Source organism: Corallococcus sp. AS-1-6 (assembly GCF_020037015.1).
Classification (GTDB): Bacteria; Myxococcota; Myxococcia; order Myxococcales; family Myxococcaceae; genus Corallococcus.
On record NZ_JAIQDE010000011.1, the window covers coordinates 113,421 to 226,965 of the forward strand.

Here is a 113,545-nt window from a genome sequence, read left to right on the forward strand (position 1 = left end):
CTGGACCTGCTCGAAGGCGTGCTGCGTCAGGCACCGGACCATCCCCAGGCCCTGTGGAACCGGGCGCTGGTGCTCCGGGCCATGGGGCTCCGGCTCCAGGCGGCGGAGGCCTTCGAGGCCGTGGCCCGCCGGGGGGAGCCGGGGTGGAGCGAGGAGGCCGGAATCCGGGCCCTGGCGCTCCGGCAGGGGGGCTCCTTCGTGAAATGAGTAGGGGGCGACCCAAGGATTCTGGCGGTCGGCGTCTAATTATCGAGGCGCGGCGTGGCGACGGCGGCGTGGGTGGACGGCAAGACACCGCACCCGGGGGGATTCGATGTACCGCATCGATGCGTGGAGCCAGGGGGAAGGCGTGCTGTGGGCGCCCGGTTCCAACGGGGGCGCGGGCGTGCGGGAGGACACACACGAGGGGAACGGGGCGGAGGGCTCCCGGCACGAAGGCGAGCAACCGCCCCTCGACTTTGAGGAAAGCGACCTGGATTGGGTCGCCAGCTACTGAGGTAACGGCGCGCGCGGTTGGATGTTCGCGCTCCACGCGGCCTTCGGGGGAGGGCCGCCGCTTCCAGTGGATTCGCGGGCCGTGAGGCCGGCGGGTTCCAGGTGTCCCGGACCGGGGGGGAAGGGATCCGGAAGCGTGAGGGAGCCAGGACATCCGAGCGGGTGAGCAGGTGGGAATGCGCCCCAGGCCCTCCGTTCCCGGACCCCATGGGTTCCGGGAGCGGGGGGCTTCGGTTTTTCAGGCGCGCTAGGCTGCCGCTCCTCCTTCCCGACCTGGAGTTCCCGACATGAAGCGTTGGCGCGCAGTCCTCCCCGCCTTGAGCCTGGGCTGTCTGGTGGCGTGTGCCACCGCCCCCGTGAGCGCCCCCAGCGCCCTCACGACTCCCCCCGTGCCGCCGCCGTCCCAGGAGCGGGCCCTGCGCGAGTCCTGGCTGAAGGAGCGGCACGGGCTGCTGCTGGACATGATGCGCCGGCACGGCGTGGCCATGTGGGTCGTGGTCAACGAGGAGTTCCACGATGATCCGCTGACGTCCTGGGTCGCGCCGCCGCTGCCGTACGCGGGCAACCGCGACGTGTTCGTCTTCGTGGACGCGGGCGACGCGGGGCTCCAGAAGGTCGCGTTGACGGGCTACGCCACGGAGGCGGTGTCGCGCTTCTTCGAGTCCCCCGCGGTGGAGCGCAAGCAGGCGGAGGCGCTCGCGGAGCTGGACGCGCGCTACCACCCGCGCACCATCGCGCTGGCCATGGACGGGCGGCGGGGCGTGACGCGCAGCCTGACGCACGACACGTACAGGTGGCTGGTGGAGGCGCTGGGCCCGTCCGCGCCAGCGCGCTTCGTGAGCGCGGCGCCGCTCATCGAGGAGTACCTGGACACGCGGCTGCCCGGCGAGTTCACGCCCTACCGCGACCTGGTGGTGCTGACGGAGTCGCTGGTGAAGCGGGCGCTCTCCAACGAGGTGGTGGTGCCCGGCAAGACGACGGTGGGGGACGTGCGCCGCTGGCTCTACGACGCGCTCTTCGAGGCGCGCGTGGGCACGTGGTTCCAGCCGGACCTGCGCGTGCAGCGGCAGGGCATGAAGGACGGCTTCTCCCGGGGCTTCCTGGCGGTGGCGGACGAGGCGGTGGTCATCCAGCGCGGAGACCTGCTGCACGTGGACTTCGGCGTCACGGCGCTGGGGCTGAGCACGGACTGGCAGAAGATGGCCTACGTGCTGAAGGACGGGGAGACGGACGCGCCGGAGGGGCTGAAGCGCGCGCTGGAGAACACGCGGACGCTGCAGGACGCGCTGATGCTGCGGGCGTCGCGGCCGGGGCGCTCGTCGGCGGACGTCTACGACGCGACGATGGCGGAGATGAAGGAGCGGGGCATCGAGGCCAAGGTCTACAGCCATCCGCTGGGCGCGCAGGGCCATGCGCTGGGGGCCTCCATCGACTTCCGCGCGGCGTCGCGCTCGGAGGCGCCCCGGCTGTTGCGCAAGGGCTCGTACCTCGCCGTCGAGCTCAACACCGTCACGCCCGTCCCGGAGTGGGGCGGGCAGAAGGTGGCGGTGATGCAGGAAGATCCGGCGTACCTGACGGACGAAGGCTGGCGGTTCTTCGTACCGCGCCAGGACGCCTTCTATCTCATCCACTGACGACACGAAGGGAGCGGACGTGATGCGCGTGGGCAGGCCATGGACGACGTTCGGAAGAGGGGCGTGCGCACTGCTCCTCCTGGGAGTGACGGGGTGCAGCGCCGCCAGTGGGGACGAAGCCTCCGCGCGGCAGGAGGCCCCCCTGGCCGCGGAAGCGCCGCTCCGGCCGCCGCGCGCGGTGGACAGCCTGCTCGGCCTGTTCGACCAGACGGCCTCCGTGGTGGAGGGGGAGGTCACGGACGTGCGCGGTGAGTACTCGCCGCGCACGGGCCCGTGGACGGTGGTGACGCTCGGCAATGTGCGGGCGCACCTGGGCGCGGCGCCGCGGGAGCTGCGCCTCAAGCAGGCCGGAGGGCTGCTGCCGGATGGACGGCAGCTCGTGGTGAGCCATGTGCCCCGCTTCGTCCGGGGCGCGCGCTACGTGGTCTTCCTGCGCAACACCGGATGGAGCCTGTCGCCGGTGCTGGACGAGCACGCCTTCCGCGTGGAGCCGGTGGCGGGCCGCGAGGTGCTGGTGGGGGCCGAGGGCGGGCTCGTGGCGGGGCTGGGCCCGGCGGGGGTGCGGCAGACGGCGCCGGTGTTCGAGACGGTGGACCTGGCGGGGGCCCGTCCGGCGCCGCGCGCGGAGGCGCTGTCGCGGGGGGCGCCGGAGGGGATGGAGCGGGAGGCGTTCCTCTCGCTGCTCCAGAGCCACCTGCGCGCGCGGGGACTCACGGTGACGGGGGCGTTCCGCGAGGAGCCCGTCACGACCGCGTCGTCGTTGTCCGTCCCCGTGACGCCCGCCGCGGGCGCGTCCGGGGTGCCGGGTGCCGTTCCCCTCCAGCCCGAGCGGGACGTCCCGCCCGGCCAGCCGTGATGAGGTCCGCCATGAAGACAACGACATACGTGGGCGCCGTCGCGGCGCTGGTGCTGGGCGGCATGGAGGCGGGCGCCGCCGCGTGGGATACGTGCAACGGGGCGCCGGTGAAGTGGTACAGCGGGCCGGTGGTGTACCGGAACCGGTGCAGCATCCCGGACTCCGGCAACACCAACACGGCTTACTGGAACGGCTTGAGGCAGTGGGACGACCTGTCCCACATCGTCGCGGGCTACAACGTGAACGCGGCGACGGACTGCTCGCTGGACCACACGGACGGGCAGAACGAGATCGGCCTGTGTGACCGGTCGGCCATCGACGGGAACAACGGCGTGACGTACTCCGTCGTGGGGCTGTGCTTCATCGGGAGCAACGGCATCGACGAGGCGGACATCTGCATCGCCAGCGACCTGGACTTCACGCCGCGCACCGGCAGCGCGTTCGGCACGTCGGGCCGGAGCACGTTCGTGCACGAGGCGGGGCACTTCTTCGGCTTCAAGCACGAGGGCGGGCACAGCATCCTGCGCACCTCGCCGCCGCACCTGGTGACGGGCGGCTACGAGTCCTCCACGCTGTGGCCCACGAACGCGCAGGGCATGAACACGCTGTACGGCTATTCGGTGACGAAGCCGAACCTGCTGCCGTCCGCCATGGGCGTGGTGGGGGACGTGGCGCAGACGCTGGACCCGGCTGGCACGAAGACGGTGTGCCGGGGCACGGCGCAGAGCGTGAAGTTCTACGTGGGCAACATGGGCAACGCGGCCGCGTCGTCCTACGCCATGCGCGTGCGCCTGAGCCCGACGGCGCCGCCGAATGGCTACTACGAGTCCACCAACGTGGTGGCCACGTTCAACCACTCGCTGGGGGCGTTCTCGGAGGGCATCTACTCGCTGGGCTTCACGGTGCCGGCGTCGCTGCCGTTCAACACGTACTACGTCTACCTGGACATGGATCCGGCGGGCGCGGTGGACGAGCTGAAGGAGAACGACAACACCACCGTCAGCGCCATGCTCCTGCGGGTGGGGTGCTGAGCATGCGGCATGGGGCCCTGATGGCGGCGCTGCTCCTGAGCGCCTGCGCGAAGCCGAAGGAGGAGCGGGCGGCGTCGCGTGACGCGCTCACGGCGGAGCGGCCCCAGCCCCGGGGCGCGGCCACCGTGCGCACGGACCAGGGCTCCTACTCGGCTCCATCCGTGCGGTTCAGCGCCGACTTCCTGGGGGAGCCGCCCGTGCCCCTGATGCAGGTCGCGCTGAGCGCGCAAGCGGACGACGGGGGCACCTGGGGCTTCCGCATGGCGGTGGATGAGAAGTTCGTGACGTCAAGGCACGCCACCGCCCGGATCATCCCTCGGACGGCACTGGGCCCGGGCCTCGCGGTGGTGGACCACCAGGTGGCCGGGGGGCCCTCGATGATGATGGACGAGGGCACCCTGGAGCTGACCGTCACCGGGATGCAGGCGAAGGGTGAGGTCCGGATGAAGGACGGGAGCGTGCGCGCGACCTTCGAGGGTCCACTGACCGTCGAATGCACGGTGCCGCCCGCGTGGCTGGGTGGCGCGAACGCGCCCGTGCCGTCGTCTCCCGATGCAGGGACGGTCCGCGTGCCCGATGAGGCCCTGGCCACGAAGCAGTGCCGGTCCGTGGCGGACGCCTTCCGCTGACACCCGGCCGGAAGGCCCGTGGAATGGAAATGCGGCCCGGGGAATGCGCCGTCCTGGGCCGCCGGACTACGCTGCGGGGCGCGGTCCTCCTCTGCCCACGGAGCATCCCATGCAGGCTCGTTCCCTCCGTTCGTGTGTCCTGGCCACGTTGTCCGCGCTGTCCCTCCTCGCCTGTGGCGGTGGTTCGCCCGAAGCAGAGCCGGTGGGCCCGGAGGCGACGGAGCGCGAGTCCGTCACCCAGGCCTCGGTTTCGTGCGTGGATGAGTGCTACCAGTCCTACTCCTGGTGCCCGGCTCAGTGTCAGGCGACGTATGAGCAGTGCGCCGCGGCCATTTCCATCTGCTACGACTCGTGCGACCGCGGCGTCGGCCCCTGGCTGCCCTGCTGAGTCGCGAGCGCGGCCCGGTCGCCAGGATGGGGCCGGGCCAGCGTCACTCCGCGTCGCGACCGCTCACGTCCGCCCAGGCCAGCCCGAAGCGCGCCAGGTACTTCCGGAGGCGGTCCGCGTCGTTGACGCTCTTCTTCTGCGCTCGGGACTGCGCGAACAACGTCCGGCCCGCATCCGACAGCGAGCGCGCGGAGCGGCACACCGTCACCACGTCCCCGAGCTGCACGCGGTCGAACCGATCCAACTCCGCCGCGCGCGTGGCCCCCATCACCTCCACCAGCACGTCTTCTCCCGCTGACGTCGCCGCGCTCGCGGGCCGCCACTGCGCTCGCAGGCGGTCCAGCTCCTCGTCCACCACGTCGCGTGTCATCCGCCCACCGGCCGCCAGCGTGGACATGCGGAGCACCGCCGCGTTGAGGTCCCGGAAGTTGCCGCTCCACCGGCCTTCAGGGGACGTGGCGAAGCGCAGGAAGTGCTCCTGCGCCTCCTTGCTCATCGTCACCCGCGTCCCCAGCGCCTGGGACGCCTGATCCAGTTCGTATTGCAGGTTGGGCGCGATGTCCTCCGGCCGCTCTCTCAACGCGGGCAACCGGAAGGTCCACAGGTTGATGCGGGCGAGCAGGTCCTCGCGGAACCGTCCCCGCTCCACGTCCAACTGAAGGTCGCGGTTCGTCCCCGCGATGAGCTGGAAGTCGCTCTCCGCCTCCTTGTCCGCGCCCACCGGGAGGAAGCGCTTGTCCTCCAGCGCTCGCAGCAGCATGGCCTGCTCGTCCGCGCCCAGCTCGCCAATCTCGTCCAGGAACAGCACGCCGCCATTCGCCTGCCGCATCAGCCCGGGCCGGTCTCCCACCGCGCCCGTGAACGCGCCCTTCACGTGGCCGAAGAGCGTGGACATCGCCCCATCGCCGCGCAGCGTGGCGCAGTTCAGGTCCACGAACGGCCCCGTCACCTGGTTGCGCGCCTTCTTCAGCGCGTAGATGCGCTTCGCGAGCTGCGACTTGCCCGCGCCCGTGGGGCCTGTCAGCAGCAACGGCGCTCGGGACTGCACCGCCACCTGTTCAATCCGCTCGATGATCCGGTTGAAGGCGGCGTTGCGCGTGTCGATGCCGGACTTGAGGAACGACAGGCCCTCGCGCTGCTGTTGCCGGAAGCGCGCCGCCAGCGTGTCGTAGTTGGACAGGTCCAGGTCGATGATGGCGTGCGTGCCCACCGCCCCGTGTTCCTTCCCCTTGCCCGGGGACGTCTGCACCAGCCGGCCTGGAATCAACCGGCTCTCCACCAGGAGGAACATGCAGATCTGCGCAATGTGCGTGCCCGTGGTGATGTGCACCAGGTAGTCCTCTTCCTCCGGATGGAAGGGCTGCGCGCGCACGTGGTCCAGCAGCGCGCCGTACACCTCCTCCAGGTTCCATGGATCCCGGATGGGCAGTGACGTGAGCCGCACCTGCGTCTCCGGGGACACCTGCGCGATGTCGTCCCGGATGACCGCCGCCAGTGACGTCGCGGCGGGCGGGTGCAGCAACTCCAGCCGGTGCACCAGCAGGTCCTCCTGCTGACACAGCGACACCGTGGGCCGCCACCGCGTCCAGCGGTGCGCCCCCATCCCCGTGTCCAGCGTCGTCCCCAGCATCCCGATGACGACCGTCCGCCGCGCCTTCGTCTTTTGAGCCATCAGGATAGGTATTTATCCCATGGGATACGGATTTACAGCCTGCCCTGGGGGCTCCCCTCGGGGACGGCGTTGGCACGCCGGCTGCTCTAGCTCCCCCACGTGACCGGGACACAGCGCCCGGGTCGAACGACCGAAAGGTGCAGAGCCATGGACCGCATGAACGCGAACTACGAGGTGCTGTCGGACGAAGCGGGCCGCCCCATCAAGGCGTGGACGGTGGGGGTGCCGTTCGAGGACGAGGCGAAGAAGCAGCTTCGCAACCTCCGCGGCCTGCCCTTCATCCACAAGTGGGTCGCCGTGATGCCGGACGTGCACCGCGGTTACGGCGCGACGGTCGGGAGCGTGGTGCCCACGGTGGGCGCGGTGGTGCCGGCGGCGGTGGGCGTGGACATCGGATGCGGGATGATCGCCGTGCGCACGACGCTGCGCGCGGATCAGCTCCCGGACTCGCTGCGCGGGGTGCGCTCGGCCATCGAGGCGGCGGTGCCGCACGGCCGTACGGACAACGGCGGCCGGAATGACCGCGGCGCGTGGAAGGACTCGCCCGCGACGCATACCGCCGCGTGGGCCCGCCTGGCGGAGGGGTACGCGCGCATCGTCGCGAAGCACCCGCGCATCGGCCGTGGGCCGGAGCTGGCGCACCTGGGAACGCTGGGAACGGGGAACCACTTCATCGAGCTGTGCGTCGATGAGTCGGACGGCGTGTGGCTGATGCTGCACTCGGGGTCGCGCGGCGTGGGAAACCGCATCGGAAGCCACTTCATCGAGCTGGCGAAGCAGGACATGGAGCGCTTCTTCATCCACCTGCCGGACGCGGACCTGGCGTACCTGCCGGAGGGGACGGAGCACTTCGAGGACTACGTCTTCGCGGTGAGCTGGGCGCAGGACTTCGCGGCGATGAACCGCGAGCTCATGCTGCACTCGGCGGTGGAGGCCCTGAAGGCGAGCGGTGAGCTGCCCGCGTTCGAGCTGTCCGAGTCCGCGGTGAACTGCCACCACAACTACATCTCGCGCGAGCACCACTTCGGAAAGAACTGCTTCGTGACCCGCAAGGGCGCGGTGCGGGCGCGCGAGGGCGACATGGGGATCATCCCCGGCAGCATGGGGGCCCATTCCTACATCGTCCGCGGGAAGGGAAACGCGGATGCCTTCCACTCGTGCAGCCACGGCGCGGGCCGGGTGATGTCGCGCGAAGCGGCGAAGAAGCGCTTCACGCTGGAGGACCACGCGAAGGCGACCGCGGGCGTGGAGTGCCGCAAGGACGTGGACGTGATTGACGAGACGCCGGCCGCGTACAAGCCCATCGACGCCGTGATGGCCGCGCAGGCGGACCTGGTGGAGGTCGTCCACACGCTCAAGCAGGTGGTGTGCGTGAAGGGATAGCCGAAGCGTCGTTCCACCCGCCGCCCGCGGAGGTGCACATGCCGGGATGAAGACACCGAGGCGCCCGTTCCCCCGAAGAGGTCCGCGCAAGCGGCCGTTACGTGGGGGGAGCGGGCGCCGCTATTTTTTGAAATCAGGGATGGGATGCTGCACACGTCCGCGAGCGCGCAAAGGAGCACCACGCACATGGTTCGCATCGATGGTTCACAGGGGGAGGGGGGCGGCCAGGTGCTGCGCACCGCGCTGGCGCTGTCGCTGGTGACGGGCACGCCGTTCGAGATGGTCAATGTTCGCGCCGGCCGCGCCAAGCCGGGCCTGCTGCGCCAGCACCTCACCGCGCTCAAGGCCGCGGAGGCCGTGGGCGCCGCGGAGGTGACGGGCGCGGAGCTGGGCTCCAAGCAGGTGGTCTTCCACCCGCGCGCGCTGTCGGCGGGCAACTACCACTTCGCGGTGGGCACGGCGGGCAGCGCGACGCTGGTGCTCCAGACGGTGCTGCCCGCGCTCCTGCACGCGGAAGGGGCCTCCACGCTGATGCTGGAGGGCGGGACGCACAACCCGGCGGCGCCGCCGTTCGAGTTCCTGGAGAAGGCGTACCTGCCGCTCCTGCGCCGCATGGGCCCGCGCGTGGACGTGGCGCTGGAGCGGCCCGGCTACTACCCGGCGGGCGGCGGACGGTTCCGCGTGGACATCCACCCCGCGAAGCTCCAGCCGCTCCAGTTGCTGGAGCGCGGCCAGGTGCTGCGCACGGAGGCCGTGGCCCAGGTGGCCTCCATCCCCTTCGACGTGGCGAAGCGCGAGCTGGAGACCGTGGCCGCCTTGCTCAAGCTGCGGCCGGATCAGCAGCGGCCGGAGGAGCTCAAGCGCGCCTACGGTCCGGGCAACGTGCTGCGCGTGGAAGTGGAGAGCGAGCACGTGACGGAGGTCTTCACCGGCTTCGGTGAGCGCGGCAAGCGCGCGGAGGCCGTGGCCGAGGAGGTCGCCTCGAAGGTGAAGCGCTACCTGGACGCGGGCGTGCCCGTGGGCGAGCACCTGTGTGATCAGCTCCTCCTGCTGTGCGCCCTGGCGAAGGGCGGCCACTTCCGCACGGTGGCGCTGGACAGCCATTCGCTCACGCAGCGCGAGACGATGGCGCACTTCCTCGACGTGAAGGTGGACGTGCGGGAGCTGGAGCGCGACGTCCACGAGGTGACGGTGCGCGCCTGACGAGGAGATGGGGCAGGGCGGTGCCCCCTCGTCCGGCCGGACGCCCGGCGGTCGGACGAGGCGCCCGGCCGGCAGGGCTCAACCCATGGCGTTACCTCGCGGCCTTCCTACGTTGTGACCCGTGGGGGAGGCCTGCGCGTGGCGGAAGTCCCTGAAGTCGAAATCATCGTTCGAGACCTGAAGCAGGCCGTCGTGGGCCGGCGCTTCGTGGACGCGGAGGTGCGGGTGCCCGCGGCGGTGCGCTTCGCCTCGCCCCCGGACTTCATCCAGAACCTCCGGGGCCGCAAGGTGCTCGCGGCCGAGCGGCGCGCGAAGTTCATGCTGCTCACGCTGGATGACGGGCAGACGCTCGCGCTGCACTTCATGCTCTGGGGCGAGCTGCAGCTACGGCCCGTGGGAAGCGAACGGCCCCCCGCGACGCTCGTGGTCCTCACGCTGGAGGGCAATGAAGAACTCCAGCTCACGGACACGCTGGGCTACGCGCGCGTGGCGCTGGGGCCCACGGCGCTGCTGGCGTCCCAGCTCAAGCTGGAGGAGCTGGGGCCGGAGGCGCTCGATGAGGCCTTCACTCCGGAGGTCCTGGCGAAGCAGCTTCGCCGCAGGCGCAGCCCGCTCAAGACGGTGCTCCTGAACCAGCGCGTGCTCGCGGGGCTGGGCAACCGCGACGCGGACGAGAGCCTGTGGGTCGCGGGCATCGACCCCCGGCGGTTGGCGTCGTCCTTGTCCCCCGCGGAAATCGTCCGGCTGCACCAGGGCATCCGCGACGTGCTGGAAGAGGGCCTGCGGCTGCGCGGCACGCAGCGCGACCTGTTCGGCGTGCAGGGACAGGCGAAGCACCGGCGCAACATCTTCGGCAGGACGGGAGCGCCCTGTCCCCGCTGCGCCACGCCCGTGTCCCACCTGCGCGTCGGTGGCCGCAACACGCACTGGTGCGCGCACTGCCAGCCCGCGGACGGCGCCGCGACGGAGGCCCCGGCGCAGACGTCCCTGCTCTGAGCTGGTATGTACCGGAGCGTGTCCGACGTCCCCGCCCCCGCGCCCCTGTGCCTCGATGACGCGCTCGCGCGAGCGAGCGAGGAGCTCCAGTTCCCCAGCTACTACCAGTCCAGCGTGCGCCCGCTCCTGCGCGACCCGGAGGGACGCTGGCCCCACTGCTGCGGCGGAGGCTGCGAGCCGTGCGCCCAGACGCTCATCCGCGTCGCGATGCGCGCGCTGGAGATGATGGGCACGCCGCGCCAGAGCCCTCCGCCGGACTTCTAGTCAGAACAGCCGCGTCCCCAGGCCCACGCGCCCGGTGAGCCCCAGCCGCGTCTGGCCCGCGCCCGCGCGCTCCTGGAACGTCTCCACGCCCACCTGTCCCGCCGCGAGCAGCGACAGGTTGCCGCCCAGGTACACCTCCACGCCCAGGCCGCCCAGCGCCTGGAAGCGCCGCTGCTTGTCGCCCGTGAGCCCCAGGTCGATGGGCAGGTCCACCAGGCCCAGCACCGCCACGGTGTCCGCCACGCGGTAGCCCGCCACCATCCCCGGCAGGATGCGCACCAGCACGCCGGAGAAGTTGTCGTCGTCCATGTACGTGGAGCCGGAGTTGAGCACCAGGCCCACGCCCAACGTCGGCGCCAGCCCGAACGCCCCGCTGCGCACCACCTCCTTGCGGCCCACGAGCTCCAGCGACGCGGCCAGCTTGAACCAGTCGAAGCGCGCCCGCGCCTCCACCTCCAGCGCGCCCAGCCCCTGCCGGAACCCCACGCCCACCTCCGGCGCGCCCGTGTAGCCATAGAGCGCCGTCGCCCCCGCGGGCAGCATCACCGGCGCCACCACGGAGCCCAGCGGGTCCTCCTGGGAGAAGGAGACCTCCGCGTCCTGGGCGGAGGCGAGGGCGGGCACGGCGAGGAGGGCGAGCAGCGGTCCGAGGCGCGTCATGGCCGCGCACCCTAGCTTGGGATGCAGGCTGGCAAAAACCCAACGAACCCAGGGACTTGGGGGCGGATTGTACATCCGGCCGGGATCACTGGAAGAATGGGGAATCCATGGTTGCCTACCTCCACGTCGCACCGCCTCCTGAAACCTCCATGCCCGCGGCAGGTCGTGAAGCACTCGACCTTCCGGGTGGGGCCGGGGGCTGGGTGCTGCTCGTGGGGGAGACGGCGCGGCCGGTGGTGGCGGCGGCGCTCGCCCGCGAAGGCTTCAGGCCCGTGCACGTGGACGGGGCCCGCGCGGCGCTGGAGCTGCTGGGCGTGGATCCGGGAGGGACGCGGCCGGACGCGGCGCCCCCGGAGTCGAAGGCCGAGCGGCCCCGGCTGGTCATCATCGACGCGGACCTGCCGGACGGCGACGGCTTCAGCCTCTGCGGCGTGCTCCGCGCGGACCCGAAGTCCGCGCACCTGCCGGTGCTGCTGGTGGCGAAGTGCGCGGAGGAGTTCCACCGCGACCTCGCCGCGGGCGTGGGCGCGGACGAGTACCTGGTGGAGCCGGTGGACGCGCGCGACGTGGCGGTGCTCGCGCGGCTCAAGGCGGGGCGGCGCGGCGAGGAGGACGTCTACGACGCGCACACCGCGACGCTGCCCCTCGTGGCGCTGATGCGCGCGCTCCTGTCCGGCGTGCGCTCGGGGCGGGTGGTGCTGTCGGAGGAGGCCGGCGCGCTCGTCTTCCGCCATGGCCAGGTGGTGGACGCGACCTTCCATGGCGAGCGCGGCTGCCTCGCGTTCCGGCGCCTCCTGTGCTTCGGCTCGGGCGCGTACACGGTGACGTTCGGCCCGGAGCTGCAGCGGGGCAGCTTCTCCATGGACCGCCCGTTCCTGTGCGACCAGGTGGTGCCCGGCCTGGAGCGCTTCGAACAGTTGCGCGTCAAGGGCCTGCCCCTGGCGGCGCGGCTCACGGTGGACTTCAACCGGCTCGCGCGGGAGCTGCCCTCGCTGCCGGAGGACGTGGAGCAGGTGGTGCGCCTGTTCGACGGACGGCGCACCGTGCGCGCGATGCTGCTGGAGTGCCGCTTCCCGGAGGCCCTGGCCTACGAGGCGGCGACCCGCCTGTTCATGCTGGGCGTGCTGGTGCCCGCCATCCTGGTGGAGGAGCGCGAGCGCGCCCGGGAGTCCGCGGGGCCGCCCCGCCTCTTCGAGCCCGTCCTGGCGCCCGAATCGGGGCCGGAGTCCGGGCCGGACGCGTCGTGAGGGTTTGACTCGGGCGGCCTGCTCGGGGCACAAGGCCGGGAGCGCCCCGGGCTGAACGCCCGTCCACCCCACGCCGAAGCCGCCCCCCATGTCCGGTCACAACCGCTGGTCGAAACTCAAACGCCGGAATGCCGTCCTGGGCGTGGCCAAGGGCAAGCTCTACTCCAAGGCCATCAAGGAGATGACCGTCGCCGCGCGCCTGGGCGGCGGTGACCCGTCCAGCAACGCCCGCCTGCGCGTGGCCGTGGCCCAGGCGCGCGAGTCGAACATCCCGCGCGACACCATCGAGCGCGCCATCAAGAAGGGCACGGGCGAGCTGGCCGGCGAGTCCTACGAAGAGGTGACGTACGAGGGCTACGGCCCCGGCGGCGTCGCGCTCATCATCGAGTGCCTCACCGACAACCGGAACCGCTCCGCCAGCGACGTGCGCAACCTCCTGGGCAACTACGGCGGCAACATGGGCGCCGAGGGCGCCGTGGGCTGGATGTTCCACAAGAAGGGCGTCATCACCGTGAAGCCCGGCCCCACCGAGGACCAGGTGATGGAGCAGGCCCTGGACGCGGGCGCGGAGGACGTCGTGGACCAGGGGCCGGACGGCTTCGAGGTGCGCACCGCCCCGGCGGACCTGCACGCGGTGGGCGCGAAGCTGGAGGCCGCGGGCCTGCCCCTGGGCGAGCAGAAGTGGACCTTCGTGCCGCAGAACACCGTGAAGGTGGAAGGCGACAACGCGAAGCGCCTGTTGAAGCTGATGGACGCGCTCGACGACAACGACGACGTGCAGCACGTGCACGCCAACTTCGAAATCGACGAGTCCCTGATGGAGTCGCTGTCCACGTAATGCCCCGGAAGGGCGCGTGGGAAAGGAACGGGCCTGTGCGGGTACTCGGCGTGGACCCTGGCAGCCGCTTCATGGGCTTCGGGGTGGTGGAGGAGAAGAAGGGCAAGCTCGTGCACCTGGGCCACGGCGTCATCAAGGTGGTGGAGTCCGCGCCCCTCGCTGAGCGCCTGAAGGACCTGCACGCCGCCTTGAGCGCCGCGCTCCAGCGCTACCAGCCGGAGGCCGTGGCCGTGGAGGGGCTCTTCACCTTCCGCAACGCCCGGAGCGCCCTGGTGCTGGGGCACGCGCGCGGCGTGGCGCTGCTCGCCGCGGCGCAGGCGGGCCTGCCCGTGCACGAGTACGCCCCCGCCAGCGTGAAGAAGTCCGTGGGCGCCAGCGGCGCGGGCGGCAAGGACGCCGTGGCGCGCATGGTGCGCACGCTGCTCGGCGTGGAGGAGGCGACGCTGGAGCGCGCGGATGCCAGCGACGCGCTCGCCGTGGCGCTGTGCCACCTGAACCAGTTCCGCGTGGGCATGCCCCGCGCCAGCGCTCCCGGCAACGGCAAGCGCAAGGGGGCCGCGTCGGTGCTCGCGGACCGCCTGTCGTCCGCCTACCAGCGCCCGGAGGCCCGCCGATGATCGCCCGGCTGCGTGGCAACGTGTTGGAGAAGGGTGCCGAGGACGCCGTCATCGACGTGCACGGCGTGGGGTACCGCGTGAACCTGTCCACCGTCTCGCTGGGCAAGCTGCCCGAGGACGGCCAGCCGGTGGACCTGCGCATCCGCACCGTGGTGCGCGAGGACGCCTTCGAGCTCTTCGGCTTCCTCTCCCCGGCGGAGGAGGAGCTCTTCCAACTGCTCAACAGCGTGTCCCGCATCGGCCCGCGCATGGCCCTGGGCGTGATGTCCGGCATGGAGGTGGGCGAGCTCATCGCGGCGCTGTCGCGCGGTGAGACGGGCCGGCTCGCGAAGATCCACGGCGTGGGCAAGAAGACCGCCGAGCGGCTCGTCCTGGAGCTCAAGGAGAAGGTGCGCAACCTCCACTCGGAGGGCATCGCGAAGGGCACCACCCCGCGCGCGCCCGTCACCTCCGGCAACAAGGCGGACCTCGTCTCCGCGCTGCTCAACCTGGGCTACAAGCAGCCCCAGGCGGAGAAGGCCGCGGACGTCGTCATCGAGCGGCTGGGCCCGGACGCCACCTTCCAGGCGCTCTTCCGCGAAGCCCTCAAGGCCCTGCGCTCCAGCCCCTGACTTCCGCACACCGCCCTCGCCCTCCAGGGCGAGACGCGGTGCTGCACAGGGCAGGAAATCCTCGGAAGATACGCGCAAGGCTTTTTCCAGTAGGAATCCGCCGTCGTCGCGAGGCGAACGCTCCTGGCGTTCGTCCGCCATCATCTGGCGATCCACGCCGCTCACGGTCCGACACCCCTGAGCAATCCTGGCCGGCCATGAGCTGGCCCATTCCGCTGCAAATATCAAATTCCAGCTCAGGCGCGGTGGTCCCCCCGGACCGCGTCGCGCCGAGGAGGCGTGTGTCATGGCGGCGTGGCGTGGTGTTCCGATCGTCGTGGTGCTGCTCTCGGGCGTCATTGGGGTGGGGTGCGGCGCGCCGGAAGGCGAGGACGTGCCGGCGTTGGGCGAGGTGTCGGCGGCGCTGGAGCCGAAGGCCGCCGGAGGTCCGCAGCCGTGTGGCCCCTCGGCGCGGCCGGTGGGGGACGTCCGGCGCGGCGCGGAGGGCTCGGCGCCGGAGGCGCTGGTGGAGGTGGGCGGTCAGGCCTTCTTCGCCGCGGATGACGGCGTGTCCGGCCGCGAGCTGTGGGTGACGGACGGGAGCGCCACGGAGGCGCGCCGGGTGAAGGACGTGCGGCCCGGGGCGTACGGCAGCACGCCGCGCTTCCTCACGCGGATGGGTGCGCGGCTGTTCTTCGTCGCGGATGACGGCGTGCACGGGCCGGAGCTGTGGCGGTCTGACGGCACCGGGCAGGGCACGGCGCTGGTGGCGGACATCCGGCCCGGGCCGCGGGGCAGCGCGCCGGACGCGCTGACGGTGGTGGGCGGCCGGCTGTACTTCACCGCGGATGACGGCGGGCGCGGCCGTGAGCTGTGGAGCACGGACGGCACGGCGCGAGGCACGCGGCTCACGCAGGAGTTCGCCCCGGGGCCGAACTCGCTGTTCCTGGACGAGCTGACGGAGTGGAACGGGCGGCTGGCGCTGGTGGCGTACGGCGACGCGGTGACGCTGTGGGTGATGGACGGGAGCACCGGCACCTCCCGGGCGTTCTTCCGCGGCCCGGAGCAGTCCGTCGTCTTCTCGCTGACGCCGGCGGGGAAGGACCGCCTCTTCTTCCTCGTGGACCTGGGCTTCGGCGAGGCGGACCTCTGGGTAACGCGGGGCCAGCCCCTCTTCACCTTCCCGCTCAGGCACTTCGCGGGGGACTACCCGTCGGAGCTCACGCCGCTGGGCAACGCCGTGTACTTCATGGCCGGCGCGGAGGGCTTCTTCGGCGAGCCCGGGGACCTGTCCCACGGCGGCGAGCTGTGGAGGAGCGACGGCACGCTCCCGGGCACCCGCCTGGTGAAGGACGTGCGGCCGGGGCCCCAGGGCTCGCAGCCCTCCGGGCTGACGGTGCTGGACGGGCGGCTGTACTTCGCGGCGGATGACGGCGTGCACGGCCGCGAGCTGTGGCGCTCCAACGGCACGGCGCAGGGCACGGTGCTGGTGCAGGACGTGGCGCCGGGCCCCGAGGGCAGCGCCCCCATGGCCTTCGCGGTGGTGGACGGCTGGCTCTTCTTCTCCGCGACGACGGCCGGCCGGGGCCGCGAGGGCTGGTACTCCAACGGCGAACCGGGCCGCGTGGACCCGATGCGCGACATCGCCCCCGCCGGGCTGGACGCGAACCCCCACGGCTTCGTGCGCGCGGGCAGCTCCGTCTTCTTCCTCGCCACGGAGCCGGGCCAGGGGGAGGAGCCCTGGGCGCTGCCCTTCCTCCCCGCGGCCCGCTGCGCCCTCGTGGAGCCCTGAGGGCGGCGCCTACGCCGCGCGCCGCGCCGCGGGCGTGGGGTGCAGCCCGCCCGTGTTCGGCGCGGGCAGCACCACGGTGGGCCCCAGGCCCGGGGCCAAGAGGTGCGCGGTGAGCAGCGAGGACGGGTGGAAGTTCACGAACGACGCGTCATGCGCGGACGGGCCCGCGAAGAGCTTCTCCACCACCATGGACGCGTACTGCTCCAGCGAGTCCTCGCGCGTGTTGCCGTTGAGCACCACCTCCCAGCCCATCTGCTCCGCGAAGCGGCGCACGCCGGGGATGCGCGACAGGAGCGGCGTGTAGCTCTCCGTGCTCACGCCGTTCTCGCTCACCACGAAGACCTCGTTCGCGGTGGCCACCGCCAGGGACATGTTCCCCTGCGTGTGGCCGGGCGTGCTGAGCAGCGCCGCGCCCTGGCCCAGCCACGTGTCGCCGTCCAGCAGCACCACGCGCTCCTCGGGGATGTCCGCGCCGCCGGGCACGAACCACACGTGCTGCATGGGGTGCAGGTGCTTCACCATGGTCCACTCCGCGCGCTGCACCAGCAGCTTCGCCCGGGGGAACACCGGCGGGGCGCCGTCACCGCCCAGCCAGCCGCGCAGGTCCTGGATGTGCAAGTGGTCGAAGGCCAGGTAGTCCACGTCCGACGGCGTCAGCCCCAACTGCTCCAGGTAGCCCTGCACCGTGCCGTGGCGGGTGGACATCACCTTGTCGGAGAGGAACGCGCCGTAGCGCTCGCGCAGCGCGCGGTAGAAGGGCGCCGCGTGGCCCCGCTCGTAGTCGGTGGGGTTGAAGAGCAGCGTGCGCCGCTGGCCGGTGCCGGCTTCCGCGAACTGCACCACCTGCATGCGGTTGGTCATCATCACGTACGGCGCGGGTGACAGCGCCGCCCCGCTGAAGGCGAACAGCGTGGGGTAGGGGAACGTGATGAGGTCGCAGGTGGCTACCGCTGCTACCGGGCCCTCCCGGACGAAGGCCTCGCGGGCCTCCAGCGCGGCGCGGCGCAGTTGCTGCAACCGGGGGCCGGGCGAACGCTCGGCGCGGGCCTCGGGCAGCAGGGGCAGGGGACGGAACGGGGCGGAAGCGGAAATCATGACGCGACTCCCTTCGGGCAGGGGGACGTGCCCCCTGGCTGGCCGGTCGGCGTGCCACTCCGAGTCTAGCGCCGCCAGAAGGGCAGCGACACGCGCCCCCTTCGCTGTATAGGGTCACAATGGCGATGGCGAGGAAGTCCGACGACACCCTCTCGGGAGATGTTCAGCCGGAAGACATCCGGTTGGAGGCCTCCCTGCGCCCACGCACCTTCGACGAGTACGTGGGGCAGGGGGCGGTCGTCGAGAAGCTCAAGGTGTACGTGGCCGCGGCGAAGAGCCGGGGTGACGCGCTGGACCACTGTCTGTTCTCCGGCCCTCCCGGCCTGGGCAAGACGTCGCTCGCGCACCTCATCGCGAACGAGCTGGGCGTGGGCATCCACGTCACCAGCGGCCCCGCGCTGGAGCGCAAGGGCGACCTGGCGGGCCTGCTCACCAACCTCAACGAGCGGGACATCCTCTTCATCGACGAAATCCACCGCCTCAACGCCGCCGTGGAGGAGTACCTCTACCCGGCGATGGAGGACTTCCGGCTGGATATCACCATCGACACCGGGCCCGCCGCCCGCGCGATGAAGATTGATTTGCCGCCCTTCACCCTGGTGGGCGCCACCACGCGCACGGGCCTGTTGACCTCCCCCCTGCGCGACCGCTTCCAGATTCAAGAGCGCCTGGAGTACTACGAGCCGAAGTTCCTGGAGCAGATATTGGACCGCTCCGCGCGCATCCTCGGCGTGCCCATGGACCGCGCCGCCAGCCGCGAAATCTCCACCCGCTCGCGCGGCACGCCCCGCATCGCCAACCGGCTCTTGCGCCGCCTGCGCGACTTCGCCCAGGTGGAGGGCAACGGCCGCATCACCTACGACCTGGCGCATGATTCGCTCAGCCGCCTGGGCGTGGACGCCAGCGGCCTGGACGCGATGGACCGGAAGATCCTCCTGACCATCCTGGAGAAGTTCGGCGGCGGCCCGGTGGGCGTGGAGACCATCGCCGCGAGCGTGGGCGAGCAGCGCGACACCCTCGAGGACGTCTACGAGCCCTTCCTCATGCAGGAGGGCTTCCTCATGCGCACGCCCCGGGGCCGCACCGCCACGCTGCGCACCTACCAGTACTTCAAGAAGACGCCGCCTCCCAGCTCCCCGCAAGGGGCGCTCTTCTAGCCTGTACCCCGTTCCGCCATGAGCCAAGCCTCCGCGCCCGCCGTGCCCACGGTCCTCCCCGGTTCCCGCGACTACTACGGCGACCTGATGCGCGCCTCCCAGGCCACGCGCGCGGGCTTCCTCGCGGAGCGCGAGCGCTGGCTGCGCGGTGTCCCGGTGGAGGGCCGCGAGGAGCTGCTCTTCGAGTTCGAGATGTGGCTGCGCGCCGTGGAGCGCTACCTCAACCTCCACAACTCCGTGGTGGACGCCCGCGCCCGGCCGCTCGTCACGCGCGACTTCCACGAGGAGCTGGTGGACGTGCGCGACGCCATGGAGCGCGCCGTGCGCGTCGCCCGGCACCTGCAGGACCCGGACAGCGACCCGAAGATGGTCTTCCGCAAGTACGTGGAGACCCAGCTCGCGGACGACCGCGTGCGCCGGCTGCTGATTGAAGAGGAGCTGGATCAGGAGACCCCGCCGGAGAGCCTCTTCGTCGTGCGCGAGGCGTTCGACGCGCTGAAGAACCTGCTCGACAACCTGCTCCAGTTGCCGCTCATCGGCCTGTCGCTGTTCCAGGACGTGGGCAAGCTGACGCTGCGGGAGATCGTCCTCAACCGCTACTTCCGCCCCTTCCGCCCGCTGGAGTTCCGCGTCGAGTACGACCGGCTGCGCTCCGTGCGCCTGCTGGACGTGCTGGGCACGCTGCCCGCGGACACGCGGCCCCTCTTCACCACCGCGTTCCTGGGCCTGTTCCGCGTGCTGCACTACCTGACGCACGTGGACCCGGAGGCGCAGCCGCCCGTGCCGCGCCGCGTGCGCGTGCTCCTGTCCCTGGTGCGCGGCGAGGTCTCCGCCGTGGCCAGCTACCTGCACACGGAGCTGTCCCCCAAGGCCGGGCCCAAGCACCTGCAGGCCGCCACGCTGCGCGCCGCGCGCGACCTGGCCCGAGAGACGGACCGCATCTCCCGCGAGGTGCTGGTGGACCTGGACCGCGACCCCGCCGCCCCCCTGCGCGCCGCGGAGGCCTTCACCACGCTCCTGCGCCAGCAGATCGTCGCGCTGGTGGACGCGCTGGCCCCCAACGGCGCGCTGGGGGAGGAGGCCTTCGCCCACCTCACCAGCGCCCAGGACGCCGCGCTGCGCCTGCGCAAGGACCTGTGGGTCTACGCCCAGTTGTGCCGCGCCGCTGAAAGCCACCTGCGCGCGGAGGACGTCGCCGCCGCCGAGCGCGTGCTGGAGGCCCTCAAGTCGTTCCTCGACTACTTCCACGACGGCGGCTACCAGCTCCTGCGCTACGCGGACTACGACGCCTTCGACCGCTTCACCTCGCTCCTGGTGGAGCTGCCCTGGCCCCCGGAGGGCCCCGGCATCCGCAGCCGCCTGGCGGAGGACCTCCGGCGCTTCTCCCAGACGCTGGAGACCACCTTCCACGCCGTCAGCCGCCGCTCGCTCCTCCAGGGCCGCGGCTTCGACCGGCCGGACGCGGAAGCCCTGCGCGACCGCTTCCTGCCGCCTGCCCGCTGACCCACCCTCCCGGTCACGATTCCCGTCAAGCCCCGGACTCCCGGTGAGACCGGGATGTGCGTTTGCTTCCGGGCACTCGCCTGCGATAGAGACGCGCCGCTGTCACGTGGGTGACACGCACTCCCGGTTGGCGCGAAACCATCCGGGGGCCCTGGGGTTCGAAGGATGAATTCCGGACATCGCTGTCAGGGTGGGAGGAGCAGTGGTGGGTTTCCCAAGAGGGGTGTCCGGGCCCCGGTCCTCGCCGCCCCCCGTTCCGGTCCCCGGCGAGCCAGCAGTTCCAGGGGGTTGGGAAGGGCAGGGCCACCCCCTCCGGGAATCCTTGTGTCACGGCCGCGTGGCATGTTGATTGCTCCTATGTGCAGCGCGTCAGAGCGCCGTGGAACGGCCTGACGGGGCCATACCCCGCGTATGTCAGTACGAAGCAGTCCCTAGAGGCGACACCGACATGCTCCAGCTCAACGACTTCCAGCGCACCCTCTCCCAGCCGGCCGTCTGCCGCGGCGTGGGGCTCCACTCCGGGTTGCCCGTGACGCTGACCCTGAAGCCCGCGCCCGCGGGGCATGGCATCGTCTTCGTGCGCACGGACCTGGCGCGCCCGGTGAGCATCCCCGCGCTGGCGGAGTACGTGGTGGACACGTCGCTGGCCACCACCCTGGGCCGGGACGGCGTGAAGGTGGGCACGGTGGAGCACCTGATGTCCGCGCTGGCGGCGCTGGGCATCGACAACGTGCGCGCGGAGCTGGACGGGCCGGAGGTGCCCATCATGGACGGCAGCGCGGCGCCCTTCACGCACGCCATCATGGAGGCGGGCTCCCACGAGCTGGACGCGCCGCGCGAGTACCTGGTCATCAAGAAGAGCGTGGTGGTGCAGGACGGCGACAAGCAGGCCTCGCTCACCCCCGCCCGGCGCTTCCGCATCAGTTGCACCATCGACTTCGAGCACCCCGTCATCCAGGGCCAGTCCTTCGACGTGGACGTGAACGACCGGGGCTTCTCGCGTGAGATCTCCCGCGCCCGCACCTTCGGCTTCCTGCGCGACGTGGAGAAGCTCAAGACGCTGGGCCTGGCGCGCGGCGGCTCGCTGGAGAACGCCGTCGTGGTGGACGAGGCCGCCATCCTCAACCCGGACGGCCTGCGCTTCCCGGACGAGTTCGTGCGCCACAAGATTTTGGACGCCATCGGCGACGTGTCGCTGTTCGGCCGGCCCGTTATCGGCCACATGACGGCGTTCAAGACGGGCCACGCGCTCAATCACAAACTGGTGCGCAAGGTGCTGGCGGACCCCTCCAGCTTCGACATCGTCACCGCGCGCCGCCGCGACGTGGAAGGGCGTGAGCCGGGCCGCGGAAGCCTCGCGGGCGCGTTGGAGTTGGAGCCCCTGGTCGCCTGAACACGGGACTGGCAATTCCTTGCCAGTCCCGGGGACCTCTATTAAGTCGGCGGGCTATGTCCATGCGCTCTACTCGCATCGCCCTGGCCGCCCTCCTCGCGGCATCCCTCACCGCCGGCTGCAACAAGGAGAAGGCGCCGGCCAATGCCCAGGCGCCCGCCGCGCAGGCCCAGGCTGGCAATGCCGCCGAGCCGTCGCCGGACACCGTGGTGGCCACCTTCGGCAACAACCAGAAGGTCACCTTCGGTGAGCTCAACGAGCGCATCAAGGAGCCGCTGGCGAACCTGGACAAGCAGAAGTACCAGTTGCGCAAGCGCGGCCTGGAGGGGCTCGTCACGGAGCGCCTGGTGAAGGAAGAGGCGACCAAGCGCGGCCTCACCGAGGACCAGCTCCTCAAGGCGGAGATCGACGACAAGATCCCCGCGCCGCCGGAAGAGAAGATCAAGGAGGTCTTCGAGGGCGCCAAGGGTCAGTTGCCCCCGGGCGCGACCTACGAGCAGATGAAGCCGCAGATCGTGGACTTCCTGTCCGGCCAGCAGAAGCAGGAGCAGGCCCAGAAGTTCTTCGACTCGCTGCGCGCGGGCGCCAACGTGAAGTACGAGCTGCCCGAGCCCCCGCGCCCGCCCGCGGAGCGCAAGCAGGTGGCCGCCACCGGCCCGTCCAAGGGCCCGGAGGGCGCGCCGGTCACCATCGTGGAGTTCAGCGACTTCCAGTGCCCGTTCTGCAGCCGCGCCATCGGCACGGTGGACGAGGTGACGAAGCAGTACGGCGACAAGGTGCGCCTGGTGTTCCGCCAGTTCCCGCTGGACTTCCACCAGCAGGCGCAGAAGGCCGCCGAGGCCTCGCTGTGCGCGAACGAGCAGGGCAAGTTCTGGGAGATGCACGACAAGCTCTTCGCCAACCAGAAGGCGCTGGGCGTGGATGACCTGAAGAAGTACGCGGGCGAGCTGAAGCTGGACACGGCCAAGTTCAACACCTGCCTCGACTCCGGCGAGAAGGCCGCGCAGGTGAAGGCGGACATGGCGGACGGCGCCAAGGTGGGCGTCAGCGGCACGCCGGCGTTCTTCATCAACGGCATCATGCTGTCCGGCGCGCAGCCCCTGGACGAGTTCAAGAGCATCATCGACGCGGAGCTGAAGGGCGCGAAGTAGCCCTCGGCGCCTGCAGGGAGGGATGCGGTGGCGTCCAAACCCAGGGCCACGCCCCGCGTGAGCGGTGAGGCGGCCTCGCTCGAACTGGAGCGGCCGCTCGCCGCTGTCGTCTCTCCCACCCGGCCCCTCTCGGCGCACTTCCTGGCGCCGGAGGGGTTGGTGCTCCTCCCGGAGTCCCACGGCGCGGCCGGCTTCTTCGCCGGCAGCCTGGGGACGCTCTCGGTCGAGGAGGTCTTCGCCCAGATCCTCTCGGGTATCCGCACCGGCCAGCTCGTCGTGCAGCACGGCACCGTGCGCCGCACGGTGGCCTTCCGCGACGGGCAGGTGGTGTTCGCCACCTCCAGCGAGCGCTGGGAGCGCCTGGGCGCGGTGATGGTGCGGCTGGGGCTCCTGACGGAAGCGCGGCTCACCCAGGCCTTGGCGCAGGTGACGCCCGCGCGGCGCATCGGCCAGGTGCTCACGTCGCAAGGCATCGTCTCCGAGGCCAGCCTCTACAGCGCCATGACGTTCGTGGTGCGCGAGGTGGTGCTCAACCTCTTCGAGATGGTGGAGGGCAGCTTCCTCTTCCTGGAGGCGAAGGCCCCGGCGGTGGACGCGGTGAAGCTGCCGGAGCGCACGCGCGACCTGGTGCTCACCGGCATCAAGCGCGCGGAGGAGACGGGCCGCCTGCGCCGCCGCTTCCCGGACGATATGCGCGTGGCGCCCGGCCCCCAGGGCGCGCTGCCCGGCGAGGAGGCCCTGTTCGCGAAGCTGGGCGAGGGCGCGACGCTGGGCGCGCTCCGGGCCGCCTACGCGGGCAGCCAGTACGCCTTCTACAGCGGCGTGGAGGAGGCGGTGCGCGGCGGCCACCTGGCCGTCCGGGCCGCGGAGGCGCAGGCCGCCCCGGGCCCCGCGGTGGAGGGCATGGCCTGGGAGCTGTTGTCCGCGGAGGAGCGCTACAACCTCCTGCTGTCGCTGGTGCACCGCGCGCTGCGCGAGGCGGGCCGCGACGTGGACCTCTTGCGCGGCTTCGTGGAGTCGCCGCCGCCGGGCCTGGAGGAGGCCTACCACGGCGTCACGCTGGGGCCGGACGGACGGGTGGACGTGGCCCGGCTGCGCGCCAACGTGTCCACCAGCGGCGGCGAGGCGGTGGGCCGGGCCATGGCGCTGGAGGCGCTGGACGCGTTCGTGTCCTACGCCCTGTTCTCCGCGCGCAACGTGCTGCCGGCGGACGTGGCGGAGCGGCTGGCCAACACCTACCGCACCCTCCAGGGCGGCCTGACGTAGCGCCGGGCCGCCGGGAAGTTTCCACCGTCTGACAGCGTACACCGCCCCCATGTGCCCCTGGCGGGCCCGGAGGTGGGTGGTCACGTTCCTCCCCACGGCTGGTGGCTGGCGGGGGACGAGCGACATGGGCGCGATGCGGATGTTGGGCTGGGGTGTGCTTCTGCTGAGCACGGCATGCGGCGCGTCCCGGACGGCGGTGACGAAGGCGGAGCCCGGCACGGGCGGCTCCGGCGCGGCCTCGGACGAGTCCGCCGTCGCGTCCACCACGCGGCGCTACGTGGACGAGGACCTCGGCTTCGAAATCATCCGGCCCACGGCGGAGTGGCAGTTGGATGAGACGAACGAGCGCACCCCGGAGGGGCTGGCCATCCCCGTCATCCTGCGCCACCGCGTGACGGGCGCGCAGGTGGTGCTCCAGGTGGCGCCCGGCGTGGCCACGCCCGTGCAGTTCGCGGAGCGGCTGACGCAGGGGCTGCGCCAGCAGCCGGGCTTCACCACCACCGACCCCCGGCCCATCGCGCTGTCGGACAACGCGGTGGGGTTCGACTTCCAGGTGGGGGAGGGCGTGCGCGGCAAGGTGGCCGTGCGCGAGGGCAACTCCGGCCGCGTGCTGATGATGCTGGCCACCTGGCCCACGGAGGCCACCGCGGGCATCACGGAGAGCGTGGACGCCCTGATGGCGGGCGTCCGTCCGCTCCCGGAGCCGAGCGTGGCGGTGCGGTCCACGCCCCGGACGCCCTGATGCGCGAAGGCCCCGGCCCCCACGCGATGGATGCGTGAGGCCAAGGCCTTCAAGGCGCTGCATTGACGGCGCGCGGAGCACGGAGGCTCCGTGGGGACCGTCAGCGGGCCGGCTTGCCCCTGGCGGCCTTCGGGGCCTTCGGCGCCTTGGCGGCCTTCGCGGAGGACTCGGCCTTCACGGGCTCCGGCTGCGAGGCGACTTCCGCAGCCTTGCGGCGCACCAGCTCCACCAGCGTGCGCGCGCCCACGCCCGTGCCGCCCTTGTTGAGGTAGCCGCGCTCCTTGGGGCTGTTGGACGGACCGGCGATGTCCAGGTGCACCCAGGGCGTGTCGCCCACGAACTCCTTGAGGAAGAGGGCCGCGTTGATGGCGCCGCCCCAGCGCTCGCCGGAGTTCTTCATGTCCGCCACTTCCGAGCGCAGCGCGTCCTTCTGCAGGTCGCTGACGGGCAGGCGCCACATCTCCTCGCCCGCGGCGCGCGCGGCGGAGAGCACGCTGTTCACCGCGTCGTCGTCGTCGCCGAAGGCGCCCACGATGTAGCTGCCCAGCGCCACCATGCACGCGCCCGTGAGCGTCGCCAGGTCGATGATGGCGGACGGCTCGTGCTCGCCGGCCCAGGTGAGCATGTCACCCAGGACGAGGCGGCCCTCCGCGTCCGTGTTGGTGATCTCCACCGTCTTGCCGGATCGCGCGGTGAGGATGTCGCCGGGCTTGTACGCCGTGCCGGACGGCATGTTCTCGCACGCGCCGATGAAGGCGTGCACGGGGAAGGGCGGCTTCACCACGGAGCCGATGACCTTCATCGCGGCCAGCACCGCGGCGGACCCGGCCATGTCCGTCTTCATCTCCACCATGCCCTCGGTGGGCTTGAGCGACAGGCCGCCCGAGTCGAACGTGATGGCCTTGCCCACCAGCGCCAGCGGGGCGCGCCTGGCGTCCTTCGCGTTCTTCGGCGTGTAGACCAGGTGGATGAGCCGCGGCTCCTGCACGCTGCCGGCGGTGACGCCCAGGAACATGCCCATGTTCAGGCGCTCGATCTCCTTGCGCCCGCCGATCTCCGCCTTGAGCCCGCCCTCCTTGGCGGCCTGCTGCGCGGCCTGCGCCAGCTTCGTGGGGGTCACCACGTTGGGGGGCTCGTTGACCAGGTCGCGCGCCCAGTTGACGGCCTCCGCCAGCTTCAGGCCCAGGTGGAGCGCGTCCTCCAGCGCGCGCGACTTCTCCGTGCCCTGCGGCAGGGACAGCGTGGCGCGGCCCAGCTTGGGGCTGGCCTTGTCCTCGCGCGCGGAGGACTTGTACTTGTCGAAGCGGTAGACGCCCAGCTCCAGGCCCTCCACCACCGCGCGCACGGCCATCGCCGCGTCGTCCGTGGCGGGCACGCGGAACCCGATGGCGGTGGCCTTCAGCCGCTGCGCCGTCTTCGCCGCGCGGCCCGCAGCCAGCCGCAGCACCTCCGGCTGGAAGCGCGCGCGGTTGCCCAGGCCCAGGAGCAGGACGCGGTCCGCGCCCAGCTTCCCCAGCGTGTGCACGACGAAGGACTGGTCCACCTTGCCCTTGAAGCCCTCCTGGGTGGCGGCGGCGCGCAGCTTGCCGTCCAGCGCCGCGTCCGCGGCCGTCAGCGGCGCGGGGGCGGAATCACCCAGCTCGCCCTCGAAGAGGGGGATGACGAGCAGCTCACCGCTCACCGGCGCGGCTTCACCGGAGACGAGACTGAATTGCATGGCGACTTGGACTCCTGGGCTGAGGGAGGGGGTGATCCGAGGGGCGCGACTGTAGACGCGCCGCGTGTTGCTCGCAAAGCGCTGGTTGCCACTGAGGCATTGCAATGCCCCGGCGCGCTGGATAGCTGTGCACTCCCAATGCCCACCCTGTTGCTTCATCTGACGGCCATCGAACGGTTGGCCGCCCACCCGGACGGCCTCCCCGCCGACTGGGTGCGCGCCTTGTCCGAGGACCTGCCGTACGCGCGCTTCGGCGCGGCGCTGCCGGACCTGCCGCTGTGCGCCGGCGTGCGCGGGGGCCTGGGGGTGATGATGCAGCCGGAGGCCGGCTGGCCCCTCTTCGCGCGGCTGTACCACGAGAGCGCCCCGGTGGGCCTGGGCCTGAAGATGGCGGAGCTCGTCGCCTCCGGCGCCCTCGTGGGCACCGAGGCGGGCCTGGCCATCCTCGCGGGGTACTTCATGCACCTGAGCCTGGACCGGCGCCTCCACCCGCTGGTGGACCAACTGGTGCTGCGCCACCGCCGCAAGGGCGAGCGGGCCTGGGACGCACGGCGTCAGGTGGAGTGGGCCCAGACGCTCTTCTTCCTGCGCCAGCAGGACGGCACGGACGGGGTGGGCACCGCCCGCATCCGCGAGAAGTTCCAGGTGGTGAAGACCTCCGGCATCCCGCTGCGGGGCATTGGCCGGGGCATCTATGAGCTGGTGCGCCTGGCGTCGCAGGACCGCGTGGGGCAGGCCCCCACCAAGGCGGAGCTGGACGGCTGGGTGCGCGGGCTCTACGTCTCCGGGCTCTTCCTCTCCAGCCCGTTGGGCCGCATGCGGGCGCTCCCGGCGTACTCGCAGCTCTCCTACCAGGAGCTGTACCGCAATGATCACTTCGACTTCGCGGCGGAGCTGGACGCCGCGCTGGAGGTGACGCGCGGCTTGATTCGCAGACTGCACGGCTACATGGCGCGCGGCACCTACACGCCGCGCACGCGCGCGCGGTTCCTGGAGGAGTTCCCGGAGGGGACGCTGGGCGCCACCGCCGCGTAGTGAACGGATCCACACGGCCCGCGTCGCGGGGTCGTGTCCGCGTGCAGGGCATCCAACCGATCGAGCAGGTTGCCCCCCGGGGCGTGGCGCTATCCGAAGCGGGGAGTGCCTCCTATCCTCGATAGGGAATGACGGTCTTGCTCCTCATGGCGGCGGGTGTGTTGGCGGGTGGGCTGGGGGCGCTCCTGGGCATCGGGGGCGGCATCGTCCTGGTGCCCGTGCTGGTGTTGGGTTTCGGAATCCCGCTGGAGCAGGCCGTCCCCGCGAGCCTGATGTGCGTGGTGGCCAACTCCTGCGCCGCCGCCGCCAGCTACGTGGAGAACAAGCTGAGTGATTTGCGGTTGGGGCTCACCCTGGAGCTGGCCACGGTGATGGGGGCCATCGTCGGCGGGCTCGTCGCGGCCTTCGTCGCGGAGGCGATGGTGGCCGTGGTGTTCGGCCTCTTCACGCTCTTCGTGGCGCTGCAGATGCTGCTCCTGCGCCGCCCCGTCCAGGAGCCGGCGACGGCGGCCAACTACGAGCCCGGCAACTACCCGCTGGGCATCTCCGGCTCCTTCGTGGCGGGCGGCCTGTCCGCGCTGCTGGGCGTGGGCGGTGGCCCGCTGAAGGTGCCGCTGATGACCTACGGCATGCGCGTGCCCTTCAAGGTCGCCAGCGCCACCAGCAACCTGATGGTGGGCGTCACCGGCGCCGCCAGCGTCGCGGCGTACGCGTGGCGCGGCCAATTGAATCTCGGGCTCGTGGCGCCGTTGGTCGTAGGGGTGCTGGGCGGCGCGTCCGTGGGCAGCAAGCTGATGCTGAGGACCCCGACCGCGGTGCTCAAGAAGCTCTTCGCGGCGGTCCTGTTGATCGTGGCCGGACAGATGTTGTGGAAGGGAGGGGAGGGGCTGTGGCCGAGCGTATGGAAATGAGTGAAGCGGAGCCTGAACTACCCGGTGTCCATCCGTCGATGCGGGTGCCGGAGGCAGGACCCCCACGTCGCAACACGCAGGCGACGTCGGTGGCGTTGGACGCGGAGTTCCACGAGGAGCTCCCGAGGGAACCCATCACCCAGCCGGAGGTGCTCCCACGCGAGCGCCGGGGGGCCCGGAGGCTCGCCGCCGGGGAACGGTGGATTGCCCGCATGCTGCGCACCGGGGCCATCACCAGTGGCTGCATGTTCGTCACGTCGCTCGCGCTGGAGCTGCTGCCGCGCGACGAGTCCGTGCACGTGGCCATCGACCTGTTGCGCAAGGGCGCGGCGTCCATGCTGCTGGTGACGCCGGTGGCGCGGCTGGCGATGGCGGGCACGCTCCTGGGCCTGCGCGGCGAGTGGCGTTACGCCGCCATCGCCGCGGGCGTCATCGGGTTGCTCGCGCTGGCGGTGGGCGCGGGCTTCCAGGCCTGAACCGGAGTTGGACCGCGCGCGGGGCTACACGCCGCGCGCGGCGAAGTGCGCGAGGACGTTCTTCACCTTCGCCACCTCGTCGTGCTGCTGGAGGTCCTCGTACATGGGCAGCACCGCCTCGAACTGCTCGCGGGCCGCGGCGAAGTCCTGGAGGTAGTAGCAGGACAGCCCCAGGTCCCAGCGCGCGCGGGCCTCGTAGACGTGGTCGTGCAGCTCGCCGTACACGTCCACCGCGCGCAACAGGTGCGGGCGCGCGTTGTCGTGGTGACCCATCAGGCCCTCGGACTCGCCCAGCAGCAGGTGCCCCAGCGCGAGCGCCTCCGGGTCCTCGCCCTGCTCCAGGAGCGGCACGGCCTCCAGGAAGCGCTTGCGGGCGGGCTCGTACTCACCCCGGGCCATGCGCAGGTCGCCAATGTCCAGGAGCAGCCGCGCGATGCGCTCGGTGTTGCGCGTCTGGCGGTAGAGGATGAGCGCCTCCTGGTACTTCTCCTCGGCGCCGTCGACCTCGCCCATGGCGCGCAGGGACTCGCCGATGCAGGCGCGGGTGAGCGCCTCGCCCTCGCGGTCGCGCGCCTCGTTGAAGAGCAGGGCGGCGGTGGCCATGTGCTCGATGGCGCCCTTGTGATCCTCGAAGTGGGCCTTCACCACGCCCAGGCCGAAGAGCGCCTGCGCCTGGCCGGGCTTGTTGCCCGCGGTCTTGAAGAGGCCGAAGGCCTCCTCGTAGTGCTCGCGGCTGGCCGCGTGGTCCTCCAGCATGCCGTACAGCTCCGCCAGCGCGACCAGCCCCTGGCCCACCTCCGAGGGCGAGCCGGTGATGCGCAGCGGGGCGAGCGCGTTCTTCTGCTTCTGGATGGCGTCGGCGATGTGGGCGCGTTCGTTGTCGGACGGGTGCATGTCAGTTCTCGTGAACCTTGCGGCGGCGGGCGCCCCTGTCCAGCGAATCGTGCTTCTCGGCGCCTTCAGGGCCGTTGCCATCGGGCTCGGCGTTTCCGTTGCGCTCGGCCTTCTCCTTCTCGTGGACCAGCAGCGGGGAGAAGAAGCAGTCCTTCTTCGTGTACTCGTCGAAGGCGAACGCGAAGCGGTAGCTGGCCGCCGCGCGCTGGTTGCAGTCCGTGCGCTCGCAGAAGCGGCAGGAGATGCCGCTGGGGATGGCGTCCTTGCGCAGGTCGTTGGTGGGCAGGCCGTACGCCAGGTACTTCGCGTTCTCCGCGTGCGTGCCCAGGCCGATGGAGTACGCCGTCCCCTTCACGATGGAGCCTTCAATCGGCTGCAACTGCACCTTCGCGAAGCAGAAGTACGTCGTGCCGTCCGGCATGATGGAGTACTGGCGCGTGATCTGGGACGGGTTGAGGAATGCCAGGTGCACCGCCCACTTCGCGCAGGAGCCGCCGCCGGACGCGAAGCGGATGCCGGTGCCGCTGTAGCGCTTGGAGATGTTCCCCGCGATGTCCGCGCGCAGGAAGTGGAAGGGCAGGCCCTGGCGCTTGGGGTCGGACAGGTTGCAGATGCGGTGGGCCACCGTCTCGTAGGTGGTGCCGAAGACGTTGGAGAGCAGCTCCACGTCGTAGCGCGTGCGCTGCACCTCCTTGAAGAACTCGCCGTAGGGCAGCATCAGCGCGCCGGCGAAGTAGTTCGCCAGGTTGACCTTGATGAGGCGCTCCGTCTCCCCGTGGCGCATGCGGCCCGCGCCCAGGATGCGCTCCACCAGCTTCTCGCGGTCCATCACCATCAGGCCAATGGACGCGGCCACCTGGAACTTCAGCGGCTGCTCCGTGAGGTCCGGCGACAGCGTGAGCGTGCGCGCGTCCAGGTCCAGCCGGCGCACCACGGACGAACCGCTGGCCGCGCGCTCAATCTGCACCTTGAAGTCGAACCGCTCCTCCAGCATGCGGATGAGCTGGCTGCTGGTGAGCTGCTGCTCCAGGCGGAAGTCGCGGCGCAGGCCCTCCGCCTGCTCCTCCAGCTCCGGGAAGTAGTTGCGGTGCTTCTCCAGGAAGTCGCTGACCTCGTCGAAGGGCGAGTAGTCGAAGCGGACGCCCGGCGTCGTGCCGCCCAGCCCCGAGGTGGAGCCCTGCGTGCGCGTGCGCTCCTCCACGTTGAGCTGCGCGAGCACGTTCTCCAACTGCGTGCGCGTGTTCTTGTAGAGGTTGAACAGCGCGGCCACGGTGCCGGCCAGCTTCGGCTCCGCGGACAGCGACTGGAGCGACTCCGAGTCGATGTCCAGGCTCTTGAGCAGCGGCTCATCCAGGAGCTTCGCCAGGGCCTCGTCCACGCGGCCCTCGCCCAGCGTGGACATGAACTGCTCGGGGTCCTGCTCGAAGTAGCGCAGCGCCTTCCACAGGAGCGGGAAGGGCATCACGCGCTTGCCCTTCTCGATGAGGTTCAAGTACGCGGGCGAGACCCCCAGGTCCTTCGCTGCATCCGCCTGCTTGATGTTTCGTTGCAAGCGCAGGCCGCGAAGCTTCAGCCCCACGTTCGCATTCAGAGCGTTGTCGTTGTTCATGGCTCCAACCCCCGGTGGGCCGCGTCAGGAGCCACGCTCCGACACCGGGTCTCTGGATCCACTCTGCAAACCGATTTACCGATTTGCAATGAACGTTTTCGGATCGCCGCAGCGCTGTCCCGCAGGCGACGCGCGAAGGGTTGACTGCCCCCACCCTGGCCTTACAGGGACGTAATCCCATGTAATCACACGGCTTTCAGGCGGTTCCGGTGTGCGGCGGCGGCGCCCGTCCACCGCGCTGTGAACGCTTGACTGACGCGGCGCGACAGGACTGGGGAAAAGTCAGTAAACGGGCGCCAGATTTTTTACAGCGCCTCAGCGCGTCTCCGGGAGCCGCTGGAACACGAGGGCGACGTTGGTGCCGCCGAAGCCGAAGGAGTTGCTCATCACGGCGTTCACGCGCGTCTCCCGGGCGGTGTTGGGCACGCAGTCCAGCGGGATGCGCGGGTCCTGGTTCTCCAGGTTGATGGTGGGGGGCAGCACGCCGCGGGTGAGGGCGAGGATGCTGATGACGGCCTCGGCGGCGCCGGCCGCGCCGTTCATGTGGCCCGTCATCGACTTGGTGGAGGAGATGGCGAGCGACCTCGCCGCGTCGCCGAACACCTTCGCGATGCCCTCCATCTCCAGCAGGTCGCCGATGTCCGTCGAGGTGCCGTGGGCGTTGAGGTAGCCGATGTCCGCGGGGTCGAGGCGCGCGTCCTTCAGCGAGGCCTTCATCGCGCGCTGGGCGCCCGCGTGGCCGGGCGCGGGCGAGGTGACGTGGTAGGCGTCGGAGCTGGAGCCATAGCCCGTCAGCTCCGCGAGGATGCGGGCGCCCCGGGCGCGGGCGTGCTCGTACTCCTCCAGGACGAGGATGCCCGCGCCCTCCGCGAGCACGAAGCCGTCGCGGTCCCTGTCGAACGGGCGGCTGGCCGCCTGGGGCGCGTCGTTGCGGTTGGACAGGGCCTTCATCGCGGCGAAGCCGCCCACGCCCAGCATGGAGATGGGGGCCTCCGCGCCGCCGGCCAGCGCCACGTCGAACTCGCCGCGCTGGATGCCGCGCATCGCTTCACCGATGGCGTGCGCGCTGGTGGAGCACGCGGAGTTGGTGGACCAGGACGGGCCCTTGATGCCGTGGCGCATGGAGATGTAGCCGGGCGCCATGTTGATGATCATCTGGAGGATGAAGAAGGAGCTGATGCGGTCCGGCCCCTTCTCCAGCGCCTTGCGGTGGGTCTCCTCCAGGCTGCTGATGCCGCCGATGCCGGAGCCGATGACGGCCGCCACGCGCTCCGCGTTCTCCTCGGTGATGACCAGGCCGGAGTCCGCGAGGGCCATGTCCGACGCGGCCACCGCGAACTGCGCGAAGCGGTCCATGCGGCGCACCTCGCGCCGTTCGAGGTAGTCCTCCGGGTTGAAGCCCTTCACCTCACCGGCGAAGCGGCAGTCCAGCGCGCTCGCGTCGAACAGGGTGATGGGCCCCACGCCGCTCTTGCCGTTCACCAGCGCGTCCCAGCTCTTCTCCACGCCGATGCCACAAGGGCTGATGAGCCCCATTCCCGTCACCACGACGCGTCGCTGTTCCATCGCGCACTCCCTGACCCTGTTCGTTGGACCGGGATGGTATTATGACCATCCTTCCATCAGTTCAAGTCCAAGGGAGCCCCGATGAGCGAGCAGGCAGGGAGTGGGGGCGATGCGCTACACCGCTGAACACAAGCAGGCCACGCACGCGCGCATCCTCGCGGCGGCGGAGAAGTTGTTCCGCGCGGAGGGCTTCAGCGGTGCGAGCGTGGAGCGGGTGATGCGGGCCGCGGGCCTGACGGTGGGCGGCTTCTACGCCCACTTCACCTCCAAGGAGTCGCTGCTCGCGGAGTCGCTGCGCGCCTTCATGACGGCGCGCCGGACGCCCTGGCTCGCGGGGCTGGAGGGGATGCGGGGCCCGGCGTTCCTGGAGCGCTTCGCGCGGCGCTACCTGGACCAGTACGACCGGGACACGGGCGACACGGCCTGCATGATGCCGTCGCTCCTGTCGGACCTGACGCGCGCGGCGCCGGAGGTGCAGGCCGCGTTCGCCCAGGGGCTGGAGGACCTGGTGGGCCAGGCGCAAACGCACCTCCCCGCGCGCGAGGGCGCCACGCCCCGGCAGCAGATGCTGGCGACGGTGACGCTGTGCTTCGGCGCCATGACGCTCGCCCGGGCCACCGCGTCGCAGCCGCTGGCGGGGGAGATATTGGACGCGGCGCGCGCGCTGCTCGTCGCGGGGGCTCCCGTGGAGGGGGACTCCGGGAGTGAGGCGCCTCGCGCGCACGCGACGCCGAGGAGGAGTCCCGCCTCGCGCAAGAAGGCGCCCTCCCGGAAGCGCCGGGTGGGCTCCCTCGCGGGGAGCGCTCCCGCGCGCCGTGCTCGCAAGAAGCCCCTCTGAGCGGGCGCGCGTCCTCCCTCGTCGACATTCCGGGCTGGACGGCATGGGGGCGGTCGTGGAGTCCTTTCTCGCGGACCGCGGACCGTGGGGGCAGGGTGGACGCAAGGAAGACGACGGTGTCCCGCGCGTGGCTGGTGGGGCTCGCGCTCATGCTGGGGGCGTGCGCCTCCGTGCCGCTCGCGCCTCCCCGGAAGGATGAGCCCCTTCGCTACGGCATCACGTACACGCGCGACCCCTCGCCACGGCTGGATGTGGAAATCGCCCTGCCACCGTCGCCTCCTGGCGCGTTCCTCTTCCGGCAGCCGGGGCGCGAGAGCTCCGTGGTGGCGACGTTCGGGGACGGGAGCAGGGCCGAGCTTTTCCCCCGGGACGGCGTGGTGCGGGTGCCTGAAGGGGCGCGCATCCTCCGCTATCACTACCTGTTGGCCTCCTCTTCGCGAGGGGGCGGCGGGCACCTGTTCGGGGGCATGGGGGAAGGGGACACGTGGCACGTGGCCGGCAAGACCTACCTGCTGACCCCCAGCCGCGTGACGCCCGGCCTGCGCGTGGAGCTCACCGTGTCCGGCGCGGACGCGCTCCTGCCATGGACTCCCGACGCGCGCGGCGTCTACCACCTGCGCGGCGAGGACCTCATCGACGCGGGCTTCCATGCCTTCGGAGGCTGGCGGCTCGAGGCGCGCGTCGGCGCCTCCGTGATGGACGTCGCGCTGCTGGGCCGCTTCACGCACCTGACGGACGAGGATCTCCGCGCGTGGCTCGAGCAGGCCGGACGGGAGGTGCTCACCGTGCGCAAGGCCTTCCCGTACCCGCGCATCACCGTGCGCGTCGTGCCCGTTCCCGGCGACGACACGCCCGCGGTCTTCGGCATGACCCTGTGGAGCTCACCGCCCAGCATCTCCATCCTCGTGGGGCAGGACGCCACCGCCGCGTCCTTCGCGCGTGACTGGGTCGCCGTCCACGAGATGCTGCACCTGACGCATCCAACCCTGGTGCCCCGGGTGGCCTGGCTCACCGAAGGCCTGGCCACCTACTACACGGAGCTCGCCCGCGCGCGCTCCGGACGCCAGACGGCCCAGCAGGCCTGGCAGGAGCTGACGAAGGGCTTCGCGCGGGGCCAGGCCGCCTCGCGCTCACGCACCATGCAAGAGGCCGTCGCCGAGGAGCGGAACTTCATGGGCATCTACTGGACCGGCGCGCTCTTCGCGCTCCACCTGGACGTGGAGCTGCGCCGCGTGACGCACGGCCGCGCCCGCCTGGAGGACGTGCTGGAGCTGCTCGCCACGCGCGGCCCCACCGCGACACTCGAAAGTTTCGGTGACGCCGTGGACACCGTCGCGGGCCAGCCGCTGTTCGACGCGCTGCTCGCCCGTCACCTCCCAAGGCCCGCCTTCGCTGAATTGAACCCATTGCTGGAAGACCTTGGCGTCCGAATTGACCCAGGCGGCGTCAAGCTCCATGCTGCGCCGGGCAGTGGGTTGCGTGAGGCGCTGGACGGCGGGCGGGCCCCGGACGACGCGGGGTGAACACCCGGAAATGAAAAGGGGCCGTAACTGATTCCCGGGTGTCGCGTATCGCATGCATCCGCGAGGTTCGCGGCATCCGTAGATGAGGTCCGCCATGTTCCGCAGCGTCCTGATGCTCGCCGCCACCCTGTCGTTGTCCGCGTCCGCCGCGGAGCCCGCTCCGGCCGACAAGCAGTTCGTCTTCCATGATCCGAACAGCCGCGACACGGTGATGTTCGTGCTGGACGCGCCGCTGGAGGTCATCAATGGCCTGTCCAACCAGGTGACGGGCCGCGTGGACGTGAAGGGGCAGAAGGCCAGCGGCCGCTTCCAGGTGCCGGTGAAGTCCATCAAGACGGGCAACGAGACGCGCGATGGCCACCTGCAGAACGACCGCTGGCTGGACGCGGCGAAGCACCCGGACATCGTCTTCGAGTTCAAGGATGTGGCCCTGCCCGCGCCGCTCGCCAACGCGAAGCCCGTGGTGCTGAAGACGAAGGGCACCTTCACCATCCACGGCGTCACGCGCGAGGAGCCCGTGGAGGTGACGGCCACGTACCTCCAGGAGACCGCCGAGACGAAGAACCGCGCCGCGGGCGAGCTGCTGCGCGTGCGCGCGAAGTTCCAGATTCCCCTGGAGGCCTACGGCATCAAGCGCACCGAGGCGCTGCTGCTGAAGGTGGGCGAGCGGGCCGACGTCACGGTCGACGCCTGGGGCTCCACGCAGTTCAAGCCGTAGCGGTTGTCGTCATCCATTCCCCCGTAGTCACACCCCACGCGGTACGAAAGGAAGCAACACATGAACGTCAAGGCTCTTGCGGCGGTTGTCGGCACCCTGTCCCTCGGCGCGCTGGCCACCGGCTGCGCGTCCAACAAGGCGGCGGAGGGCAGCAAGGTGCACGCCGCCTCGCCGGGCGCGGCCGAGGGCGCCGAGGCGAGCTGCAGCAACAAGCCCGCCGACGCCGCCGCCCCCGCCGCCGCTCCCGCCGCGACCCCGGAGAAGGGCGCCGAGGGTAGCTGTGGCGCCGGCTCCTGCGGCGCTGGCTCCTGCAGCGGCAAGAAGTAGTCACCCCTCGGGAGGGCCTGCGTGACAGGTCTCCTCCCAGGCGCGCGGGCGGCGGGAAGGGTCCTTCCTGCCGCCCGTGTTGTTTCACCCCCAGGAGGAGCGCCGCATGCCGTCCGCCCGCTACGCAGACCGCCATGGATTGAAGCCGCTGGGCGCGGGCATCGGGTTGCGCCGCGACTTCTACGAAGCGCTGCCGCGCACGCCGCGCGCGCTGGACTGGGTGGAGCTCATCCCGGAGAACTTCCTCACGCTGGGCGGCCGCTCCCAGCGCGCCCTGGACGCGTGCCGCGAGCGCTGGACGCTCCTGCCGCACGGCGTGGGCCTCAACATCGGCGGGCCGGACGCGCTGGATGACGACTACGTCACCCGCCTGGCCGCGCTGGTGAAGCGCCTGGACGCGCCGTTCTTCTCGGATCACCTGTGCTACTCGCGGCTGGGCGGCGTGCACCTGCACGACCTGTTGCCGCTGCCCTTCACGGAGGCCGCGGTGGAGCACGTGGTGCCGCGCGTGCGCGAGGTCATGTCGCGCGTGGAGCGCCCCTTCCTGCTGGAGAACCCCAGCTACTACGCGGCCATGCCGGGTGGCACGCTGAAGGAGGCGGACTTCCTGCGCCAGGTGGTGGAGGCCTCGGACTGCGGGCTGCTCCTGGACGTGAACAACGTCTGGGTCAACGCGCGCAACCACGGCTACGACCCGCGCGCCTTCGTGGACGCGCTGCCCCTGGAGCGCGTGGTGCAGGTGCACCTGGCCGGCCACGACGTGCGCGAGACGGTCCTCATCGACACGCACGGCGACCGCGTCTGCGACGACGTCTGGGCGCTGTACCGCTACACGCTGGAGCGCACCGGCCCGGTGTCCACGTTGATTGAATGGGACCAGGCCATCCCGTCCCTGGACGCCGTGCTGGACGAGGCGGACCGGGCGCGCGCCGTGCTCGCGGAGGGGGCGCGATGAAGCCGTCGCTGAAGCACTTCTTCGACAGCATGGACGCCTACCTCGCCGGGCCGCCCGGCGCGGAGGGGCTGCTGAAGCTGTCCGCGTCGCACCCGGGCTGGGACGTGGATCCGGAGCGCATGGCGCTCTATGGCCAGTTCGTGCGCGGCCACGTGCGCTCCACGCTGGAGAAGCTCTTCCCGCTGACGCGCAAGGCGGTGGCGCCGGAGGCGTGGGACGCGCTGGTGGACGGCTACACCCGCACGCGCCCCGCGCGGCACTACGAGCTCAACCGCCTGGGCGAGGGCTTCGCGCCCTTCGTCGCGGACGCCGCCGCCGCGAAGGGGCTGCCGCCGTTCCTGCCCGCGCTCGCGCGCTTCGAGTGGACGGACTTCGCCGTGTTCGCCTCCGAGGAGGCCATCCCTGACGCCGTGGAGCGCCTGACGCCCAACCCCACGCTCACGGTGCTGGAGCAGCCCTACCGGCTCTGCGCCTTCATGCGGGCCCGGGGCGCGGAGGCCGCGCCGGCGGAAGGGGAGGAGCTGGCGCTGCTCTGGCGTCACCCGGAGCGGCTGGTGACCTTCTACATGGAGGCCACGCCGCCCGCGCTGCTGGTGCTGAAGATGGCCGTGGAGGGCCTGTCGGAAGAGGCCGTCGTCCAGGCCACGGGCATGTCCGCCGCGGACCTCCACGCGGAGGTGGCGCGCTTCGCGAAGGACGGCCTGGTGCTGGCGCCGGCATCCCGCATTCATTGAAGAACCTGTTGTCTTCCGGGCGCTTCGCCGCGGTACGTCAAGACGCGGAGGGCCTTCGTGGCTCCTTTCGTGAAGACGCATGGGTAGGTTTGCGTCCAACATCGCGCAGGAACCCACCCGGAGGTTTTCCCATGAAGAAGACGCTGACCGCCGTGCTGCTGTCGCTGACCCTCGCCGCGCCCGTCATGGCCAAGGACATCGCGGGTGTGAAGTACCCGGACACCGCCACCGTGGCCGGCAAGGAGCTGAAGCTCAACGGCGTGGGCCTGCGCAAGAAGGCCATCTTCAAGGTCTACACGCTGGGCCTCTACGTGGAGAACCCCACGCAGGACGCCACCGCGCTGCTCAACGCGGACGAGGTCAAGCGCGTGCGCATGTTCATGAAGCGCGACCTCAAGAAGGAGCAGATCACCGAGGCCATCGAGAACGGCTTCAAGAAGAGCGCGGGCGCGAATATGCCCAAGCTCCAGGCGCGCCTGGACGCCTTCAAGGCCGCCATCCCCGCGGAGGTGAAGGAGGGCCAGGAGCTCAACCTCACCTACGTGCCGGGCAAGGGCACCACCGTGCAGGTGACGGGCGGCCAGTCCATCGACGTGGAGGGCAAGGACTTCGCGGACGCGCTCTTCTCCGTGTGGCTGGGCAAGGACCCCGTGGACAGCGGCCTCAAGGAGGCCATCCTCGGCAAGGAGGACTGACGCTCCCCCCCACGCTTCACCCGGAGTCCTTCGCGCCCCCGGAGCGCCCCTTCTTCACGCAAGGGGCGTTTCGCGGGGCGCGGCCGTTTCCGGAGGCGGCGCCATTGCTTCAATGGTGGACAGCGGGCGGCGCGCCTGCCACACGCGCATGAGTTGAAGCTGGAATGCCCCCGCGCATCAGGGGTTGATGCGCGCCGGATTCTCACCCTTGTCCGTGCTGGAGAACGCTTTGAAGCGACTGGCCCTCTTCGCCGCCTCCTGTGTCCTCGGCGCCGCCTGCAAGACGGCGGAGCCCACCCCCGAGCCTCCCCAGGCCACCCCCCCGGCCCCCGTGGCCGCCGCCGCGCCGGCCACGCCCGCGCAGCCGGCCCCCGCCGTGCCCATGTCCGAGCGCCCCATGCCGCCGGGCCTGGACGCCGCGGTGATGGACCCGTCCGTGAACCCCTGTGACGACTTCTACCAGTACGCGTGTGGCGGCTGGCTGAAGACCACGGAGATCCCCGCCGAGCGCGCGCGCTGGAGCCGCGGCTTCGAGACCGTGGCCGAGCGCAACCAGACCGTGCTGCGCGACATCCTCACGAAGGCCGCGGAAGGGCAGGGCGAGGGCACCCCGGAGGAGAAGAAGCTGGGGGACTTCTACGGCTCCTGCATGGACGAGGCGAAGCTGGAGCAGTCGCTGCCCACGCTGCGCACGTACCTGGCGAAGCTCAACGGCCTGAAGAGCCCGCAGGCGGTGGCCGGCGCGGTGGCGTGGCTGCACGCGCGCGACGTGAACGCGCTGTTCCGCGTGGGCTCGGATCAGGACCAGAAGGACGCCACGCAGGTCATCGCCGTGGTGGACGCCGGGGGCCTGGGCCTGCCGGACCGCGACTACTACCTCAAGCCCGACGTGAAGATGCGCGAGGCGCGCAACGCCTACCAGGCGCACGTGCAGAAGGTGTTCGAGCTGTTGGGCGACGCGCCCTTCGTGGCCAGCCGCAAGGCCATTGGCATCCTCGCCATCGAGACGCGCCTGGCCAACGCGCGGCTGCCCAAGGAGGACCGCCGCGAGCCGGAGAAGGTCTACCACCGCCTGGAGCGCCAGGGCCTGAAGCAACTGGCGCCCGCGTTCCAGTGGGACACGTACTTCGCGCAGGTGGGGCTGCCCGCCGGTGAAGCGCTCAACGTGACGGAGCCGAAGTTCTTCTCGGAGGTGTCCGCGCTGGTGCGTCAGCAGCGGCCGACGGACATGGGGCCGTACCTCTCCTACCACCTGGTGAAGAGCGTGCAGACGGCGCTGCCCAAGGCGCTGCGCGACGAGTTCTTCCGCTTCGAGTCCTCGGTGCTCACCGGCGCGAAGGCGGACCTGGCGCGCTGGAAGAAGTGCGTGGACGCCACGGACGACGCGCTGCCGCACGCGCTGGCCAAGCCCTTCATCGCGCGCACCTTCGGCGCGGACGGCAAGGCCACCACGCTGGACATGGTCCAGCAGATTGAGCAGTCCTTCGAGCGCAACCTGGACACGCTGTCCTGGATGGACGCGGAGACCAAGGCGCAGGCGCTGGTGAAGGTGAAGAAGATCACCAACAAGATCGGCTACCCGGACCAGTGGCGCACCTACGACGGGCTGACGGTGACGCGCGACTCGTTCCTGGACAACCTGCTGGCGGCGGACGCCTTCGAGCAGGCGCGCCAGCTTCGCAAGGTGGGCCAGCCGGTGGACCGGCAGGAGTGGTTCATGTCGCCGCCCACGGTGAACGCCTACTACAACGCGGCCACCAACGAGATTGTCTTCCCGGCGGGCATCCTCCAGCCGCCGTTCTTCGGGCGGGACGCGTCCGCGGCGGTGAACTTCGGCGCCATGGGCATGGTGGTGGGCCACGAAATCACCCACGGCTTCGACGACGAGGGCCGCCAGTTCGACGCGGACGGCAACCTGCGCACGTGGTGGACCCCGGCGTCGGACAAGGCCTTCCGCGAGCGCGTGTCGTGCGTGAGGAACCAGTACGACCAGTACACCGCCGTGGACGACGTGAAGGTGAACGGCAAGCTCACCCTGGGCGAGAACGTCGCGGACCTGGGCGGCCTCAAGCTGGCGTACGCGGCCATGGAGGCGTACCTGGCCAAGCACCCGGACCAGGCGGCGAAGGCGAACTCCTACCGCTTCACGCCGGGGCAGCAGTTCTTCCTCGCGCACGCGCAATCGTGGTGCTCGAAGATTCGTAACGAGGCTGCGCGGCAGCGGGCGCTGACGGATTCGCACTCGCCGGCGTTCCTGCGCGTGAAGGGGCCGGACGTGAACCTGCCGCAGTTCCAGCAGGCCTTCTCCTGCCCCGCGGGCTCGCCGATGGTGGCGCCCGCTGCGAACCGCTGTGAGGTCTGGTAAGGCTTCGGCCCTACCTGTGGGAGGACGGCATGGGAATCTGCTCGTGGTTGGTGTTGGGCGGTATCGCGGGCTGGCTGGCCAGCATCATCAAGGGCACCAACGCCCGGATGGGGATGTTCGCCAACATCTTCGCCGGCATCGTGGGTGCCATGCTGGGCGGCTGGGTGTTCAGCTTCTTCGGAGGCAGCGGCGTGACGGGCTTCAACCTGTACTCGCTGCTGGTGGCCACGGTGGGCGCCGTCATCCTGCTGTCCATCCTGCAAGCCATCCGGAAATAGCGCCCCCGGCTGTCGCGCCCTTCGCTGCCTAGAAGAGCGACAGTTGGGGTGAGGTGGAGGGCCGCGCGGGGCGCCGGAAGGTGTCCGGCGCGGCCTCCGTGATGGACGACGCGCGCATGCCCACCTTGCGCGCCGCCGTCGCGAAGAGCTGGTGGATGGTCTGGGCGTAGAGCCCTTCGCCGCGCATGCGGTGCTTGAAGCGGCTGTCGGTGAGCTCCCCGCCGCGCGTCTCGCGGATGCGGTGCAGCACCCGGTCCGCGCGCAGGGGCAGCTTCGCGCGCAGGCGCTCCTCGAAGACGGCCTGCACGGGGCCGGGGAGCCGCAGGAGCGTGTAGTGCGCTCTCGTGGCGCCGGCCTCCCGGGCTGAAGCGAGCACCCGCGCGATGTCCTCGTCGTTGAGGCCGGGGATGATGGGGGCCACGGACACGGCCACGTCGATGCCGGCCTCGGTGAGCTTGCGGATGGCGGCCAGGCGCCGCTTGGGCGTGGCGACGAGCGGCTCCATGGCGCGCGCCAGCTCCTCGTTGTGGAAGGGGAGGCTGATGCTCACGAACAGCCGTGTCTCCGCCGCCAGCCGCTGGAGCACGTCCAGGTCGCGCTCAATCAGCACGCCCTTGGTGACGATGCCCACGGGGTTTCGGTACTCGGCGCAGACCTCCAGGCACTGGCGGGTGAGCCGGAGCGAGGCCTCCAGGGGCTGGTAGCAGTCCGTGACGCCGCTGAAGACGACCGTCTCTCCCTTCCACGACGGTCGGTCGAAGGCTTCGCGCAGCAGCTCCGGGGCGTTGGGTTTGACGACGAGGCGCGTCTCGAAGTCGGTGCCCGCGCCGAAGTCCAGGTACTGGTGCGTGGGGCGCGCGTAGCAGTAGGCGCAGGCGTGGAGGCAGCCCCGGTACGGGTTGACGCTCCAGGAGAAGCACACGTCGGGGCTGTCGTTGGTCGCGATGATGGAGCGGCTGTGGTCCTCCCAGACCTCCAGGCGCGCGGGGGGAATCTCGTCCAGGTACTCCACCGCGGTGCTCGCCCAGGGGTTGGGCGGATTGTCGACAGGGCGGGCCTTCACCCGGCAAGGGTGCGGCTGAAAGCCCGTTCAGTCGAGGCGATGAGACCCGTAGAACGACGAAGGATGGGGCGCTGGATGACGTGCCATGACCTTCAGTGGATAGGGTTCACTCACGGTGGGTAATGACCCAGTCGGTTCTGCCCCGCCAAATCAAGCACTACCCAGGGCATCCGCTGTTGAATTGGATATGTCTTGACAGTGATCAGTCCAACAGTGTGAATATCTTTTCTTTCAGGCTTAGTCGGCTTAGCTTGAAAAAATGTAGTGGCGGTGGCGGGACTCGGCGCATCCAGGAAGTGTCAGGGGAGCCGAGAAGGGACGACACGCAGCAGGCGGATCCGGGCGTCGCGAGGACGTGACCCCCACCTCTGCACGGAGTTGGTTTTCCGAGAGTCGTTGAACGGCATCCCCTGACAGTCCAGGCAGTTCCCAACCCCATTCATGGAGTCCCGATGCGTTTATTGAAATGGTGTCACGCCGGGGTGTTGGTACCCACCCTGCTGCTGGCGGCTTGCGAAAAGCCCGCTGAAGGGCCCGCGTCCGCCCCGGAGCTGAAATCCACCAGGAGCCGGCTGGGGACGGGCGAGATTTCGTTGGCGACGATAGCTCCGCTCGATCGGTTTAGTGGAAAGGCTGGCGGCCGTACCGGTATGTCGTTGGCCAGCGGAGACCTCAACGGCGATGGTCTCAGCGACCTCGTCGTTGGTGCCCCAGGTCCTGCCTCCGGCACCTTCGTAAGTGAAATCTATGTTCTCCGAGGGAACACATCCCCGGACATCAGAACTGCCTCCAACCTGCTCAATGGTGTCAACGCCTACCGGGCGGGTGCCAGTATTGGGGTTGGCAATTACACGGGAACGAGCCGGAGCGACCTCCTGGTTGGAGCGCCCGGGTATAGCCTGAACCGTGGCACCACCTACCTGCTGGACGGCACTTCGTTGTCCTCGGGGACGGTCCAACTCTCCACGGCCAGGAACATCGCAGGCCTTTCGCCCAATGACACCGCTGGCTTCGCCGTGGCCCTGGGCGACGTCACGGGCAGCCCGGATGTGGACCTCATCATCGGAGCCCCCAATCGCACCACGGGGAGCGGGGCCGTCTACGTCGTCAAGGGGCCCATCAATCTGGCGACCGTGGCGACGACACTCACCGGCGCCGCCACCACCATCACGGGACCCGCGGGCAATGCGATCCAGGCAGGGACGTCGCTCGCGACCGCGGACCTCAATGGCGATGGCGCGACGGACCTCATCATCGGCTCTCCCAAGCACAACGGAACGGGCGCCGTCTTCGTTTTCTTCGGGCCCTTGCCCCAGAGCTCGACGGCACTGTCCATCACGAGCGCGAACCTGACGCTCCTCGGGGCCACGGCGAACGAGCTTGCGGGCACCTCGGTGGCTCGCGTGCCGGACGTCGATGGCGATGGGGATGACGAGCTGCTGGTGGGCGCTCCCGGAACGGGCTCACTCCCGGGCAAGGCCTACCTGGTGTACGGCGGCTCCTCGGGCACACATGCGCTGACCACATTCCCGCAGTTCGTCGGTACGGCGGGTGACCTCGCGGGCACCTCCGTCGCGGCGGTGGGGGATGTGGATCACGATGGCTTCACGGATTATCTGGTGGGAGCCCCGGGCACCGCATCCGGTGCGGGAGCCGCCTACTTGATTCACGAAGGCCCCACGCCGTTCGCGGACACCCAGCCACTCTCCGACTTCTATCGTTTCTCGGGTGAGTCTGCGGGTGATGGCGCCGGAACGACCGTGGCGGGTGTCGGAGATGTCAACGGTGACGGGAATCCCGACATCGCGATTGGCGCCCCCACCACGGGCGGCACCACGGGCACTGTCTACCTGCTGTATTGGCGCACCTGGTACGGCGACGCAGATGGTGACGGCTTCGGAGACCGTCAGCAGCTGCATGAAGGCTTCTTCAAGCCGACGGAGGGCGCTTGGGTCGAGAATGCCGACGACTGTGACGACTCCAATGAGTCCATCAATCCCAATGCGCTGGAAATCTGCAACAATATTGACGACAACTGCCGCAACGGTGTCGACCTGGATGACCCCGAGATTGTCGGAGCGGACATCTATTACACCGACCAGGATGGTGATGGACATATCCAACCCGAGGATTTTGGAGAGCCCGCGTGCAGCCGTCCCGACGGCAAAATCCCTGTCGAAGAGGCCTTGGGCCTGGAGTGCAGCGACAGGAACAGCGACGACGACGCGACCACGTACGATGGCGCCAACGAGGTCTGCGATACCAAGGATAACAACTGCGACAACACCATCGACGAAGGTGTGACGGCCGACTACTTCCGTGACTCGGATGGTGACACCTATGGTGATCCCAATGACGCGGTCGCGGCCTGCTCGCCGCCGTCCGGCTACGTCACCAACAACACGGACTGCGATGACACCCGGGACACCGTAAGCCCGGCCGCCGTCGAGGTCTGCAACGGCCAGGACGACAACTGCGATGGGTCCTCCGACACCAACGCGACCTGGTACGTCGACCTGGATGGCGATGGCTTCGGCTCGGATACCCCGTATCCTCCCATCACCGTGGCGGCGTGCGGTGCCGTGCCGTTCGGCTATGCCAACAACAAGGACGACTGCAACGACCGGAACGCCTCGGTGGGCGGTCCCAAGGTCTGGCACCCGGATACGGATGGTGACGGCTTTGGTGATCCCAGCCAGGAGGTCAAGGCCTGTACGCAGCCGGCGGGTTACGTCGCAAATGACACGGATTGCGACGACACCACCAACACCGTGACGGAGATCCACTGGTATCCGGATGGTGACGGCGACGGCTTCGGCAGCCCGAACGGACACGTCAGCGCCTGCGTCGGGCCGCCCGCTGGGTACGTCGCGCTCAACACGGACTGCAATGATACGAACGCATCGGTTGCTCCGAACCAGGCCGAGGTCTGCAACGGCGTGGACGACAACTGCAGTGGCGCCGCCGACGAGGGCGTGACGTCGACCTTCTACCGCGACGCGGACGGTGACGGCTTTGGCGACCTCAACACCACCACCCAGGCCTGCGCCGCGCCCCCGGGCTACACCTCCGATACCACGGACTGCAACGACAGCGACGCGACGATCAACCCGCAGACGCTCTGGTACGCGGACACGGACTCGGACGGCTTCGGCAGCACGACGTCCACCATGTCATGCGTGAAGCCCGATGGGTTCGTCCGAGTCAACACCGACTGCAACGACAACAGCAACACCACCCATCCCGGCGCCCTGGAGTTCTGCAACGGCGCGGACGATGACTGCAACTCGGTCATCGACGACAGCACCGCGGTCGACACCGTCACCTGGTACCGGGACGGCGATGGCGACGGTCACGGCCAGTCCTTCGATTCGAAGAAGGCCTGCACCGCGCCCAGCGGGTACGTCAGCAGCAGCGACGACTGCAACGACACGAACGCGGCCATGTTCCCGGGCAACCCGGAGGTCTGCGACGGGCTCGACAACAACTGTGACTACGAGAAGGACGAGAACGTGAAGAACACCGTCTACCGCGACGTGGACGGCGACGGCTTCGGAACCCCGCTCTCCTTCCAGCTCGTCTGCGACACGCCCGCCGGCTACGTGTCCAACAACCAGGACTGCAACGACAACAACAGCAGCGTCGCCCCGGGCCTCGCCGAGGTCTGTAACGGCGTGGATGACAACTGCGACGGCGTTGTCGACGAAGGCGTCAAGACCACCTACTACGCCGACCAGGACGGCGATGGCTTCGGGACGACCAACGCGGCCTACGCCACGGAGGCCTGCTCCGCTCCTCCCGGCTACACGCAGACCCCGGGCGATTGTGACGACCGCCGGAGCGAAGCAAACCCCTCGGGCACGGAGGTCTGCGACGGGCTCGACAACAACTGCGACGGTGCCGTGGACGAAGGCGTCCAGCTGACCTGGTACCAGGACTCGGACGGCGATGGCTTCGGCGTCCCCGGCGTGACGACCCTGGCCTGCACCAAGCCGGCCGGCTACTCGGCCAACACCACGGACTGCGATGACAGCCGGGGTGACGTCAGCCCGGGCAGCGTGGAGCTGTGCGAAGCCGTCAGCAGCGCGCAGGTGGACAACGACTGTGACGGGCAGGTGGACGACGCCATCAACGCGCGCACCTGGTACCAGGACGCGGACAACGATGGGTTCGGGCGCGAAAGCCAGACGGCGCAGGCGTGCGCGGCTCCGGCCGGCTACGTCGACAAGCCGGGCGACTGCGACGACACGCTCGCCAATGTCTATCCGCAGGCTCCGGAGACCTGTGAGACGACCGGCCCGCAGGTTGACAACAACTGCAACGGCGACCTGAACGACGATCCCAACGCCCCCATCTGGTACGGCGACGGAGACGGGGACAACTACGCGGGGACCACGTTCCAGCTGCGTTGGTGCACGGACCCCAGCAACCTGACGGACCCGAGCGGCAAGGTCATCGTCCGGGGCCATTACGTGCCCAGCCTCATCCCCACGGACTGCAATGACAGCAACGCGAGCATCAGCCCCGGACAGACCGAGGTCTGCAACAACATCGACGACAACTGTGACGGCCAGGTCGATGAAGGGACCCAGACGGCGTTCTATCCGGACGCGGACAACGACGGCTGCGGTTCGAGTGCCTCCGCGCCGCACATGGGCTGTGGGGCGCCAGGCGCGTGTGGGTTCAACTTCGTCACCAACAACAGTGACAGGGACGATCAGAACGCGTCCATCTGCCTCTAGCAGGACCCCGCGGCCCGCCTGACCGGGCGGGCCGCACCCCGTGGAGCCCCGAACGCGGCGTTCGGGGCTCCACGCCCTGCGCGGCGCCAGGCGCTCAGTCGCGGAAGTACCAGAGGTGCGCGCCTCCACCCAGGTCCCGGGCCTGTGGCTGGCGTTCAAGCAGCAGGGGCGACTGCGCGTGGAGCAGCTCTTCTCCGTTCGGCGCCACCACGCGCGTCAGATGCCACTCCCCCAGGTCCCGCAGCCGCTCGAACCAGGCCTGATCGTAGGGCATGACCGCGGCCAGGAGTTCCTGCTGCTCCAGCCGCTCGCCCAGCCGATCCAGGTCGGGCACCTGGGCCACGGAGACACGGTCCAGACGGGGAGTGCCCCGGAAGTACGCGCGGAAGGCGCGAAGCTCCACGGCGTCCGGGCCCAGCCGCTCCACCACGAAGGGCCCACTGCCCACGGGCTTGGAACCGAAACCCTGCGGATCCGCCTCGTAGGCCGTCCGCGGCACGATGCCCGCGGACAGCAGCGGCGTCAGCGCGTCCGGTGCGTCCAGCAGGAACGTCACCTGGCGGCCCTGCAGGGTGACGTCGAGCACGCGCGCGGCCCACGCACGCCAGGGCGACTCCTGCTCGCGCATCCGCTGGAAGCTGAAGCGGACGTCCTCCGCCGTCACCGGGGTGCCGTCGTGGAAGTGGACATCCCCCCGCAGCGTCGCGGTGACGGCGTAGCGGCGGGTGCCGCCCACGTCCACCGGCTGCGGCGCGCTCCAGGCCTCGGCGAGGTCCGGCACGGCTTCGCCCTGAGGGCCGTCGCGCCTGCCCAGCCCGCGGAAGACGAGCCCCATGAGGCTCGAGGACTCCATGGGCCCGGCACGCAGCGGATCCAACCGTGACAGGACGCGGAAGTCCCCCAGCGCCAGCGCCTGCCTCGGCCGGACTCGCACCGTGCGGGTGAAGGCGCGCCGTGCGCGGTCCTCCCCTGGCACAGTGCCCTCCGTGTCCGCGACGAAGCGCACCGTGTGCGTTCCCTGACCCAACTGGAGCTGCCTGCGGATGCTGCTCTCCGCCGAGCGCTGCCCTGGCTCCAGGGGCCCATGGGGGAGCTCCGCAACGGGCGCTCCGTCCACGCTCCATTGCACCTTGAAGGCGGATGTCGCGAGCGCGCCGGGATTGGCCACCAGCGCCTCCACGTCGAAGGGCTCGTCCGCGAACACCACCTCCGTGCCGATGCGCAGCTCCTCGACCAGCAGGTCGGGAACGGTGGACTCCCAGGCGATGACGTTGGAGGGCTGCGCGCCCAGCACCGCGAAGACGAGCCCCGCGCCCCGCGCCTCGGGCGGGACCTCCACCGTCACCCGGGAGGAGCTCCAGTCCAGCACCTGCGCCTCGCGCCCGTGGAACATCACCACCGAGCCCGCGGGCCGCACCAGCCCCAGGTTGCCACCCTCCAGCACCACGGTGCTTCCCGGGGTGCCTCGCGCCGGCCGGGCGAGCGTGAAGTAGGGCAGGCCTCGCCAGTCGCGCAGCTTCGTTTCGGGGAGGTCCGTTTTGCGGCTGACCTCCGCCAGCATGGAGGAGGTGCGGGTGTAGCGGAGCAGGTCGTCCACTGAATAGATGCCAATGGCATTGAGTGCGCGGATCTCCGTCAGGGTGATGCCAGGGAGTTTCGCCAGGGGGCCGTTGGTGGTCGTGTCCTCCATCGGGTGGCGAAGGCCCGCCAGCTGGCTCTCCAGGACCTGGGCGAAGTCCAGCTTGAGCAGTGTGTCGCTGGTCTGACCGGGGTCCACCGCCCGGAAGAAGAGGCGGCCTTCCAGGTCCCGGCGCAGCGTCACCTCCGCGTCCAGGGAGATCTTCTTGATGGAGAAGGTCACCTTGCGTGAGTACGACTTGAGCAGGAGCGTGTCCTCTGCCCGGTCTACCTCCGCTGCGATGGCATCCACCACGTCGGCGAGCTGCCACTCGATGTTGTCCTGCGCACTCATGGGCCCTCCGGGGTCGTGCCGACGGACTGGACGCTCAACGTGATGGCCACGCGGCCCACGCCTGTCACCGCGGGCGAGTCCCGGGTGCTGGGGAGGGTGAGGACGAAGCGCGCGGGTTCCTCCTGCGGATCCGTGCCTGCCTCGCGAAGCCGCAGGTAGGCCGGGACGTTCAGGTCCACGTCCTTGACCTGGAGCCGGAGCCCGGCCTCCTGGGAGGTCCGGTCGATGGAGTCGGCCAGGTCATCGAAGATGAGGGTGAGGAGATCACCGAGGGAAATGTCAGCCATGGGAGTGGATAGGCACCGGAGGAGGGGACCGCGGGACTGGCGGCGGGATGCCGCCAGCCCCGCGGTGTGAGGTCAGTTGATGGGGTCATCCACGACGATGGGCGCGAAGGTCTCGGTCCGGAACTGGATGCGGACCTGCCCGATGATCTCTGCGTTCATCGTCACGGCGTCGAAGGAACTCTCGTTCACGGAACTCACCTGCAGGTTGCTGTAGCTGGCGCCGAAGCTCGTCCTGAACCAGCCGCCGAACCCCACGCGGCCGCTGACGTTCGCGCTGAAGTTGCTCTGGTCGTAGCGGTTGCGCTGCACGGTCTGCGCGTCGGTGGACGTGACCGTGAAGGTCAGCCGCGAGAGGATCTCTCCGTTGGAGACCACGATGCGAGCCATGCCATCCCGGGCCATGGCGCGCAGGTGGGTGATCATCTTGATGGCCAGCATCTCCGCGATGGCGGCGCGGATCAGGTCCACCTGCGCCGTGGTGAACGACGTGGCGGAAGAGGAAACCTCGTTCGGCGACACGAACTGGAGCGGGACCTTGTTGTCCTTCGTCTCCTCGAGCAGGGCAGTGACGACCTGCATGAGGTTCTCATGAGCCGTCGTCGCGGGCGCGCCCGTGGCGGCGTCCGCCGCCGTGTCCTTGAACGTGTAGCCCGTGCGGCAGCTGGTGCCCCCGAGGCCATCCCCGTAGCGCTGGGACAGGTGCGCGTTGACCTGCGCGGTGGTCACGTGCTCTTCCTGGAACTCGGCCAGCGTCTTCGCCAGATCCGCCACCAGCTCCGCGTAGGCCTTCATCTGCTTGATGGTGGCCCCGACGATGGCGTCGAAGGTGCCGGTGATGAGCCCCGCGGTGAACTCCACGAAGCCCAGGTTCTGCACCTGCTTGAGCGCCGCCACGCCGGAGTCCAGCGCCGGCGTGGCCAGGGTGGAGGGGGGGCTCCGGGGCTGGCGCGTGGACAGGTGCTGGATGGCGCCGTGCACGGCCTCGCCCACCGCCTCTCGCACGCTCATGCGCTGCTTCTCGTCCCGGATGCCAGCGACCGCGTCGTCGATGGTCTTCATCAGGGGGGCCAGGTCCCGCTCATAGCCAGACGGCTGCGCTGCGCCCGGGCGCTTGCCCCGGGCACGAATGCTCTTTTCCATGATGTGCGTCCTCTTGGTGATGGTGCGGTGTCGCGACGGGCCCGTATGCCCATGGGCTGCGCGCGACGAAGCTCATGATGCAGGAATGGTCTGACATTCACGTTTTGCTGGTATGTGGTCCAAGCATGGGAGGATGCGGATGATGCGGAGCGCGAAACTTCGACTGGTATTGGGGCTGTCCTGGCTGGGCGGGGGGGCCGCCGAGGCTCAATCGCCCGAGCACCTGACGCCGCCTGTCTGGAGCCGGCAGTTGGGAACGACCCGGTACGAGCAGGTGTCTGGCATCGCGGCGTCATTCAATGACGTATTCCTGGCGGGCTACAGCCAGGGACAGCTCGGGACGGAACCCTCCGCGGGAAGCTCGGACGCCTTCGTGGCGCGCCTGCGTGCCAGCGGCGAGGTCGCCTGGACGCGGCAGTTTGGCTCATCAGCGAATGAGTACGTCACGGGCGCGGCGGTGCATGACGCCAGTCCCAACGCGGTGGCTGTGTATGCCACGGGCTACACCTCCGCGGCCCTGCCTGGGAATGTCCTCGTGGGAATGTCCGACGCCTTCCTCGCGAGGTACGACGCGCAAGGAGGGCTGCAATGGCTCCGGCAGTTCGGCACGTCCTCCGGTGACTTCGCCCAGGGCGTCGCGACCGCGCCGGACGGCAATGTCTATGTGGTGGGGTACACCTCCGCGTCCATGGACGGCCAGGCCTGGGCGGGAGGTCAGGATGCCTTCGTGGTGAAGTACGACGCGGCGGGGGACCGGCAGTGGTCACGGCTGACGGGGACCAGCAAGAACGACCAGGCCCGGGCCGTGGCCGTGGGGGCGGACGGCAGCGTCTACGTCACGGGTTTCACGTTCGGAGGGCTCAATGGCAACGCCAACGCAGGGGGCACCTCCTCCACGACGTCGGATCTCTTCCTCGTGAAGTACGACGCCGCAGGGCAGCGGCTGTGGACGCGGCAGCTCGGCACGAGCACCCCGGACGTCGCCCAGGCGGTCGCCACGTCCCGCCGCGCTTCAGGCGAGGTCGAAATCTATGTCGCTGGACGCACGCAGGGCGGGCTGGATGGCAATGCTTCGCTCGGGAGTCATGACATTGTCGTGGTAAAATACGATGCGTCGGGAAACCGCGTGTGGACGCGGCAATTGGGGACGTCTGGAGAAGAGCAGGTGTTTGGGGTCACTTCGGACGGCGGAGGCAATGTCTATGTAACGGGTTCCGTTCCTTCGGACCTCCAGACAGACGCGCCGCTGGGCAGCAATGACCTGGTGTTGTTCAAGCTGGATGCTGCGGGTGGGCTCCAGGCCCGCCGGCAGCTGGGGTCCACTCCCGCGGGGGACCCTGCGCGCATCAGCGATGCGGGGCTCGCCGTGGCGGTGGACCCGGGGCGGGGCGTCTATGTCGGCGGCTACACGGAGGGACTGCTCGGGGCGACTCCTTCAGGGGACAAGGACGCCGTGGTGGTGAAGTACCTGGAAGGCTGCGAGGAAACCTCTCCCGGGCAGTGCGCGTGGGGCTACGGCTGGGGCCGTCAACGTGCTCCGGATGGATGGGTGCGGCAGCTCGGGTCCACACTGGACGATCATGCGGCGGCCATCGTCGCGACGCAGGATGGCCTCTATACAGTGGGTGAAACCTACGGCAGCTTCCATGGAGGCGCCCCGCTGGGCGGAGGCGACCTGTTCCTGTCCGCCCACGACACGCAGGGCGGGCTTCGCTGGGTCCGGCAGTTTGGCACCGCCGATGATGAATTGATTGGCAGCCTGGCCGCGGACGGCGCGGGCAACCTCTATGTCGCCGGAGGCACCAGTGGTGCCTTCACCGGCCACACCTCGGCGGGCTTCTTCGATGCATTCCTGGCCAGGTATGACGCCTCGGGGCAGCGGCTCTGGACCTGGCAACTCGGCTCGTCGGAGTTCGATCTGGCCCGCGCGGTGGCGGCCGCGCCTGGCGGCGGTGTCTACGTCGTGGGCAGTACGTATGGAAACCTCGATGGCAACCTGAGCGCTGGCTACGGTGAGAGTGACTTCTTCATCTCGAAGGTGGACGCCGCCGGAGGCCGGGAGTGGACGCGCCAACTGGGAACCGCGGGGCCGGATGAAGCCGTGGCCGTAGCGGTGGACTCACTGGGAGGCGTCTACGTCGCGGGGACGACGTCGGGCGGCATGGGCACGGGAGGTTCGCAAGGGGACACGGACGTCGTGCTCGTGAAGCTCGATGCGGACGGACACGTCCTGTGGTCCCGCCAGATGGGCTCGCCGGGGCCCGACTCGACCGTGGGCGTGGTGGAGACCTCGGCTGGCATCCTCGTCGCGGGAGGCGCCGGCAGTGGTGGCGGCGGTCAGCCGTCGCTGGGGGGCAACGACTTCTTCACCGCCCTCGTGACGCCAAGCACCGGGCAGCCCCTCGGCTGGCGGCAGTTCGGCTCGGGGTTCGACGAGTACGTGGGAGGGCTCTCCACGGACGGCGCGGGCGGCGCATGGCTCACGGGGAGCACGTTAGGGGCCATGGGAACGCCGCTGGGAGGCCAGGACGCGGTGTTGATACACCTCTCGGCCCAGGGCCAGCCCCAGCAGGTGCGTCAGCTCGGTACCGTGGATGACGAGCATGCGACGGGCGTCACCGTGGATGCCCAGGGCCGCGTCTATCTGGTGGGCGAGACATTGGGCGTCTTCGAGGGCCAGGCGTCCTCGGGCTCGTTCGACGTTTTCGTCTTGAAGGATGACGCGCCGCTCGACTGAGGCTGCGCGGCAGCGGGCGCTGACGGATTCGCACTCGCCGGCGTTCCTGCGCGTGAAGGGGCCGGACGTGAACCTGCCGCAGTTCCAGCAGGCCTTCTCCTGCCCCGCGGGCTCGCCGATGGTGGCGCCCGCTGCGAACCGCTGTGAGGTCTGGTAAGGCTTCGGCCCTACCTGTGGGAGGACGGCATGGGAATCTGCTCGTGGTTGGTGTTGGGCGGTATCGCGGGCTGGCTGGCCAGCATCATCAAGGGCACCAACGCCCGGATGGGGATGTTCGCCAACATCTTCGCCGGCATCGTGGGTGCCATGCTGGGCGGCTGGGTGTTCAGCTTCTTCGGAGGCAGCGGCGTGACGGGCTTCAACCTGTACTCGCTGCTGGTGGCCACGGTGGGCGCCGTCATCCTGCTGTCCATCCTGCAAGCCATCCGGAAATAGCGCCCCCGGCTGTCGCGCCCTTCGCTGCCTAGAAGAGCGACAGTTGGGGTGAGGTGGAGGGCCGCGCGGGGCGCCGGAAGGTGTCCGGCGCGGCCTCCGTGATGGACGACGCGCGCATGCCCACCTTGCGCGCCGCCGTCGCGAAGAGCTGGTGGATGGTCTGGGCGTAGAGCCCTTCGCCGCGCATGCGGTGCTTGAAGCGGCTGTCGGTGAGCTCCCCGCCGCGCGTCTCGCGGATGCGGTGCAGCACCCGGTCCGCGCGCAGGGGCAGCTTCGCGCGCAGGCGCTCCTCGAAGACGGCCTGCACGGGGCCGGGGAGCCGCAGGAGCGTGTAGTGCGCTCTCGTGGCGCCGGCCTCCCGGGCTGAAGCGAGCACCCGCGCGATGTCCTCGTCGTTGAGGCCGGGGATGATGGGGGCCACGGACACGGCCACGTCGATGCCGGCCTCGGTGAGCTTGCGGATGGCGGCCAGGCGCCGCTTGGGCGTGGCGACGAGCGGCTCCATGGCGCGCGCCAGCTCCTCGTTGTGGAAGGGGAGGCTGATGCTCACGAACAGCCGTGTCTCCGCCGCCAGCCGCTGGAGCACGTCCAGGTCGCGCTCAATCAGCACGCCCTTGGTGACGATGCCCACGGGGTTTCGGTACTCGGCGCAGACCTCCAGGCACTGGCGGGTGAGCCGGAGCGAGGCCTCCAGGGGCTGGTAGCAGTCCGTGACGCCGCTGAAGACGACCGTCTCTCCCTTCCACGACGGTCGGTCGAAGGCTTCGCGCAGCAGCTCCGGGGCGTTGGGTTTGACGACGAGGCGCGTCTCGAAGTCGGTGCCCGCGCCGAAGTCCAGGTACTGGTGCGTGGGGCGCGCGTAGCAGTAGGCGCAGGCGTGGAGGCAGCCCCGGTACGGGTTGACGCTCCAGGAGAAGCACACGTCGGGGCTGTCGTTGGTCGCGATGATGGAGCGGCTGTGGTCCTCCCAGACCTCCAGGCGCGCGGGGGGAATCTCGTCCAGGTACTCCACCGCGGTGCTCGCCCAGGGGTTGGGCGGATTGTCGACAGGGCGGGCCTTCACCCGGCAAGGGTGCGGCTGAAAGCCCGTTCAGTCAAGGCGCCCGTGTCCCGTCAGAGCAGCGGGCCACACCCGAGCGTCGTCTCCAGCGCCGTGCGCAGCTTCGTCTTGAGCTGCGGCCGGCCCATGGCGCCCCGGAGCGGGTTCAGCGTGTTGCGCACCTCCGTGAGGTTCGCCACCGTCACGCCCTGCGCGGTCGCGGCGAGGTAGGTGACGCCCTGGGTGCGCAGGGGCGTGAAGAAGTGCTGGCGGTTGTGGGGTTCGAACAGGGCCCCGGGAACCGCGTTGTGCTGGCCGCCGTACCACGTCAGCCAGTCGAACAGCCCCTGGCCAATGGCATGGGCCTCCGTGCTCAGGGTGCCGTTCATGTTCTGGGTCATGCCCTCCGCGTGCGCGCGGCACATGTCCGTCGTCATCAGGAGCACGCGCGCCATGGGGGCGACGTTCTGGAACTGGTTGAGCCAGGCGTCCACCCGGCCCGTGTTGAGGGCGGTGACGATGCGGTCCACCTCCTCGCGGATGCCGGCCAGGATTTCGTTCGGGTACGCGGAGGCCTGGACCCAGGCGCCGTGGGGCGCGGTGCTGAACCCCGCGTTGACCTCCTGCTGGTTGTAGGGCGCGGACACGTTGCTGGCCTGCCACTGTCCCCGGTAGAGGTCGGTGGTGAAGACGCCGCCCACCATGCTGTGCGGCGGCGGGGCGATGTGGAGCACCTGGGACAGCGCGGCGTGGGCGATGGGGTTGCCGTGCGGCCCCGCGTAGTTGAAGCCCATCTCCGCGTCGATGAGGTGGGGCCCCTGCGCGGTGGCCATCACGTTCTCGTGATGCAGGTCGGTGATGCCGAACACCGCCGACACCGTGATGATCCGGCCCAGCTTCCGGAAGTACGTGGGCTGATCCACCAGGGGAATCTGCCGCGCCTTCGCGACCATCTGCATGTAGCCGTACTCACCGCGCGCGTGCGGGAACGCGACGATGCGGATCGCCGGGAGCGCCGCGTCGAGCGTGGTGAAGAGGCTGTCGGTGTACGGCAGCAGGGCGGGGTAGTGCATCCGGCAGAGCTGGTACGACTGCGGGTCGCCCATGAGCAGCAACTGGAAGGTGAGGTCCGACGGCTTGTAGACGACCCGCCCTCCGCAGGAGAACCGCAGCAGCGCGACGCGGTGGCCCGTGTGGTGGGGATCGCTGCCGGTGACGTCCACGTCGGCGAGGCCCCCGGTGATGCCGAAGGCGCTCCGCAGCAGGGCCCGGTCCCCCATGATGCGGCCCACCAGCGAGGCGCCGAAGTCCACGTGCGCCCGCACCATGTCCTGGATCATCCGCCAGACGCGGTCCGCCGGAGTCTCCGAGAGCGTCTTCACCGTCCCCAGCGCGTTGCGGCCCAGGCTCCAGGCGAAGCTGAGCGGGCGCAGGTTCCAGGCGTTGTCCATCGCGCCCCACTCCCTGCGCGCGGACAGCCCCGCGGCGGCGGAGCAGGGGCCGTACAGGTCCATGGCCGTGCGGTGGAGGAAGTTGTTCGCCAGCAGGGTCCCCGTCAGGTTCTGGAACCCCGCCAGCTTGAGCACGCCCGCCAACTGGTTCACGACCTGCTTGAGGGCGTCCTTGATGAACGGCTTGACCGCGTTCACGTGCGGGGGCGCGCCCTGGATGACCGCCGTTCCCATGAACGTCGTCACTTCGTTCAGCGCGTCGTCGATCTCGGCGTCGTACATGGCGGAGGGCCCAGGGGAGGGACGGCAACGTTCACTGCCGGGCAGTCTAGCTGCCCTTCAGTGCAGCCCCTCCAGCGCCCTTCACCCGGCACGTGCACGGCTTCGCGTGACCCATCCCGGGTCAGCGGGGACAGCCCCTGTTCTCAGCGCAGGACGGGCCTGCCCGTGAGCAGGTCCTGGTGCAGCGCTTCGCTCAAGATGAACCGGCCGTCCTGTCCGAGCAGGTGGTCCGGAAGCACCGACGCGAAGTCGCCGACGACGGCCTCCGGCACCACCTCGCGCCAGGTCTCGTCGTCCGTGATGAGCGTGTCGACCGCGAGCGACTTGAACTCCACCTGGTGGCCTTCCTCGATGAAGACCCTGGCGCTCAGCTTCTGGCCCACGGCGAGCGTGTCCATGTCGAACGAGTTGGCATACAGGACATTCGCCACGGTCAGGTTGCCCGTCACCCGGACCTCCGAGCCGCAGACCAGGTCTCGCGCGTGAAGGTCGCCCAGCACGTAGAGCTTGGAGCAGTCGTCCTCGTTCTGGAACGCATCCGACAGGCAGCCCTTCACCGTCAGGTTGCCCGCGACGATGAGGACCTCGTTGGCCTCCAGCGCGAAGTCGCCGTCAATCTCCAGGTCGCCTTCGCGCAACGCGAAGTGGAGGTCCTCCGCGTCGTCCTCGAAGGGGGTCTCCAGCAGGTCGGCGAGCAGTTCGTTGGCGCGGGCGAAGTCGGTCGGCTGGAAGTGGCTGGACATGCGCCGGAATCTACCGGCGGGAGGGCGGCCCGGAAACACGAAGGCCGGTGGTCCCGAGAAGGAACCACCGGCCCGTGTCTCTTCAGAGCGGCGGAAGGGATTCGAACCCTCGACCCCGAGCTTGGGAAGCTCGTGCTCTACCAACTGAGCTACCACCGCAGGCGCTGCGTGATGCAGGGCCCAAAGTAGGGGCGGGGCCCTGCCTTGTCAATCAGAAGTCGGGGCTACTCCCCCTCCTCGACGGTGAGCTGGTACGAGTCCTGGAAGTTCGCCTCCCGGTTCTTCGCGTCGCGCACCTCGAAGACGTAGACGCCCGGCTCCGCGCTGTAGCGGATGGTCTCCGGCTGGTCGCCCTTGGCCCGGTCGGACGTCTGCACGAGCGTCAGCTTCCCGTCCGGCTGCACGCGGTGCAGGTACAGCCCCACGTCCACCTTGAGGATGCCCAGCAGCGTCGCGGTGATGGCCGTGCGCACCGGCCGGTCGGACAGGTCCACCCGGAAGTAGTCCACGTCCTTCGCCGGGTACACCGTGCCGCGCACCGCCTTGCCCGGCGTCAGGTCCTGCGCGCGGTCCGCGGTGTTGTTCGGCTCACGCTCCTCGCTGCCGTTGTCCGGCACCGTCGTCACGCTGATGCGGTAGGGCTGGTCCGCGTTCTCGAAGTCCTTCACGAACTTGCCGTTCACCTTCCGGAACGACCCCTCCACCCGGAAGTAGCAGGTGCCGTTGCACGCCACGTTGTTCAGCCGCTCCGGCTCCTTGAGGGCGCCGTCGTTGGCCTTGAGCAGCACCGTCTCCTTCTGCCCGTCACCCTGCGGCGGCTCCACCATCGACAGCGTCAGGTCCAGCCGGTCCACGCCCGACAGCTCCACCTTCGCCAGCACCGGCTCGCGCGTCGTCAGCACGTAGTGGTCCACGTCCGACTTGGGCGACAGGAAGCCCTCGCGGTAGCCCGCGCCCGTCAGCGGCGTGGCCTTGAGCAGCTCGTCGTTGGGCTCCAGCTCCGCGTGCGCCCCCGCCTCCTCCTGGGACACCGTCAGCGTGTAGGGCACCTGCGCGTTGTACGTGCGCCGCTGCGCCTTGCCCGTCCCCGTCCAGCCGCCCTTCACCACCACGTAGACCACCCGGTCCGTGGCCCTCACGCCGATGTTGCGCAGCGCGAGCGGCTCGCCCTCCTTGCCCTGCAGGGTGAAGAGCGGCGCCTCCGCGGCGGACAGCACCGAAACCTCCGGCCGCACGCCCTCCACGGCGGACAACTCGATCTTCAGCGCCACCGACGGCACCTCCGGCTCGGGAGGCGGGAGGCCCGCGTCCACCGCCTGCGCCGCCATCGCCCCGCCCAGCTCCCCGGGCGCCGTGGGCGTCGCGCCCTCGGCCGGCGGCGCGGGCGGCTCTCCGCCTCCGAACGTGCCCTCGGGGGAGGGCGCCGCGGTGTCGTCCATGACCGGCGTCTCGTCCGGCACGGAGGGCGGCGGCACGGCCGCGGGCGTCGAACCCGGAGCCGGCGCACCCGGGGCCTCGGGCGCCGCGCCCGGCGCGGGTGCTGCGCTGCCCTGGGCCTCGGGGACTTCACCCCCGGGCGTGGCGGGCGCGGGCAGCTCCACCCGGTACCAGTCCTCGTCGCCGGAGTGCCCCAGGAACGCCGTCACCGTCTGCCCCAGCGGCAGCGCGGCGGCGTCCACGGCGCGGTCGTTGGGCTCGCGCTCCTCGCCGTCGTTGGGCTGGCGGTACTTCACCTCCAGCGTGTACGCCCCGCCCATGCCCTTGCGCGCGGGCGACACCACCAGCCAGCGCTCCTTCTCCACGTAGAGGTTCGGGAGGCGCTCCCCCTTGCCCTCGCCCTCGCTGTTCACGCCGACCAGCCGGTTGCGGTCCTGGTCGTAGACGTCCAGCTTCACGTCCCCGCCGGGCAGGCCCGTCACCGTCACGTCCGCGATGCGCGGGGTGCCCGGCGCCAGCCGGTACCAGTCCTCGTCCAGCTTGTTGGGCTCCGCCGCCAGGCCGCCCGTCACCACGCTGTCGCGGGTGATGGCCAGCGCCTGGTCGGGCCGCTCGTTGGGCTCCTTCTCCGTGAGGGCGGCGGGGCCCGTCTCCACGACGCCCGCGTCCGGCGCCTCCTCCGGCACGTCCTTCTTGCAGGAGGCCACCCCCATCAGCCCCAGGACACAGACCCAGCCCCAACGTCGCATCACGTCTTCCTCCTCGGTCGGTCCGCCTTGTCGGCCTGGGCGTGTCCGGGTGTCAAGCACCCCCAACCCCCGGCGGGCCGGTTTCATCCGCGCCCGCCGCGCGTCACCTGGAGAACGCCGTGTCCGGTGGCGGCGGAAGGCACGCACCCGGACTGGAGCCACGGGGGGCGGACGATCCAAGATGCGCCCCATGCGCCGCCTGTCCCTCGTCTCCCTGCTCCTCGTGTCCCCGTCCGTCCTCGCCGCCGCGCCCGCCGCGCCCGGCTATGCCCAGGCGGAGGCCTGGCTGGAGAAGGAGGCGCGCCCGGACCACTACGTGCCCCTCAACCTGCTGGACGGCCGGGACACCACCGCCTGGTGCGCGGAAGGGGAGAAGCCCTCCCACGTCTTCATCGGCTTCAAGGAGCCCGTCACCCTGGACGAGGTGCGCGTCTACACGGGCGACGGCACGTCCCGCGAGGCATTCAAGGCCAACGGCCGCGTGCGCAAGTTCACCCTCACCAGCGTGGACGCGTCCCGCAGCGTCACCGTGCAGGACAAGCGCGGCATGCAGGCCGTGCCCCTGACCCAGCCGCTGTTCGGCGCGCGCTTCATCCTGGAGGTCGCGGACCGCTTCCCCGGCGCCCGCGAGGACAGCCCGGTGTGCCTCACCGACCTGGTCCTCTACTCGGGCGGAAAGCCCCTCAACGGCCCCGCGCTCGCCACCCGGTACAAGTACGACGCGCGCGTGGCCCCGCTCGTGGGCACCTGGTTCGGCGGCCATGAGGGCGCCCCGGAGCGCTTCCTGTCCTTCTTCGTGGACGGCACCTGGCGCTTCTCGCTGGAGCCCCTGGAGACGCCCGAGCCCACCACCGTCGTCACCGGCACCTACACGGTGTCCGGCAACAAGGTGACGTTGGACATCCCCAAGAAGGGCAAGGTGGCGGCCCGCTTCGAGCGGACCCCCGCTGGCGACGGACCGAGGGCGGCCGCCGCGCTGTCGCTGGACGGGGCGCTCCCCGAGGAGTGGGGGAGCACCTTCCGCGGCCAGCCTTGAGGACACGCGGGCGCCTGGGAGACCCGGGCGCCCACCGTGCCTGGGGCCAGGGGCCTAGATGGCGGCCTTGGCCTTCCGCTTCGCGTCGAAGTTGCGGAAGAAGGTGACGATCTCCTGCTCGGCGGCCTTGGCGTCCGCGGCGTCCGCGAACTCCGACTCCAGGAAGATGCCGCCGCAGGACTCGCAGGTGTCGTAGTGCAGCGGGTGCTGCCGGTCGCCACCGTCGATGCGTACGAAGTCCACCTGGCAGTCCGGGCACTGCCCTGTCAGGGCCTCCGTGTCGACCTTGCCCCCGAGTTGCTCCAGACCGGGCAGGTTGTTGTGAAGGAGGATGCGGCGCAGGTCCGAAACGTCGGTCCACAGGCCTCCGCAATCTCCACACTTCCGCAACGTCTCGTGATCTCCTTCGAGATCAGTCATCTCGACGCTGCAACCGGGGCAATTCATGGGGCGGCTCGTTCTCCTGAAAGGGGGAGCGGATGGTGCTCCCCAGTGAATGGAGAATGATAAGTCGCCCAAAAATTGGGATGCAACCCGTGCGGCGGCTTCTGTTGGCAACGTGCCGTCAGCCGGCCCCCCGGGGCGCAGGCCGGTGCTCGGGCCGGCGCTCAGGCCCGCTCCTTCACCCTCCGGATGTCCGCGCCCAGGCCCCGCAGTTTGCGCTCCAGCCGCTCATACCCACGGTCCAGGTGGTAGACGCGGCTGACCTCCGTCTGCCCGTCGGCCACCAGACCGGCCAGGATGAGCGACGCGCTGGCGCGCAGGTCGGTGGCCATGACGGGCGCCCCGCTGAGCGCCTTCACGCCCTTCACCACCGCCGTGTGCCCCTGGATGGTGATGTCCGCGCCCAGCCGGTGCAGCTCCGGCACGTGCATGAAGCGGTTCTCGAAGATGTTCTCGGAGATGACGGACGTGCCGTGGCTCACCGTCATCAGCGCCATCAACTGCGCCTGCATGTCCGTGGGAAAGCCCGGGTGCTCCGTGGTGGTGATGTTCACCGACTTGAGGGACCGGGGCGCCTTGCAGCGGATGCCGCCGTCCTCCACGGTGAGGGTGCAGCCCGCCTCGCGCAGCTTGTCCATCACCGCGTCCAGGTGCTCCGCGCGTGCGTGCTTCACCAGCACGTTGCCCCCGCTGATGGCCGCCGCCACCAGCAGCGTGCCCGCCTCGATGCGGTCCGGCAGGATGGCGTGGTCCACCGGGTTCAACGACTCCACGCCCTCGATGGTGATGACGGAGGTGCCCGCCCCCTCCACCTTCGCGCCCATCTTGTTGAGGACGCGCGCCAGCTCCTCCACCTCCGGCTCGCGCGCGCAGTTCTCCATCACCGTGCGGCCCTTGGCGAGCACCGCCGCCATCATCACGTTCTCCGTGCCGGTGACGGTGATGACGTCGAAGTTCACCATGCCGCCCTTGAGCTGCTTGGCCCGGGCCTCCACGTAGCCTTCCGTCAGGTGGATGTCCGCGCCCAGCGCCTTGAGGCCCTTGAGGTGCTGATCGATGGGCCGCGCGCCAATGGCGCACCCGCCCGGCATGGACACGCGCGCCCGGCCGAAGCGCGCGACGAGCGGCCCCAGCACCAGCACGCTGGCGCGCATGGTCTTCACCAGGTCGTAGGGGGCCTCCGGGGTGACGTCCCCCGCGATGCGGATCTCACACGTGTCCGCCTTCTTGCCGGTGAGCCGCGTGGCCTCGCAGCCCATGGTGCGCAGCACCGCCAGCATCGTGGCCACGTCCGCCAGGTCCGGCACGTTGCGGAAGGTGGTGGTGCCGTCCGCCAGCAGCGCGGAGGCCAGGATGGGCAGCGCCGCGTTCTTCGCGCCGGAGACCTCCACCTCGCCGTGCAGCGCGGTGCCGCCCTTCATGACGATCTTGTCCATGTCTTTTACGTGCCTTCTCTTGCGGCAGCCGGGCCGCGCGTCCCGTGGCCGTCAGGCCGCGGGCTGTGTCCCGAACGCCATGCGTTCACGCCGCTCCAGGTCCTTCTCCACGCGCGCGTCCGAGTAGCCCGCGGCCCGCAGGAGCTCCAGGACGGCGCTGCCCTGGGTCTCACCCATCTCCAATGCAAGCAGTCCGCCAGGCTCCAGCACCCGCCGGGCCCCCTGAATCACCCGCCGGAGCGCCACCAGCCCGTCCGGCCCGCCGTCCAGCGCCAGCCGGGGCTCGCGCCGCACCTCGGCGGACAGCCCGGCGATGTCGCCCGAGTCGATGTACGGCGGGTTGGACACCACCACCCGGAACGTCGCGTCCGGGGGCAGGGGCGCGAACAGGTCGCCCTCCAGCACGCTCACGCGCTCGGAGACGCCCAGGGCCTGCGCGTTCTCCCGCGCCAGCGCGCACGCGTCCTTGGACAGGTCCGTGGCCAGCACCGTGGCCTGGGGCCGCTCCGCCGCCACGCTGATGGCGATGCAGCCGGAGCCCGTGCACACGTCCAGCACGCGGGAGGGCACGTCCTTCGGCACCGCGTGCAGCACCGCCTCCACCAGCAGCTCCGTCTCCGGCCGGGGGATGAGCACGCGCGCGTCCACCTTGAAAGGGCGGTTGTAGAACTCCTTCGTGCCCGTCAGGTAGTTCGTGGGCTCGCCCGCGAGCCTGCGCTCGATGAGCGCCTTGAAGGCGGCCAGCTCGTCCTTGGACAGCGGCCGGTCCAGGTCCACGTACAGGCGCACCCGGCCCGTCTTGAGCACGTGCGCCAGGAGGATCTCCGCCGTGAGCCGGGGCGCGTCCACTCCGCGCTTCTCGAAGTGGCCCGTCGTCCAGGTGAGGATCCGGCGGATGGTCCAGACGTCGCTCATGACTCGCTGGGGGGCCGCCCGCCACCCGTCTGCGCCTTGAGGGCCTCGGCCTGGTAGTGGGTGCGGCAGGCGGTGATGACCTCGTCCACGTTGCCCACCATGATGGCCGGCAGGTTGTGCACCGTGAGGCCGATGCGGTGGTCGGTGAGCCGGTCCTGCGGGAAGTTGTAGGTGCGGATCTTCTCGCTGCGGTCGCCCGTGCCCACCTGGCCGCGGCGCATGGAGTCGCGCTCGTTGCGGATGCGCTCCTGCTCGATTTCGTAGAGCTTCGCGCGCAGCATGCGCATGGCCATGGCGCGGTTCTTCCCCTGGCTCTTCTCCTGCTGGCACTTCACCACGATGCCGGACGGCTTGTGGATGAGGCGCACCGCGGAGTCCGTGGTGTTGACGCTCTGGCCGCCGGAGCCCGTGGAGCGCATCACCTGCATCTCGATGTCCGCCGGGTTCACCTGCACGTCCACGTCCTCCGCCTCCGGCATCACCGACACGGTGATGGTGGAGGTGTGGATGCGCCCCTGGGTCTCCGTGGCCGGCACGCGCTGGACCCGGTGGACGCCGGACTCGTACTTCAGGTTGCTGAACACCGCGTCGCCGGACAGCGTCACGGTGGCGTCCTTCACGCCGCCGGCGTTGCCCGCGCTCATGTCCAGGATGTCCGCCTTCCAGCCCCGGCGGTCCGCGTAGCGCAGGTACATCTGCATGACCTCTTCGGCGAAGAGGGCCGCCTCGTCGCCGCCCGCGCCCGCGCGGATCTCCAGGATGACGTTCTTCTCGTCATTGGGGTCCTTGGGCAGCAGGAGGATCTTCAGCGAGGCCTCCAACTCGTCGCGCTGCGCCTTCAGGCCGGGCAGGGCCTCCTTGGCGTAGGCCTTCTCGTCGGGGTCGGCGCTGGACAGCCACGCCTCCACCTCGTCCAGATCCGCCAGCACCTTGCGGTAGGCGCGGAAGGTCTCGACGAGCTTCTCCAGCCCGGCGCGCTCCTTGGACACCTTCTGGAGCTTCGCCGTGTCGGCGAGGATATCGGGGTTCGACAGGTCGGCCGTGAGCCGCTCGAAGCGGCGCTCGACCTCTTCCAGTTTGTCAATCATGCGTGGTTCCCGGGGCGTCTTGCCCCGTTGGGCGCCCCGTGGCAAGGGCCGAGGGCGTCAAGGAAAACCTTGGCCGTATGGGCAGCGGCATGTAAGAACGGCCCCCGTCGCCGCCCGGTGCGGCTTGAATCACGCTCAACACGGAGTCCTTCCACATGGCCGCACAGAAGGGGAATCGTTCCAAGAAGAAGCTGAAGAACCGCGCCAAGACCCGGAAGGCGCAGCTCAAGCGCCGCCGCACGCGCTTCAAGCGCGGCCAGCGCAACAACAAGTAGTCCTGGAAGCTACTGCCCCCCTCTCACGCTGGAGGAGGGGGGCGGTGGGCTCCCTGCTCCCCCTTCTTCCAACGCAGGGAGCATCCACTCCAGCCCCGGCGTCCCCTGCGACGCGGTGCGCAGCAGCGTCATCACCCCTTCGGCCTCGGCACCCGTGACGGGCACCGGCTGGACGGGGAACTCGGGGTAGCGGTCGGTCCTGAGGGGCAGCACGTCACTGGACACATAACCCGTGGAGTCGAAGCGCGCCCGCCACAGGACGCTGCGCTTGTCCCGGGGGTTCCAGTTCCCGCCGAACACGAAGTTGCCCAGCGAGTAGAGCACCGGCCTGCCCCGGTACAGCTCCATGGATTGGAGCACGTGCGGGTGGCTGCCCAGCACCCCCGCCGCCCCCGCGTCGATGGCCGCGTGCGCCAGGCGCACCTGGTAGGGCTCCGGGGTGGTGTTGCCCTCGATGCCCCAGTGGAAGAAGGGCAGGACGAGGTCCGCCTGGGCCTTCGCCGCGGCGATGTCCTCGCGCAGCATCCGCTCCATCTCCTCCACGTCGGAGAAGTGCCCCGCCACGCCCGGCGTGGTGTCCGTGGCGTAGACCTCCCGGGGCTCGATGTTGCGCGTGCCCAGGAAGAAGTAGCCCAGGAACGCCACCCGCAGGTCCCCCACGGTGAGGACGGCCGGGCGGCGCGCCTCCGCCAGGGTGCGGCCGGCGCCGAAGTAGGGGATGCGCGCGGCCTCCAGGGCGGCAAGCGTGTCCAGCAGCCCCTGCGCGCCGTAGTCCATCAGGTGGTTGTTGGCCAGGCTGACCACGCCCACGCGGCCCGCGGTGAGCACGTTCACCAGCTCCGGCCGCGCGCGGAAGTTGAAGTTCTTGGGCAGCTTCTGCGTGCTGTCCGTGTACGGGCACTCCAGGTTCACGACGAACAGGTCGCCGGAGTCCACGATGGGGCGCACCTCGCGGAAGCCGTAGGCGAACATCTCCTCGCGCGACCTCCCCTTGGCCACCTGATCGTCGAAGTACTCCTCGTAGTGGTAGCCCACCGTCACGTCGCCGCCCACCACCAGCGTCACCGGGCGGGCAGGGGCTGGAGGGGCCGGCTGGCCGGCGGGGTGTCCGGTTTCGGACCCGGCCGCCGGGGCGGGCGCGGCCCCGGGCGGCGGCGCGGTCGTGGCGGCGCCAGGCTCCAGCCCCAGGGGAGGGGAGGCGGGCGTCACGGGGCGGGGATGACAGGCGGCGAGCGACAGCAGGAGCAGCAGGGCGGCGTGGCGCATGGGCAAGGGGAAACTCTACCTTGCACGGGGAAACGCGCGACGCGTAGATTGCCGCGCGCCCATGGCCCGGGAAAAGGACAACATCGCTCTGTCCGATGAGCACAACACCCGCGGCATCGAGCTGGCGGACCGGGGCTGGCTGGACGAGGCCATCAAGGAGTTCCGGAAGGCCATCGACCTGGACCCCACGTCCGCGCACGCGCACGACAACCTGGCCACGGTCTACGCGGAGAAGAAGCAGTTCCGCGAGGCGCTGGGCGAGTACCTCACCGCGCTCAAGCTGGAGCCGGAGAGCGCCACCGCGCACTACAACCTGGCCTGCTTCCTCTCCACCCACGCCAGCGAGATGGCCGTGGAGGAGTACAAGGAAGCCATCGAGCTGGATCCGGAGTACCCGGACGCCCACCTGAACCTGGGGCTCACCTACGCGGACCAGGGCCGGGTGGAGGAGGCGATGCGGGAGCTGCACTCCGCCATCGAGCTGGACCCGCAGGACGCCTTCCCCCGGCATGAGCTGGCGGCGCTGATGATGGACGAGGGGGACTACCGCTCCTCCATCACCCAGTTGAAGGAAGTGGTGCGGCTGGAGCCGGACAACTTCGAGGCGCAGTTGGACCTGGGCATCTGCTACGCGCAGAAGGGCTTCTACGCGGAGGCGGAGCGCGCCTACGAGCGCGCCCGGGCGCTCAACCCGGACGACCTGCTGCTCAACTACAACCTGGCGGCGCTGTACGCGCTGTGGGGCCGTCCGAAGGACGCCGTCCAGTACCTGCAGAAGGCGCTGGCGTCGGACCGGCAGAAGGTCCTGGGGTGGCTGTCCGCGGACCCCATGTTCGACGTGCTCAAGGGCGATCCGGACTTCGAAGCCCTCTTCTGAGGGAATCACACATGGAATGGGTTTTCCTGGGGCTGGCGCTGCTGCTGGTCGTCGCGAACGGCTTCTTCGTGGCGACGGAGTTCGCCATCGTGAAGATCCGCGCCACGCGCCTTCAGTCCCTGGTGGACGAGGGCACGCCCGGCGCGGCCACGGCCCTGAAGATGGTGGGCGAGCTGGACGCCTACCTGTCCGCCACGCAGTTCGGCATCACGCTCGCGTCGCTGGGCCTGGGCTGGCTGGGTGAGCCCGCCTTCGAACACCTGCTGCACCCGGTGATGGAGAAGGTGCTGCCGGAGGCGGTGGCGGCGAAGTACGGCTCCACGGCGGCGGGCATCATCGGCTTCAGCATCATCACCTTCCTGCACATCGTGCTGGGGGAGCTGGCGCCCAAGAGCGTCGCCATCCAGCGCGCGGAGCAGACGACGCTCGCGGTGGCGCTGCCCATGCGCGCGTTCTACTTCCTCTTCTACCCGGCCATCCGGCTGCTCAACGGGCTGGCGGGGCTGGTGCTCAAGGCCTTCGGCCTGCACTCCGCCAGCGAGTCGCACGAGGCCACGAACGAGGACGAGCTGCGCGTCATCCTGCACAGCTCCGCGCAGGCCGGCGCCATCACCACCGCGCGGGCGGAGCTCCTGGAGCGCGCGCTGGAGATGGCGCAGAAGACGGCGCGGCAGGTGATGGTGCCCCGCAACCAGATGCGCTACCTGGACGTGGAGGAGGCGCTGGACAGGAACGTCATCGACGCGCGCGCGTCCGGGCACACGTGGCTGCCGGTGTGCCGGGGCAACCTCGACGAGGTCGAGGGCGTGGTGAACGTGAAGGACCTGTTCTTCCTCCTGTCGCGAGGCGAGCTGCGCAGCCTGTCGCAGGTGCAGCGCCCGGTGCTCTTCATCCCGGAGAACGCGACGCTGGAGCAGTTGCTCGCGGAGTTCCGCCGCCGGCGCCGGCAGATCGCCATGGTGGTGGACGAGCACGGCGGCACGTCCGGGCTGGTCACCATCGCGGACGTGGTGGCGGAGGTGGTTGGCGACGTGGCGGAGCTGGGCCGGCGCGTGGAGGAGGTGCGGGCGCTGCCCGGGGGCCGCTTCGAACTGCCCGGCACCGCGCAGTTGGACGACCTGGAGGCCCAACTGGACGTCACCTTCGACCTGAGCGACGACGAGAAGGGCGAGGTGACGACCATCGCCGGCTACCTGATGACGAAGCTGGGCCGGGTGCCGGAGAAGGGCGACAGCCTCAAGCTCGACATGTGGCGCATCCTCGTGGAGGAGGTGGACGGCCCCCGCGTGGTGCGCGTCACCGTGGAGCCGCAGTCGCGCCCCACGGCGGTGCCCAAGGACGGCGGCCGCGCCCCGGAGCCGCCCGTGCCCTCCGGCGAGACGGGGTGAAGCCCTAGCTCTTGGTGGGCTTCACGGCCTTCTTCTTCGCGCCGCCCTGGACGGCCGCCGGCTTCACCTTGGCGTTGGGCCGGTCCACCTTGAGCAGCTCCAGGTTCGTCTCTCCGTCCGTGGTCAGCTTCAGGATGCCCACGTCCGGCGCGAACCACATGAAGCTCTCCATGGAGCGCCCCTCCGCGCCGGGGCGGCTGGCGCGGGCCGTGGTGATGTTCTTGATCTTCAGCGCCTTGAAGGTGCCCGCCGCGACGGTGATCTCCTCCTCGCCCACCACCGTGGCCTCCTTGTCGAAGGTCGTGGCGATGGTGGGGCGCAGGCCGCCCTTCCGGGCCGGCGGCTGGAGCTTCACCGACAGGCTGTTCTTCCAGGTGCCCCCGGGGACCATCACGGACGGCGCCGGCACGGCCGCGCCCTCCGCGTTGACCACCTGCACGTCCATGCCGGACGCGGACAGGAGCGTGCCCTCCAGGCCGCCCAGGCCCGTGCGGACGCCATTCGCGTCGCAGGTCAGGTCCGTCTGCCCGCTGCGCCCCTTGAGGCTCACCGCCAGCGTGGCCTTCACCGTCCCGTCCGGGTTGGGCGCGACGTCCTTCGTCGCCAGCACCAGCTCCGACGAGCGGCCCGCCCGGTAGGTCAGCGACAGGCCTTCCTCCATGGGGAACCAGGGGTTCGGACAGGGGGCCGGCGCCGCCGCCGCCACCATGTCAGACCGGGGTGCTACCTGGGACGTCGGGGACGCACCGACGAGGAGCGACATGGCAAGCAAGGGCTGAAACGTAGGACGCCTCCGGAAAGATCAGGAGGAAGGTAGGGTGGGCGGGCTGCTTTGCAAGGGCGACGCAGGACCGCTCACCTACCGGCCTGTAGCACTTGACATAGGGTCATGCGTGGCATGGTCACGCTTGATCCGCGGTGGGGTGCGTTGGTACTCCTGCCGAACGCTGCGGAGCCGATTTTCCGGCCTCGCGCGCGTTTTCACCCCGTCATGACGACGGCCGCAGGGAGAACCGCTGGCATGCGAATCAAGCGCCTGGACATCACCGGCTTCAAGTCGTTCATGGAGCGGAGCGTCTTCTCCTTCGACGAGGGCGTCACGGGCGTCGTCGGCCCCAACGGGTGTGGCAAATCCAACGTCGTGGACGCCATCCGCTGGGTGATGGGCGAGCAGAGCGCGAAGAACCTGCGCGGCCGCGGCATGGAAGACGTCATCTTCAACGGCTCGGAGAACAAGCCGCCCCTGTCCATGGCGGAGGTGTCGCTCACCTTCCTCGTGGACGACACGGACACGCTGGCGCCCCAGTACCAGGGCTTCAGCGAGATTACGGTGACGCGCCGGCTGTTCCGCAACGGCGACTCCGAGTACCTCATCAACAAGACCGTCTGCCGCCTGCTGGACATCACCGAGCTGTTCCTCGGCACGGGCGTGGGCACCAAGGCCTACTCCATCATCGAGCAGGGCCGCGTGGGCCTCATCGTCTCCAGCAAGCCGGAGGACCGCCGGCACCTGCTGGAGGAGGCCGCGGGCGTCACCAAGTACAAGGCCCGCCGCAAGGCCGCCGAGCGCAAGATGGAGGCCACCGAGGCCAACCTCCTGCGCGTCAACGACATCACCAACGAGCTGGAGAAGCGGCTCGACACGCTGTCGCGCCAGGCGAAGAAGGCGGAGAAGTACCGCAAGCTCAAGGCGCGCATGCGGGAGATTGATTTGCACTCCGCCAGCCACCGCTCGCTGGAGCTGATGGCGGAGAAGCGCGTGCTCCAGTCGCGCCTGGAGAACCTGGGCGGCGAGGAGCGCGAGGGCCTGGACAAGGTGAAGGAGCTGGAGGAGGCCATCACCCGGCGCCGCGCGGAGCTGGACGCGGAAGGGGCGGCGCTCCAGCAGTACGCCGGAGAGGTGCACGCGCTGGAGAGCGCCCTGCAGCGCGAGGCGCAGGAGCTGGCGTACGGCCGGCGCGACTTCGAGGAGACCGGCACGCGCGTGGAGTCCGCGCAGGCGGAGCTGGACGCGCTGCTCGCGCGGCAGGCGGAGGTCGTGCAGACCATGACGGCCCGCGAGGCGGAGCTGTCGGGCATCGCCGGCTCGTACAAGGAAGACGAAGTGGCCATGCAGGTGGCCCTGGAGGAGCAGCGCCGCGTCTCCGTGCTCCAGACCGAAATCTCCCTGCGCCTGGAGCAGGAGCGGGCGGGGCTGGTCGCCGTGGCCACGCGCCTGGCGAACCACGAGAGCAACCTGGTCAACCTCGCGCGCCAGCGCGCGGACCTGGAGGCCCGCCGCGCGAAGCTGGCCGGTGAGCTGGAGTCCCTGCGCGCCCAGGAGCAGGAGCTGGACGCCGTGCGCACCCAGGCGGCCCGGCACGTGGAGGACACCCGCCACCTGGCCTCCGAGCTGGCCGAGCGCCGCGGCCAGGAGGAGGAGGCCCTCACCCGCACGCGCGAGGCCTTCACGGAGAACGAGGTCCAGGTCATCGCGCTGCGCGAGGAGCTGAGCGACAAGCGCAGCCGCCTGTCCTCCCTGGAGGACATCCAGAAGAACTACGACGGCTTCGACCGGGGCGTGCGCGCCGTCATGGTGCGCGCGGCGGAGGCGGCCCGCGAGCAGGGCATCTTCGGCCTGGTGGCGGACGTCCTCACGGTGAACTCCGCCCGCTACGAGCGCGCGGTGGAGGCCGCCCTGGGCGAGCGGCTCCAGCACGTCATCGTGGACAGCCGCGAGAAGGGCGTGGAGCTGGTGGAGTACCTCAAGGGCCACGCCGAAGGGCGCGGCACCTTCCTGCCGGTGCCCTCCGGCGAGCAGGCCCGGGCCTACGTGGAGCCGGACCTCACCCGCCCGGGCGTGCTGGCGCACGCGCTCAAGGAAGTGTCCTGCGAGCCCGCGCTGGAGCCGGTGCTCAAGCTGCTGTTGGGCGACGTGGTCATCGTCCAGGACATGGCCGCCGCGCGCGAGTACGCGGAAGCCACCCCCGTGCCCGTCACGCTCGTCACGCTGGACGGTGAGGTGTTCCGCGCGGACGGCTCCATCACCGGCGGCGAGCGCGAGGGCGCGGCCGTGGGCGCGCTCCAGAAGAAGCGTGAAATCGCGGAGCTGGCGGCCGAAGTGGCCCGGGTGGAGGAGCGCTACAACGAGATTTTGACCCGCCACTACACGCTCCAGAAGCAGATGGGGCAGGCGGAGGCCGTCCTCAAGGGCCTGGGCAAGGAGCAGCACGCGGAGGAGGTCAACCTGGCCAGCCAGGAGAAGGACCTCCACAAGGCGAGCGAGGACCTGGCCCGCGTGCGCGAGCGGCTGCGCTCGCTGGAGGGCGAGGAGGGCCAGCTCGCGCGGAGCCACACCGCGCTCGCCAACGAGGAGGAGTCCAGCCGCGGCGAGGTGGCCCACGGCCAGGCGGACCGCGAGGCGCGCGAGGAGCGCGTGCGCCAGTACGCGGGCGAGCTGGAGGGGCTGCGCCAGCGCGCGGACACGGCGTCCTCGGACCTGATGGGCCTGCGCGTGAAGGTGGCCGCCGGCAGCGAGCGCGGCGAGTCCGCGCGCAAGGAGCTGGAGAGCCTGGTGGCGCAGCGCCGGGACATGGAGGCGCGCGTCAGCCGCCTGCAGGCCACGGTGACGGAGGGCCGCGCCAAGGTGGAGCAGCTCCAGGGCCGGCTCGCGGAGCTGGAGTCCACCCGGGAGCAGCGGGCGGAGGAGCACCGCGTGGCCGCGGAGGCCCTGGAGGCCCGCCGCACCGCGCACACCACCGCCACCGCCGAGGTGCGCGAGCAGGACACCGCCTTCCGCGAGCTGCGCGGCCGGCTGGACGAGCTCATGCAGGGCCTGTCCCAAATCACCCTGCGCGAGAAGGAGATCGGCCTGGAGCTGGAGCACCTGGCCGCCGGCATCCGCGAGCGCTACCAGTTGGAGCTGGCCGCGGAGCTGCACAACTACCACCTGCTGGCGCCGCTCTCTCCGGAAGTGGAGAGCGAGCTCAAGGACCTGCGCGCGCAGGTGGAGAAGATGGGGGAGATCAACCTCACCGCCATCGACGAGCACGCGGAGCTGTCCAAGCGCTTCGAGTTCCTCTCCGCCCAGCGCCAGGACCTCCAGGCGTCCATCAGCCAGCTCAAGGAAGCCATCGTCCGCATCGACGCGACGAGCCGCGAGCGCTTCAAGCAGACCTTCGACGTGGTGAACGACAAGTTCCAGGCCATCTTCCCGCGCCTGTTCGGCGGCGGCCGGGCCAGCCTCATCCTCACGCAGGAGGGCCCCAACGGTGAGCCGGGCGTGGAGATCGTCGCCCAGCCGCCGGGCAAGAAGCTCCAGAGCGTCAACCTGCTCTCCGGTGGAGAGAAGGCCCTCACCGCCGTGGCGCTCATCTTCGGCATCTTCCTCATCAAGCCCACCCCCTTCTGCCTCCTGGACGAGGTCGACGCCCCGCTGGATGAGGGCAACGTGGGCCGCTACAACGACATGGTGAAGGAGATGAGCCGCCAGTCGCAGTTCATCCTCATCACCCACAACAAGCGCACCATGGAGATCGCCGACACGCTGTACGGCGTCACCATGGAGGAGCCCGGCATCTCCAAGCTCGTCAGCGTGAAGATGCGCGAGGCCTCCGCGCACAACGACGACAAGGTCCCCGCCGCGTCGTAGCCGCGGGGCAGGGCCGCGCGCTGGAAAGAAGACGGGCGCCCCGGGATGTTCCCCGGAGCGCCCGTCGTCATTTCAGCGGCTCAGCGTCGAAGGACTACTTCTTCTTCGCCGGCGCGTAGCTCTTCTTCGGGCAGGCGCCCTGGTCCGCGGCCAGACGCTGCTGGGCGGCGGCGAGGTCCTTCTGGGTGTTGGCCAGGGCCTCCTGGCTGGCGGTCTCCACCGGGGCCCAATCCTCCTTCTGGGCCTTGAGCTCCTGCACCAGCGTCAGGGTCGTCTGGTCCACCGTCTCCTGCGCCTTGAGCGCGTCCACCCACCTGGTGGCCGAGTCCACCAGCGCCTGGCACTTGGAGGACAGCTCGTCGAAGAGCCGGTAGTCCTTCGTCTTGGTGTACTTCTGCACGACGGCGTCATACGTGTCCGCCGCGTTGGTGCGCGCGCCGAAGGCGATGGCGGACGCGGCGGCGGACTGGGTGCGCGCCAGCTCCAACTGGAAGAAGCGCAGCTCCGGCGGCATGCTCGCGGAGGCCTCCACCGGGGCCTGCGAGTTGAAGAACACGAAGCGGAACGGGAACTTCAGCTCGCCCGTCGTCGTCGCCGGCATGGCGGCCACCTTCGCCTGGAGGCAGGACGCCAACTGGTCGCCCTCCGTGCTGCCGGAGGGCTTGAAGACGACCTCCGTCGGGTTGGGCTGGCCCTTCACGATGTGGATGTCGGACGTCAGCACCGGCGGCGTGGACGTCTTGAAGCCGGCGAAGCAGTCACACCAGCTCTTCTCCGCCAGGCGCACCGCGCCGGAGAAGTCCGAGCCCTCGTTGATGCCCATGGTGACGGAGGGGTTGTTGGCGGTGGCGTGGTCGTACTCGTACGAGGCCTCCACCGGCTTCGCGTCCGCCGCCAGCGGCGCGGGCTTCACGTGCGTGTCCAGCACCTGCTGGACGCAGCCGATGCCGGCCGGGGTGAGGTTGTCGCTGGTGACGGCGTGCGTGACGCCCTGGGCGTTGACGGTGGACTTCACCGTCACCTTGGTGCTGGCCGCCGCGCCGCGGTTGGCCGGATCCACCAGGCACTCCAGCACGTCCGGGCGGACGCTCAGGAGCGCGCCCACGAGGACACCCTCGTTGGCGGGGGAGGGCAGGGTCTGCTCGTGCGGGAAGCAGGTCGCCAGGTCGAACGGGGGCTGGTTGGTGATGCGCAGCCGCTCTTCCTTGGTCATCTGCTTCTGACCTTCGGTGGCTTCGGTCTTCTGCTGGCCCGCACAGGCGGCGGTGAGGATGACGGAGGCGACGGCGAGACGCTTCAGCATGGTGAGGCTTTCTCCCGGTTGGGGTGGGGACTGCGGTCGGGCGCTCACTTCTCCAGGCCCTCGGCGTTCTTGAGGTCCTTGAGGCGGAGCCCGTTCTTCTTCAACAGGCGGTAGAGGCTCTGCATGGACAGGCCGGTGCGCTGCTCCGCGGCCTTCATGTCGAAGGACACCTCGCGCATCACCTCCGCGAAGTACAGCCGCTCGAAGTCCGCGAGCACCCGGTCCTTCGCTTCGTGGTACGGCATGCCGGTGACGATGGCGGCCACGTTGGTGGCGGGCTCCGTGCCCTCCGTGCGCTTGGGCGCGTGCGCCAGGAAGTCCAGCCAACTGGTGTTGCCCGTCTCCTGCATCAGCGCGCCGCGCTCCAGCACGTTGCGCAACTCGCGCACGTTGCCCGGCCAGTCGTAGCCCTCGAAGAGGGCCAGCGTCTGCGGCGTCAGTTCCAGCGCGGCCTTCATGCCGCGCGACAGGGCCTGCGCCAGCGTGGGGATGTCGTCGCGGCGGGTGCGCAGGGGCGGCAGCCTCACGCGCGCCACCGCGAGCCGGAAGTAGAGGTCCGCGCGGAAGCGGCCCTGGCGCACGTCCTCCTCCAGGTTGCGGTGCGTGGAGGCGATGACGCGCACGTCCACCGCCACCGGCTGCCCGTCCAGCGACGGCACCTCGCGCGTCTCCAGCACGCGCAGGAGCTTGCCCTGCACGGACAGGGGCAATTCGCCCACCTCGTCCAGGAAGAGGGTGCCGCCGCGCGCCGCCTCGAAGATGCCGCGCGCGCCCTTGTCCTCGTTCTCCCCGGCGCGCAGGCCCCCGAACAGCTCGCGCTCCGCCTTCTCCTCGGAGATGAGGTTGCAGTCCACGACCTTGAAGGCGCCGTGGCGGCGCAGCGAGTGCTGGTGCACCGCGCGCGCGGCCAGCTCCTTGCCCGTGCCCGTCTCACCCTCGACGAGCAGGTTCATGTCCTCGCGCGCGATGCGGCGCAGCTCCGTGAAGACCCAGCGCATCTTCTCCGAGCTGCCCACGAGCTGCCCGAAGGACTCCGCGCCCGCGACCTCCACCTCCGTCGCGCGGGCGGCCACCTTCACCGCGAGCTTCGTCTTGCCCAGCTCCACCTTGTCGCCGCTGGAGACGAAGGCCTGGAGGACGCGGCGCCCGTCGAGGAACGTCCCGTTGCGGCTGCCGGTGTCGCGCAGCAACAGCCCCTGCGGCAGCCGCTCCACCTCCAGGTGACGGCGGCTCACCGTCGGGTCGCTCAGCACCAGGTCGCCCGCGGCGTCGGAGCCCACGCGCACCAGCGAGTCCTGGGTGGTGACCTTCTTGCCCTTGTCCGGACCGCTCACCACCTCGACCGTCCACTCCTGAAGAGGGACGCGCGTGGCCTGGCCTTCGCGCTCCGCGTGGACGGTTTCGGTGACATCCGGTCTGTCAATCATGGTCACGAACCCCTGGTCGCAACGGGGCGTGGGGGGCAAAAACACCCCTCGTCGCCCTGAATCCCGCCTCTTTAGGGGGGACTGCACACACGGGGCAAGCGGAACAAGTAGACGCGGAAACGTCCGTTGAAGATGAAGACAGAAGGGGCCCGTCCGCCCCTACCGGGGACGTCGGGCCTGCCATCCGGATTTCCCCTCGCCTCAGTACTTCGCGGGTGCGTCGCTCGCGGGGAACGACTCCTTGGACTGCTCGTCCACCTCGTCGTCGCCGGGGCTTCCGCCGGAGCGCACGCTCGCGTTGGTGGGGCCCTTCACCTCGCGCGTCGGCACCTCCGCGTTCGTCCTGCGCTTCGTGCTCTTGGACTCCGCGCCTGACGCGGCCGCACGGCCTGTGCCGGCCTGCGCGGTCATCATGCGCGCGCCCAGCAGGTTCTTGGCGCGCTCGGCCAGGTTGCGCTGCTCGTCCTGCCAGTCGCGGAAGAGCTGCGCCAGCTCCTGATCTCCCGCGGCCTCCGCGTCGCGCAGGTACTGCGCGCTCACCGACGCGCCCTTGAGCAGGTGGTAGAGCGTGCTGATGAGGTCGTGGTGCTCATCCCGGGTCCCCGTGACTTCCTGTCCGCCCGCCATGGTGTTCCTCCCGTGAAAGGGGTGAATGCCTTGGCGAAGAAGGTAGGCACGCGGGGACGCGGGTGGCGTCCGGGCACGGGGCCCGGCCGCCTGGCTGCTCAAGCGTGGAGCATGCCGTCCAGCTTGCCCTCGCGGTCGAGCGCGGCCATGTCGGAGTAGCCGCCCACGTGCGTGTCGCCGATGAAGATCTGCGGCACGGTGCGCTGACCGTTGCTCATCTCCACCAGCTTCGCGCGGGCGTCGTCGTCCCCGGTGACGTCCACCTCTTCGTAGGCCACGCCCTTGCGCTTGAGCAGGTCCTTCGCGCGCACGCAAAAGCCACAGTAGGTCGTCGTGTAGATCTTCACGGGCTTCATGGAATTCCTCCTGGCTCTCTTGATGCCAAACCTAAGGGGCCGTTGCACGGGAGGCCATGGCCTTCGCGCGTGCCCGGCCCCTTGAAACACGACGGCCCCCGGAGCCCAGGTGGGCGCCGGAGGCCGTCAGGTCCATCCCCGGGACTGCTGGGGGACGGGTGGGGCGACTACATGCCCATGCCGCCCATGCCGCCCATGCCGCCCATGCCGCCCATGCCACCGCCCGCGGCGCCCTTGTCGTCGTCCGCCTTCGGGCGCTCGGCGACCATGGCCTCCGTGGTGAGCATCAGCGAGGCGACCGACGCGGCGTTCTGCAGCGCGGTGCGGCTCACCTTGGCCGGGTCGATGACGCCCGCGGCCAGCAGGTCCTCGTAGGTGCCCGTGGCGGCGTTGAAGCCGAAGGCGCCCGTGCCCTCCTTGACCTTGTTCACCACCACGCTGCCCTCCAGGCCGCCGTTGCCGACGATCTGACGCAGCGGCTCCTCGACGGAGCGACGGATGATGTCCACGCCGGACTTCTCACCGTCGGCGACCTTCAGGGTCTCCAGGGCCTTGAGGCAGCGGATGTAGGCCACGCCGCCGCCGGGGACGACGCCCTCTTCCACGGCCGCGCGGGTCGCGTTGAGCGCGTCCTCCACGCGGGCCTTCTTCTCCTTCATCTCCGTCTCGGTCGCGGCGCCCACGTTGATGACGGCCACGCCGCCCACGAGCTTCGCGAGGCGCTCCTGGAGCTTCTCACGGTCGTAGTCGCTGGAGGTCTCCTCCACCTGGGCGCGGATCTGCTTCACGCGCGCCTCGATCTCCGACTGGCTGCCCGCGCCGTCGACGACCGTGGTGTTGTCCTTGTCGATGGTGACGCGCTTCGCGCGGCCCAGGTCCTGGAGCGTCAGCGTGTCCAGCTTGATGCCCAGGTCCTCGGCGATCATCCGGCCGCCGGTGAGGACCGCGATGTCCTCCAGCATGGCCTTGCGGCGGTCGCCGAAGCCCGGCGCCTTCACCGCCGCCACGTTCAGCACGCCGCGGATCTTGTTCACCACCAGGGTGGCCAGGGCCTCGCCCTCGACCTCCTCGGCGATGATCAGCAGGGGCTTCCCGGCGCGCGCCACCTGCTCCAGGATGGGGAGCAGGTCCTTCATCGACGAGATCTTCTTCTCGTGGATGAGGATGAGGGCGTCGTTCAGCACGACCTCCATGCGCTCCGGATCCGTCACGAAGTACGGGGACAGGTAGCCGCGGTCGAACTGCATGCCTTCCACGACGTCCAGGGTGGTGTCCAGGCCCTTGGCCTCTTCCACCGTGATGACGCCCTCCTTGCCGACCTTCTCCATCGCGTCCGCGATGATCTGGCCGATGGTGGTGTCACCGTTCGCGGAGATGGTGCCGACCTGGGCGATCTCCTTGTTGCCCTTGGTCGGCTTCGCCAGCGTCTTCAGCTCGGCGGTGATGGCGGCGACGGCCTTGTCGATGCCGCGCTTGATGTCCATCGGGTTGTGGCCCGCGGCGACCAGCTTCGCGCCCTCGCGGAAGATGGCCTGCGCCAGCACGGTGGCCGTGGTGGTGCCGTCACCCGCGACGTCGGAGGTCTTGGAGGCGACCTCCTTGACCATCTGGGCGCCCATGTTCTCGAACTTGTTCTCCAGCTCGATTTCCTTCGCCACCGTCACGCCGTCCTTCGTGATGGTGGGGGAGCCGAAGCTCTTCTCGATGACGACGTTGCGGCCCTTGGGCCCCAGGGTCACCTTGACCGCGTCGGCCAGGATGTTCACGCCGCGCAGGATGGCGTCACGCGCGCGCACTTCGAAAATGATGTCCTTCGCCATGGTCTGAATCCTCTAGAAGTTGTGGGTGGGAAGAGAGACGGCGGGCTTCACTTCTCGATGATGCCCAGCACGTCCTCTTCGCGGAGGATCAGGTGATCCTCGCCGTCCAGCTTGATCTCCGTGCCCGCGTACTTGCTGAAGAGGATGGTGTCGCCGGCCTTGATGTCCATGGCGCGCACCTTGCCGTCCTCCAGCACCTTGCCGTTGCCGACGGCGATCACCTTGCCCTCGAGCGGCTTCTCCTTCGCCGTGTCGGGGATGAAGAGGCCGCCCTTGGTCTTGTTCTCCTCGGCGACGCGCTTGATGATGAGCCGATCCTGCAGGGGACGAATCTTCATGGCTTGCTCCTGTGAATCGCGGCGGCCGGAGGCGGACGGAAGGTCCGGACCGGGATGCCGCAGGGGTTGTTGAAAAAGGGCCTGTGGGCCCCGGCGTTGGCACTCGCACCCGCTGAGTGCTAACGCCCAGGCGCGGCGGATAATAACCAGGGACTTCACCCCGTCAAGCGACGTCGGGCCATCTGTCCGGATGCCGCTAAACTCCCGTCCTGATTGGGCTTTTCCGAAAAAGATTCCCGCGGGTCGCACCTGCCCGCAAGGCCGTGCCGGGTGTCCGGACGTTGGCACTCGCCGCGGCCGAGTGCCAGCGTAAGTGCTTGATAAGACTCAAGTGCCTTTTGCCGGCGCCTTGAGACGTGACTACGCTTGCCTGAGCGTGTCCTGGAGGGTCCGGGCGCTGGCCCGGGGGCCTTCCAGGCTTCATCCGGGAGGTGTGGTCGATGAGCGGACTGGTGACGTCCTCTTCCTCGCTGAAGGAGTTCTTCCGGGAGCTCCTCTTGGAGGTCGCGGCCCGGCAGCGGGTGGCGCTGGGCGAGTCCACCGAGTTCTACCTGGTGAACCTGCTGGCGGAGTTCGCGGCCACGGACAAGCTGTTCAGCCGTGACGCGGAGGGCCGGCGGGACCACGAGCCGCTGGCGGAGCTGTACCACCGCTCGCTGCAGCAGGAGCGCGAGGAGCGCATCCGCACGCTGCGGCGGCTGGGCGACGTGTCGCTCTACAAGGTCGGCTTCTTCTCCGGCGCGCTGCAGCAGGGGATGGTGGGCCCGGACTACTACATCCAGATGGGCGGCGCGGCGTACGGGCAGGTGGCGGAGCTGGTGCCCCCGGGCGGCTTCACCGGCGTGTACCGCGAGCTGTGCGACAAGTTCCGCTCGCTCGCGGAGCTGCTGGAGGAGATCAGCGCGCGCGGCCTGGTGAGCGCGGGGCCCGCGGGCGCGCTGCGCGTCTACGAGTCCTGGGTGCGCACGGGCAACGACAAGCTGGAGCGCGTGCTGGTGGACGCGGGCTGGGTCCCGCGCAAGGGGCCGCTTGCCAACTGACGCCGGGGACTTCCCGCTCGTGGGGCGCCTCCAGGCCCACCTGGAGGCCATCTACGGCTTCCAGTGCGAGGCCCGCGCGGAGGCCTTCGTGGTGGTGGACGCGCAGGTCGCCGCGCTCCTGGGCGGCACCGGGCGCGCGCCGGAGGAGCTGCTCGTCCTGGAGGCCCGGGGCGACCTGGAGGTGGCGCTCTACCTGGACCCCGCCTTGCGCGAGCGCATGGCGCGCTACGGGGCCAGCCCGCTGACCTCCGTGCTGGAGGGCGACCTGGACGGCTACTGCCAGGTGACCGAGGGCGTCAGCCACTTCCTCTACGTCGCGCACACGGCGCACTACGAGCGCACGGTGTCGCTGCTGGAACTGGAGGCCCAGGCGGAGGTGGACAAGTTCGTCGTGTGCCTCCTGCACCGCTGGGGCGAGGGCGTGGCCGGGTGGGCGCGGGAGCTGTTGGGCCGCCTCTTCGACCGCGTGACCTACCAGCCCCTGCTGTCCGTGGAGGAGCGCTGGCGCTACGAGGAGGCGAACCGGCTGTCCCGGCGCTTCTGCGCGCGGCTCATGGGGCACGTCCTGAGCCGGCGGTTGGACCGGCTCCTCGGCGACCTGCGTTATGCCTACCGGCTGGGGGCGGAGGCCAAGCTGCGCCACTTCGCGCACGGCGGTTGAGGGTCCCGGCCGCCGCCTGCATCGGGTAGGGTGGAGCCCATGCCGCGCGAGGCGTCCTCAGGAGGCATTGTCATCCGCTTCCAGGACGGGACCTGGGAGGTGGCCGTCATCCGTCCCCACGGGCGTCACCTGTGGGCGCTGCCCAAGGGCCACGTGGATCCGGGCGAGACGCCGGAGCAGACCGCGCGGCGTGAGGTGAAGGAGGAGACGGGGCTGTCCGCGGTGGCGCTGCTCGCGCCCCTGGGGGAGATCCGCTACGTCTACCAGTTCCGGGGGCAGCGCATCTTCAAGCGCGTCCACTTCTTCCTCTTCCGCTACGAGGCGGGGGAGTTGGGGCCGCTGCCGGGGCCGCGCGTGGAGGTGGACGAGGTGCGCTGGATGCCGCTCGAGGGGCTGATTCCGGCGCTGGGCTACAAGGGTGAGAAGGCCGTCGCCGGCCGGGCGCTGCGGTGGATGCGCGCCCAGGGCCTGGCGCCCGGGACTCCTCCCCCCATGGAGGGGAAGGAGCCGGGGTGACGCGAAGCTACTTCTTGGCTTCCTCGCCCACGTACTTGCCGGACAGCGCCTCGCGCACGTCGCGGTCGAACTTCACGCGCTGGGTGGCGACCTCGCGCAGGGCGAGCACGGGCGGCTTGTTCTTCGAGGTCTCGATGATGGGCCGGGCGCCGGCCATGAGCTGGCGCGCGCGCTTGGCGCCCAGGAGCACCAGCGCGAACCGGTTGTCCACGTAGGGAAGGCAGTCTTCAACGGTAACGCGGGCCATGGAACATCCTTCTTGGCTCTGGACTCAGAGCCGGTGGAAGCCTCTCAACCTAAAGAGCGGGTTCGGATCAGTCAAGGAAGGATGGCGGGCCCAAAGGTCCGCCGGGCGCCCGGCAGCCGGCCCTCCCACACGCGAGGTGTTGGCTGACGTACGCTCCATTCTCAACCTCCGGAATTTGAGAGCACAGGCCTCAACGGATCAGGAGGGGTGCGTTCTTCCGGAGTAGGGAATGGGACGCCAGGGTGGGTCTGAATCACCCCGCCATCCGCCGGTTTCCGGAGGGGGCGGGTTCGCGGGAGGAGGTTCCTCATGAGCGCAGGAGCGTCGTCTGGCGCCGGGCGGGTCCGGCGGTTGGCGGAGGGGTGGCCGTGGTGAGTGGGCCGGTGCTCGTCACGGGGCCCACGGGCAACGTGGGGCGCGCGGTGGTGCGCGCGCTCCTGTCCGAAGGGGTGGCGGTGCGCGCGGCGGTGAAGTCGCCGGAGCACACGGTGTCGCTGCTCAAGGAGATGGACGGGGACGTGATGCCGGCGCCGCTGGACTTCCTGCGGCCGGAGACGTTCCTCCCCGCGCTGGAGGGCGTGCGGGGCGTGTTCCTGATGCGCCCGCCGGCCCTCGCCCACGCGGAAGGGGCGCTCCACGCGTTCATCGACGCGGCCGCCACGCAGGGCGTGAGGCAGGTGGTGTTCCTGTCCATGGCGGGCGCGGAGACGCGCGCGTGGGCGCCGCACCACGCGGTGGAGGAGCACCTGATGCGCGCCAACGTGGGGTGGACGCTGCTGCGCCCGGCGTTCTTCGCGCAGAACCTGGGGGACGCGTACCGCGAGGACATCCGCCAGGACGGCCGGCTCTACATGCCCGCGGGCCACGGCAAGGTGGCCTTCGTGGACGTGCGCGACGTGGGCGAGGTGGCGGCGCGGGCGCTCCTGGACACGTCGCTGCGCAACCGCGCCTTCACGCTCACCGGGCTGGAGGCGGTGACGTTCGACGAGGTGGCGTCCGTGCTGTCGGAGGTGCTGGGCCGGCCCATCCGCTACGTGCCCGCGTCGGTGCCCGGCTACGTGCGCCACCTGCACCAGCGCCGGCTGTCCTGGGGCCAGTTGGGCATGCAGACGCTGCTGCACGTGGGGCTCCGCTTCGGGAAGGCGGAGAAGGTGGACCCCACGCTCACCCACCTGCTGGGCCGGCCCACGCGCACGGTGCGCCAGTACATCGAGGACCACGCGCCGCTCTGGCGCTGAGCAGGCTCAGGCGTACCAGAGCGCCCAGGCGATGAGCACGGCCTGGAGCGGCAGCCGCGCCCAGAGCAGGGCCGGGGGAATCTTCCGGAACTGCTCCGGGTGCCGGGCCATGTGGAGGTTCGCGGGGAACACCGCCACGAACAGCGCGACCAGGCCCCACGCCGCGAGCCGCGTGGTGGCGGGCACCAGCAGGAAGATGCCCAGCAGCACCTCCGCCACGCCGCTGATGAGCACCAGCTCCCGGGGCCGGGGCAGGTACGGCGGCATGATGCGCATGTACATGCGGGGCTTGAGGAAGTGGTTCACCCCCGCGGCGACCATGAACAGCGCGAGCACATACTGCAGGATGGTTTTCACGTCCATGGGGGGTGGGGCTCCTCGCGCGGCATCGAACCCCGCGCGAGGCGCCTGCGTCCACGCCTACTTTCCGGCGAACGCCTCGCCGACGATGGCGCGCGCCTCCTGGACGATGGCGTCCAGGTGCGCCTGGTCGCGGAAGCTCTCCGCGTAGATTTTGTACACGTCCTCCGTGCCGGACGGGCGCGCGGCGAACCAGCCGTTCTCCGTCGTCACCTTGAGGCCGCCCAGGTCCGCGTTGTTGCCCGGCGCGCGCGTGAGGCGCTGGAGGATGGGTTCGCCCGCGAGCGACGTGGCCTTCACCGCCTCCGGCGACAGCTTCTTCAGCGCGGCCTTCTGCGCGGACGTGGCCGGCTGGTCGATGCGCGTGTACAGCGGCGCGCCGAACCTCCTGGCCAGCTCCTGGTAGTGCTCGCCGGGGTCCTTGCCGGTGCGCGCCAGGACTTCCGCCGCGAGCAGGTCCAGGATGATGCCGTCCTTGTCCGTGGTCCACACGGTGCCGTCCTTGCGCAGGAAGGACGCGCCCGCGCTCTCCTCGCCGCCGAAGCCCAGCGAGCCGTCCAGCAGTCCGTCCACGAACCACTTGAAGCCCACCGGCACCTCCACCACGCGGCGGCCCAGGTCCTTGCCCACGCGGTCGATGAGGCTGCTGCTCACCAGCGTCTTGCCCACCGCCGCGTCCGCCCTCCAGCCCGGGCGGTTGCGGAAGAGGTAGTGGATGGCGACCGCGAGGTAGTGGTTCGGGTTCATCAACCCCATGCTGCGGGTGACGATGCCGTGGCGGTCGGAGTCCGTGTCGTTGCCGAACGCGAGCGCGTACTGGTCCTTGAGCTTCACCAGGTTCGCCATCGCGTACGGCGACGAGCAGTCCATGCGGATCTTCCCGTCATGGTCCGCGGGCATGAAGCCGAAGGTGGGGTCCACGGTGGGGTTCACCACCGTGAGGTCCAGGCCGTACCTGGCGGCGAGCGGCGCCCAGTAGTGCAGGTTGGAGCCGCCCAGCGGATCCGCGCCCAGCTTCAGCTTCGCGCCCCGGATGACGTCCAGGTCCACCACGTTCGCCAGGTCCGCCACGTACGGGGTGATGAAGTCGTACGCCTTCACCGTGGCGCTCGCGCGCGCCTTCTCGTAGGGGACGCGCTGCACGCCCTTGTTGCCCGCGGCCATCAGCTCGTTGGCGCGCTTCTCCACCAGCGACGTGACGTTCGTGTCGGCGGGGCCGCCGTTGGGCGGGTTGTACTTGATGCCGCCGTCCTCCGGCGGGTTGTGGGACGGGGTGATGACGATGCCGTCCGCGAGCCCGCGGGTGCGGCCCCGGTTGTACGTGAGGATGGCGTGGGAGATGACCGGCGTGGGCGTGGCGCCGTCCGTGTAGCGGACCTCCACGCCGTGCGCGGCCAGCACCTCCAGCGTGGTGCGCTGGGCGGGCTCGGAGAGCGCGTGCGTGTCCATGCCCAGGAACAGCGGGCCGTCGTAGCCCTGCTGCTTGCGGTACTCGCACAGGGCCTGCGCCACCGCGAGGATGTGCGCCTCGTTGAAGCTCCGGCGCGCGGCGCTGCCCCGGTGACCGGAGGTGCCGAAGGCCACGCGCTGCTCGGCCACGGACGCGTCGGGCGTGTCGTCGTAGTACTGCGCGCGCAGCGTGTCGGGGTTGATCAGCAGGTCGCGCGAGAGGGGCTTGCCAGCGGAAGGGTGTGCCATGACGGGGCAACCCTAGCCGCGCGCGCCTTCGGAGGGGAGCCGAAGTCGCGGCCCTGTCGCGCGCCTCACCCGTCCTGACGCGCTCCGTCCAGTAGCGGGCGGGGCGCGGCTGTGGGGACGGGGACGCGTGTCCGGAAGCCGTCAGCGCGCCACGGCGACGGAGGACTCCGCGGGCGGGAGCGCCTCCGGCGCGGGGGGCTCGTCCTCCTGCGGCTGGGCGGCGTCCTCCGGCAGGAACGTCAGCAGCACCAGCGCGGGGATGGCCGCCGCGGCGGTGAAGGCGAAGAAGGTGGGCCAGCCCATCCACGTGGCCAGGTAGCCGGACACGGAGCCGATGAGCCGGTTGGCGATGGTGCCCAGCGCGGACAGGAGCGCGTACTGCGTGGCGCTGAAGCTCTTGTGGCACAGCGACATCACGAAGGCCGCGAACGCGGTGACGCCCAGGCCCGTGCACACGTTGTCCACGGCGATGGTGCACGCGAGCATCAGGTCGTTCTTGCCCACCATCGCCAGGGCCATGAAGGCCAGGTTGGTGAGCCCCTGCGCGGCGCCGAAGATGAACAGCGCGCGGCGCATGCTGAGCTTCACCATCAGCACGCCGCCCAGGAGGCCTCCGCCAATGGTGGCCACCATGCCCAGCGTCTTGCTGAGCGTGCCAATCTCCGTGTTGGAGAAACCCAGCTCGATGTAGAAGGGCGTCACCATGCTGGCGGCGATGGCGTCCCCCAGCTTGTAGAGCACCAGGAACGCCAGCACCCCCAGCGCGTACTTGCGGCGGAAGTAGTCCACGAAGGGCCGCACCACCGCGTCCCCCAGGTTGCGCGGAGGCCGCACGCTCTGGGGCTCCGGGGCCACCAGCGTGGCCACCACGCCCACGCCCATGAGCAGGCCCATCACGTAGTACGTCCGCGACCAGCCCAGGTGGTCCGACAGGATGAACGCGAGCCCGCCCGCCACGAGCATGCCCAGCCGGTAGCCGGTGACGTACAGCGAGTTGCCCAGCCCGCGCTCCTCCATGGGGAGGATGTCCGTGCGCCACGCGTCCGCGACGATGTCCTGGCTGGCGGACAGGAACGTCACCACCACCGCCATGCACGCCATGGCCAGCGGGGCGTCCTTCGGGTTCACCAGGCCCATGGCGGAGATGGCGCCCATGAGCAGCACCTGCGTGAGCAGCATCCAGCCGCGCCGCCGGCCCAGGAAGGGCAGGGTGTAGCGGTCCATCAGCGGCGCCCACAGCACCTTGAAGGTGTAGGGCAGCGCCACCAGGCTGAAGATGCCAATCGTCTTGAGATTGACCCCCTCGTTCTTCATCCACGCGGACAGCGTGACGCCGGTCAGCCACAGGGGGAGGCCGGACGCGAAGCCGACGGCCATCAGGAGCCAGACGCGCCGGCTCTTCAAGACGGTGAGAAGCGAGGAGTTGGGCATGGGGGCGCGGGGAAACAGCCGCCAGCATAGAGAATCCACCCCGCGCGTCACCTTCCACGGCCTGGAGAATGTCCGCCCGGCTGCTGTCCGGCCCTGAGCCCGGGCGGCCTCTTCAGGGTTGAGGGTCCAGCGCGGACACGTCCGGGCAGGTGCGGCGGTCGCCCTCGGTGGGGGTGATGAAGTCCCAGTTGCGCTGCATGAAGGTGATGCGCGTCCGGGTGTCCCAGCACTCCGTGTACTGCGCGCCCTTCGCGTCCCCGTCCAGGATGTTGAGCACCAGCACGCCCCGGCCGTCCGGCGTCCAGCGCGCCACGATGTCCAGCGTCTCCAGCAGCCCGCCGGGAACCAGGTCCTCCCCCGGCAGCCGGAAGGACATCTCCCCCAACCCCTCCGGCGTCCGGCGCGACGCGTAGCGCGCCAGCGGCAGCGCGCCCCCCAGGCTGGAGACGAGCAGCTCCACGCTCGAGGGCAGCACCTTCGTCTGGTAGCGGATGTCCAGCCGCTCCACCAGGTTCGCGTCCTGCGGCTCGAACCCGCGCGCGCGGGCCTCCTTGAGGTCCATGGCGAGCGAGCCCTCTCCCTTGCGGATGCCGCCGTCCGCCTTGAAGGTGCCGGGCACGTAGGTCCACCACGCGGCCTCGCCGCCGCCCGTGGGCCGGACCTGGAGGAGGTAGCCGAAGTCGCTGCCCTGGCGCTCCATCACGAAGCGCAGCTCGTGGCCCGGGTGTCCGTCCGCGGGGAAGGGACCCCAGACGCGCCTGTCCGGCTCCCGCGTGGTGGGGGGGACGTGGCGGAACACCTCCAGCAGGGCGAGCAGGCCGTCCACGTCGGTGTTGAACTGCGTGCCCGCCGCGTAGGCCTGGAGGGCGAGCTCCGACGGCCCGCCCAGCACCTGCGCCCGGCTCAAGGCCTGGCCCCGCGTGCGCACGCCCTGGCTGGAGCGGGCGCTGTCCGGCAGCTTCGCGGCCAGGTCCTCGCGCTGGGGCAGGGCGTTCTGGAACTCCAGGTCGTCGTTGGAGAAGTCGCCGCCGCACGCGACCGCGAGGAGGCAGCAGAGGGTCAGGGCAGGGGTTCGCATCACGTGCTCCCTCATGGCTCGTACGTGAGGAGCGCGGCCAGCTCCCAGAACCCCAGGGAGCGCTGCGCGTCGACGGTGTATTGGAGGTACTGCAGGCGGCTGCGCGCGGTGAGGTTCAACCGGCGCGTGAGCCGGAAGCGCGCGCCCGTCGCCAGGCCCGGTGACACCATGGCGAAGCGTTGATCCGGGAACGCCGCGTCATCGAACTTGCGGCCCATGACGAGGTACGCGACGCGCACGCCCACGAAGGGGGAGAAGCGCCCCACGGGCCACTCGGCGGTGAGGCTGGTGCCCACGTTCACCACCGAGTAGCGGTACGCCGGGCCCGCCAGCGTGGGCAGGGACAGCACGCCCTCCGTGCCGCCCACCGCCGCGTCGAAGCCCCAGACCCAGTCGCGGCGGAAGTAGTCGTGCAGCTCGGCCTCCGCGCCGAAGAGGGGCACGGAGAGGAAGAGGGACTGGCGCGTCTGGGGGTCGAAGAAGGACTGGAAGCCGCCGGTGAGGCCGAACGTCCACCACGCGCCCCTGTCCAGCATCGCCCCCTTCACGGGGTCGTCGGAGAAGGGCGCGTCCTTGAAGCGCGGCTCCTGCAGGATGGTCGTGCGTCCGCGCGCGACCTCGACCTCGCCGATGCGCAGCCGGTCGCTGAGCCGGCGCTTCACGCGGTAGGTGCCGGGGGCCAGGGCCACGCGGCGCTCCGCGTCCGAGGCCTTGTCCAGCTCCGCCACCACCAGGCCGCCCGGATCCACGAAGTAGTAGGAGCCCGCGGGGGCGCTGCCGGGGACCACCAGGCCTTCGGCGCTCGCGCGCAGGTCGGTGAGCACCAGGTCGCCGTTGCCCGCCAGGTCGTAGCTGAACGTCGGATGCTGCGGGCCCGCGCTGCTGTCCGCCGTGTCCGCGACGGTGCGGGCGTAGGCGTGCGAATACGCCTCGAAGAGCGTCACGCGTCCGTCGCCGCTGCGGTCCGCGTCTCCCAGCAGGCCGCTGGCCAGGTGATGGGAGAAGTAGCTGCCGCCCAGCGCATCCGACTCCTGCGAGTCCTCGTCCGCAGCGCTGGAGGTGAGGATGACGACGCCCCGGGCATCGCGGGCCGCGCCGGACTCCACGTCGAAGGCCGGGGCCTTGCGCGCGCCCTTGGTGCGGGTGAGCGCACCGGAGCGGCAGGAGTCGAGGATGGCGATGCGGATGTCCACGGGCGCGTCCGCCAGCCGGCGCTTGAGCGCGTCGAAGGCGAGCCGTGAGGCCCCCATCCGCAGCGCGCCGTCCTTCGCGTGGCCGGAGTAGTAGACGAACAGCGCGGTGCGCTCGCCGCGAGCCTGGGCCTCGCGGGCCCGTTGCTCCAGCTCCGACAGCGCGACGAGGAAGTCCTTCGCGTCGTCGTCCAGGAGGAGCTTCGCGTCGGCCGGGGACACACCGCCCAGCCGCGTGAGCAGGTCGTGCATCTTGCGCGCATCGTCGCGCGCGTAGCTCAAGGGGCGCGTGTCCGCGCCGCCCGTGTCATTGCCCGCGATGAGCGCGAAGCGGTGCAGCGTGTCCGCGTGAGCGGCGGTGGAGAGCAGCATCAGCGCGGGAATCGCCGCGCCCCACGAACGTCCTCGCCCACCCGCGCGGGCAGGCCCTGCGCTCGCCGGCGAGGTGCTCCACGGCGTACGCCACGCCTCCTGTCCGAGGATGCGCGTGAACGTGGCCCGTGCCCAGGCCGCCCCTTGAGCAAGCACCTGTCTCACGGGGCCGTCGCTCATGGCTTCAGCAGGATCCACTGCGTCTGCGCCCCCGCCACGTCCAGCGGGGCCATGCGCGTGACGTCCCGGCCCGCCGCGTCGAAGGCCTTCCGGGCCGCGTCGCTCAGCGCCTCCATGGACAGGGGCGCGTCCGTCAGCACCAGCACCACGCGCTCCGCCCCCGCGCCGGTGAACTCCACGCTCTCCGGCAGCCAGTGCTGCCCCGCGCCCGGCTCCACCGCGAGGCTGTCCCCGGACTCCGGATACAGCGGCGTCACCTCGCCCCGCGCGTCCACCGACAGCGCCGCCACGTAGCGGTACGCGTCCGCCGTGTAGCCCAGGCGCACGCGCTCACCGGGTCGCAGCGCCTCCGGCGACTCCGTGCTCGCCACCCGCTGCGGCTCCACGCCTCCACCGATTCGCAGCTCCGCGCCCGCGCCGCCCTTGATGCGATTGCCCGCGACGGGCGGTGGGACTGGCTCCGTCCTCCCTCCGGTCTCCAGCAGCGGACGCGCCAGCACCAGCACCAGCACGGAGGCCGCCACCGCCATCAGCGGCCGGACCCACTGCGCGCGCGTCGCGGGCGCTCTCGATGCCTGCCGCGCGCGGGCCCGCTCCACGCCGGCCTCGAAGCCCTCGAAGGGCACCTCCGCCTCGAACGTGGCCTGCGCGTCCGCGAAGGACCTCAGCGCCGCGCCGCACGCCTCGCACGTCTCCGCGTGCTCGCGGACGCGGTTCGCTTCCGGGGGGGGCAGCTCACCGGCGTGCAGGCGGCGCAATGTCCAGCTCGACTCGTGCGCGCTCATCGGACGCTCAGCTCCTCTCCACCCAGCTTGGCGAACTGCTCCAGCCGCTTGCGCACCGTGGGCACCGAACGTCCCAGCACCGCGGCCACCTCTTCCAGGGTCATCCCATCCACGTGGTAGTGGATCGCCGCCGCCTGCGTCTCCGCGTCCACCCGGGCCAGCAGCTTTCGCACCAGGTCGCGCGTCTCCATCGCCTCCGAGCCGCCATGGCCCTCCGAGCGGGCCGCCTCGTCCCGCGCGAACCACCTCCGCCACGCCGCCCCTTCCGCGCGCAGTTGGTTGAGGCAGTGGTGCGTGGCGATCTTCATCAGCCACGTCAGCGGAGACGCCTCCGCCCGGAACGACTCCCCGTGCACGAGCGCGCGGGCGAAGACGTCATGCATCGCGTCCTCCGCCCGGCTCGCGTCCTTCAGCAGGTAGCGGCAGCGCTCACGCACGCTGCCGCCGTACTTCACATACAGCTCGCGCAGGACGGCCCGCCGGTCCTCGGTGGGACGGGGAGGCACCACCTTCAGGGCCAGCGGGGTCGGTCCGGTCACGCGCGGCGCAAGCCTACCGCGACACGGCTCACAGCGACGAGTACGCCGCCGCCGTGAACCCGCCGCAGGAGGTCCCTTCCTCCCCGTAGCCCTGGCGCGGGTCCAGGCTGACGCGGAAGTAGGTGCTGAGGAAGTGCGCGTCCCAGCACTCGTTCACCGTCGCCTCGCCCATCAGGTCGCCGCCCGACACCTTGACGTCCGAGCGCCCCGCCCCCGACGCCGTCCAGCGGCTCTTGATGCTCAGCTTCTCCTTCTTCAGGCGCGTCAGGTCTCCCAGGTCGATGTTCTTGTACGTCACGAAGTCGAAGTCGCCCCCCGCCGTGGGCGACGCCTGGAAGTGGTACTTCGCGTCCACGCGCTGGCCGGCGTCCTCCTCGTCACGCACCTGGTGGAAGTCCGCGTCCACCGTCACTTGCGACGTGGCGCTGGCGCGCGCGTAGCGGATGTCCGCCGTGCCCAGGTTGTCATCCGCGCCCGGCAGGGTGAACGCCGCGTCCCAGTCGATGAGCAGCTCTCCGGAGCCGAAGCCCCGCATGCGCTCTCCGTCCGCGTTCACCTCCACCGTCTGCGTGCCGGACAGCACCGCCCGGAACGCGCTGTCCTCCTCCGCCTTCGGCTTGCCCTCCAGCACCCAGGAGAACGACGCATCCCCCGACTTCGTCACCGTCAGGCGCCACGTCGTGAACTCCATCGGGCCCGTGCTCGGTCCCCACACGGCCTTGTCCGCTTCCAGCGTCGTCGGCGGGTACTTGGTGATCTGCTCGATGAGGTTCAGCACCCAGAGCGTGCCGCCGTTCACCACCACCGTGGCCGCCACGGTGGCCTTGAAATAGTCAGCCGTCTGACCCTGGATGGCCGCCACGGACGGGCCCTCGGCCGTCAATCCCTGGCCGTTCTGCTTCGGCGCGTTCACCTCCATCATCTCCTTGGAGGGCAGGCCGTCCCGGAACGTCGCCTCGTCGGGCTGGCCCGCGTCGCAACCGGCGAACAACAGGGAGGCACACAGCAGGCTCTTGCGGAACATGGTCGGGGGTCCTTTCAGGGCCCGTCTCGTGCGGGCCGTGCGGCGGTGAACTCGCCCCTATGGACACAGGCCGGGCGAAAAACAGAAAAGGCGCTCGCTGGAGGCTGAAAAGGACAGTGAAACCAAGCGCTTGGCGTCTGGCTGCCTGCTCTCCGGGCACCCGCGCCCGCCTGCCCGACGGTTGAAATGGGCCATCCCTACCTTTCGCCCATGGAAAAACGACACCCGAACCATCCCGGGGAGATGGGTACGGACGCCACGCTGGCCGAGCGGGAGCGTGCGCCGGACGAGATCAACGCCCGCGCCAGAGCCGTCGGTCTGCTCCATGAGGCCGGGGTGCCGTTCGTGGTGGGGGGGGCGTACGCCTACGCCACCTATACCGGCATCTACCGCGACACCAAGGACCTGGACCTGTTCCCGCGCAAGCAGGACGCCATCCGCGCCCTGGACGTGCTGGAGAAGGATGGCTGGCGCACGGAACGGCCCGACGAGGTCTGGCTCTACAAGGCCTACAAGGGTGACTACTTCGTCGACTTCATCTTCTCCTCCGGCAACGGCGTGGCGACGGTGGACGACGAGTGGTTCACCAACGCCAGGAAGGCCACCATCTTCGGCTACGAGTGCCTCATCGCGCCGGCCGAGGAGATGATCTGGTCCAAGGCCTTCGTCACCGAGCGCGAGCGCTATGACGGCGCGGACATCAACCACCTCATCCTCAAGGCGGGGCGGGAGATGGACTGGGACCGCATCCTCCGGCGCTTCGACCGCTACTGGGAGGTGCTGCTCAGCCACCTGATGATGTTCCGCTTCGCGTACCCCAGCGAGCGCGACATCGTGCCCAACTACGTGATGACGGAGCTGATGAGCCGCACGCTCCAGACGGTGCGCGACGGCAGTTGGGACGAGAAGCTGTGCCGGGGCAACCTGGTGTCCAAGGTGAACTACCACGTGGACATCCACCACTGGGGCTTTGGGGACGGCAGGGCGTGGGACGAACAGGACAGACCCGAGGGGGAGAGCCGTGGCGCGAGATCCGAGCTCGAAGATTCGGCTGGCAGCGGTCGGTGACCTGCACTGCCGCGAGGACCAGCACGGGCGCTTCCGTCAGCTCGTCAAACAGGTGAATGCCTCCGCGGACGTGCTGCTCCTGTGCGGGGATTTGACGGACCGCGGGATGATTGAAGAGGGCAAGGTGCTGGCCGAGGAGCTCTCGGCCTTGCGCGTCCCGTGCGCCGCGGTGCTGGGCAACCACGACTACGAGCACGGGCAGGTGAAGGACATCTGCGCGGAGCTCTCCAAGGTCGGTGTGCACATCCTCGACGGGGACCACTTCATCTTCGAGAAGGTGCTGGGCGTCGCGGGGGTGAAGGGCTTCGGGGGCGGCTTCGGCAACGCGACGTTGCAGGCGTTCGGCGAGGGCCAGACGAAGTCCTTCGTGCAGGAGGCCGTCACGGAGTCGCTCAAGCTGGAGGCCGCGCTCAGCCACCTGGACACGCCCAAGAAGGTCGTGATCATGCACTACGCCCCCATCCCGGAGACGCTGGAGGGGGAGAACATCGAGATCCGTCCCTTCCTGGGGACGAGCCGCCTGTCGATGCCCATCGACCACTACGGCGCGGCCTACGTCTTCCACGGCCACGCGCACCACGGCGCGCTCGAGGGGAAGACGAAGAGCGGCATCCCGGTGTTCAACGTCGCCATGCCGCTGCTCACCCGGTTCACGCCCGAGCAGCGCTTCGCCCTGATGGAGGTGTAGCGCGGGTTCAGGGCGCGGGAGCCCCGCCGTCCGCAGCTTCGGGCGGCGCCTCCTGGAGGTCCGCGGCGCGCGTGGGCAGGTCCGCCACCGCGCCCATGGACACCTCCACCAGGTCCGGCCCGGAGCCCCGGGCGTAGAGCCGGTCCTCCGTGTCCGGCACGGCGTCACCCAGCCACAGCCGCGCCAGCTCGCGTCCGTCCGCGTCGCGCAGCACGACGCTCCGGGACGCGTCGCTGATGCCGTAGCGCTCCCAGTGCTTCACCTTCGCCTCGCCGAACGCGGCGGCCTTCAGCGCCTCCAGCCGGCCCAGCAGCTTCACCACGCGGAAGTGCAGCGCGCGTCCGCCGCCAGGGCCCTCCACCTGCCACGCATCGCCGCTGCCCGCGCCGCGCGTCACCACCACGGGCGCGGCCTTGCCGCCGGGGAGGAACTCCAGGCGCCGCACGTCGTCGCGCGGGAACGACAGCACCCGCCGGTCCCTCAACTCCTGCGCGCCCACGTCCAGCGTCGTCAGCGCGCGGGGCTCCACCTCCGCCAGCGTGGACCGGGAGCCCTGTTCGCGCAGCGCATGGACGACGGTCGCGCCGTCGCGGGTCACCTGCGCCAGCCGGACGCGGATGGGCTCACCGGAGGCCGGCACGAAGCGCGCGTCCACGACGGGCGTGTCCAGCCCCAGGGCCTTGCGCAGGGCGGCGGTGTCCTCGGGGAAGGACAGGGCCTGCTGGCCCTCGAAGGCCTTGAGCAGGTCCGTCAGCCGGCTGGCGTTCGCGCGGGTGGGCTCCGGCTTCTCCATCCGCCACGACTTGCCGTCCGCCTCGCGCGTCAGCGTGTACGCGTGGTCCTTCGCCTTCACTTCGATGGACTGGAGCGACGCGAGGTCCAGCGGGCCCAGGAACTCCTTGGCGCGCAGCTCGAAGGGGCCCTTGTCCAGCGAGTACCGCACGGCCCCGTCGGCCGCGTACACGGTCGCGTCGCCTTCACGGCGCACGTAGACGGAGCCATCGAAGGGGTTCTCATCGCCACCGGCCAGCGTCACGGTGCGCTGGCGGGACGGATCCTCCGCGCCTTCTCCGTTGGCATCCGGCAGGAAGGCCCGCGCCGTGACGGTGAACGACGGGGACGTGAGCCCGTACTTCCTCAGGTCCGCGTCCGTCGGCGAGGCGTTCACCGTGGCCTTGAACTTCGCCGAGGTGAGCTGCTGCACCAGGGCCTCCACCGCGTACGGATCCGCCTTCGCCTCCACGGGAGAGACGAGCCGCCAGCCCTCCGGCGTCCGCGCCAGCTCCGTGGTGGCGCCGCGAGCCTTCACCGTCAGGTGCGTGAAGACGGGCGCCGGGGCCGGAGCCGCGCCACGCCGTGGCTCGGCGGGCTCCGTCGCGAAGAGCTTCGGCGGGGCAGGGGGCTTCTCCGCGTCGCGCGAGCAGCCCAGCGCCAACAACCCCAGCATCACGGCGGTGCAGGTCCTCACCGGTTCCTCCGAGACAGCCAGACCGCGAGCCCCACGCCCAGCAGCGACAGGGGCAGCAGGTCGGTGGACACGAAGCGCAGGGTCCGCATCTGGTCCGCGCCGAGCTCCAGGGTGGACGTCTCCCGGTCCGGAGGCCGCAGGGTGACCTTCTCCGCCTGATGGGACGCCCAGCCCAGGGCGTTCATCACCAGGTTGCGGTTCGCCTCGTAGCCCCAGTTCGGATCCAGCAGCAGCTCCGAGTCCCCCACGGCCACCAGCCGCGCCTCGTCGTAGCGCTTGTGCTCCGCCGCGCGCGTGTCCCGGGACGCGGCGGCCACCAGCGTGAGCTGCCCCATCTTCTCGCCGCTGGAGGGCGTGGTGTCCTCCAGGGGGCGCGACTCCACCCACGCATAGGGGGAGCTCAGCAGCACGGGCTCCACCGTCACGCCGGGCAGCAGGAAGCCCTCGCGGACGAGCGTGAAGCTGCGCGGCGTGGGGAGCTGGATGTTGAAGCCGCGCTCCTGCAACGGACGCGTGATGGGGTGCTTGCCGTAGAAGTTCGACACCAGGACGAACGGGTTGCCCGAGTTGAATTGCGGATCCGCCGCCACGCCGTCGTCCACCTGCACGCCGTAGTCCGCGAGGAACAGGCCCAGCCCGTCGTCCGTGTTCGCGTCGGTGAAGTAGAGCAGCCGGCCGCCTTCACCCAGGTAGGTGCGCAGCGCCGCCACCTCCGGCGACGTGTACGCCTGCTTCGCGCCCGCGATGATCAACAGGCCCGCGTCGCGAGGCACCTCCTGACGGCCCAGGAGGTTGAGCGGCTCGGGGCGGTAGCCCTCGCGCAGCAACTGGCGCCGCAGCTCCGTCAGCCCCTCACCGGGCGTCTCCAGGGACCACTCGCCGTGGCCTTCGAGGACGTACACCTTCTGCTCGCCCGTCGCGCTCAACTGGAGCAGGGCGTTGGTCAGCTCCTGCTCGGCGGGGACGGGCAGGGTGGTGTGGGGCGCGGCGTCGCCTTCTCCGCGGGAGACCACGACCAGCGTCTGCCCGTCCTTGAGCTGGTACTTCGCGGCCAGGGACGGGTCGCGGCGCGGATCCACGAAGGCGTAGTCGAAGGCCTCTGGCGCCGCTTCGTGGTAGCGCCGGAACAGCTCCTCCAGCTCCCCATAGGACGGATGCGTGGGCGGGATGAGCGCCAGTGCGTGCGCCTTCTCCTTCAGCCCCGCCAGCGTCTGCACCGTCTGCGGCGCGAGCGAGAAGATGCGCGCCTGCGTCAAGTCCCACCGCCGGTTCTCGCGGAACGCGAGCACGTTGAGCGCCACCAGCGCGCCCAGCACCGCCAGCGCGGTGAGCACGGAGGACGCGAGGAACCGCCCCGTGCGGCGGGTGCCCGCGCGCCCCAGCTCCTGCCGGTGCGTGACGACGTAGGCCGCGAGCATCGCCGCGCCCAGCACCGCCTTGCCCGCGGCGAGCGCCACGCTGCCGGAGGTGAGGAACAGCGTGAAGGGGCTGGACGCGAGCAGCAGCAGGCCGAAGGCCCCCAGCACCCGGGTGACGTGGGTCGCTCTCATGGTCATGCGTAGCGCTGCGCTTCCACCGCGCGGTGGGTGAGCAGCAGCGAGAACAGGATGACGGACGCGAAGAACACCAGCGCCTGCACCTCCAGGACGCCCTGGATCATCCCCTGCAACTGCGTGTCGAAGGACAGGTAGTTCAGGAACGAGCGCAGCGGCTCCGCGGTGGACTGGGCCACGCCCCGCAGGAGCATCCACGGCAGCAGCACGGAGAAGGTGAGGAACGCCGCCAGCATCTGGCTCTCCGTCAGCGCGGAGATGAACAGCCCCACCGCCATGCACGTCGCGCCCCACAGCAGCACCGCGCCGTAGCCCAGCAGCACCGTGGGCCACTCCAGCGCGGAGCCCGACGGGCCCGTGCCCACCACGGACAGCAGCACCGGGAACACCAGCGTCAGCCCCAGCGTGACGAAGATGAGGCCCAGGCCGCCCAGGTACTTGCCCAGCACGATGTCCACCGGCCGCACCGGCGTCGTGAGCAGCAGCGCGAACGTCTTCTGGCGCTTCTCCTCCGCGAACAGCCGCATGGACAGGAAGGGCGCGACGAAGAGCGTGAGGATCAACACCACGCCCCACAACTGCACCACCACGCCGTCCGTGAGGTTGCGGTAGACGATGGAGTCCGGCGGCAGCTTGCTCCAGCCGTGCTCGCGCGCCAGGGACTGCACCTGCTGGAACTGCTCCAGCAGGCTGACGAAGAAGAACGACGAGAGCGCCGCCATCGCCGTGAACACGGCGTAGGCCCACGGGGTGGTGAAGGCGACGGCCAGCTCCTTGCGGGCAATGGCCAGGGCAGTGCGCATGCGCTTGGGGGTTCCTGTTCAGGCGGCGGTCAGCTTGATGAAGACTTCTTCCAACGACGCGTGCTCGGCCTGTCCGTGGGCCTTCGCCAACCGGTCGATGGCGTCATGGGCCACCACGCGGCCCTGGTGGAGGATGAGGACCTTCTCGCACGTCACCGTGACCTCCGGGAGGATGTGCGTGGACAACAGCACCGTGTGCTTCCCGGAGAGGCCGCGGATCAACGCGCGCAGGTCCGCGCGCTGCGCGGGGTCCAGGCCTTCGGTGGGCTCGTCCAGGATGAGCACCGGCGGCGAACCGATGAGCGCCTGCGCGATGCCCACGCGCTGCTGGTAGCCCTTGGACAGGTTCTGGAGCACGCGGCCCATCACGTCGCTCACCCCGGTGAGCCCCGCCACCCGCTCCACCTCCGCCTTCACCGCGCGGCCGGGCACCTGCTTGAGCGCCGCGACGAACGCCAGGTAGCCGTGCACCGTCAGCTCCGGGTACAAGGGCGGCGTCTCCGGCAGGTAGCCGATGCGCCGTTTGACCTCCATGGGGTGCGTGGCCACGTCGAAGCCCGCCACCCTGGCGCTGCCCTCGGAGGGGGGCAGGAAGCCGGTGAGGATCTTCATCGTGGTGGACTTGCCCGCGCCGTTGGGGCCCAGGAAGCCCAGCAGCTCCCCCTCACCGACCGTGAAGGACAGGTCCTCGATGGCCACGCGATCGCGGTAGCGCCGGGTGAGGTTGCGCACCTCGATGATGGGCTTCTCGGTGATTGGCATGCGCGGGGGCGAACTCTACACTGCCCGGGAAGCGAGGCGTGGATGCCAATCGTGGTGCAGAAGTACGGCGGCTCATCGGTCGCTGACGCGGAGAAGCTCGGCAAGGTCGCTCGGCGCGTGAAGCAGAAGCGGGACGCGGGCTATCAGGTGGTCGTCGTCGTGAGCGCCATGGGCGACACCACGGATGACCTGCTGTCGCTTGCCAAGAGCGTGTCCCAGGACCCGCCCCGGCGCGAACTGGACATGCTCCTCACCTGTGGCGAGCGCATCTCCATGGCGCTCCTGTCCATGGCGCTCCAGGAGCAGGGCGTCCCGGCCATCAGCTTCACCGGCAGCCAGAGCGGCATCATCACCAACGACGCCCACGCCCAGGCGCGCATCGTGGAGGTGCGGCCCTACCGCATCCAGGACGAGCTCGCGCACGGCAAGGTCGTCATCGTCGCGGGCTACCAGGGCGTCTCCTACAAGAAGGAGGTCACGACGCTGGGGCGCGGCGGCTCGGACACCACCGCGGTCGCGCTGGCGGCGGCGCTGGACGCGGAGGCGTGCGAAATCTACTCGGACGTGGACGGCGTCTTCAGCGCGGACCCGCGCGTGGTGCCGGACGCGCGCAAGCTGGAGTCGCTGAGCTACGACGAGATGCAGGAGCTGGCGAGCGCCGGCGCCAAGGTGCTCAACGCCCAGGCCGTGGAGTGGGCCAAGGCGCGCGGCATCACCATCCTCGCGCGCACCGCGCACGGCCAGGGCACCGGCACCAGCGTGCAGGAGCTCGCCGTGCCCACCGACAGCCGCGTGAAGGGCGTGACGGCGGACGCGGAGATGGCCGTGCTCGTCGCGCACGCCAGCGTGCCCCTCCAGGAGCTGCTGGAGTTCCTGGACGCGCGCGCCGTCCGAGGCCGCACGCTCGCCCATGACGGGCTGCCGGGCGCGCCGGGGCGCACGTACCTCGCGGTGCCGCTCGCGGACATCCACGGCCCGGAGGCCCTCCGGCGCGAGCTGGCCACGCGCTTCGGCGCGGGCGTGGACTGGCAGGACGGCTGGGGCACGGTCACCTGTGTGGGCGTGGGCCTCAACGCGGACTGGGTGCCGCTGCGCAAGGCCCTCTCCGCCGCGGAAGCCCTGTCCGCCCGGGTCCATGCGGTGAGCACCTCGCCTCTTCAGGTGACCCTCCTGGTGGACAAGGCGCACCTGAAGACCCTCACGGCCCGGTTGCACCGCGAACTGCTCGGTAGCTGACACGCTCCTCGCCCTCGCAACCCGCGTTGATCCGAGGATTTACGTGCTGTCCCTGGGGACGACCCGACATCCGCTGTCGAACTTCCTTTCCCAATAGGGGCAGGGTGCTTCCCTCTGAGAACCTGATGCCTACCCTCTCCCCCTGAATACCTTGGAGGGGCGGCATGGCTCACGGGCGGCGCTGGATGGGACTGGGGGTGGTGCTGGCGCTCCTGGTGACGGGGGCCTCGGGCTGCAAGGACGCGGGGCCGGCGCCTGGCACGCCTCCCCCGGGGGACCGCCATGATGATCCGCCGCTGAGCAACGACGACGCGGGCGTCATCGGTCCGGACGGCGGCATCGTCGTCCCCGAATATGACGCGGGCATTCCGGACGACGAGCCGGACGCGGGCACGCTGCCCGATGGCGGCAGCGCGCTGCCCGAGCGCGACCCGGACGCCGTCCACAAGGAGAACCAGAAGAAGGGCACCACGGGCTGGCGCATCGACAAGAACGCCAACAGCCGTGAAATCGAAGGCTACCCCCTCAAGGCCACCCTGACGCAGGGCGAGTCGCTGCGCGTGGCGGTGTCCCTGTCCGAGGAGCGCAAGTTCAGTTGGTTCGTCTACCGCCTGGGCTACTACGGCGGCGCCGGCGCCCGCGAGCTGGCGCGCGGCGGCCCGGTGCAGGGCACGCGGCAGGCGGACTGCCCGGCGGATCCGTCCACGGGCGTCATCGCCTGCGCCTGGTCTCCGACGCTGGAGATCCCCATCGGCGAGGACTGGGTGCGCGGCGTGTACGTGGTGAAGCTCGTGCGTGACGACCGCCCGGCGCGCTACGTGCCCTTCTTCGTGCGGGACGCCAACCCGCGCGCGGAGGTCGCGGTGCTCATCCCCACCTCGAACTGGGCGGCGTACAACACCTGGGGCGGCACCAGCCTCTACGATGATCAGAAGGGCGTGATGAAGGCGCACGGCGTCTCACGCGCCTTCCAGTCCTCCTATGACCGGCCCTACTACCGGGGCCAGGGCTCCGGGCACCTGATGACGGACGACCTGAGCCTGGTGACGTGGCTGGAGTCGCAAGACCTGGACGTGGGCTACTTCACCGACGAGGACATGGACGAAAGCTACGACTTCCTGCGTGGCGCGAAGGTGTTCGTCATGTCCGGCCACGACGAGTACTGGTCCTCCAAGCAGCGGGACTCCGCGGACCGCGCGCTTTCGGAAGGGCGGTCCATCATCAACCTGGGCGCGAACAACGCGTACTGGCAGGTGCGGATGGATCCCTCCGCGGACGGCCGGCCGCGCCGCATCGTCACCTGTTACAAGGGCGCGGCCGAGGACCCGTACAAGGACCAGCGCAGGACGGTGAAGTTCCGCGACCTGCCCGCGCCCCGTCCGGAGAACGCGCTGCTGGGCGTGCAGTTCGCCGCGCGCTGGCACCAGTGGCCCTTCCCGACCGTCATCACCAACCCGGACCACTGGGCCTTCAGCGGCACGGGCCTGAAGTCCGGTGACACGCTGTGGATGGCGAACGGCTATGAGGTGGATCAACTGGTGTCCAACGGCCGCCAGCCCTCCAACGTGGAGGTGCTCGCGGAGTCCCCCGCGCTGTCGCTCCAGGGCGGCTTCGGCTTCGCGCACATGGTGGTGCGCAAGCAGGGGGACGCGTACGTCTTCTCCTCGGGCGGCATCGACTTCGTGCAGAAGCTGGCCGGGGTGGGGGACCGCGTGGCGGATCCTCGCGCGGGCCGCATCGTGGCCAACGTGCTCTACAAGGCGCTGGGCCGGAAGCTGCCGGGCGACCTGGTGAAGTTCCAGCCCCCGGCGGCGCCCTCACCCATGGGGCCCTTCGCCGCGTCCGTGACGACGGTGGCGGGGCAGCCCGGCAAGCGCTGCCACGCGGGCGCGAAGGTGGCGCCGGATGAGCTGGGCGCGCCGCTCGCGGTCGCCGTGCTGCCGGACGGCGGCTGGGCGGTGGCGGACTCGCTGGGCAACACGGTGAAGCGCGTGTCGCCGGACGGGAAGATCCGCACGGTGCTCACCAACCTCGCGGGCCCCATGGGCATCGCAGCGGACGCGCTGGGCAACCTCTACGTGTCCGACACCGAGAACGCGCTCATCCGCCGCATCTCCCCGGAGGGCAAGGCGGAGGTGTTCGCGGGCACCACGTGGGGCTATCTGGACGGCCCCGCGCTGTCCGCGGCCTTCAACCAGCCGGCGGGCCTGGCCTTCACGCCGGACGGCACGGGGCTGCTCGTGGCGGACCTGAACAACAGCGTCATCCGCCGCATCGACATGGTGACGCCCGGCCACCCGGTGACGACGCTCCAGGGGGACTGGCTCTACCGCCCCTCCGCCGTGGCCCAGGCCGCGGACGGCACCACCTACGTGGTGGAGAGCGGCATGGCGCGCGTGGTGCGCGTGCGCGACGGCGTCACCACCGTGGTGGCGGGCTCCACGCCCGGCTTCCGCGACGGAGACCCGAAGGAGGGCCAGATGCTGCCGTACCTGGGCCTGGCGCTGCTGCAGGACGGCTCGCTCGCCATCTCCGACCCCGGCAACTACCGCGTGCGCCGGCTGACCTTCAACGCGTCCGGCGAGCCGGAGAAGCTGACGACGCTCGCGGGCAGCGGCCGCTATGGCGCGGACGACGGCGCCGGCAGGGAGGCCCAGTTGGTGCTGCCCGCCGGGCTCGCGGTGGGGCCGGATGGCACCCTCTACGTGGCGGACGCGGGCAACTCGCTGGTGCGCGCCATCCAGCGCTGACTACCGGCCCGGGTTGCGCATGCCGCCCATGGGCGGCGGCGCGTCCATCTCCTGCCGCGTGCGCCGCCGGTCCGGGGTGTCGCGCGGCAGCTCCACGAAGGTGCACATCTCGCAGAGTCGGCTGTAGATGCGCTCGCCCACGCGCTCGCGCAGCAGCTCCGCGTCCTTCATGGCGGAGCGGGCGTCGTCCGTGGTGCGGTAGCCCGAAGGCGCGCTGCTCCGCGCGCCCTTGCGCTCCGGCTCCAGCGAGTAGTTCGTGGCGAAGAGCGTGGTGCGCCCCGCGTTGTAGCGCCGGGCGATCAGCTCATCGAGCGTCTCCATCTCGAAGGGACTGCCGCGCCCCTTGCCCAGCTCGTCGATGGCGAGCACCTCCACCTCCGACAGGGGCCCGATGATCTCCCCGCCGCTCTTGCCGTCCTGGAAGCCGCGCCGGATGGTCGCGTAGAGGAGGGAGATCTCGACGTAGCGGGACTTCACGCCCATCTCCAGCACCAGGTGCCCCAGCGTCGCGGCCATGAGGTGCGTCTTGCCCGTGCCGACAGGCCCGCTCAGCACGAAGCCCTTGTTCGTCGCGCCCTTCACGTACTGATTGGCGAAGTGCATCGCCACGCCGCGGCCGCGGTCCTGCGCCTCGTTGAAGGGCCGGTAGTTGTCGAACGACGCGTGCGCCATGACGCCCGGCATCTGCACGTCGTTGTAGAGCGCCACCCGCGTGCGCCGGAGCGTGCACACGCACGGCTCCAGGACCTCATACGTCCGGGGGCCCACCTTCGCGCTGAAGGTGCCTTCCTTCTCCACCAGCCTGTGCCCGCGTCCACCGCACATCGGGCAGTCCACCGAGCACGGACACACCCGCGCGGTCGCGAGCTCTCCGCGCCGCTCGATGAGGTACGTCCGCCCACCGCACTGCCCACACGCCTCGCCGTTCGCCTTGGCAGCCATCGCGCCCAGCCATAACACCGTCCCCCCTGGCCGTCAGCCCGCTGAACTTTCGTTCAGGCTTCCGGAAAGGGGACAACCCTTCAGGTCTCCTTCATGTCCAGCCGCCGTCTGACGGCCGCCTGGAGCCGGAAGCGCCGGGCCACCCGCCGCGCGCGGGCCGTCATCAACTGTTGTTCACCGGTGCGCGCATCCCGCCACACCGTGCGTCGCTCCGCGAAGGGCAGGGCGCGCAACAGCGCCAGCAGCGCCCACGCCTCCTGCTGATCCATGGCCGCGGGCTCGCGCGGCACGCACGCGAGCACCGTGTCCAACAGCCGGTGCACCCGCGGCGCCAGCGCGGCCTCGCGCTCCGTCAGCGCCCGCAGCGCCGCGCACAGCCGCGCGTGCCGGACCTCCTCCCACGAACGGGCAGGGCGCTTCTTCGAGGACGCCGGAGGGGCTTCTTCTCCCTGGCCCGCGGACAGGTCGCGGTACTTGCGGATCTCCGTCTCCACCTGGCGCCGGCACGCGCGCAGCGAGCGCAGCACCGGCTCGCCGGGCCGCGCGTCCCACAGCGCCTTCTCCGCCGAACGCGAGATGCCCCGCGCCACGACCTCGAAGGGCACGCCCTCCCGCGCCCACGCGGTGACGAGCTCGGTGTCCAGCGCGGACAACATCAGGCCCGCGCCGCGCACCGCGAGGAAGTAGTCCTGCACCAGCTCCTCGAAGCTGGCGCTCTCCGGCAGAAGACTCATGATCCGACAACCACTCCAGGCAGGGCGGCCAGACGAACAGCCGCCAGCCTCCCATACCTGTTGGGGCCTGCCGTGCAACCTTCCTGTCGCTGTCCGGAAGGGTGTTGGCGCACAGCGAAATTGAAGTTTTCCCGCTTGCTATCCGACGGACCGGACGTCCCGTCGTCTGAGTTGACCCGCCTTGCGCAAACCGCGCATAGTACGGGTCCCCTCATGGAAATTCCCGAAGATTCCCGGACACTTGCCAAGCAAGCAGGCGTCCGTGGACGCCGGTTCCCCGCTCCTAGGAAGACCATGCGCCGCTCGCTACTCGTTTGCCTCGTTCTCCTGACTTCCATGGCTTCGGCCCAGGAGAAGAAAGCACTGCGCGACGCTGACCTGGGCAAGAAGTCCACCACCACCGTGGACAAGTCCCTCGCAGGCGACATCACGCGCCCGAAGGAAGCCCAGCAGGCCGCTCCCGCGCTTCAATATGATCAGTTCCGCCTGGGCGTGGAGGTGCAGGTCGCCTCCAAGCGCCGCGAACAGATCGAATCGCTGAGGAAGATCATCTCGCTGTCTCCTGATCAGAAGGAGGCCCCCAGCCTGCTGTTCCGCCTGGGCGAGCTCTACTGGGAGGAGTCGAAGTTCTTCTTCTTCGAGGCCAACCGGAAGGACGACGAGCTCATCGTCGCCATGAACCGCAACGACGCCGCGGGCCAGCAGAAGGCCAAGGCGGAGAAGGCGGAGCTGATGGCGAAGGTGAAGGAGAACGGCAAGTACGCCGTCGAGCAGTACACGAAGATCGTCCAGGAGTACCCGAAGTTCGAGCGCACGGACGAGGTGCTCTTCTTCCTCGGCCAGTACCTGATGGAGGACGGCCAGGACAAGAAGGCGCTCGTCGCGTTCAAGCGCCTGATTGAGAAGTACCCGCAGTCCAAGTACATCCCGGACGCGTACTTCGCCTTCGGCGAGTACTACTTCAACAACTCCAAGGGCAAGCGCCCGGAGCTGGAGAAGGCGCTCGCCGCGTACAAGAAGGCCGCCGAGTTCCCGGAGAACCAGGTCTACGCCTTCGCCCTCTACAAGCAGGGCTGGTGCTACTTCAACATGGGCGAGTACGAGTCCGCGAAGGACAAGTACAAGACCGTGGTCCTCTACGGTGAGCTGGCCGGCGCCGCCGCCGTGGAGAAGGACGGCAAGTCCAAGGCGAAGGGCTCGCTGGTGCGTGAAGCGCGCGGCGACTACGTGCGCGCCTTCGCCCGCGAGGGTGACGTCACGCAGGCCCGCGCGGACTTCGGCAAGGTCGCCACCAATCCGGAAGACCGCTTCGCGATGATGAAGCAGCTCGCGAACCTGTACTACGGCGACGGCAAGGACCGCGAAGCGGCCATCACCTTCAACGCGCTGATCAAGGAGAAGCCGCTGTCTCCGGAGGCCCCCGGCTTCCAGGGCAAGATCGTCGACTGCATCCTGCGCATGGGCAACAAGGAGCGCACCGTGGCCCAGGTGCGCCGGCTCGTGAAGATCATGAAGGACGTCGAGTCCTCCGGCGTCATCAAGGACGACAAGGACAAGAAGGCGCTCGCGGAGGCGAAGGAGCTGTCCGAGCGCACGCTCTCCAACCTCGCCGTCACCTGGCACAACGAGGGCAAGAAGACGCGCAGCGAGGAGACCTTCAAGTACGCGGACGCCGTGTACAGCGACTACCTCACGCTCTTCCCGGAGAACCCCAAGGCGTACGACCTGCGCTTCTTCTGGGCGGAGCTCCTCAACGACAACCTCCAGAACTTCGAGAAGGCCGCCGCCAACTACACGCTCGTCGTCCTCCAGGACGCCAAGGTGCTGGAGGCCAAGGACGACAAGGGCAAGCCCAAGCCGGGCAAGCCGGGCAAGTGGCTGACCAACGCCTCCTACAACGCCGTGCTCGCCTATGACGAAGTCGTCAAGGCGGCGGAAGCGCGCGGCGAGGCGAAGAGCGAGTCCGCCGGGACGGACATCCAGAAGAAGATCGCCATCCCCACGCTGAAGAAGTCGCTGCTCGACGCGTGCGAGCGCTACCTCAAGTACGTCCCCAAGGGCGACAAGCGCGTGGAGATCGCCTTCAAGGCGGCGAACATCTACTACCGCCACAACCACTTCGACGAAGCGGTGCTGCGCTTCTCCGAGATCGCGCTCGGCTACCCCGAGTACAAGTTCGAGGACGGGCAGCGCGCGGCGGAGATCGCCGCCAACCTCATCCTGGACTCGTACAACCTGCTGGGCGACTTCGCGAAGGTCAACGAGTGGGCCCGCCGCTTCTACGCCAACGACAAGCTGGCCACCGGCAAGTTCCGCGACGACCTGGCGAAGCTGATTGAGCAGTCGTCGTTCAAGCTGGTCAGCCAGCTCGAGGAGAAGAAGGAGTTCTCCAAGGCGGCCGAGGCGTACCTGAACTTCGTCCACGACTTCCCGCAGACGGAGATCGCGGACCTGGCGCTCTACAACGCGTCCGTCGACTACTACAAGGCGAAGAGCCTGGATAAGGCCATCGAGGTCCGCAAGCGCCTGTTCGCGGAGTACCCCCGGTCCAAGTACGTGCCGGACTCCATCTACGCGAACGCGGAGGCGCTGGAGGCCATCGGTGACTTCGAGGAGGCCGCGGGCACCTACGAGCTCTACGTGCGCGGCTACGAGCGCAACCTGAACGAGAAGGGCGGCGCCCCGGCCGCGAAGGCCCGGGCGAAGAGCAAGGCCAAGGGCCGCGCCAAGCAGGCCTCCAACGACGACGCGCCCGCGAAGCCCGCGGTGGTGCAGAAGTGGGACGAGTCCAAGGCGCAGATCGCCCTGTTCAACGCGGCCACCTACCGCGAGGGCCTGGGCCAGCTCAAGGCCGCGCTCAAGAACCGCGAGCACTACATCGAGCTGTGGCCCAAGTCGAAGGACGCCGAGGCCGCCTTCCTGTCCGTCGTGGACCTGCACGTGAAGCAGGGCGCGTACATGAAGGCCATCAAGCTGCTGGAGGAGTACGAGCGCGACAACATGCGCTCCCAGAGCAAGTTCCTCATGGCCGAGGGCCGCATCGTCGACATCTACGCGAAGATGAAGAAGACGAACGACGTGCGCCGCATGAACAAGCGCATCTTCGAGTACTTCGACCAGCTTCCCCGCCGTCAGCAGACCGCGCTGGAGAAGCCCGCGCTGGCCGCCGCCGCGCAGGCGAACCTGCTGGCCATCGAGCCGGACTGGAACGAGTTCCGCCGCCTGAAGCTGTACTGGGGCGTGCCGCCGTCGCCGGAGCGCTTCAAGGGCTCGCTGGCCGACAAGGGCCGCGCGCTGGAGGTCGTGCAGAAGAAGTACGTGCAGACCGTGGCCCTGGGCGCCCCGGAGCCGGCCATCTGCGCGCTGCAGCGCATCGGCCTCGCGTATGACCACATGGCGGAGCTGGTGGTGAACGCGCCCATGCCGCGCGGCCTGGACGAGGAGTCGCAGCAGGCCCTGCGCGACGAGTTCGCCAACCAGGCCCAGCCGCTCAAGGACAAGGCCACGGAGGCCTTCTCCAGCGCGGTGGCCAAGAGCCGCGAGCTGGGCGTGTTCAACGACTGCGCCGCGGCGAGCCTGAAGATCCTCCGCACCACCTACGCGCCGGACCGCTACCCGGAGGTGCTGGAGGAGAAGCTGGCGCTGAAGAACAAGGAGCTGGTGCTGGGCGGCGACCTGCTGGCCGCCGTGCAGGACATCCCGCCCCCGGTCACCAAGGTGGAACCGGAGAAGCAGGCCAAGAGCGAGGCGCTCAACGAGGACCTGTCCGCGCTGACGAACGCGCTTCGCCAGCAGACCGAGTCCGAGGTCGCCAAGCCCGCCGCCGCGTCCAAGGACGGCGCCCCCAAGAAGACCGTTGATGATCAGGAGCCGGAGGACTTCCTCTAATGAATCGCCGCATGCACCCGTTCCGCCCCCTCCTGCTGGCCACGCTGGCGCTGACCGCCGTCGGTTGCTCCACCACGCAGACCAACACCCCGGCGGCTGCCGCCAAGCCGGCGGCCGCCCCCACGGGCCCGGTGTCCATCTCCAACCGCGCCATGCTGCTGTTCGATGACGCGGTGAAGTCCTTCGACGCGCAGAAGAAGGCGAAGGCCTTCGACTACCCGTCGCTGGAGCGCAAGTTCAAGGCCGCCCTGGAGGCGGACCAGAACCTGGCGGAGGCCGAGTACAACCTGGGCGTCATCGCCGAGCGCATGGGCAAGCCCGACGAGGCCAAGGCCCGCTACGCGGCCGCGCTCACCAAGAAGCCGTCCCTGCGGCAGGCGTCCGACAACCTGGCCATCATGAAGCAGAACGGCGGCGACGTGGCCGGCGCCGTGGCGCTCTACCAGGACGTGCTCACGCGCTACCCGGACGACGCGGGCTCGCGCGCGCGGCTCGCGGAGATCTACCGGCAGAACAACGACCACGACAAGGCGATGGAGCTGTCTCGCGCCGCGCTCATGCGCGACCCGATGAACACCAACGCCCTCAAGGTGATGATCCGCAGCTACCTGGACCGCAAGCAACTGGCCATGGCGAAGCTCGTCGCGCTGCGCGCGGTGAAGCTGGACAGCACGGATCCGGAGCTGCACCAGGCCGTGGGCCTCATCCTCCTGAAGGAGGGCGACGCGGAAGGCGCGCGCCTGCAGTTCAAGAGCGCCCTGGAGGCGAAGGCGGACTACGTGCCCGCGCACGTGGAGCTGGCCCAGCTCGCGCTCGCCGCGGAGGACTTCCCCGGCGCGGAGGAGCACCTGCGCCGCATCCTGCAGGCGGACGGCAAGAACGCCGCCGCGCACGTGGACCTGGGCATCGCGCTCAAGGGCCAGGGCCAGTACGACAAGGCCATGCAGGAGTACGACGAGGCGGAGAAGCTCAACCCCGAACTGGGCGCCACGTACCTCAACCGCGGCATCATCCTGCACAAGGTGAAGGACGCCCCCGAGCGCGCCGTGGAGCTCTACAAGAAGTACGTCGCGCTGGCCGGCGGCGAGGTCGCGCTCAACGCCGAAGCGCCCGTCTTCGGGCTCCTGCGCGAGGCGGAGAGCATCGTGCAGGCCAAGCGCGAGGCGCAGGCCGCCGAGGCCCAGGCGAAGCAGATGGAGGCGCTCCAGGCCCAGCAGCAGGCCGCGATGAAGGCGGAAGAGGCCAAGCAGAAGGGCCAGACGCCTCCGGGTGGAGCGACGCCCGCGTCCGGCACCGGCACCGCCCCGCAGGCCACTCCGGCCTCCGCCACGGGCGCGCAGCAGTCGGCCGCCACCCCGGCGGGTGGCGCGCAGACGGCCCCTGCCCAGAAGAATGCAGCACAGGCGGACTCCGACGAGCCGACGGACGACCTGCTGTGATGTGGGAGACGCCCGCCAGTGGCTTCACGCTGGCGGCGCGGCTCGGGAAGATGCGAACCTTGTGAGCCCCTCGCTTTTCCAGGCGGGGGCCCACCATGCGGAAACACCAGTGGGCCTTGGGAAGGCCCCACGTGGAGGCAGGATGCGGAAGTGGCTGATGCTGTGCGTGACGCTGTCGGTGGCCCCGGCCTTCGCCCAGGACGAGGGCGGCAAGGCGCAGGGTGAGGGTGGTGGCGCCAGGATGCAGAAGACGACCAGCGTCGACTTCGAGGACGACACCATCGAGGGTGACCTCACGAAGCCGGACGGCGAGTACGTCGAGGCGCGCAAGACCGTGAAGCACTCCAACCTCATCCGCATCCGCGAAGACTTCGAGGACAAGGTGATGCAGTCCGTGGGCGAGCTGTAATCCCCCCACCACGGATTGAACCGGCGGCGGGAACCTTCCGCCGGCACCGTTGTCCAAGAGCGCCAAAGCCTACCGGGAGCCCTCCATGGCCGTACCCCTGACACTCAAGGTCTTCAAGGGCGACACGCTGGTCGCCTCCAAGGACTACGAGCGCGACATCATCAAGATTGGTCGTCTCTCCTCCGCGCACCTGTGCCTGGAGGACGACAAGGTCAGCCGCATCCACTCCGTCATCGAGGTCGCCGCCGACGGCTCCATGTCCATCATCGACATGGGCAGCGTCGAGGGCACCTACGTCAACGGCAAGCGCGTCAACAAGGGGCAGGTCTCCTTCGGTGACGAGGTCCGCGTGGGTGGCACCACCATCCGCCTGGAGAACCCGGCCGCTGTCGCCGCGGTGAACCTGGCCGCCGCCGTCGCGCAGGCGGACGCGCCCACGGACAAGAACCCCACCGTCGCGCCGGTGGCCCCCGCCGCCGCCATCGCGCAGGCCGCGTCCGCGCCTGTCGCCGCGCCCGCCCCCGTGGCCGCGGCGCCCGCGCCCGCCGCGCCGGTGGCCCCCGCCGCCGCGCTGGACGCGTCCGTCGCGCCCACGCAGAAGAACGCCGTGGCGCCCGCGCGGGCCCCCAAGGCCCCCGTGGCGGACGACGACGCGCACGAGGAGCAGGACGCCGCGCCGCGCGTGCGCACCGTGCGCAAGACGAAGTCCAACGGCCCGCAGGGTGTGTCGCTGCGCCTGCTCTGGGGCGACCAGCGCGTGGGCGAGTTCTTCGTGCCCCCCGGCGCGAAGAAGGCCTTCACGGTGGGCAGCGCCAAGGGCGTGGACTTCGTGATGGGCGACGCCAAGCTGGGCGGCCCCACGTTCGAGGTGCTGCGCACGGACGGTCAGTCCTTCACCGTGCGCTTCGCGCGCAAGATGAAGGGCGAGCTCACCCGGAAGGGCGAGACGCTGGACCTGGAAGCGGTGATGGAGTCCGGCAAGGCCTCCCAGGACGGCGACGCCTACGGCCTCACGCTGGAAGCGGACGACTTCGTCTGGGTGGACCTGGGCGGCCTCACGCTGGAGGCGCAGTTCCAGCCGGTGCCCAAGCGCGTCGTCGTGCCCATGGGCGAGAACATCGACTACACGGCGCTCAACATCTTCCTGGTGATGTTCTTCATCGGCACCGCGTTCGTCATCCACTCCATGAACCAGACGGGGGAGGGGGACGAGTACGCGGATGAGCTCGCGGGCAACGACGCGCGCATCGCGAAGCTGATCATCAAGCCTCCGGAGACCCAGAAGAACAAGTTCCTGGAGAAGCTGAACCAGCAGAAGGAGAAGAAGTCGGGCGAGATGGCCCAGAAGCAGCGCGGCGACGAAGGTCAGATGGGCAAGAAGGACGCGCCCAAGACCAACAACCGCACCGCGCCCAAGGGCGACCCGAACAAGAAGGACGAGGCGCGCGCGCTCACCGCGAAGATCTTCGGCGGCGGCAAGGGCGGCATCTCCACCATCTTCGGCAAGGCGGGCCTGGGCGGCGAGCTCAAGAGCGCCATGGGCAACATGTTCGGCGCCAAGGCGGGCGACGCGGGCGGCTTCGGCGGCATGGGGCTTCGCGGCAGCGGCGGCGGTGGCGGTGGCACCGGTGACAGCATCGGCATCGGCGGCATCGGCACCAAGGGCCGTGGCGGCGGCAGCGGCAGCTACGGCACCGGCGTGGGGACGCTCGGCGGCAAGCAGAGCGTGGACGTGGGCATCACCTCGTCGGATCCGGAGGTGATGGGCTCGCTGGACAAGGAGCTCATCCGCCAGGTCATCCAGCGCAACCGCGGGCAGATCCGCTACTGCTACGAGAGCCTTCTCAACCGCTTCCCCAAGCTGGGCGGCAAGGTCTCCGTGAAGTTCGTCATCAGCGCCAACGGCTCGGTGGCCACGTCCAACGTCGCGCAGTCCACGGCGGGCAACTCGGACCTGGAGACGTGCGTGGCCGGCCGCGTGCGCACCTGGAAGTTCCCGGAGCCCAAGGGTGGAGGCTCCGTGATCGTCACCTACCCGTTCATCTTCAAGCAGGCCGGTGACTGACGTAGAATCAACACATCCGTCGTTCGCGCGGGCGGCCCTGTTCCCAGGGCTGCCCGCTTCTTCACTTCAACCTCCCGCCCCCGCGGGAGGCCTGCCCCCCACCAGGCTGCCTCCATGCAGAAAGTCCTTGCTCCTCTTGCCCTGAGCGCCGCGCTCCTCCTTCCCGCGATGGCGGGCGCCCAGGACACCCCCAGCGCCGGTTCCGCGATGCAGGACCGGCCCGCGGTGACCTTCAACGAGGTCGAGCGCGGTGTGTACTTCGGCGTGTACGGCGGTCCCTCGTGGATCACCAACCCGCCCGCGGACTCCGGCCCGCGGCCCTTCTCCTCCGGCCAGATGGCCCAGGTGGAGCTGGGCGTGGACCTGGGCGAGCGCCTGTCCCTGGGCGTCTTCTTCATGGGCTCCGCCAACCGCGCGGGCGCGGAGTACGTCGGCTACTCGCAGGGCGCCGCGTCCGGTGACTTCACCATGCTGGTGCCCGGCGCCGTGCTGCGCGCCCGCCTGGTGGGCTTCGCCGACAGCCAGGAGGTCAAGCGCACCTGGATCTACGCCCGCGCCGGCGCGGGCTACGCGATGTTCTCTCCCAAGAAGCTCCTCCCCGAATCCGACATTCTTGTGTTTGCCGGGCCCGGAGTGGAGTACTACACGCGGCTGCGCCACTTCTCGGTGGGGCTGGAGGTCATGGGGAACTACCTCGCCTCCAAGGGCGCCTTCGGGTTCGCGGTGGCGCCCAACATTCGCTACGCGTTCTAGCGGGAGATTCACGTGGCTCAGGAGAATGGAAGCGGTGGATCGCGTCCGGGTGGACGCGGTCCGAACGGGGGCGCGCCGGGCCAGGGGCCCCGTCGTGACGGACCGGGAGGCTTCGGCGGTCGTGGCGGTCCTGGCGGTGGCCGGGGTGAAGGGCGCGGCCGGGGTGAAGGCCGTGGCCGTGATCGCGACGCCGGCCCGGTGGGGCCCGGCCAGCGGGTCATCGCCGAGCTGAGCGTCCTGGAGAAGGCGCTCTCGAAGAACGACTTCGCGGCGGAGAAGGGTCCGCTGGAGGCCATCGTCCGCTCGCTGCGGACCATGAACCTCAAGTCGCTCGAGGACCTGGACCTCAACACGCGCGGCCGCCTCATCACCACGCTCCTGCGCGTGCAGCGTCAGTCCAAGCCGCCCCAGCCGGAGGCCGGTGCGGAAGCCGCGGCGCCGGAGGCGGGTGCGTCGACTGAAGCCGCGCCCGCGGAGGCTCCGGCCGCCGAGGGTGCAGCTCCCGCCGAGGGCGCTGCTCCGGCCGAGGGAGGCGCGCCCGCCGAGGCCGCCCCCGCGAAGCCGGCGGTGGACCCCGCGAAGGAGAAGTTCGACGGCTGGGTGGACGTGATGTCGCTGGTGGGCCGCGTCTGGCGCGCCGCGGGCGACGCGGACCGTTCCCAGGCGGCCTTCGCGCTGAGCGGCCGCGAGCCGACGCCGGAGCCCTCGGCCCCGGCCCGCGATGAGCGCGCCGAGCGTCCTCCGCGCGGCGACCGTCCGGAGCGCGGCGAGCGCCGGGACCGGGGTGAGCGCGGTGAGCGTCCTCCCCGTGGCGAGCGCCCGGAGCGCGGCGCGGCCGGTGAGCGGCGCGAGCGTCCTCCCCGGGGCGAGCGCCCCGAGCGTGGCGAGCGTCCTGCCCGCGGTGAGCGCCCCGAGCGCGCGCCGATGCCGGAGCTGACGGGCGACTGGAAGGAGCAGGCGACCCAACTGGAAGGCATGGGCCGCACGCGCGACGCGGCGCGCATGCACGAGCGCAACAACAGCTTCGCGGAGGCCACCCGGCTGTTCGAGGCGGGCGGTGACCTGAAGAGCGCGCTGCGCACGGCGCTGTCCGGCCAGGACAACGACGCGGCCCGTCGCCTCGTGGGCACGCTGCCCGCGGAGCAGATCGGCCCCACGCTGGAGAAGGCCGGCGCGTACGAGCTGCTCATGGAGCACTACGTCGCCAAGGCCGACTTCGAGAACGTCGCCCGCCTCTACGAGCGCGCGCGGCAGTTCGACCAGGCGGCCCTCGCGTACGAGCGCGCGAACAAGCTGACCCTGGCGCGCAAGGCGTACGAGCGCGCCCGGGACCTGGCCAGCGCCAACCGCATCCGGGGCCTGGAGGTGAAGGCCCTGGTGGAGCGCGGCGACCGTCTGGGCGCGGCGACCCTGCTGGTGGCCGTGGGCCAGCGGCGCGAGGCGGTGGAGGTGCTGAGCCCCCTGCCTCCTCCCAAGGCGTTCCACTTCATGCAGCGGCTCACCCTGGAGGACGAGGCCAAGGAGCTCGCGCAGCGCGAGCTGGCCCGCGCCGAACAGGAGCAGAAGCCCGCCGGCCGCGCCCGGTGGCTGGAGCTGCTGGGCGACATCACCGCCGCCGCGGAGACGTGGACGCAGGCGGGCCGCAAGGACAAGGCGCTGCCTCTCTACGAGAAGCTCGGTGGGGAGCACCTGCCCCGCGCCGCGCAGATCGCGGAGGAGCTGCAGCAGCGTGACAAGGCCATCGCCCTGTACACGCAGCTCAACGACAGCGCCGGTCTGGAGCGCGCGAAGGCCCTCCCCGAGGCCCCTGCGACGCCCCCCGCGGACAGCAAGGCGGACGCCGCTGACGACGCTGAATCCGCGGCGTCACCGGCGGAAAATGCTTCCTCGGCTGGCGAGCAAGAAAGCCAATAATTCCCGCCGGTTGACGGGTTTTGCATGATTGCCCGGGGGCGCCCGCGGCCGGTACACTCCGGCCGCTGGCGCCCTCGTTTCATTCCCCCTTTGGCCAACGAGCATCATGGAACAGCCTTCCACCCCTGCGCGTCCCACGCTGCGTGTGACCGATGACCGCTCCTTCGT

Annotated in this window: 98 protein-coding genes and 1 tRNA gene (2 of these 99 only partly in view); 56 read left to right on the plus strand and 43 right to left on the minus strand. The window is 70.2% G+C overall.

The window, feature by feature from the left end:
- From K8612_RS17390 to K8612_RS17415, 6 genes are all read left to right on the plus strand, one after another.
- Positions 1-207 carry the 3' end of a zf-HC2 domain-containing protein gene (locus tag K8612_RS17390; RefSeq protein WP_223763082.1) on the plus strand. It extends 645 nt beyond the left edge of the window, so 207 of the gene's 852 nt are visible here — the last part of the coding sequence; the start codon falls outside the window, past its left edge; its stop codon occupies positions 205-207.
- Positions 208-782: 575 nt separating this feature from the next.
- Positions 783-2,129 (plus strand): M24 family metallopeptidase, encoded by a 1,347-nt coding sequence (locus tag K8612_RS17395; RefSeq protein ID WP_223763083.1) that lies wholly within the window; start codon positions 783-785, stop codon positions 2,127-2,129.
- Between the two features lie 22 nt (positions 2,130-2,151).
- Positions 2,152-2,985: a hypothetical protein gene (locus tag K8612_RS17400; RefSeq protein ID WP_223763084.1), complete on the plus strand. Its 834-nt coding sequence runs from the start codon at positions 2,152-2,154 to the stop codon at positions 2,983-2,985.
- Positions 2,986-2,996: 11 nt separating this feature from the next.
- Positions 2,997-4,016 carry a hypothetical protein gene (locus K8612_RS17405; protein ID WP_223763085.1) on the plus strand — a complete coding sequence of 340 codons (1,020 nt, stop codon included), beginning with the start codon at positions 2,997-2,999 and terminating at the stop codon, positions 4,014-4,016.
- A gap of 2 nt (positions 4,017-4,018) precedes the next feature.
- Positions 4,019-4,645 (plus strand): hypothetical protein, encoded by a 627-nt coding sequence (locus K8612_RS17410; protein ID WP_223763086.1) that lies wholly within the window; start codon positions 4,019-4,021, stop codon positions 4,643-4,645.
- 109 nt (positions 4,646-4,754) lie between these two features.
- A complete protein-coding gene (locus tag K8612_RS17415) occupies positions 4,755-5,033 on the plus strand; it encodes a hypothetical protein (RefSeq protein WP_223763087.1) in 279 nt (92 codons plus the stop codon).
- 43 nt (positions 5,034-5,076) lie between these two features.
- On the opposite strand, the gene rtcR is transcribed toward K8612_RS17415, so the two are convergent.
- Positions 5,077-6,705, minus strand: coding sequence for an RNA repair transcriptional activator RtcR (rtcR, locus tag K8612_RS17420; RefSeq protein WP_223763088.1), 1,629 nt, complete (start codon positions 6,703-6,705; stop codon positions 5,077-5,079).
- Between the two features lie 147 nt (positions 6,706-6,852).
- Here rtcR and K8612_RS17425 point away from each other — a divergent pair, with 147 nt between their 5' ends.
- The 4 genes from K8612_RS17425 to K8612_RS17440 all read left to right on the plus strand — a co-directional run bounded on the left by K8612_RS17425 (position 6,853) and on the right by K8612_RS17440 (position 10,551).
- Complete coding sequence (locus K8612_RS17425; RefSeq protein ID WP_223763089.1) at positions 6,853-8,088, plus strand: RtcB family protein; 1,236 nt, start codon at positions 6,853-6,855, stop codon at positions 8,086-8,088.
- A 186-nt stretch (positions 8,089-8,274) separates the two neighbouring features.
- Entirely contained in the window at positions 8,275-9,291 is a 1,017-nt protein-coding gene (rtcA, locus tag K8612_RS17430) for an RNA 3'-terminal phosphate cyclase (protein ID WP_223763090.1), read from the plus strand.
- Positions 9,292-9,429: 138 nt separating this feature from the next.
- A complete protein-coding gene (gene mutM / locus K8612_RS17435; protein WP_223763091.1) occupies positions 9,430-10,287 on the plus strand; it encodes a DNA-formamidopyrimidine glycosylase in 858 nt (285 codons plus the stop codon).
- A gap of 6 nt (positions 10,288-10,293) precedes the next feature.
- Positions 10,294-10,551: a hypothetical protein gene (locus K8612_RS17440; RefSeq protein WP_223763092.1), complete on the plus strand. Its 258-nt coding sequence runs from the start codon at positions 10,294-10,296 to the stop codon at positions 10,549-10,551.
- Here K8612_RS17440 and K8612_RS17445 read toward each other — a convergent pair whose 3' ends face one another.
- Positions 10,552-11,211, minus strand: a complete 660-nt coding sequence (locus K8612_RS17445) for a hypothetical protein (RefSeq protein WP_223741798.1) — start codon at positions 11,209-11,211, stop codon at positions 10,552-10,554. It abuts the gene before it with no gap.
- Positions 11,212-11,318: 107 nt separating this feature from the next.
- Here K8612_RS17445 and K8612_RS17450 point away from each other — a divergent pair, with 107 nt between their 5' ends.
- The 5 genes from K8612_RS17450 to K8612_RS17470 all read left to right on the plus strand — a co-directional run bounded on the left by K8612_RS17450 (position 11,319) and on the right by K8612_RS17470 (position 16,295).
- The gene (locus K8612_RS17450; protein WP_223763093.1) at positions 11,319-12,458 is read left to right on the plus strand and encodes a PleD family two-component system response regulator; all 1,140 of its coding nucleotides are present in this window, start codon (positions 11,319-11,321) and stop codon (positions 12,456-12,458) included.
- Between the two features lie 88 nt (positions 12,459-12,546).
- A complete protein-coding gene (locus tag K8612_RS17455; protein WP_223741796.1) occupies positions 12,547-13,296 on the plus strand; it encodes a YebC/PmpR family DNA-binding transcriptional regulator in 750 nt (249 codons plus the stop codon).
- A 35-nt stretch (positions 13,297-13,331) separates the two neighbouring features.
- Entirely contained in the window at positions 13,332-13,913 is a 582-nt protein-coding gene (gene ruvC, locus K8612_RS17460; protein WP_223741795.1) for a crossover junction endodeoxyribonuclease RuvC, read from the plus strand.
- Positions 13,910-14,524 carry a Holliday junction branch migration protein RuvA gene (gene ruvA, locus K8612_RS17465; protein ID WP_223741794.1) on the plus strand — a complete coding sequence of 205 codons (615 nt, stop codon included), beginning with the start codon at positions 13,910-13,912 and terminating at the stop codon, positions 14,522-14,524. Before ruvC ends, ruvA begins: the two co-directional genes overlap by 4 nt.
- A gap of 286 nt (positions 14,525-14,810) precedes the next feature.
- Positions 14,811-16,295 (plus strand): ELWxxDGT repeat protein, encoded by a 1,485-nt coding sequence (locus K8612_RS17470; protein ID WP_223763094.1) that lies wholly within the window; start codon positions 14,811-14,813, stop codon positions 16,293-16,295.
- A gap of 9 nt (positions 16,296-16,304) precedes the next feature.
- Here the strand turns inward: K8612_RS17470 and K8612_RS17475 are convergent, their stop codons facing one another.
- The gene (locus tag K8612_RS17475) at positions 16,305-17,390 is read right to left on the minus strand and encodes a hypothetical protein (protein WP_223741792.1); all 1,086 of its coding nucleotides are present in this window, start codon (positions 17,388-17,390) and stop codon (positions 16,305-16,307) included.
- A gap of 119 nt (positions 17,391-17,509) precedes the next feature.
- On the opposite strand from K8612_RS17475, the gene ruvB reads away from it, so the two are divergent.
- The 6 genes from ruvB to K8612_RS17505 all read left to right on the plus strand — a co-directional run bounded on the left by ruvB (position 17,510) and on the right by K8612_RS17505 (position 24,602).
- Positions 17,510-18,547, plus strand: a complete 1,038-nt coding sequence (gene ruvB / locus K8612_RS17480; protein WP_223741791.1) for a Holliday junction branch migration DNA helicase RuvB — start codon at positions 17,510-17,512, stop codon at positions 18,545-18,547.
- An 18-nt stretch (positions 18,548-18,565) separates the two neighbouring features.
- Positions 18,566-20,050 carry a hypothetical protein gene (locus K8612_RS17485; RefSeq protein ID WP_223763095.1) on the plus strand — a complete coding sequence of 495 codons (1,485 nt, stop codon included), beginning with the start codon at positions 18,566-18,568 and terminating at the stop codon, positions 20,048-20,050.
- A gap of 448 nt (positions 20,051-20,498) precedes the next feature.
- Positions 20,499-21,443 (plus strand): UDP-3-O-acyl-N-acetylglucosamine deacetylase, encoded by a 945-nt coding sequence (gene lpxC / locus K8612_RS17490; protein WP_223741789.1) that lies wholly within the window; start codon positions 20,499-20,501, stop codon positions 21,441-21,443.
- Between the two features lie 56 nt (positions 21,444-21,499).
- Positions 21,500-22,594 (plus strand): thioredoxin domain-containing protein, encoded by a 1,095-nt coding sequence (locus tag K8612_RS17495; RefSeq protein ID WP_223741788.1) that lies wholly within the window; start codon positions 21,500-21,502, stop codon positions 22,592-22,594.
- 27 nt (positions 22,595-22,621) lie between these two features.
- Positions 22,622-23,860: a DUF4388 domain-containing protein gene (locus K8612_RS17500; RefSeq protein WP_223741787.1), complete on the plus strand. Its 1,239-nt coding sequence runs from the start codon at positions 22,622-22,624 to the stop codon at positions 23,858-23,860.
- 124 nt (positions 23,861-23,984) lie between these two features.
- Positions 23,985-24,602, plus strand: coding sequence for a hypothetical protein (locus K8612_RS17505; protein WP_223741889.1), 618 nt, complete (start codon positions 23,985-23,987; stop codon positions 24,600-24,602).
- Between the two features lie 100 nt (positions 24,603-24,702).
- Here the strand turns inward: K8612_RS17505 and K8612_RS17510 are convergent, their stop codons facing one another.
- A complete protein-coding gene (locus K8612_RS17510; RefSeq protein WP_223763096.1) occupies positions 24,703-26,319 on the minus strand; it encodes a leucyl aminopeptidase in 1,617 nt (538 codons plus the stop codon).
- A gap of 138 nt (positions 26,320-26,457) precedes the next feature.
- On the opposite strand from K8612_RS17510, the gene K8612_RS17515 reads away from it, so the two are divergent.
- The 3 genes from K8612_RS17515 to K8612_RS17525 all read left to right on the plus strand — a co-directional run bounded on the left by K8612_RS17515 (position 26,458) and on the right by K8612_RS17525 (position 28,741).
- Positions 26,458-27,354: a hypothetical protein gene (locus tag K8612_RS17515; RefSeq protein WP_223741785.1), complete on the plus strand. Its 897-nt coding sequence runs from the start codon at positions 26,458-26,460 to the stop codon at positions 27,352-27,354.
- Between the two features lie 128 nt (positions 27,355-27,482).
- Positions 27,483-28,265: a sulfite exporter TauE/SafE family protein gene (locus K8612_RS17520; protein WP_223741784.1), complete on the plus strand. Its 783-nt coding sequence runs from the start codon at positions 27,483-27,485 to the stop codon at positions 28,263-28,265.
- 38 nt (positions 28,266-28,303) lie between these two features.
- On the plus strand, positions 28,304-28,741 hold the full coding sequence (locus K8612_RS17525) for a hypothetical protein (RefSeq protein WP_223741888.1): 438 nt from the start codon (positions 28,304-28,306) through the stop codon (positions 28,739-28,741).
- A gap of 24 nt (positions 28,742-28,765) precedes the next feature.
- On the opposite strand, the gene K8612_RS17530 is transcribed toward K8612_RS17525, so the two are convergent.
- From K8612_RS17530 to fabF, 3 genes are all read right to left on the minus strand, one after another.
- Positions 28,766-29,635, minus strand: a complete 870-nt coding sequence (locus K8612_RS17530) for a tetratricopeptide repeat protein (RefSeq protein ID WP_223763097.1) — start codon at positions 29,633-29,635, stop codon at positions 28,766-28,768.
- Between the two features lies 1 nt (position 29,636).
- Positions 29,637-31,244, minus strand: coding sequence for a short-chain fatty acyl-CoA regulator family protein (locus K8612_RS17535; RefSeq protein WP_223741782.1), 1,608 nt, complete (start codon positions 31,242-31,244; stop codon positions 29,637-29,639).
- Positions 31,245-31,559: 315 nt separating this feature from the next.
- Positions 31,560-32,810 (minus strand): beta-ketoacyl-ACP synthase II, encoded by a 1,251-nt coding sequence (fabF, locus tag K8612_RS17540; protein WP_223763098.1) that lies wholly within the window; start codon positions 32,808-32,810, stop codon positions 31,560-31,562.
- A gap of 109 nt (positions 32,811-32,919) precedes the next feature.
- On the opposite strand from fabF, the gene K8612_RS17545 reads away from it, so the two are divergent.
- The 9 genes from K8612_RS17545 (at position 32,920) to K8612_RS17585 (ending at position 41,243) form a co-directional block, all read left to right on the plus strand.
- Positions 32,920-33,648: a TetR/AcrR family transcriptional regulator gene (locus K8612_RS17545; RefSeq protein ID WP_223763099.1), complete on the plus strand. Its 729-nt coding sequence runs from the start codon at positions 32,920-32,922 to the stop codon at positions 33,646-33,648.
- Positions 33,649-33,743: 95 nt separating this feature from the next.
- Complete coding sequence (locus K8612_RS17550; RefSeq protein WP_223763100.1) at positions 33,744-35,171, plus strand: hypothetical protein; 1,428 nt, start codon at positions 33,744-33,746, stop codon at positions 35,169-35,171.
- A 94-nt stretch (positions 35,172-35,265) separates the two neighbouring features.
- Positions 35,266-35,889, plus strand: a complete 624-nt coding sequence (locus tag K8612_RS17555) for a YceI family protein (RefSeq protein WP_223741778.1) — start codon at positions 35,266-35,268, stop codon at positions 35,887-35,889.
- Positions 35,890-35,949: 60 nt separating this feature from the next.
- Positions 35,950-36,216: a hypothetical protein gene (locus K8612_RS17560; protein ID WP_128796035.1), complete on the plus strand. Its 267-nt coding sequence runs from the start codon at positions 35,950-35,952 to the stop codon at positions 36,214-36,216.
- A 106-nt stretch (positions 36,217-36,322) separates the two neighbouring features.
- Positions 36,323-37,171, plus strand: a complete 849-nt coding sequence (locus K8612_RS17565) for a DUF692 domain-containing protein (RefSeq protein ID WP_223763101.1) — start codon at positions 36,323-36,325, stop codon at positions 37,169-37,171.
- The gene (locus K8612_RS17570) at positions 37,168-37,905 is read left to right on the plus strand and encodes a DUF2063 domain-containing protein (RefSeq protein ID WP_223763102.1); all 738 of its coding nucleotides are present in this window, start codon (positions 37,168-37,170) and stop codon (positions 37,903-37,905) included. The genes K8612_RS17565 and K8612_RS17570 overlap by 4 nt, the downstream gene beginning before the upstream one ends.
- Positions 37,906-38,036: 131 nt before the next feature.
- Positions 38,037-38,600, plus strand: coding sequence for a chalcone isomerase family protein (locus K8612_RS17575; protein ID WP_223741775.1), 564 nt, complete (start codon positions 38,037-38,039; stop codon positions 38,598-38,600).
- A gap of 229 nt (positions 38,601-38,829) precedes the next feature.
- The gene (locus K8612_RS17580; protein WP_223763103.1) at positions 38,830-40,965 is read left to right on the plus strand and encodes a M13 family metallopeptidase; all 2,136 of its coding nucleotides are present in this window, start codon (positions 38,830-38,832) and stop codon (positions 40,963-40,965) included.
- Between the two features lie 29 nt (positions 40,966-40,994).
- Entirely contained in the window at positions 40,995-41,243 is a 249-nt protein-coding gene (locus tag K8612_RS17585) for a GlsB/YeaQ/YmgE family stress response membrane protein (protein WP_223741773.1), read from the plus strand.
- Positions 41,244-41,271: 28 nt separating this feature from the next.
- Here K8612_RS17585 and K8612_RS17590 read toward each other — a convergent pair whose 3' ends face one another.
- Positions 41,272-42,306, minus strand: a complete 1,035-nt coding sequence (locus tag K8612_RS17590; protein ID WP_223763104.1) for a PA0069 family radical SAM protein — start codon at positions 42,304-42,306, stop codon at positions 41,272-41,274.
- Between the two features lie 452 nt (positions 42,307-42,758).
- Here K8612_RS17590 and K8612_RS17595 point away from each other — a divergent pair, with 452 nt between their 5' ends.
- Positions 42,759-47,048 (plus strand): MopE-related protein, encoded by a 4,290-nt coding sequence (locus K8612_RS17595; RefSeq protein ID WP_223763105.1) that lies wholly within the window; start codon positions 42,759-42,761, stop codon positions 47,046-47,048.
- A 94-nt stretch (positions 47,049-47,142) separates the two neighbouring features.
- Here K8612_RS17595 and K8612_RS17600 read toward each other — a convergent pair whose 3' ends face one another.
- The 3 genes from K8612_RS17600 to K8612_RS17610 all read right to left on the minus strand — a co-directional run bounded on the left by K8612_RS17600 (position 47,143) and on the right by K8612_RS17610 (position 50,447).
- Positions 47,143-49,020 carry an ABC transporter substrate-binding protein gene (locus K8612_RS17600; protein WP_223763106.1) on the minus strand — a complete coding sequence of 626 codons (1,878 nt, stop codon included), beginning with the start codon at positions 49,018-49,020 and terminating at the stop codon, positions 47,143-47,145.
- Positions 49,017-49,307, minus strand: a complete 291-nt coding sequence (locus tag K8612_RS17605; RefSeq protein WP_223763107.1) for a hypothetical protein — start codon at positions 49,305-49,307, stop codon at positions 49,017-49,019. Before K8612_RS17605 ends, K8612_RS17600 begins: the two co-directional genes overlap by 4 nt.
- Before the next feature lie 72 nt (positions 49,308-49,379).
- Positions 49,380-50,447: a hypothetical protein gene (locus K8612_RS17610; protein WP_223763108.1), complete on the minus strand. Its 1,068-nt coding sequence runs from the start codon at positions 50,445-50,447 to the stop codon at positions 49,380-49,382.
- Between the two features lie 139 nt (positions 50,448-50,586).
- On the opposite strand from K8612_RS17610, the gene K8612_RS17615 reads away from it, so the two are divergent.
- From K8612_RS17615 to K8612_RS17625, 3 genes are read left to right on the plus strand one after another with little or no spacing between them, the layout of a single operon-like run.
- Positions 50,587-53,184 (plus strand): SBBP repeat-containing protein, encoded by a 2,598-nt coding sequence (locus K8612_RS17615; RefSeq protein WP_223763109.1) that lies wholly within the window; start codon positions 50,587-50,589, stop codon positions 53,182-53,184.
- The gene (locus K8612_RS17620; protein WP_223763110.1) at positions 53,165-53,341 is read left to right on the plus strand and encodes a M13-type metalloendopeptidase; all 177 of its coding nucleotides are present in this window, start codon (positions 53,165-53,167) and stop codon (positions 53,339-53,341) included. Before K8612_RS17615 ends, K8612_RS17620 begins: the two co-directional genes overlap by 20 nt.
- 29 nt (positions 53,342-53,370) lie before the next feature.
- On the plus strand, positions 53,371-53,619 hold the full coding sequence (locus K8612_RS17625) for a GlsB/YeaQ/YmgE family stress response membrane protein (RefSeq protein WP_223741773.1): 249 nt from the start codon (positions 53,371-53,373) through the stop codon (positions 53,617-53,619).
- 28 nt (positions 53,620-53,647) lie between these two features.
- Here the strand turns inward: K8612_RS17625 and K8612_RS17630 are convergent, their stop codons facing one another.
- The 5 genes from K8612_RS17630 to K8612_RS17650 form a co-directional block, all read right to left on the minus strand.
- Positions 53,648-54,682, minus strand: a complete 1,035-nt coding sequence (locus K8612_RS17630; RefSeq protein ID WP_223763104.1) for a PA0069 family radical SAM protein — start codon at positions 54,680-54,682, stop codon at positions 53,648-53,650.
- A 50-nt stretch (positions 54,683-54,732) separates the two neighbouring features.
- A complete protein-coding gene (locus K8612_RS17635) occupies positions 54,733-56,391 on the minus strand; it encodes a type 2 lantipeptide synthetase LanM (RefSeq protein WP_223741769.1) in 1,659 nt (552 codons plus the stop codon).
- A gap of 143 nt (positions 56,392-56,534) precedes the next feature.
- On the minus strand, positions 56,535-57,134 hold the full coding sequence (locus tag K8612_RS17640) for a hypothetical protein (RefSeq protein ID WP_223763111.1): 600 nt from the start codon (positions 57,132-57,134) through the stop codon (positions 56,535-56,537).
- Between the two features lie 86 nt (positions 57,135-57,220).
- Positions 57,221-57,293 (minus strand) — tRNA-Gly (locus K8612_RS17645).
- A 65-nt stretch (positions 57,294-57,358) separates the two neighbouring features.
- Complete coding sequence (locus K8612_RS17650; protein WP_223741887.1) at positions 57,359-59,320, minus strand: ABC transporter substrate-binding protein; 1,962 nt, start codon at positions 59,318-59,320, stop codon at positions 57,359-57,361.
- A 190-nt stretch (positions 59,321-59,510) separates the two neighbouring features.
- Between K8612_RS17650 and K8612_RS17655 the strand changes: the two genes are divergently transcribed.
- The gene (locus K8612_RS17655; protein WP_223763112.1) at positions 59,511-60,356 is read left to right on the plus strand and encodes a discoidin domain-containing protein; all 846 of its coding nucleotides are present in this window, start codon (positions 59,511-59,513) and stop codon (positions 60,354-60,356) included.
- Between the two features lie 54 nt (positions 60,357-60,410).
- Here K8612_RS17655 and K8612_RS17660 read toward each other — a convergent pair whose 3' ends face one another.
- The 5 genes from K8612_RS17660 to K8612_RS17680 all read right to left on the minus strand — a co-directional run bounded on the left by K8612_RS17660 (position 60,411) and on the right by K8612_RS17680 (position 65,780).
- Positions 60,411-60,803: a zf-TFIIB domain-containing protein gene (locus K8612_RS17660; protein ID WP_223741766.1), complete on the minus strand. Its 393-nt coding sequence runs from the start codon at positions 60,801-60,803 to the stop codon at positions 60,411-60,413.
- 161 nt (positions 60,804-60,964) lie between these two features.
- Positions 60,965-62,236 (minus strand): UDP-N-acetylglucosamine 1-carboxyvinyltransferase, encoded by a 1,272-nt coding sequence (gene murA / locus K8612_RS17665; RefSeq protein ID WP_223741765.1) that lies wholly within the window; start codon positions 62,234-62,236, stop codon positions 60,965-60,967.
- Between the two features lie 51 nt (positions 62,237-62,287).
- On the minus strand, positions 62,288-63,151 hold the full coding sequence (gene prmC, locus K8612_RS17670) for a peptide chain release factor N(5)-glutamine methyltransferase (RefSeq protein ID WP_223763113.1): 864 nt from the start codon (positions 63,149-63,151) through the stop codon (positions 62,288-62,290).
- Positions 63,148-64,239 carry a peptide chain release factor 1 gene (prfA, locus tag K8612_RS17675; protein ID WP_206798041.1) on the minus strand — a complete coding sequence of 364 codons (1,092 nt, stop codon included), beginning with the start codon at positions 64,237-64,239 and terminating at the stop codon, positions 63,148-63,150. The genes prmC and prfA overlap by 4 nt, the downstream gene beginning before the upstream one ends.
- 284 nt (positions 64,240-64,523) lie before the next feature.
- Complete coding sequence (locus K8612_RS17680; RefSeq protein ID WP_223763114.1) at positions 64,524-65,780, minus strand: CapA family protein; 1,257 nt, start codon at positions 65,778-65,780, stop codon at positions 64,524-64,526.
- Positions 65,781-65,841: 61 nt separating this feature from the next.
- Between K8612_RS17680 and K8612_RS17685 the strand changes: the two genes are divergently transcribed.
- Together K8612_RS17685 and K8612_RS17690 are read left to right on the plus strand one after the other, a co-directional pair.
- Entirely contained in the window at positions 65,842-66,657 is an 816-nt protein-coding gene (locus K8612_RS17685) for a lipopolysaccharide assembly protein LapB (protein WP_120552107.1), read from the plus strand.
- Between the two features lie 11 nt (positions 66,658-66,668).
- Complete coding sequence (locus tag K8612_RS17690) at positions 66,669-68,045, plus strand: hemolysin family protein (protein WP_223763115.1); 1,377 nt, start codon at positions 66,669-66,671, stop codon at positions 68,043-68,045.
- A 4-nt stretch (positions 68,046-68,049) separates the two neighbouring features.
- Here the strand turns inward: K8612_RS17690 and K8612_RS17695 are convergent, their stop codons facing one another.
- Positions 68,050-68,754 carry a hypothetical protein gene (locus K8612_RS17695; RefSeq protein WP_223763116.1) on the minus strand — a complete coding sequence of 235 codons (705 nt, stop codon included), beginning with the start codon at positions 68,752-68,754 and terminating at the stop codon, positions 68,050-68,052.
- Between the two features lie 312 nt (positions 68,755-69,066).
- On the opposite strand from K8612_RS17695, the gene smc reads away from it, so the two are divergent.
- Complete coding sequence (smc, locus tag K8612_RS17700; RefSeq protein ID WP_223741760.1) at positions 69,067-72,675, plus strand: chromosome segregation protein SMC; 3,609 nt, start codon at positions 69,067-69,069, stop codon at positions 72,673-72,675.
- 94 nt (positions 72,676-72,769) lie between these two features.
- On the opposite strand, the gene K8612_RS17705 is transcribed toward smc, so the two are convergent.
- From K8612_RS17705 to groES, 6 genes are all read right to left on the minus strand, one after another.
- Positions 72,770-73,978 (minus strand): hypothetical protein, encoded by a 1,209-nt coding sequence (locus K8612_RS17705; RefSeq protein ID WP_223741759.1) that lies wholly within the window; start codon positions 73,976-73,978, stop codon positions 72,770-72,772.
- 44 nt (positions 73,979-74,022) lie between these two features.
- Positions 74,023-75,405 (minus strand): sigma 54-interacting transcriptional regulator, encoded by a 1,383-nt coding sequence (locus K8612_RS17710; RefSeq protein ID WP_223741758.1) that lies wholly within the window; start codon positions 75,403-75,405, stop codon positions 74,023-74,025.
- Positions 75,406-75,606: 201 nt separating this feature from the next.
- Positions 75,607-76,032: a hypothetical protein gene (locus K8612_RS17715; RefSeq protein WP_223763117.1), complete on the minus strand. Its 426-nt coding sequence runs from the start codon at positions 76,030-76,032 to the stop codon at positions 75,607-75,609.
- 98 nt (positions 76,033-76,130) lie between these two features.
- Positions 76,131-76,388, minus strand: a complete 258-nt coding sequence (gene grxC / locus K8612_RS17720; RefSeq protein WP_223741756.1) for a glutaredoxin 3 — start codon at positions 76,386-76,388, stop codon at positions 76,131-76,133.
- A gap of 167 nt (positions 76,389-76,555) precedes the next feature.
- Positions 76,556-78,208 (minus strand): chaperonin GroEL, encoded by a 1,653-nt coding sequence (gene groL / locus K8612_RS17725; RefSeq protein ID WP_120591818.1) that lies wholly within the window; start codon positions 78,206-78,208, stop codon positions 76,556-76,558.
- A 47-nt stretch (positions 78,209-78,255) separates the two neighbouring features.
- Positions 78,256-78,546, minus strand: coding sequence for a co-chaperone GroES (gene groES / locus K8612_RS17730; protein ID WP_014395362.1), 291 nt, complete (start codon positions 78,544-78,546; stop codon positions 78,256-78,258).
- Between the two features lie 440 nt (positions 78,547-78,986).
- Here groES and K8612_RS17735 point away from each other — a divergent pair, with 440 nt between their 5' ends.
- Genes K8612_RS17735 through K8612_RS17745 form a run of 3 tightly spaced genes read left to right on the plus strand, consistent with a single transcriptional unit; the run spans position 78,987 to position 80,763 of the window.
- The gene (locus K8612_RS17735) at positions 78,987-79,586 is read left to right on the plus strand and encodes a hypothetical protein (protein ID WP_223741755.1); all 600 of its coding nucleotides are present in this window, start codon (positions 78,987-78,989) and stop codon (positions 79,584-79,586) included.
- Positions 79,576-80,247: a hypothetical protein gene (locus tag K8612_RS17740; RefSeq protein ID WP_223763118.1), complete on the plus strand. Its 672-nt coding sequence runs from the start codon at positions 79,576-79,578 to the stop codon at positions 80,245-80,247. The genes K8612_RS17735 and K8612_RS17740 overlap by 11 nt, the downstream gene beginning before the upstream one ends.
- Positions 80,248-80,286: 39 nt before the next feature.
- The gene (locus tag K8612_RS17745; RefSeq protein WP_223741753.1) at positions 80,287-80,763 is read left to right on the plus strand and encodes an NUDIX hydrolase; all 477 of its coding nucleotides are present in this window, start codon (positions 80,287-80,289) and stop codon (positions 80,761-80,763) included.
- 7 nt (positions 80,764-80,770) lie between these two features.
- On the opposite strand, the gene rpoZ is transcribed toward K8612_RS17745, so the two are convergent.
- Positions 80,771-81,010 (minus strand): DNA-directed RNA polymerase subunit omega, encoded by a 240-nt coding sequence (gene rpoZ / locus K8612_RS17750; protein ID WP_014395366.1) that lies wholly within the window; start codon positions 81,008-81,010, stop codon positions 80,771-80,773.
- Positions 81,011-81,372: 362 nt separating this feature from the next.
- On the opposite strand from rpoZ, the gene K8612_RS17755 reads away from it, so the two are divergent.
- Positions 81,373-82,248: an SDR family oxidoreductase gene (locus K8612_RS17755; protein WP_223763119.1), complete on the plus strand. Its 876-nt coding sequence runs from the start codon at positions 81,373-81,375 to the stop codon at positions 82,246-82,248.
- Between the two features lie 6 nt (positions 82,249-82,254).
- Here K8612_RS17755 and K8612_RS17760 read toward each other — a convergent pair whose 3' ends face one another.
- From K8612_RS17760 to K8612_RS17795, 8 genes are all read right to left on the minus strand, one after another.
- Positions 82,255-82,611: a DoxX family protein gene (locus K8612_RS17760; RefSeq protein WP_223741751.1), complete on the minus strand. Its 357-nt coding sequence runs from the start codon at positions 82,609-82,611 to the stop codon at positions 82,255-82,257.
- A 57-nt stretch (positions 82,612-82,668) separates the two neighbouring features.
- On the minus strand, positions 82,669-84,306 hold the full coding sequence (gene pgm, locus K8612_RS17765; protein WP_223763120.1) for a phosphoglucomutase (alpha-D-glucose-1,6-bisphosphate-dependent): 1,638 nt from the start codon (positions 84,304-84,306) through the stop codon (positions 82,669-82,671).
- A 141-nt stretch (positions 84,307-84,447) separates the two neighbouring features.
- Complete coding sequence (locus K8612_RS17770) at positions 84,448-85,737, minus strand: MFS transporter (protein ID WP_223763121.1); 1,290 nt, start codon at positions 85,735-85,737, stop codon at positions 84,448-84,450.
- A 112-nt stretch (positions 85,738-85,849) separates the two neighbouring features.
- The gene (locus tag K8612_RS17775; protein WP_223763122.1) at positions 85,850-86,815 is read right to left on the minus strand and encodes a hypothetical protein; all 966 of its coding nucleotides are present in this window, start codon (positions 86,813-86,815) and stop codon (positions 85,850-85,852) included.
- A gap of 11 nt (positions 86,816-86,826) precedes the next feature.
- Positions 86,827-88,377, minus strand: a complete 1,551-nt coding sequence (locus tag K8612_RS17780) for a caspase domain-containing protein (protein ID WP_223763157.1) — start codon at positions 88,375-88,377, stop codon at positions 86,827-86,829.
- A 176-nt stretch (positions 88,378-88,553) separates the two neighbouring features.
- A complete protein-coding gene (locus K8612_RS17785) occupies positions 88,554-89,342 on the minus strand; it encodes a zf-HC2 domain-containing protein (protein ID WP_223763123.1) in 789 nt (262 codons plus the stop codon).
- A complete protein-coding gene (locus K8612_RS17790) occupies positions 89,339-89,881 on the minus strand; it encodes a sigma-70 family RNA polymerase sigma factor (RefSeq protein WP_223741745.1) in 543 nt (180 codons plus the stop codon). Before K8612_RS17790 ends, K8612_RS17785 begins: the two co-directional genes overlap by 4 nt.
- A 28-nt stretch (positions 89,882-89,909) precedes the next feature.
- Positions 89,910-90,905 carry a hypothetical protein gene (locus K8612_RS17795; RefSeq protein WP_223763124.1) on the minus strand — a complete coding sequence of 332 codons (996 nt, stop codon included), beginning with the start codon at positions 90,903-90,905 and terminating at the stop codon, positions 89,910-89,912.
- 243 nt (positions 90,906-91,148) lie between these two features.
- Here K8612_RS17795 and K8612_RS17800 point away from each other — a divergent pair, with 243 nt between their 5' ends.
- Together K8612_RS17800 and K8612_RS17805 are read left to right on the plus strand one after the other, a co-directional pair.
- Positions 91,149-91,973, plus strand: a complete 825-nt coding sequence (locus K8612_RS17800) for a nucleotidyltransferase (RefSeq protein ID WP_223763125.1) — start codon at positions 91,149-91,151, stop codon at positions 91,971-91,973.
- A complete protein-coding gene (locus K8612_RS17805) occupies positions 91,957-92,661 on the plus strand; it encodes a metallophosphoesterase (protein WP_223741886.1) in 705 nt (234 codons plus the stop codon). Before K8612_RS17800 ends, K8612_RS17805 begins: the two co-directional genes overlap by 17 nt.
- Before the next feature lie 7 nt (positions 92,662-92,668).
- Here K8612_RS17805 and K8612_RS17810 read toward each other — a convergent pair whose 3' ends face one another.
- From K8612_RS17810 to K8612_RS17825, 4 genes are read right to left on the minus strand one after another with little or no spacing between them, the layout of a single operon-like run.
- Entirely contained in the window at positions 92,669-94,129 is a 1,461-nt protein-coding gene (locus K8612_RS17810) for a DUF4340 domain-containing protein (RefSeq protein WP_223763126.1), read from the minus strand.
- Positions 94,126-95,679: a GldG family protein gene (locus K8612_RS17815; protein WP_223763158.1), complete on the minus strand. Its 1,554-nt coding sequence runs from the start codon at positions 95,677-95,679 to the stop codon at positions 94,126-94,128. The genes K8612_RS17810 and K8612_RS17815 overlap by 4 nt, the downstream gene beginning before the upstream one ends.
- A gap of 2 nt (positions 95,680-95,681) precedes the next feature.
- The gene (locus K8612_RS17820; RefSeq protein WP_223741741.1) at positions 95,682-96,485 is read right to left on the minus strand and encodes an ABC transporter permease; all 804 of its coding nucleotides are present in this window, start codon (positions 96,483-96,485) and stop codon (positions 95,682-95,684) included.
- 18 nt (positions 96,486-96,503) lie between these two features.
- Positions 96,504-97,247: an ABC transporter ATP-binding protein gene (locus K8612_RS17825; RefSeq protein ID WP_223741740.1), complete on the minus strand. Its 744-nt coding sequence runs from the start codon at positions 97,245-97,247 to the stop codon at positions 96,504-96,506.
- A gap of 42 nt (positions 97,248-97,289) precedes the next feature.
- Between K8612_RS17825 and K8612_RS17830 the strand changes: the two genes are divergently transcribed.
- Together K8612_RS17830 and K8612_RS39255 are read left to right on the plus strand one after the other, a co-directional pair.
- Complete coding sequence (locus K8612_RS17830; protein ID WP_223741739.1) at positions 97,290-98,483, plus strand: aspartate kinase; 1,194 nt, start codon at positions 97,290-97,292, stop codon at positions 98,481-98,483.
- Between the two features lie 164 nt (positions 98,484-98,647).
- On the plus strand, positions 98,648-101,233 hold the full coding sequence (locus K8612_RS39255; RefSeq protein ID WP_306799662.1) for a N,N-dimethylformamidase beta subunit family domain-containing protein: 2,586 nt from the start codon (positions 98,648-98,650) through the stop codon (positions 101,231-101,233).
- Here the strand turns inward: K8612_RS39255 and K8612_RS17840 are convergent, their stop codons facing one another.
- Positions 101,234-102,175: an ATP-binding protein gene (locus K8612_RS17840; RefSeq protein WP_223741737.1), complete on the minus strand. Its 942-nt coding sequence runs from the start codon at positions 102,173-102,175 to the stop codon at positions 101,234-101,236.
- Between the two features lie 80 nt (positions 102,176-102,255).
- Complete coding sequence (locus K8612_RS17845; protein WP_223741736.1) at positions 102,256-102,909, minus strand: hypothetical protein; 654 nt, start codon at positions 102,907-102,909, stop codon at positions 102,256-102,258.
- 294 nt (positions 102,910-103,203) lie between these two features.
- Here K8612_RS17845 and K8612_RS17850 point away from each other — a divergent pair, with 294 nt between their 5' ends.
- The 7 genes from K8612_RS17850 to K8612_RS17880 form a co-directional block, all read left to right on the plus strand.
- Positions 103,204-106,797 carry a tetratricopeptide repeat protein gene (locus K8612_RS17850; protein WP_223763127.1) on the plus strand — a complete coding sequence of 1,198 codons (3,594 nt, stop codon included), beginning with the start codon at positions 103,204-103,206 and terminating at the stop codon, positions 106,795-106,797.
- Positions 106,797-108,236, plus strand: a complete 1,440-nt coding sequence (gltE, locus tag K8612_RS17855; protein ID WP_223763128.1) for an adventurous gliding motility TPR repeat lipoprotein GltE — start codon at positions 106,797-106,799, stop codon at positions 108,234-108,236. Before K8612_RS17850 ends, gltE begins: the two co-directional genes overlap by 1 nt.
- A gap of 142 nt (positions 108,237-108,378) precedes the next feature.
- Positions 108,379-108,645, plus strand: a complete 267-nt coding sequence (gene cglF / locus K8612_RS17860) for an adventurous gliding motility protein CglF (RefSeq protein ID WP_223741733.1) — start codon at positions 108,379-108,381, stop codon at positions 108,643-108,645.
- An 85-nt stretch (positions 108,646-108,730) separates the two neighbouring features.
- Positions 108,731-110,710, plus strand: coding sequence for an adventurous gliding motility protein GltG (gene gltG / locus K8612_RS17865; RefSeq protein WP_223763129.1), 1,980 nt, complete (start codon positions 108,731-108,733; stop codon positions 110,708-110,710).
- Between the two features lie 114 nt (positions 110,711-110,824).
- Positions 110,825-111,463: an adventurous gliding motility protein CglE gene (cglE, locus tag K8612_RS17870; RefSeq protein ID WP_223741731.1), complete on the plus strand. Its 639-nt coding sequence runs from the start codon at positions 110,825-110,827 to the stop codon at positions 111,461-111,463.
- A 198-nt stretch (positions 111,464-111,661) separates the two neighbouring features.
- Positions 111,662-113,377: a DEAD/DEAH box helicase gene (locus tag K8612_RS17875; protein WP_223763130.1), complete on the plus strand. Its 1,716-nt coding sequence runs from the start codon at positions 111,662-111,664 to the stop codon at positions 113,375-113,377.
- A gap of 106 nt (positions 113,378-113,483) precedes the next feature.
- Positions 113,484-113,545, plus strand: partial view of a tetratricopeptide repeat protein gene (locus tag K8612_RS17880; RefSeq protein ID WP_223763131.1) — the 5' end (the start) only. Its footprint extends 12,214 nt past the window's final position; only the first 62 of its 12,276 coding nucleotides appear in the window; it begins with the start codon at positions 113,484-113,486; its stop codon lies off the right edge, out of view.

Bases quoted from the DNA above. Each gene is read 5' to 3' on its own strand.
- K8612_RS17395 (WP_223763083.1), top strand. From the start codon at position 783: ATGAAGCGTTGGCGCGCAGTCCTCCCCGCCTTGAGCCTGGGCTGTCTG.
- K8612_RS17400 (WP_223763084.1), top strand. From the start codon at position 2,152: ATGCGCGTGGGCAGGCCATGGACGACGTTCGGAAGAGGGGCGTGCGCA.
- K8612_RS17405 (WP_223763085.1), top strand. From the start codon at position 2,997: ATGAAGACAACGACATACGTGGGCGCCGTCGCGGCGCTGGTGCTGGGC.
- K8612_RS17410 (WP_223763086.1), top strand. From the start codon at position 4,019: ATGCGGCATGGGGCCCTGATGGCGGCGCTGCTCCTGAGCGCCTGCGCG.
- K8612_RS17415 (WP_223763087.1), top strand. From the start codon at position 4,755: ATGCAGGCTCGTTCCCTCCGTTCGTGTGTCCTGGCCACGTTGTCCGCG.
- rtcR (WP_223763088.1), bottom strand. From the start codon at position 6,705: ATGGCTCAAAAGACGAAGGCGCGGCGGACGGTCGTCATCGGGATGCTG.
- K8612_RS17425 (WP_223763089.1), top strand. From the start codon at position 6,853: ATGGACCGCATGAACGCGAACTACGAGGTGCTGTCGGACGAAGCGGGC.
- rtcA (WP_223763090.1), top strand. From the start codon at position 8,275: ATGGTTCGCATCGATGGTTCACAGGGGGAGGGGGGCGGCCAGGTGCTG.
- K8612_RS17440 (WP_223763092.1), top strand. From the start codon at position 10,294: ATGTACCGGAGCGTGTCCGACGTCCCCGCCCCCGCGCCCCTGTGCCTC.
- K8612_RS17445 (WP_223741798.1), bottom strand. From the start codon at position 11,211: ATGACGCGCCTCGGACCGCTGCTCGCCCTCCTCGCCGTGCCCGCCCTC.
- K8612_RS17450 (WP_223763093.1), top strand. From the start codon at position 11,319: ATGGTTGCCTACCTCCACGTCGCACCGCCTCCTGAAACCTCCATGCCC.
- K8612_RS17455 (WP_223741796.1), top strand. From the start codon at position 12,547: ATGTCCGGTCACAACCGCTGGTCGAAACTCAAACGCCGGAATGCCGTC.
- ruvA (WP_223741794.1), top strand. From the start codon at position 13,910: ATGATCGCCCGGCTGCGTGGCAACGTGTTGGAGAAGGGTGCCGAGGAC.
- K8612_RS17470 (WP_223763094.1), top strand. From the start codon at position 14,811: ATGGCGGCGTGGCGTGGTGTTCCGATCGTCGTGGTGCTGCTCTCGGGC.
- K8612_RS17475 (WP_223741792.1), bottom strand. From the start codon at position 17,390: ATGATTTCCGCTTCCGCCCCGTTCCGTCCCCTGCCCCTGCTGCCCGAG.
- ruvB (WP_223741791.1), top strand. From the start codon at position 17,510: ATGGCGATGGCGAGGAAGTCCGACGACACCCTCTCGGGAGATGTTCAG.
- K8612_RS17485 (WP_223763095.1), top strand. From the start codon at position 18,566: ATGAGCCAAGCCTCCGCGCCCGCCGTGCCCACGGTCCTCCCCGGTTCC.
- lpxC (WP_223741789.1), top strand. From the start codon at position 20,499: ATGCTCCAGCTCAACGACTTCCAGCGCACCCTCTCCCAGCCGGCCGTC.
- K8612_RS17495 (WP_223741788.1), top strand. From the start codon at position 21,500: ATGTCCATGCGCTCTACTCGCATCGCCCTGGCCGCCCTCCTCGCGGCA.
- K8612_RS17505 (WP_223741889.1), top strand. From the start codon at position 23,985: ATGGGCGCGATGCGGATGTTGGGCTGGGGTGTGCTTCTGCTGAGCACG.
- K8612_RS17510 (WP_223763096.1), bottom strand. From the start codon at position 26,319: ATGCAATTCAGTCTCGTCTCCGGTGAAGCCGCGCCGGTGAGCGGTGAG.
- K8612_RS17515 (WP_223741785.1), top strand. From the start codon at position 26,458: ATGCCCACCCTGTTGCTTCATCTGACGGCCATCGAACGGTTGGCCGCC.
- K8612_RS17520 (WP_223741784.1), top strand. From the start codon at position 27,483: ATGACGGTCTTGCTCCTCATGGCGGCGGGTGTGTTGGCGGGTGGGCTG.
- K8612_RS17525 (WP_223741888.1), top strand. From the start codon at position 28,304: ATGCGGGTGCCGGAGGCAGGACCCCCACGTCGCAACACGCAGGCGACG.
- K8612_RS17530 (WP_223763097.1), bottom strand. From the start codon at position 29,635: ATGCACCCGTCCGACAACGAACGCGCCCACATCGCCGACGCCATCCAG.
- K8612_RS17535 (WP_223741782.1), bottom strand. From the start codon at position 31,244: ATGAACAACGACAACGCTCTGAATGCGAACGTGGGGCTGAAGCTTCGC.
- fabF (WP_223763098.1), bottom strand. From the start codon at position 32,810: ATGGAACAGCGACGCGTCGTGGTGACGGGAATGGGGCTCATCAGCCCT.
- K8612_RS17545 (WP_223763099.1), top strand. From the start codon at position 32,920: ATGCGCTACACCGCTGAACACAAGCAGGCCACGCACGCGCGCATCCTC.
- K8612_RS17555 (WP_223741778.1), top strand. From the start codon at position 35,266: ATGTTCCGCAGCGTCCTGATGCTCGCCGCCACCCTGTCGTTGTCCGCG.
- K8612_RS17560 (WP_128796035.1), top strand. From the start codon at position 35,950: ATGAACGTCAAGGCTCTTGCGGCGGTTGTCGGCACCCTGTCCCTCGGC.
- K8612_RS17565 (WP_223763101.1), top strand. From the start codon at position 36,323: ATGCCGTCCGCCCGCTACGCAGACCGCCATGGATTGAAGCCGCTGGGC.
- K8612_RS17570 (WP_223763102.1), top strand. From the start codon at position 37,168: ATGAAGCCGTCGCTGAAGCACTTCTTCGACAGCATGGACGCCTACCTC.
- K8612_RS17575 (WP_223741775.1), top strand. From the start codon at position 38,037: ATGAAGAAGACGCTGACCGCCGTGCTGCTGTCGCTGACCCTCGCCGCG.
- K8612_RS17585 (WP_223741773.1), top strand. From the start codon at position 40,995: ATGGGAATCTGCTCGTGGTTGGTGTTGGGCGGTATCGCGGGCTGGCTG.
- K8612_RS17595 (WP_223763105.1), top strand. From the start codon at position 42,759: ATGCGTTTATTGAAATGGTGTCACGCCGGGGTGTTGGTACCCACCCTG.
- K8612_RS17600 (WP_223763106.1), bottom strand. From the start codon at position 49,020: ATGAGTGCGCAGGACAACATCGAGTGGCAGCTCGCCGACGTGGTGGAT.
- K8612_RS17605 (WP_223763107.1), bottom strand. From the start codon at position 49,307: ATGGCTGACATTTCCCTCGGTGATCTCCTCACCCTCATCTTCGATGAC.
- K8612_RS17610 (WP_223763108.1), bottom strand. From the start codon at position 50,447: ATGGAAAAGAGCATTCGTGCCCGGGGCAAGCGCCCGGGCGCAGCGCAG.
- K8612_RS17615 (WP_223763109.1), top strand. From the start codon at position 50,587: ATGATGCGGAGCGCGAAACTTCGACTGGTATTGGGGCTGTCCTGGCTG.
- K8612_RS17620 (WP_223763110.1), top strand. From the start codon at position 53,165: ATGACGCGCCGCTCGACTGAGGCTGCGCGGCAGCGGGCGCTGACGGAT.
- K8612_RS17625 (WP_223741773.1), top strand. From the start codon at position 53,371: ATGGGAATCTGCTCGTGGTTGGTGTTGGGCGGTATCGCGGGCTGGCTG.
- K8612_RS17635 (WP_223741769.1), bottom strand. From the start codon at position 56,391: ATGTACGACGCCGAGATCGACGACGCGCTGAACGAAGTGACGACGTTC.
- K8612_RS17640 (WP_223763111.1), bottom strand. From the start codon at position 57,134: ATGTCCAGCCACTTCCAGCCGACCGACTTCGCCCGCGCCAACGAACTG.
- K8612_RS17650 (WP_223741887.1), bottom strand. From the start codon at position 59,320: ATGCGACGTTGGGGCTGGGTCTGTGTCCTGGGGCTGATGGGGGTGGCC.
- K8612_RS17655 (WP_223763112.1), top strand. From the start codon at position 59,511: ATGCGCCGCCTGTCCCTCGTCTCCCTGCTCCTCGTGTCCCCGTCCGTC.
- K8612_RS17660 (WP_223741766.1), bottom strand. From the start codon at position 60,803: ATGAATTGCCCCGGTTGCAGCGTCGAGATGACTGATCTCGAAGGAGAT.
- murA (WP_223741765.1), bottom strand. From the start codon at position 62,236: ATGGACAAGATCGTCATGAAGGGCGGCACCGCGCTGCACGGCGAGGTG.
- prmC (WP_223763113.1), bottom strand. From the start codon at position 63,151: ATGAGCGACGTCTGGACCATCCGCCGGATCCTCACCTGGACGACGGGC.
- prfA (WP_206798041.1), bottom strand. From the start codon at position 64,239: ATGATTGACAAACTGGAAGAGGTCGAGCGCCGCTTCGAGCGGCTCACG.
- K8612_RS17680 (WP_223763114.1), bottom strand. From the start codon at position 65,780: ATGCGCCACGCCGCCCTGCTGCTCCTGCTGTCGCTCGCCGCCTGTCAT.
- K8612_RS17685 (WP_120552107.1), top strand. From the start codon at position 65,842: ATGGCCCGGGAAAAGGACAACATCGCTCTGTCCGATGAGCACAACACC.
- K8612_RS17690 (WP_223763115.1), top strand. From the start codon at position 66,669: ATGGAATGGGTTTTCCTGGGGCTGGCGCTGCTGCTGGTCGTCGCGAAC.
- K8612_RS17695 (WP_223763116.1), bottom strand. From the start codon at position 68,754: ATGGTGGCGGCGGCGGCGCCGGCCCCCTGTCCGAACCCCTGGTTCCCC.
- smc (WP_223741760.1), top strand. From the start codon at position 69,067: ATGCGAATCAAGCGCCTGGACATCACCGGCTTCAAGTCGTTCATGGAG.
- K8612_RS17705 (WP_223741759.1), bottom strand. From the start codon at position 73,978: ATGCTGAAGCGTCTCGCCGTCGCCTCCGTCATCCTCACCGCCGCCTGT.
- K8612_RS17710 (WP_223741758.1), bottom strand. From the start codon at position 75,405: ATGATTGACAGACCGGATGTCACCGAAACCGTCCACGCGGAGCGCGAA.
- K8612_RS17715 (WP_223763117.1), bottom strand. From the start codon at position 76,032: ATGGCGGGCGGACAGGAAGTCACGGGGACCCGGGATGAGCACCACGAC.
- grxC (WP_223741756.1), bottom strand. From the start codon at position 76,388: ATGAAGCCCGTGAAGATCTACACGACGACCTACTGTGGCTTTTGCGTG.
- groL (WP_120591818.1), bottom strand. From the start codon at position 78,208: ATGGCGAAGGACATCATTTTCGAAGTGCGCGCGCGTGACGCCATCCTG.
- groES (WP_014395362.1), bottom strand. From the start codon at position 78,546: ATGAAGATTCGTCCCCTGCAGGATCGGCTCATCATCAAGCGCGTCGCC.
- K8612_RS17735 (WP_223741755.1), top strand. From the start codon at position 78,987: ATGAGCGGACTGGTGACGTCCTCTTCCTCGCTGAAGGAGTTCTTCCGG.
- K8612_RS17745 (WP_223741753.1), top strand. From the start codon at position 80,287: ATGCCGCGCGAGGCGTCCTCAGGAGGCATTGTCATCCGCTTCCAGGAC.
- rpoZ (WP_014395366.1), bottom strand. From the start codon at position 81,010: ATGGCCCGCGTTACCGTTGAAGACTGCCTTCCCTACGTGGACAACCGG.
- K8612_RS17760 (WP_223741751.1), bottom strand. From the start codon at position 82,611: ATGGACGTGAAAACCATCCTGCAGTATGTGCTCGCGCTGTTCATGGTC.
- pgm (WP_223763120.1), bottom strand. From the start codon at position 84,306: ATGGCACACCCTTCCGCTGGCAAGCCCCTCTCGCGCGACCTGCTGATC.
- K8612_RS17770 (WP_223763121.1), bottom strand. From the start codon at position 85,737: ATGCCCAACTCCTCGCTTCTCACCGTCTTGAAGAGCCGGCGCGTCTGG.
- K8612_RS17775 (WP_223763122.1), bottom strand. From the start codon at position 86,815: ATGCGAACCCCTGCCCTGACCCTCTGCTGCCTCCTCGCGGTCGCGTGC.
- K8612_RS17780 (WP_223763157.1), bottom strand. From the start codon at position 88,377: ATGCTGCTCTCCACCGCCGCTCACGCGGACACGCTGCACCGCTTCGCG.
- K8612_RS17785 (WP_223763123.1), bottom strand. From the start codon at position 89,342: ATGAGCGCGCACGAGTCGAGCTGGACATTGCGCCGCCTGCACGCCGGT.
- K8612_RS17795 (WP_223763124.1), bottom strand. From the start codon at position 90,905: ATGTTCCGCAAGAGCCTGCTGTGTGCCTCCCTGTTGTTCGCCGGTTGC.
- K8612_RS17800 (WP_223763125.1), top strand. From the start codon at position 91,149: ATGGGTACGGACGCCACGCTGGCCGAGCGGGAGCGTGCGCCGGACGAG.
- K8612_RS17815 (WP_223763158.1), bottom strand. From the start codon at position 95,679: ATGAGAGCGACCCACGTCACCCGGGTGCTGGGGGCCTTCGGCCTGCTG.
- K8612_RS17820 (WP_223741741.1), bottom strand. From the start codon at position 96,485: ATGCGCACTGCCCTGGCCATTGCCCGCAAGGAGCTGGCCGTCGCCTTC.
- K8612_RS17825 (WP_223741740.1), bottom strand. From the start codon at position 97,247: ATGCCAATCACCGAGAAGCCCATCATCGAGGTGCGCAACCTCACCCGG.
- K8612_RS17830 (WP_223741739.1), top strand. From the start codon at position 97,290: ATGCCAATCGTGGTGCAGAAGTACGGCGGCTCATCGGTCGCTGACGCG.
- K8612_RS39255 (WP_306799662.1), top strand. From the start codon at position 98,648: ATGGCTCACGGGCGGCGCTGGATGGGACTGGGGGTGGTGCTGGCGCTC.
- K8612_RS17840 (WP_223741737.1), bottom strand. From the start codon at position 102,175: ATGGCTGCCAAGGCGAACGGCGAGGCGTGTGGGCAGTGCGGTGGGCGG.
- K8612_RS17845 (WP_223741736.1), bottom strand. From the start codon at position 102,909: ATGAGTCTTCTGCCGGAGAGCGCCAGCTTCGAGGAGCTGGTGCAGGAC.
- K8612_RS17850 (WP_223763127.1), top strand. From the start codon at position 103,204: ATGCGCCGCTCGCTACTCGTTTGCCTCGTTCTCCTGACTTCCATGGCT.
- gltE (WP_223763128.1), top strand. From the start codon at position 106,797: ATGAATCGCCGCATGCACCCGTTCCGCCCCCTCCTGCTGGCCACGCTG.
- cglF (WP_223741733.1), top strand. From the start codon at position 108,379: ATGCGGAAGTGGCTGATGCTGTGCGTGACGCTGTCGGTGGCCCCGGCC.
- gltG (WP_223763129.1), top strand. From the start codon at position 108,731: ATGGCCGTACCCCTGACACTCAAGGTCTTCAAGGGCGACACGCTGGTC.
- cglE (WP_223741731.1), top strand. From the start codon at position 110,825: ATGCAGAAAGTCCTTGCTCCTCTTGCCCTGAGCGCCGCGCTCCTCCTT.